Genomic DNA, 87,070 nt, shown 5'->3' on the forward strand with positions numbered 1-87,070 from the left:
AGCTCCTTGGTCAGGAAGGTCTCCCACTTCTGCGGGCCCTTGAGGTACTTGCCGTTGGGATCCTCCAGCCAGTCGGTGTAGTAGGAGAAGGCACCTGCCTGCGGGACCACCACGTTGACGTCTTTGTCAGCGTAGAAGTCCACGGCATCGGACATGTACAGCCAGTCAGAATCTTGCTCGGCGGAACCAGCGCCGTTGAGCAGGTAGACCGTCGGGCGGTCCGGGTTCTTGGCCGGGATGACAGCAAGCGGAATGGCGCGGCCGTTCATCGCCGGCGAGGTAGCCTGCAGCTTCAGAACGCGGGCGTCATCCTTGTAGTGGTCATACCACTTCTGGCTCTCCACCTCCGGGGTGACCTGCAGGTCCGAGATGGTGGATAGGGCAGTGTCACCCGCAACCTGCTGCGCGGTGAGGGTGGCAGCACCCGCAACGGGGCTGACCAGCGCGGCGGCACACAGCGCGCCGGCGGTGAGGAGAGAGCTAAGACGCTTCATAACGTTCCTTATTCAATAATTGGTACGGCGAATAGAGCTTAGTGCTCGGTCGCCTCAGTATCTACTGGCAGGGAATCAGCGGGGGCCTCGGTGTCTGCCTCTGCCTCATCCAGTTTCGCATCCTGACTATCGGCCTCGGCATCCATTTCGTTAGCGCCCGGCTCCTCATCTGCTGCATAAGTTGCCGCTACCGGCGCGGAAGGATTCTCGGGAAAGAAGGCTTGCGCGAAGGTAGGCCACGAGGAGTTGACGTCGTCGTACCAGCCCGGCCAAGAGTGGGTACCGGTGTTGCGCAGGTTGAATACGGCGTCGACGCCCTCGCGCTCCATCTTTGCCTTCAGATCATGCGTGCAGGCGTTCATAGCAGCCTCGATGACGCCACCTTCAACCACGAGGGTGGAAGAAGACTTGAAAGCCTGGGATGAGCCCGAGTTTGCAATCTTGGAAGAACCCAAGTCAGTTGCCCCAGCCAAACCGGAGTTGGCGGAAACGTAGACCTTGGAGTTGCCCATGTTGTGCTTCGTGGCGTTAATGAGGCCATCGTTGTAGCGGTTGTAATCGCCGCCCTTTGCGCCCCACATCTGCTCGGTGCTTCCGCCGCCGCGGTTTACCGTGAGCTGCGCGTAGAAGTTCGGCAGCGGCGTCGAGGTAGCAGCGCATCCGGAGTAGGAGCCGATGGCATCGTAGAAGTTCGGGTTGTGCTGGGCCAGCACGAGCGAGGAGGTTGCGGACATGGACATGCCGGCGATGCCGCGCTTGCCGTTGCCGTTAATGCGCTTCTCCAGCGGTCCCGGCAGCTCCTTGGTCAGGAAGGTCTCCCACTTCTGTGGGCCCTTGAGGTAGCCGCGGTCCGGGGTGCTCAGCCAGTCGGTGTAGTAGGAGAAAGCACCCGCCTGCGGGATGACGACGTTTACGTTGCGGTTAGCGTAGAAGTAAGGAAGGTGCTGCACACCCTTTGCCTTCGGATCAAGATCCTTGCCAAAGGTGGAACTAATCCAGTCCATTCCCTGCTCGGCGCCGCCGGCACCGTTGAGCAAGTAAATGGTGGGGCGGGAGGCATCAAAGGTGCCGTCCGGGGTGAGCACTGCGAGGGGGACGTCGCGGTCCATTGCGGGTGCGGTGGCCTTAAGGGGCTTCACCAATTGACGGTATTCCCCGTACCTGAAGACGTAGCCCATCCACTTCTTTTTTTCCGGAAGCTTGTTGATCTTGGGCTCGCTGAAATTGGTGTTTCTGTCGTTAAGAGCAGCTTCATATTCCTCTCGAGATGGCAACGGGTTGCCGGCATCATCCTTGGGCAGGTATTCCTCGAGCTCGTCGTAAAGGTCGATATCGGAAATCTGGGATTTTTCAGCGTTACCGCGGATTTCATCCGGGTCAATGTCGGATGCGCTGGCGATAGGGGATACAACGGCGCCGAGGGCTAAGGCTGATGCCGCTGCCAGCGTCGTGAGAGAGCGCGCAATCTTCATGGAATCTCGCTTTCTTGATGATGAGCGGAAGTGTAGGGGCAAGTTTAAAAGATGCTCCGGACAAACCACCCTTGAAATGGGCAAAAGTACTGATAGACGGGTGATTCAGTACCCCCGAAGATAAGGGTAGCGAGATTAAACATACCAAGTTATTAGAGTGAATGGTGGTATTGAAGTTGAAACCGTGTCATAATCTTTCCGCGCCTATTCCTGGGTTATGTAACGCAACGACAGTCTCGTTCGTTAGTGGAGCTAGGTACCGAGACCGCCTCCGGCGGCGGCCGCCTGCATCGCTGTGACCTCGCGGGAGGGGTGCCGCGTAAAGTCGCGCACGCCGCTCAAATACCAACAGAAAGAAGAAGAATGAACTTTTTTGACACCATCCTCGTTTCCATCAACCAGGTGCTGGGCCAGATCGCTCACTTCGGCTCCTCCACGTCCTCGAAGGCTGCCCTGGACTGGGGTCTGTTCTAAGAAATCTGCAGGGGGTAGTGCCCCGCTTTCCTTCCCCTAATCCCCTTCATTGGGGGTTGGGGGTTTATTTGTGCCAGTTTGCATCCCGCGCGTTAGGCCTGCATCGGGACGGCTATGAACGTCCAGTGGGTACATGCTCGGGGGTGGTGGGACAGCGAGCCTAAAGTTACGTATCCTATAGAGCGTGACTAATGAACATTTTGACGTTGTAGTACTCGGCGCGGGCCCCGGCGGCTACGTGTCCGCCATCCGCGCTGCCCAGCTGGGCAAGAAGGTTGCCGTTATTGAGAAGCAGTACTGGGGCGGTGTCTGCCTCAACGTGGGCTGCATCCCGTCCAAGGCTCTTCTTAAGAACGCTGAGGTTGCACACACCTTCAACCATGAGGCAAAGGCCTTTGGTATTTCCGGCGATGTTTCTTTTGACTTCGGTGTTGCGCACAAGCGCTCCCGCAAGGTTTCGGAGGGCATCGTCAAGGGCGTGCACTACCTGATGAAGAAGAACAAGATTACGGAGATCAATGGTCTCGGCTCCTTCAAGGACGTCAAGACCATCGAGATTACTGAAGGTGATGACAAGGGTAAGACCGTTACCTTTGATAACTGCATTATCGCCACCGGCTCCGTTGTCCGTTCCCTTCCGGGCGTGGAAATCGGCGGCAACATCGTGTCCTTCGAGGAGCAGATTCTCAACGATGATGCCCCGGATTCCATGGTTATCGTCGGCGCAGGCGCCATCGGTATGGAGTTTGCTTACGTTCTAGCCAACTACGGCGTGGACGTGACCATCGTGGAGTTTATGGACCGCGTCCTGCCAAACGAGGATAAGGATGTTTCCAAGGCTATTGCCAAGGAATACAAGAAGCTTGGAGTGAAGCTCCTGACCGGTTACAAGACCACCGCCATCAAGGACAACGGCGACAATGTCACCGTTGAGGTCGAGTCCAAGGACGGCTCCAAGACCGATACGCTGACCGTGGACCGCTGCATGGTCTCCATCGGCTTCGCCCCGCGCACCGAGGGTTACGGCCTGGAGAACACCGGTGTCGAGCTCACCGAGCGCGGTGCTATCGCTATCGATGACTACATGCGCACCAACGTTGAAGGCATCTACGCCATCGGTGACGTCACCGCGAAGCTGCAGCTCGCCCACGTGGCTGAGGCGCAGGGCGTCGTGGCCGCCGAGGTCATCGCCGGCGCTGAGACCCAGCTGCTGGGTGACTACATGAACATGCCGCGCGCTACCTTCTGCAACCCGCAGGTTGCCTCCTTCGGTTACACCGAGGAGCAGGCTCGTGAGAAGTTCGCCGACCGCGACATCAAGGTTGCCACCTTCCCGTTCTCCGCTAACGGTAAGGCAGCTGGTCTCAATGAGACCGCGGGCTTCGTCAAGCTCATCGCTGACGGTGAGTTCGGTGAGCTCATTGGTGGACACATGGTGGGCTCCAACGTTTCCGAGCTGCTGCCGGAACTGACCCTGGCACAGCGCTTTGACCTCACCGCTGAGGAGATCGGACGCAATGTTCACACGCACCCGACCCTGTCTGAGGCCATGAAGGAAGCAGCCGAGGGTATCGGCGGCCATATGATCAACCTCTAAGGCCACGGCAAGAAGCCAAAACAAGAACTCTCCCCCTCAAACCCAGAAAGGGTTTGAGGGGGAGAGTTGGTTTTAGCGCCGTAGCGCGCCTGCCTTTAGCCGAAGAGCTTGGAGGACAGAACGAACGGTGCATTAACGATGGTTACGAGAAGGCCCTGAATCTGGCCAAGGAAACCGTTAGCAAAGCTGCTCATGATAGTGATCCTTTCGATAGGGGATATCGGTCATGTTCCATTATAAGAAATTCGACCATGGAAAATCTATGTATTTTGATAGGAAAAATCATGAGAAAGCTTTTTAAGGTCAATGTATATGGGCTGGCGGAAGCTTAAATGTCCAGTTCAAGATGTATAACAGGATTCCTGGGGGCGGATCTGTCCCCGGAAAAATTCATCCCGACTCTGGAGAGCGCTCCCCATAAAAGACAATAAAACGTTATTTGTGGTGTAAAAGCGTTCCTTTTGGCTAGTCCCTACTGCGCGTGTCGCGAGATCTGGTTAGTACGGCGCAACCGCGGAGCGGTGGGCATCAATGACTAACTGCTCGTTGATAGCGGGGAAAGCTCGCTGCGAACAGTTCTGTCGCGGGCAGGTGCGGCAGCCAGCGCCAATCGGGGTCGCGGAAGAAAGGGCATCGAGGTTCAGGCCCTGGGCGTAGACAGTGCGGTTGGCGTGGCGGGCCTCGCAGCCCAAGCCGATGGAGAAGAGCTTGTTGGTATCCCCGAAACGGCCTTGCGGGTAGCTCACCGTGCGCGAAACCCAGAGGTAATTGCGCCCATCCGGCATCTGCGCCAGCTGGCGGGAAATGGTGTTGGGGCGTGAGAAGGACTCGTAGACATTCCACAGCGGGCAGGTGCCGCCGGAGTTGGAAAAGTGCACGCCCGTGGCTGATTGGCGCTTGGACATGTTGCCGGCGCGGTCCACCCGTACAAAGGTAAAGGGGATGCCGCGCTTGTTGGGTCGCTGCAGCGTGGAAAGGCGGGAGGCAATGGTTTCATAGCCCACGCCGAAAACATTGCAGAGGTACTCCACGTCATACCCGGATTGCTCGGCCTCACTATGGATGAGGTTGTAGGGCAAAAGGATGGCTGCAGCGTAGTAGTTGGCGATTCCCCGCTTGGCCAAGTTGATCGAGGCATCCGAGGTGAAGGGTTCTTCGTCCACGAGGTGGCTAATAAGCTCACCCGCTTCCAGGAACCCCAGCTCCGCCGCCATGCGGAAGGCGCGCTGGCCCACGCTCAGGCGGCTGGCTAGGCGAAGGGTGCCGGTGTTCTTGTCAAAGCGGTGCAGTGTGCCATCCATGCGATCGGTGGTAAGAATCTCCACGCCGTGCTGGGATGTGAGCCTGTCATTCAGCGCCTGCTCGATATCGCGGATGTGGAAGGGGGTGACGCTGAGCTCCGCGGCAATTCCCTCCGCATGAATATCCAATTCATCGAGGTAATTCTGCCGGGCATAGAAGAAGTCCCGCACCTCGTCGTGAGGCATGGATAGCGCCTGGCTGCCATCCGAGCGGCGGGTGTCGGTGGCAAGCGAAAGCTTGTCGCGAATGTTGCGGTAGCGACGGTGGATATCCACGAGCGTGCGGGCAACGGTGGGGTGGTTATAAACCAACTCGGACAATTCCTGAAGCTCCACGGGGGAGGGGCAGATTTCCTGGTCTTGTACGACATCCTGGATTTCTGCCAGCAGGCGTGAGTCATCATCGCGGGAGAAGAACGTGGCATCAACGCCAAATGCTTCAGTGATTTTCAGCAAGACCGGGACGGTAAGCGGGCGCACGTCATGCTCAATCTGGTTGACGTAGCTCGCTGAAAGCCCCAGCGTAGCGGCGAGGGAGGCTTGGCTGAGATCACGTTCGCGGCGCAGCTGGCGCAGGCGCGAACCCACGTATGTCTTGCTCATGTGAGCTAGGTTACCTAGTGCCTTTCACTCATAACAATATTTTTGCAAGGAATGTGTGAAGTATTTTAACTCCGCTGCGAAGTGGGGGTGTTGGCAAGGTGCTGGGCGGGAAATGAAAGGCGGATACCAAGCGAAAGTTTGACACCTAAAGGGGTAGGGTCGTCACTCACGCCACACCCTGTGACAAAAGTCTCATCGGCGAAATGTTTTCGCAAGGTCAATATTGCGTAAAGGGAAGTGATCAAGGTAGAGCGGCAAAAGGGGTGGGGCACTTAAGGCAACCCTTGCCTTATCTCAAATCTTTCGGCGGGCTGTAGGAGGGGCAAGGGGCCTGCAAAGCAAAGAGATAACTAGTGGTCAGCGTGAAGTTCTGCGTAAGGTAAGGACGACTATGGAGGTGTCATGTCTGTAAAAAATCCTGACCGTGAAGCTCTCGCTCACGGCCGCATTACTAATGAAACGATTCGTCCTAAGCCGGGAATTCCGTCCTGGGCTTTGAAACTGACGATGGCAATTACCGGTCTGTTCTTCGCACTCTTCGTTGTGGGACACATGGCCGGCAACTTGAAGCTTTACCTGCCGGCTCATGACGGCCAGGAAGCCCTCGATGCCTACGGTGCATTCCTGCGCAGCATGGGTGATCCGCTGATTCCGAGCGGCCACCTTCTGTGGATCATCCGCATCGTTTTGCTGGCGTGCGTGATCGCCCACATTTACGGTGCCTTCGCGCTGACCGCTCGCTCCAAGGCATCCCGCGGTAAGTTCAAGCGCACCAACCTGATGGGCGGCATGGATTCCTTCGCGACGAAGACCATGCTGGTGACCGGCGTCGTGCTGCTCCTGTTCATCGTCTTCCACATCCTGGATCTGACGATGGGTGTTCAGCCGATCGCTCCGGAGGCTTTCGCTCATGGTGCCGTGAAGGCCAACATGATCGCTACCTTCTCCCGCTGGCCGGTGACCATCATTTACATCGTCGCCATGCTCTGCCTCTTCCTGCACCTGACCCACGGCATCCGCCTTGCGGCTTCCGACCTGGGTATTACCGGTGCAAAGTGGCGCGAGGTATTTGTCATCCTGGCGTACGTTGTCCCGGCCGTCGTGTGCCTGGCAAACATCGTCATGCCGTTGTCCGTCGCCCTGGGCTGGGTCAGCTAAAGGAGTTTTGAACCCATGACTAACGCGAATCCTGTGTCGAACGCGAACACTGAACTCAAGCGCGAGCACCCGAACTTCTCGCACCCGCAGTCCGTCGTCCCGGGCGTTAAGCCGGGCCGCATTCTGGAGTCCCACGAGCCGCACGGCGTCCCGATGAAAGACATGTGGAGCTACCAGAAGGACCACATGGAGTTGGTCTCCCCGCTGAACCGCCGCAAGTTTGAAATCATCGTTGTCGGCACCGGTCTGGCTGCTGGTTCCGCTGCGGCTGCCCTTGGCGAGCTGGGCTACAAGGTAAAGGTCTTCACCTACCACGACTCCCCGCGCCGTGCGCACTCCATTGCTGCGCAGGGTGGTGTGAACTCCTCCCGCCACAAGAAGGTGGATAACGACTCCGCTTACCGCCACACCAAGGACACCGTCAAGGGTGGCGACTACCGCTGCCGCGAGTCCGACTGCTGGCGCTTGGCTTATGAGTCCATCCGCGTCATCGACCACATGAACGCCATCGGTGCTCCGTTCGCTCGCGAGTACGGCGGCACCCTGGCTACCCGTTCCTTCGGTGGCGTGCAGGTCTCCCGCACCTACTACACCCGTGGCCAAACAGGCCAGCAGCTGCAGCTGTCCACCACGTCTGCGCTCTACCGCCAGATTGGCCTGGGCAACGTGGAGCTCTTCGCTCACCACGACCTGCAGGACATCATCACCTACACCGACGGTGGCAAGAAGCGCGCCGGCGGCATCGTGACCCGTAACCTCATCACCGGCGAGCTGAAGGCCTTCACCGGCCACGCGGTCATCCTCGGTACCGGCGGTTACGGCAACGTCTACCACATGTCCACGCTGGCTAAGAACTCGAACGCTGGCGCCATGATGCGTGCGTACGAGAACGGTGCTTACCTGGCTTCCCCGGCATTCATCCAGTTCCACCCGACTGGCCTGCCGGTGAACTCCGAGTGGCAGTCCAAGACCATCCTCATGTCCGAGTCACTGCGTAATGACGGCCGCATCTGGTCTCCGATCAAGGAGAAGGATGACCGCCCTGCCAACGAGATTCCGGAAGAGGAGCGCGACTACTTCCTGGAGCGCCGCTACCCGGCCTTCGGTAACCTCGTCCCGCGTGACGTGGCGTCCCGTGCCATCTCCCAGCAGATCAACAAGGGCCTGGGTGTTGGTCCGCTGCACAACTCCGTGTACCTGGATTTCCGCGACGCCATCGAGCGTCTGGGCAAGGACAAGATCCGCGAGCGTTACTCCAACCTCATCGAAATGTACGAAGAGGCCATTGGCGAGTCCGCTTATGAGACCCCAATGCGTATCGCTCCGACCTGCCACTTCACCATGGGTGGTCTGTGGACGGACTTCAACGAGATGACCACCATCGACGGTCTCTTCGCCGCCGGTGAGTGCTCCTGGACCTACCACGGTGCGAACCGCCTGGGTGCTAACTCCCTGCTGTCCGCTTCCGTCGATGGCTGGTTTACCCTTCCGTTCACCATCCCGAACTACCTGGCTCACCACCTGGGTGAGGCCAAACTGGCTGAGGATTCTGCTGAGGCCAACGAGACTGTCGCTCGCGCTCAGGCTCGCATCGACCGCCTCATGTCCATCCAGGGCCAGGACCCGCACGGTCCGGCGTACTACCACCGCCAGCTGGGTGACATCCTCTACTGGGGTTGCGGCGTGTCCCGTAACGTTGAGGACCTCAAGGTTGCCATCGAGAAGGTTCGCGAGCTGCGCAAGGACTTCTGGGCTAACGTCCGCATCACTGGTGAGGCCAACGACATGAACCAGGTCCTCGAGTACGGTCTGCGCGTTGCTGACTACATCGACCTGGGTGAGCTCATGTGTATTGACGCCCTTGACCGCGACGAGTCCTGTGGTGCTCACTTCCGCGAGGACCACCTCTCCGAGGACGGCGAGGCCGAGCGTGATGACGAGAACTGGTGCTTTGTTTCCGCTTGGGAGCCGGGCGCTGCTGAGGGCGAGTTCATCCGCCACGCTGAGCCGCTGTACTTTGATTCGATCCCGCTGATGACAAGGAACTACAAGTAATGAAACTGACACTTGAGATCTGGCGTCAAGCCGGACCGACGCAAGAAGGCAAGTTCGAGACCGTGCAGGTTGACGACGCCGCCGAGCAGATGTCCATCCTGGAGTTGCTCGACCACGTCAACGACCGCCTCATTGAGGAAGGCACCGAGCCTTTCGCATTCGCTTCTGACTGCCGCGAGGGCATCTGTGGTACCTGTGGCCTCCTGGTCAACGGTCGCCCGCATGGCCCGGGTCAGAACACCCCGGCCTGCCAGCAGCGCCTCTTCCAGTTCAAGGATGGCGACACCATCAAGCTGGAGCCTTTCCGCTCCGCTGCCTACCCGGTTATCAAGGACATGATCGTGGACCGCGCCAAGCTGGACCACGTCATGGAGCAGGGCGGCTACGTGTCCATGGATGCGGGTACCGCTCCGGACGCTGACACCCTGCACGTCAACCACGAGACCTCCGAGTACGCTCTGGATCACGCTGCCTGCATCGGCTGCGGTGCCTGCGTGGCATCCTGCCCCAACGGTGCTGCCCACCTGTTCACCGGCGCCAAGCTGGTTCACCTCTCCCTCATGCCGCTGGGCAAGGAAGAGCGTGGCCGCCGCGCACGCAACATGGTGGACGATCTGGAGCAGAACTTCGGCCACTGCTCGCTCTATGGCGAGTGTGCCGACGTCTGCCCGGCTGGTGTGCCGCTGACCGCGGTTTCCGCGGTTACCCGCGAACGCGCACGTGCTGCTTTCCGCGGCAAGGACGACTAAGCTATAGTCATTCACAGGATTAACAGGAACGAGAGAAAGTTTCAGCCATGAGCGACCTCAACCCGGCAGTTGCTGATCACCACAGCGAGACCTACCCGGAGTTCTCCGGTAAGATTCAGGACTCCTACATCGAGGGATATGACCCCGTTTCTTACGGCGCACCGCACTCTTCTTTGCTGCGCACCTCCACCTGGGTGGGCATGGGTCTGACTCTCTCGATTCTGCCGCCGCTGGGCATCCTGATCTGGGGCCTCGGCACCTGGCTCTACCCGGACGGCACCGCGGGTGCTGACTACCAGATCAACCTGATCGTGGGCGCCATCGCCAGCGTCGTCGTAGCCATCCTGGCTATCGCCGCCGTCAAGTATGGCCGCCGCTACTACCGCCAGTACCGCAAGGAAACCGGCCGCATCAACTAGGCACCTCCTAGGCCGTTGAACGCCTGAGTTTCTGTACTGACACCACAACAACCCCCACTTCCACACAAACACATGGGAGACCATGTGAGGAGGTGGGGGTTGTTGGTGTTTGAGGGGTGGGGTAGAGGGAGCACAGCGAAGCACAACGGGGAGTGGATGACTGAGGCGCCGGCGCTTGGCGACGCCTCCCGCCTCCCGCCACAATGAGAGGGAGGGAAGTGCTCAGAATGACGTCTTTAGGTCACTTGGTGTTTGCCTAATAGTTCTCCACTGCGTACATCACCACGCTTTGATAGAGTTCCCCGTCCACAGGCAGCGACCTTTCCATGAACTCTGTACGCACGACCTCGAAAACATTTGAGCTCCCGCGCGAGATAAGTGCATCATCTAACACTTGTGCAAACTGATCCTCAACTTGTGAGTTGCCCGCGTGAATCAACATCACGTCAAGCAGCTCCTGGAGACGACGATCCACGGGCGATTCATCGGGGACAATCTCGGCGCCACTAGCAAGTCCATTTTCCGGAAGCGCAATACCGTCCGCCTTATCCTCCATAGCAGCCACCGCCAAGCGCGCCATAGCAGCAGTGAGCACACTCAGTGCGTCCTCACCACCAAGAACAAGGTTGGTGAACTTGTCGCTGTCAGCACCCACGCCCAGAACAGCAGCAAGCACTTTATCGCGCATTTTCGGAGATTTCGCGAGCGCTTCCATCGGATTCTTTGTGGCGAGTACTTCCACTTCATCGTCCTTGGCGAGGGCCTCCCACACACCATGGACCATGCGGGTATTCGCCGAATTCGACATGTCAATCCCAGCAGCAGCGAATAACTCATTAACCTGCTCCACCGCTTGGTGAAATGCCCCTTGCAACGGGTCAGCCGCGCCACCGGTAGACACACGCCCGTCGAACCCAGGCACTGGCAGTGGTGTTCGAGAATCCTCAGTTTTGAGTTCCAAATCTGCTGTTTTATCTAGATCCCCAGTCACCGCTGTGGCGACAACATCCACGCCGGTGACGTAATCGCCCACGTGTTCCTTCTTACCGAGCTTGAGGTTGCGAACGAGGAGATCAGCGAAGATCGCGCGTTTATGTAAACGCACATCCTGGAAGTCAATGAACTGGCTTAAAAAGTCCCAAGCGTGAACGTACTTGACCAAGTTAGCGCGAAAATCTGTGGCTACGGCTTCGTTCTCCTTGTCTCCTGAGGAGAGAGCACCTAGATAGAAATCCGTCCAGCGCGTCACTATTGGGTCAATGCCGATCCGAATGAGGCTGTCCTTCTTCTTCACATCCACCTCTGGATCCATGACCACGTTGGCGAGGGCTTCCATTTCTCTCACGTCATAGAACTGAGAGGTATCCAATATACGAGCCAAATCGCTAAGCACGTTGGGATCAACGTCAGTATCGATAGACGCTTGTGAGTAGTACGGCTGGAATGCGTGCAGGATCGTCTCGGGGTCATTGATGAAATCGACCACGTAGGTTTTGGACTTCTTCTTCGCCGGAAGTGTGCGGTTAAGTCGAGACAGCGTCTGTACCGCCATAACCCCGGATAGTGGCTTATCCACGTACATAGCGGAAAGACGAGGCTCATCAAATCCGGTTTGGTACTTATTCGCCACGATCAAGAATTTGTAGGACTCACCATCAAACATCTTGGTGGTCTCCATACGGCGATTACCCTCAGGTGCGTTCTCATTATTGAGCGAGGATTCGGTGACAAGTTCTTCAACGTCTGGGTCTTTCGAAACATCCAATGATCCGGAAAACGCCACGAGTGCTTCCATTCCCCGGTATGCAGGGTCAGCCTGGATTACATCTTGAACCGCTCTAAACCAGGTGTATGCACTCATGCGGTCATCACAGACCACCATCGCTTTGGCGGTGGAGCCAAGCAGGTTACGCACGTTGTTGTGGAAGTGTTCGACGGCAACTTGTGCTTTGGAATGGATGGACTTCTCGTGGGAGCGAACGAACTGCTTGAGAGCGGACTTGGCTTCTCCAAGATTGACCTCATCTTCGCGCCCGAGCTTGTCTTCAATCTTGGCGTACAGGTTCAGCGAGATGTAGTTCTGGAGCACATCCAGAATGAAGTGTTCATCGATTGCTTGCGCCATGGAGTAGAGATCAAATGCCACGCGCTTGTCCGGATTATCCGTATCGGGTTCACCAAACACCGCAAGAGTTTTTGCTTTCGGGGTGGCGGTGAGCGCCACAATGGTGACATTGGAAGAGCGCGCCACAGCAGAGTCGCGCTGTTGCTGGAGTTTGTCCTTTTCGGCGCGGCTAAGCATGGCTGGCGGGGGTGGGATTAGCGCGTCCTTGTGGGACTCATCATCCGCTGACGAGACCTCCCCAGGTTCGGAAGCTGCAGCGGCCCGCGACGCTGCGTTCACGATCTCATCAGGTGTATCCGAAAGAGTCTCCAAAAGCGTGCGCGAAGCTTTACCGTGCTGGGATGAATGCGCTTCATCGATAATCACCAGCCAACGGCGGTTACGCAATTTCGGAGAACGATCAATCGTCTGCGCCAGCGCGGGGAAGGTTTGCAGCGTACAAGACAAAATCCGCTTGCCTTGGGTGAGGTAATGATTCAGCTTCTCCGACTTGGACGTGGCATCGTTGGTGATGTTGATGACCATTCCCTCGGAAGCCTGGAGCAGCGAAAGCCCATCAGCGACGTTCTTGTCCAGTACAGTGCGGTCAGTCACGACGATCACACAATCAAACAGTTTCGTGCCGTCAGTGTGGATCATCTTGTTCGCGCGGTGCGCCATCCACGCAATCGTCTTCGTCTTTCCCGAACCGGCAGAGTGCTGAATGAGGTAGCGCTTGCCCGTGCCGTTTGCGACAACATCGGCGGTGACTCGCTCTACAGAGCGCAACTGGTGGAAACGCGGGAAGATTAAGCGCCCTTCATTTCCTTTAGAGGACGGCTCCCACAGGGCGTAATCTTTTAGGATGCGCAACAGTAAATCCGGCGAGCAGACCCACTCCCAGAGGTAGGAAACGTTATAGCCATTCGGGTTATCGGGATTGCCCGCGCGCCCTTCTTCAGTTCCCTGGTTGAACGGGAGGAAAACCGTCTCCGCACCCTTCAACTCGGTGGTCATCATGACCTCGCGAGAAGACACCGCGAAGTGGACTAGGCAGCGTCCGGGATTGAGCAGCGGGCGCTTCGCCTTATTCGGCTTACGATCTTGCCTGTACTGACGAACAGCATCATCGATGGTTTGAGTGTTGTCTGTCTTGAGCTCCATCGTGATGACGGGAATTCCATTGACCAACAAAACAAGGTCAATTTCACTACCGTCACCTTTTTCGAAGTGTACTTGTTGGAGCACACGTAGGCGGTTGTTTTTCGCCTTCTCAATCACGTCCGTTTTCGCCGGGTCGTAAGGGAAGAATCCCGCCATGTCCGGGAAATTGACGGTGCCAAGATCTGTTTGGGTGAACGAGAAGCCATCTCGCAAAGTGCCGAGTAGTCCACCATTGACCTTTTTGGTGATTCCGTCCAACAGCGGAGTGGAATCGAGTTCTTTTGTCAGGCGATTGAGCAGTCGGTGTTCGCGGGATCGACGTTCCACATCGTTCGCAGTCGGCGGGATTGCGCGCTCATATTGCTCGGGGTACTGGGTTTTCAGCCAATGGAGTACGTCCTCAGGAAACAACCCAAGTTCGGGGGAGAAGCCCTTGTCGTTGGCTCCCTTATTCCAGATCCAGCCCTGGTCGTTGAGGGCTCGGCAAATAGTCTCTTCCATTGCTTCTTCGTGGACTGGGTTCACCATGATTAGACCTCTTTCCGCCCGGTAACGACTTCAGTGATCAGAGCTGTCTTACGTGCTTTCAGGTTCTCGATGAGTTGAGTGGATTCCTCGATGAGGGAGTCCATCTCGGAAGTTTCCTGTTCAAGCCTTTTCGCTTTTCTTCGTTGCTCTTCAATAGGTGGAACTGGCATCTCGAAACGTCTAATTACGTCCTGACTGATGTTGGGCTGTCCCCCACCACTACCAAGCAGTATGAGCTCACCCCTCTTCGCCCATAAACTTGAATAGAAGAAGTCCGGATCAATCTTATAGGGATTTGAGAGAACGCAGCATGCCTGATTGCAACTAGCGGGTACACTCAACCTTCCAAATCGACCGATGGTCGCGCCATACATCGCAATCAAAATCGATCCCGCAGGGTGTGTGCGTAATCCCGGAACTTTTTCAATCGCTTCTTGGGTGACGTATTTCTTTGTTTCAGTAATACTAATCTCTCGAAGCTCAGAGGTGGTTACCCATGGAATTCCGTTCTTTGATGGCTCCGTGTACCACTCATCTCCCCTAGGAGTAGTTCCGCTTCCTATATTTCCAAAGAGAAGACCAATTGGATACGTTGGGTACTTTTTCCCGCTCTCGTCTTGAGACGTGATTCTTGCAGTTAGAAGCACTTTTCGAGACTGAAGGTTAGTCACCAGCGCTTCCAGCTCGGCAATCAGCGCGTCCATCTCGCTGATTTCCTTATCGAGGTAATCCGCGATACGGTGCTGGGTCTCGAGATCGGGAAGTGGAATTGTCAATGACGAAACTACTTGCTGAGGAATCGAGACACGAGTAACTCCGTTTGCTCGTTTTTCCCAGTATTCGCCGGTTTCCCTAGCGAGCATCGAATAGTAGAGAAACTTTGGGAAAGCTTTTTGGGGATGAGCACGAAGAATTGTCAAGTGATAACCGCAGATGAGCGAATCATGAGTTGATTCTACGTATGCCGGGATGCCGATATCATCCGCTGTTTCGGAGTCCTTTGTGATAATGACATCACCCTCCGACAACCGGAGCCTCTCAATCTGATCCGGAGAAGCGGTTGCTTTCATGAAATCTAAATCCGCTGTGATCGTGTCGTTGTAGTAAACGTCCGTGTAGTTGCACAGTTCGACAGCGGGTTCATCCGGCTTTGATTTCTTATCGACATTCGATTGCAAGATTGCGGAGATTAACCCCAACTTGCTTGGCTGGAACTCAGTCATCTGAACGTACCTCCCCAAACATTGCGTAAATACGTTCCAGGGAGGCAGCAATATCTGCGTCCAACTCTTCCAAGGAGCGGGACTCTTCCGGCTTGTAGAACAGACGCGTCAACGGCAGTTCTGTGCCCACCTTTGCCAAGGATTCATCCCACTGCATATCCGGGACGAACGGCAACACTTCACGCTCCATGTGCTCGGATACGTCCTCCAGGTACGGCACACGCTCAATCACCTTCGAGGATGCATCCACAACGGGAAGTCCCTTCTCATCGAGGGAAGCGGGCGCGTTCTCGTCTTCAACTGCAAGTGATTTCATGATGTGTCTGAGAAGCGGTGCGCCCATCTTCACGCCGTGTACCTTGGCAGATGCTTTTAGCGCCTTCGGTAGATCGTTGTAATCGCGTCCTTTCATCTCGCGGACAACGTCCTCGTGCGCGGGGAAAGCAGACTTGTGCTTCATGGCTTCTGTAACCGTCTCATCAGTCATGTTTACGGCGTAGTGCGCCACCTTAAACATCGGCACGTCGCGGTACGTGAGTTCATCAGCGGTGACGATGATGGAGCGCTCAGATTCCTCGAAATCCCTGTAAATCTTGGTGATTTCGCGAATATTGGCCTCGGAAAATTCGACGCGCTTTTGTCCCATGTTCTTGCGCATAGGAGCGTAAATCTCAGTTGCATCGATGAACTGGATCTTGCCACGGCGACGCGGTTCCTTGTTCTGATCAAGAATCCAAATGTAGGTGGCAATGCCGGTGTTGTAGAACATGTCATTTGGTAGCGCAATGATTGCGTCAAGAACTTCAGTCCCGCCTTGTGCACCGATGAGGTATTTGCGGATACTATCCGGACCACTTTCGGCATCTCCGGTGAACAGCGGAGAGCCATTCGTAACCACCGCAGCACGCCCGCCCTTCGTGGCTCCATCAGCTGGCGCAAGTTTGTGCGCGATGTGCATCAAAAACAGCATCTGTCCGTCACTGACAGCGGGTAGCCCTTCAGCAAAACGGGGATCGCCCTGGTCTTGCAGTTCCTTAACGTCCTTTTGGAATGCCTTCCAGGACGAGCCGTAGGGAGGGTTCGCCATGATGTAGTCGAACGTATCTCCTGAGAACTGATCGTTGGTCAGTGAGTTACCAAATTTGAGCACCTCCGGGTCTTTGAAACCCTGCATGAGTAGGTCGGACTTACCCATTGCGAAGGAAGATTCCTTCAACTCTTGTCCAGCAATAACAACCTCAATGCCGGGGTTGATTGCACGCAGCGCATCACGAGCAGCGATCAACATGCCGCATGTACCGGCAGTTGGGTCATAGACGGAACGGATGATGCCGTCTTCCTCTAACTCGGTGTCATCAGAGGTAAACAAGATGGAAGTCATGAGACGGATCGCGTCGCGTGGGGTGTAGAACTCACCGGCATCCTTCGCTTTGCGGGCGAAGGAGCGATACATCAGGTTCTCAAAGATGTCACCCATCGTCTGGTCCTGGAGCGCTTCATCAGACATGTCGATGGACGCGAAGTGGTTAACCACATTCCAGAGTTGATTGTTGCGGTCGAGGAAATCGATGAGTTTGTCAAACTCGAACGCATCCCAAACCTCAAGAATGTTCGGGGAGAAGGTGTTGAGATATTGCTTCAATCCTGGCTTGAGAGCGTCATCTGATGTTGCCAAGCGCTCCAGTGACAGTTCAGATGTGTTCCAGAAGCGGAGCTTGAACAGATTCTCGATCTTGAGAGCAACGATTGCGGGGTCTGTCCCCTTCGTGTTTTCACGGTGAACGAGGTCAAGTACGCCCTGTTTGGTGGATTCCAAGCGCCCTTCGAGTCGGCGAAGCACTGTGAACGGGATGATGTAGTCACCGTAATTTTCCGCGGGGACGATAAGGCGTAGGTAGTCGTCGGCGGTCTGCCAGATTGCAGCATTAAGGCTGTTGACCTTGGAGTTTTGTTTCGGCGTAATAGAGTCGAGAATTTCTGAAGTGCTAGACATAAAGCATTACCAATTTGTGTGAATTGTTCTATCTACTAATTCTCTGATTGTTTCACAGTTCGTCATCCTCAGAACGCTATATCTGGTGTTTCCAGCATGCTGGTGAGGACTTCAGAAAGAATTCAGCGGTAGTTCTGATGCGGCGGCCGAGTGCGTCTCCTACGCACACTAGTGTTATAAGGCGAAGCTTCACTTCGTCTTTGCTACCCCAAGGAGAACCAACCCATGACGCACCGTGCGGACGCAGGGCTTGAGCCGGCTCAGGAAACGTCGGCGTCGCAGACGTCGTTTGTACCGCAGCCAGGAAACCAGGAGGCGCGCCGGGCGGACCTGCGCCGCTGGAAGGCGATTGCGTTGTCCTTCCTGATTGGTGCGGCGGTGATCTTTTTGGGGTGCTCGTGGTGGCAGGCGTCGGCAAGCGGGGCTCCGGTCTGGGTGGGCTACGTGCGTGCGGCAGCGGAGGCAGGCATGGTCGGTGGACTGGCGGACTGGTTTGCCGTGACCGCGCTGTTCCGCCGCCCCATGGGGCTGCCCATCCCGCACACAGCACTCATCCCCAACAACAAGGACCGCGTGGGTGATGCACTCAAGGACTTCGTGGAGGAGAACTTCCTCACCGCGGATGCACTCAGCGCCAAGGTGCGGGAGGCGGAGATACCGCTGTGGCTGGCGCGCCAGGGCGTGGAGCCTGGGCGGGCGGAGGAGGTCTCCGCGTGGATTGGTGAGCGCGCAGCCAGTGTGGTCGCAGACCTAGACCCGGCGGAGGCGGAGCAGTTCATTCGCACCCAAGTCATGGACCGTCTGGCAGAGCCGGAGTGGGGCCCGCCGCTGGGGCGCCTGCTGGAGGGCTATATTGCAGACGGCAAGGCTCGCCCGCTGGAGGATGACCTCATCGAGTGGGCGCACGGCAAGATCCTTGGCATGGAATCCACTGTGGTCACCGCCATCGATGAACGCATGCCAGGCTGGGCGCCGCGCTTTGCCCGCGAGATGGTGGGGGAGAAGGTCTATGCCGAGCTCGTGGAGTTCGCTGATGAGGTCCGCCGCAACGGCAACCACGAAGCCCGCCTAGCCATTCGCCGCAACCTGTCCAAGCTGGCTTCGGACCTGCAGTGGGATGAGGATATGCGTGGGCGCATCGAAGGAATCAAGCAGGAGATGTTGGCCTCCGATCAGGCGCAGAAAGCCCCGGCGGCGATGTGGGCGACGGTCTCCTCCACGCTCATTGAGCAGCTCACCGACTCAGAGTCCTTCCTGCGTCAGAAGATCACCGCCAAGGTGAAGGAATTGGCGCACCGTCTGTTGGAGGATTCGGAGTTCCTGGCTCAAGCCAACGAGCTGGTGGATAAGGCCGCGCGCTACGCGGTGGAGAAGTTCGCGCCGGAGATCATCGCGATTATTCCAGAGACCATTAAGCGCTGGGATGCCCAGGAGGCTTCCGAGAATATCGAGCTGATGGTGGGCAAGGACCTGCAGTTCATTCGCCTCAACGGCACGGTCGTGGGTGCGCTGGCTGGGTTGGTTATCTACACTGTTAATCATCTGCTTTTTGGCGTCTAACAAGGAGTGACGACCATGTCCGTATTTGACTCAATCAAGAATGCCGGTTCCTCTGCTTTTGATGTGGCCAAGGATTTTGGTGGCCGTTTCAAGGAAGAGCGCCAGAACCAAGCTCAGAGTGCGCAGGCGGATCGCATCGCCCGCGCCGCCGATGAGGCGGGCATGGGAGATGGCACCGCGAAGGAGGAGTCTTTCTTTGATCGCGTGACCTCCACGGCGAAGAACCTCGGGGAATCCGTTTCTTCCGCAGCGCGTGAGACCCGCAACTCGGAGTCCTTCGAGAAGGCTCGCGAGGATTTCAACACCGCTTTCACCGAAACCCGTGAGGGTGTGCAGGGCGCTATCAACAATGCCAAGGAGCAGCGCGCGGAGGGCAAGCATGCCCAGCAGCCGCAGGAGCCGCAGAGCCCGCGCAACCCTTATGCCCCGAAGCCGAATGACGATGTCATTGACGGCGAAGTAGTTGACGAGAACTAGTTAGTCTTTCTTGATGCACACTTTTCTGAACATTATTGCGTCGATACCGCAGTACATTTTCATGGCGGTATCCCTCTTCGCCCTCGTTGGTGCCGTTCTGGCAGCGATGACGCGGGAGGACGCCTTCCGCGCCGGTGACCGCCAGAACAAGTGGGTATGGGTGGGGCTGCTCGTCGGCTCTGCCCTGTTGATGAACCTGCCGCTGCCCTTTGTCAGCTGGATTGGCGCCATCATCACCGGTGTGTACTGGTTCGATGTGCGCCCGCAGCTCAAGGCCATCATCAACGGCGATTATTCCTACTAATGCTGAATCTGCTTGAGGCCTCCGTGGAGGAGGTGCGGGACCAATCGGCGGGGCAGCAGCGAGTGCTTGTCTCCCCGCACCACGTGCTTGCCGCCGAGGGCGCCGAGCACGTCATTGCAGTTGCCGGCTATCCCACCGGGCGCCACCACTCTTTGGTGAAGGCGGCAGAAGCGCGGCTGGCCGTGCAATCAGGTGCCGCAGAGGTATGGGTTGCGGTGGATGCGCTGCTAGGGGATGCCACCTCGCTGCTCTCCGAGCTCGTCACCCTCCGCGAAGCCTGCCCGTTGCCCGTGCGCTTGGGGCTCATTCTTCCTGAGCATCCAGCTCTGCCGTTGCCGGAGTATGTGCGTGCTGCCGAACAGGCGGGCTATCAGTGCCTCATTGAAACGGGCTCCGTCGTGTCAGACGACGAAGCCCTGGATACGCAGCTCTCCGTGGAGAGTCTTAATTCTTAATTAGCCGGTGCCTGCTGTGCTGGTGCGGTGGCAGAATCGAGCTCGCTCATCGGAACGTCGTGGCCAATGAGGGTGAGCGTGAGTTCGCCAGCCCCAACATCCACGGATTCGAAGGTCAGCTGCTGGCCCGCGAGCTGTTCCTCCATGCCTTCGGCCAAGGCATTCGAAATCGCGGAGGTGGCCTGCTCGGGCAGGTCGAAGCCGAAGAGCGATGCTTCCTTCGCATCGATGGCGAGCTTGCCGTCGCGAGCTTCCGGCTTGAGTGAGAGCGTGGCCAGGCCACCGGCAAATTCCACTTCGAGGTCATCCTCGGCATCGTTGGCGGTAATCGCGGTCACCACGAGGTTGCCCAGCGCGTCATAGCCAGACTGCTCAGCAATAGCCTTTTGGAAGCTGGCCAGTAGGAATTGATCCGGGACCGTCGTCGAAGCCCGCAGCGTGCCCGCGACCGGCTCCTGGGACAGCGTCATGTCTTCGACGTGAATATCAGCGGCCGGTTGGCCGATGATGTTAGTGCCCTCAATCTGTAGCGTGGACGGGGTCTTCATATCCATCTGCGGAATCTTGCCGTTGAGCATGCCAAAGACCATGGGGCTGGCACCAAAGCTCACCTCCGGTTCCTCGGAGGTCTCCACGCCTTGCTCCTTGGCGGACTGGGTGAATTCGCTCTTCATCTGTGAGCCCAAGAACCAGCGTATACCGAGCTCAGCTACCAAGATGATGAGCAGGAGTGCAACGAGCACGCCGATGAAAATTTTCCAGGCCGTTGAGGCGGGAGATTTAGAAGAAGCCATGACTACTAGTGTGGCGCACGGGCTTAAAGTTGGCCAACTACGAGTTCCCAATCCACTGTGAGCACGTTATCCCGCAGGCGGCGGTTCACCGGATGGATGGGCACTGTCTGTCGGAGTTCTTTACGCGCCATGCGCCAGCGCACCCGCGGTCCATAAGGAGACCAGCCGGCGGCGCGGTCCCAGGCGGCATCGGCCGCTTGCAGGAGTTCATGGATTGGCTCACCCGGCACGTTGCGGTGGATGAGGATCTTGGGCAGGCGCTCCGCGATATCGCTGGGGCGCTGAACGTCGAAGGGATCCCAGGCGAGGGTCAGCGTGCGTGGACCGGCGGCGCTGAGAAGCACCCAGGCCGCCCTGCGCCCTAGCTCATCGCAGGTTCCCTCCACGAAGAAGCCGCCCGGAGCAAGACGCGAGGTCACCGTGTTCCAGGCTTTCTCTACTTGGTCAACGTCATACTGGCGCAGCACGTTGAAGGCGCGCACTAGCTGCGGGCGGTAGCCGGCAAGCTCGAAGCCACCGAGCTCAAAGGTGACGCCATCGCGCGGCGGCAAGACACGCTCGGGGGAAATCTCTAGGCCCGTTACCCGGGTATTCGGGTTAACGCTGCGCAGCCAGCCGGCCCACTCCACGGTGGTGGTGTGGGAGGCGCCGTAGCCGACGTCGAGAGCCAGCGGCTTACTCGTGGAGCGCAGCAGCGAAGAGATTTCAGGGTGCGCCACCATCCAGCGATCGCAGCGGCGCAGCCGGTTGGGGTTGGTGGTGCCGCGGGTAACAACGCCGAAAGGCCGACCAGCGCTTTCCTGAGCCTTCAGGTTATGCGCGTGATCGGCCATAGCAACAACTGTGGTGTAGGGAGTTGTTTAGAGGTTGTTGGAGATCCACTCTTCGGTGAGCTTGCCCTCGTTGGTGTAGAGCTCCTGCAGAGCCTCAGCGACCTTCGGCTCGATGGCAGCGCCCATCATCGGGATGTTGACGGAAACCTCGGTGACGTAATCCAGAACGGTGGTCTCATCCTGGGCCTTGTAGGTGATGTCACCCTTGAAGTCGACCGGGGTGCCCTTGACGTCAGCGAGGAAGGAGACGGACATCTGATCATCGACAACCTCGCCGATGGTCACGGTGCGCTTTTCCTTCAGGTCCTGGGAGACCATGGCGCGAACAGCCTCCGGGAGGAGGGAGGTCGGAAGAATTTCGTAGAGCACGGCGGTGTTGCCGGTGAACTCGTGCACGGTACCCGGTTCCGGGGACAGCTTGGCCACGATGAAGTCCCAGTACTCCCGTGTGGTCAGTGCCTTGTGCACCTTATCGATGGGCTGGTTGATGATAACGGTGTTTTCGCTACGGGTTGACATGAGTTACAGACTACCTTGGTAGACGTGCTAGATAAATTCCTGACCCTCGCTGACATTGACGGAGTCACTCTGGATTCCGAGACCACCTTCGCCGATCTCACGACGCTGCGCATCGGTGGTGCACCGCTGGTGACGGTGCGCTGCGCCAGCGCTGAGGCCGCTATCGCTGCGTTGGCAGCGCTTGACGAGTCCTCCCAGGACTACCTCGTTGTCGGCGGCGGCTCCAACCTCGTGGTGGCGGAAGGCCAGTTGGATGTCGTGGTGGTCACCCTCGACTTCGAGGACATCGACGTCACCGTGGCCAACGGACTCGTGCGCGCTGATGCGGGCGCGGTGTGGGATGACGTCGTGGCCCTGACCGTGGAGTGCGGTCTGGGCGGCATCGAGTGCCTTTCCGGCATCCCGGGCAATGCGGGTGCCGTACCGGTACAGAACGTCGGCGCCTATGGTGCGGAGACCTCCGACGTCCTCACGCAGGTCTACCTCTACGAGCGCGCTACCCGCACCGCGACGTGGGTACCGGCCGAGGAACTGGAGCTGGCCTACCGTTACTCCAACCTGAAGTTCACTGGCCGCGGCGTGGTGTTGGCTATTGAGCTGCAGCTGACCACCGATGGGCTGTCCACACCCCTGCGCTTTGGCCAGCTCACTCAGAACCCCGGTGAGCGCCGCCCGGTCGCGGACGTCCGCGAGGAAGTACTGAAGCTGCGCCGCAGCAAGGGCATGGTGCTCGACCCAGACGACCACGACACCTGGTCAGCCGGCTCTTTCTTTACCAACCCCATCGTGGAGCCGCAGCTTGCTGACTCCATCCAGGAAGCCGTCCGCGCCGCCCGCGGCGACGAGGATGCTGACCGCATGCCCCGCCATGCGGTGCCGGCAAGCGGCACCGCATCTGGAGAAGGAAAGGAAAAGCTCTCCGCTGCCTGGCTCATCGAGCGCGCTGGCTTTGCCAAGGGCTACCCAGGTGAAGAGTCGGGCGCGAAGGCAACACTTTCCACTAAGCACACCCTGGCGCTGACCAACCGTGGTGAGGCCACCGCAGACGACATCGTTGCGCTGGCCCGCGACATCCGCGCCGGGGTTCAGAAGGCCTTCGGCGTGACGCTGGAGCCGGAGCCCATCTGGCTGGGTGTGAGCATTTAAGGAGGACTTGGGTGGCTAGGCCATGACGTTGAGCCACTCATCCTTGGCCGCGAGGAAATCGCGTGCGGCCTCCTGTGCGCCCTCGAGTGAGTGGTGGGCGCCCCAGCCGCACTGCACTTCGTTGGCGGCAGGAACCTCGGTGGCATTGAGAATGTCATTTAGTGCGCCCTCGACAGCGCGGAGCAGCTCGTCCTGTTCCATGCCGTTGGTGATGGCGTAGAAGCCGGTACGGCAGCCCATTGGTGCAAAGCCGATGAGCTTGTCGGTGTAGTTGCGCATGAAGTTGGCCATCATGTGCTCGACCGAATGCAGTGCTTCGGTGCCGAGGTGCTCTTTGTTGGGCTGGCAGAAGCGCAGGTCATACTTGATAATCTCGACCCCGCCGCCCAGGTCAGTGCGGTCGGCGACGCGAATATAGGGGGCGTCGACAAGCCGGTGGTCAAGCTCGAAGGACTTTACGTTGATCTTGTTGTCGGTGTTCTTCTCAGTCATGCCTCCCCAGTGTAACCACGGCTTAGCCTGTGGTCTGAGTGTCCTTCCCCTGTATGCGGGCTGTGCCGCATACGCTGGTCAGATATGAGCGAAGAGGAGACCCGAGGCAACGCAATTCCGGCCGAAGAGCCAGAGACTATCGTGCCGTTTAAGAGCTCGACCATCCTTGAAGTCGAAGGCCACGATGATGAGCGCAACCCCCTCGCTAAAGGTAACCGCCTGCGCAAGGAGAGCTGGGGGCTGGTCATCCGCCGCACGTGGAATGACTTCTTCCACGATGCCTTCATGGACCGCGCCGCCGGGATGACCTACTTCACGCTCATGGCTTTTGCACCTACGGTGCTGGCCGCCTATTCCATCGCTACGCTTATCTTCTCCTCCCGCCAAGCGGAAGTGGAGCAGCTGACTTCTGAGTTCATTGAGCAATACGTTCCCGGGTCGCTATCAGAACAAGCCCATACGGTCGTCGGCACGATTATCGGCTCCAGCGCGCAGGGTACGTTGGCTCTGATCATCTCCCTGGCCATCTCGCTGTTTTCGGCGTCGGCGTATGTGCGGGCCTTCTCGCGGACAGCCAATACCGTGTACGGCCGGGTGGAAGGCCGCGGCATCATCCGCACGTGGGCGCTGATGTGGGGGCTGACAGCAGTCATTGTGGTCGGCGCGGTCATCGTGCTCTTTGCCAACTTGCTGCGTGATGCAGTTCTTAATGAAGGATTGATTCCGCTTGCACGCAACGTAGGACTAGAGGATGCCGCCACATACTTGGTACGAATCTTCCTCCCGGTGTGGAACTGGCTGCGCTTCCCAGTCACTGTGGTTGTGGTTCTCACGCTGATCGCGGTGCTCTATCACTTCGGTCCCAACGTGCGTCCCGGGCGCTTTAGGTGGATAACCTCCGGTTCCGTGGTGGCGCTTGTAGGCACGGTCGTGTCCTGGGGTTTGGTAGGCCTCTACCTGAAGTACCTCGCTGCGGCCAGCGCTTATGGTGCGTTGAGCACGGTCATGGCGGTCTTCGTGGCCACGTGGTTGATGAACACTGTGCTGATCGTCGGCATCAAGATTGATGCGGAGGTGTTGCGCGCCAAGGAGCTGCAACTGGGAATGCACTCCGAGCGCTTCATCCAAGCCCCGCCGCGTGCCGATAGCTCCTCCCAAGCCCAGGCCCGCGCCCAGGAGAGCTTGGAGCAGAGAGCGCGTGAGATTTCAGATAATGCGCGGCGGGCGCAGGACGAGCCGGCAGAAGAATCAGAGGAAGAACGCGCCTAGTTGCCAAAACCTTGGCCCCGCGTTGCATGGATCGGCGCTAAGTTTGGCAGATAGGGCAGTTGTGCAGCCGAGGGAAGGTGTATCTTCCGCGCTGCGTGCCCAGCCGGTGAGTTGTCACTGCGCAGATTCTTCAGCTACCCGGCGGTGGCCCGCGGCCTTGTCTCGCCTGCGTTTATTGAGGAGGGCCGAGATGAGGAATCCAAACCCTATAACCGTTGCGGTCTTGGTTGCCCACTCATAATCAGCCATGAGCCAACCGATAAGGGAAATGACGCTGAGCGAGCCGACTGCTGTGATGAGGAACTTCTCAATATCCATGTTTCACCCCTGAGTCGTGGAAGTCTCGTAATTAAGTAAACGGTGCATTATGGGAAAACTATCACGTAGTGATATGTGCGCAGGCAGAAAAGAAGCCGAGGAGGCCCGCTTCTTTGCGGACGTCCTCGGCTTGTTCTTAGGGCTTGCTGTTAGGGGCCAGCGCCTTAGGCGGAGGGGTAGGTGCCGTTATCGGTGAGGCGCGCGGAGTCGTCGAGAAGCATGGCAATCTCGGCGGCCTTGGCGTCACGTGCCGGGAGGCGGCGGCCTTCGATGACCTCGAAGAGCGGGGCGCGGCCCAACATGCCGGCCTCAAAGTGGGCGCGGCCAGTACGCAGGCGCTGCTCGGCGCGCTCACGCCATTGGGAAGCGGCATCCACCCCACGCTGCTGGGACACAGCCTGCTCAAACACGCCGGGGTGGGCGTAGACAATGAGAGCGCTGACGTGGCCGAAGCCAAGCGAGGTCAGTGCGGCGGCCTTCACGCTGTGGCCCGCCGCTGCGAGGTCCAGCGGGGAGCGCAGCCACACCAGGTTCGGCGCCTTCGGGGCGATGAGCGGGTCGACGCAGTCCAGGGACACGTTCGCCGGGATGCGGTGCGTGCGGAAGACGTCGATGATGCCGCCTGTCTGGAAGAGCGCGGCACCCGCCTTGGAGTGGCCGGTGAGCGTCTTCTGGGAGATGACGAACATCGGCTGATCCTCATCGCGGCCAATCGCTGGCCACAGCAGGGAGTGCAGCTCCGACTCGTTGGGGTCGTTGGCGTTGGTGGAGGTGTCGTGCTTAGACAGGACGCTGACGTCGTTGGGGGTGAGGCCCAGACCGCGCAGCGAACGTGCCAGGCGGGAGTTCTCCCGGCCGCGGCCAGCGCCCAGCGCACCCAGGCCAGGGGCCGGGATGGAGGTGTGGGCGCCGTCGCCATAGGAGGCGGCGTGCGCGACCACCGCGAGCACCGGCAGTCCTAAGTCGGCTGCTAATGAGGCACGAACGAGCAGGACCGTGCCGCCGCCCTCGCCTTCGAGGAAGCCGCCGCGGCGGCGGTCGTTGGCGCGGGAGATGAAGCGATCATTGATTCCCTTGGCGGTCATCTTGGCGGTCTCCGCGGTGGCGTTCATATCGCCGAAGCCCTGGAGGGACTCCACCTGGACATCGTCGATACCGCCGGCCACGACCACATCGGCCTTGCCCAAGGCAATCTTGTCCACGGCCTCCTCAATCGACACCGCTGCGGTAGCGCAGGCGCCGATGGGGTGAATCATGGAACCGTAGCCGCCCACCAGGGACTGCATGGTGTGCGCCGCGATGACATTCGGCAGGGCTTCCTGCAGGATGTCCGACGGGCGCTCCTCACCGAGGAAGCGGGTGACGAAGACCTTGTGCAGGGACTCCATGCCGCCGATACCGGTGCCCTGCGTGGTGGCCACCTGACCCGGGTGGATGGAGCGCAGCAGCTCCGCCGGGGAGAAGCCGGCCTGGGTGAAGGCATCCACCGCGCTGACCAGGTTCCACACCGCCATGCGGTCCAGGGAGTCGAGCATGTGCTCTGGGATGCCCCACTTGGCAGCGTCGAAGTCATCCGGTATCTGGGCGGCGACGGTGCGGGTCAGCGTGGCCTTGCGCGGGACCTTGACGGTGGCACCCTGGCGGCGGGTGACCTGCCATTCGCCGTCCTCCTCGACGATGCTGACGAACTCCGGGTCCGCGTCCTGGATATCGCGGGCGGTGGCCTCCGAATCCACGGTGAAGGTGACGTCGCGGTCGAGGAAGACGGTGGTCAGGTCGATGGAGCCGCGGTCGGTGAGGTGGTACTTATCCGTCAGGGTGCGCACGCCGGAGCGTGCGACGACCTCATCGCGGAAGCGCTCGAAGATGTCCTCCTCGGCGATCTCCTCATCGCTCTCCACGACGAACCAGCCCGGGTGTGGGTCCTCGCGCCATTCCACCAGCCCGGTCATCCAAGCCAGCTCCAGCACACCGGCTGCGGTCAGTTCCGCAGAACCATCGCGCTGCAGGCCATACTCGGCCTCGAAGCGCGTGCGGCCGGAGCCCCACGAGGAGACCTCGCCGATACCGGCGATGACCACCATGTCCTCCAGGTCCGTGGTGACTTGGCCAACTTCTTCCTCCAGGCCAGGCTGTACTGCTTGTACCTGGTTGGGCAGTGCGGTGATGGTGGCGGGGGCGTCCTTTTCCTCATGTGCAGCTGCGCCAGTGGTTCCTGCCGGCTCCACATCTGCGGCGAGCTCCTTGAGGGAGAAGCCCTCCAAGCCGCCGGTGAGGTCCTTCTCCAGCGGGGCGTGAGCTGCCTGCTCGCGCGAATCGGCGCTGGCCAGGTCCATGAGCTCGGCGGAAATCTCCTCCGGGCTCCACACCTTGATGCCGGCCTTCTCGGCGGCGGGCACCAGCCCATCGTTGCCGCCCATGAGGTGCGTGCCGGCGACCCAGCCGATCTTGGCCTGCGCCAGCGTGACACCCTGCGGCCAGCCGGCTTCGACTTTCCACTTGTTGAGGATGGCATCGAGTGCTGCCTTGACCTCGCCGTAGGCGCCGTCGCCACCGAAGGTGCCGCGGTTGGGCGAGCCCGGCAGGACAACGTGGCAGCGCTTGTCCACATCCTCCTGGCTCAGCCTTGCCAGCCCCGCGATGGTGCGCTCGACGGACCACAGCAGCAAGCGGGCCTGCGCCTCGGTGGTGCCGGAGGCATCCGCCAGCGAGCCGGATACGCTCGGCGCGGCGAAGGGGAAGGCCAGCGTCGGAGTGAGGGCCGGTTTGAGGATCTTGACCTCGTTGCCCACGGACTCGCGTTGCTCGGAGCCGATCCAGTCGATGAGCGCATCGATATCGCGGAAGCTCGACAGGTTTGCCGGGACCAGCCACAAGGCGGAACCAGCAGCCCCGTGCTCGGCGTAGAGCGTGCGCGCGAATTCCTTGCGGGCCTGGCTGACACGAGAGGCAGTCATGATGACGGTTGCGCCGCCCTCCAGCAGGCGCTCCACCAGCGCGGTGGCGATGGAACCAGGGGCAGCACCCGTGACCAGGGCAACCTCACCGGCATACGCGCCGGGGGTGGTGTCCATTGCGGCCTTGGCGATATCCTCGCGCTTCCACCAGCGCGCCTGACGCGCCAGATCCTCGCCGGCACCGCGGAAGCTGTTCACCGGGTACTCGGCCTGGCCCAGTGCCAGGCGGGCGAGGCGCTCGCGGGCGATGGCCCAGGAGTCGTCGAAAAGCACGGCCTTGTTCGCATCGAAGGAGGGCGTGACGGACTTGAGCCAGCCGGAGCCGAGCTCTGCCTCGACGGCATCGATGACGGTGGTATCCGGCGCCTCGATGAGCTCCGGCTCAGAGTCCAGACCCAGCTGGGTAAGAACCTGGCGGGCGACAGTAGCCAGCACACCGTTCTCACCGGTGACGGTCTCGGCGAAAGCATCCAAAGCAGCAGAGTCGACCACGGCACCGCCACCGGCACCACCGGCGGCCGCGCCCTTGGACACGGAGGCACCGTGGGTAGCGGCGACGGCTTGGACGGCGGCGTCGATCAGCTCGTGTGCTGCGGACTTCGAGGTAGCGCTCGCCGGCACGGTGCTCAGCGAGCCGCCGCGCACGGAGTCCTCTTCACGGGAGCCGAGCAGGATCTCTGCCTCGACGTGGGCAACCCAGGATTCGGGCAGGCCCCAGGTTCCGGTGACGTAGTCCGCCACGGCGGTGGGCTTGAGACCGGCAGCGCCGAAGAGCTGGCGCAGGCGCGCGCCGACGGCCTCACCCAGAACCGGGCCGAAAGCGGAGTAGCCCGGGGCGGCGGTGGCGACCTTCTCGCGCAGCGTGGCCACGTCGGCATCGGCGGCGCCATCGATGGCCGGCACGCCGATTTCCGCCGACATGTCCATGAGCAGCTGGTTGCGGCGCGAAGACACGCCGTTGGTCAGCTCTTCCACGGTGTCGGAGTCCGTGATCTGGTCCACGCGGATCTTGTTCTGGAAGGCGAAGAGCACCATGATGGCCTCCGCCGCACCAAAACGCAGCTCGGGGGCGTCGCCGGAGGCAGCTGACGCGGTAGGTGCAGGAGCCGGTGTAGCTGGCTCGGCCGCAGCCGGAGCCTCGCCAGTCTCGACTGGTGCCTCGCTGGCCTGCGGAGCTTCCTCCGCAGCGGATTCCGGTGCCGGTTCGGCGGCGGAGGCTTCGGAGACGTCGGCAAGCATGACCTGCTCCTGGTCGCGCTCCACATTGAGCACGCGGATGGTGCCCTCCGGGATGCCAGCAACAGCCAGCGAGCGGGAAGCCAGGTTGGTCAGCGTCGGGGAAGAAGCCAAGCCGACCTCGATGATCTGCTCGACCTTGCCGAAGAGGAGCTCCTGGGTCTCAATCCAGCGCACAGGCGAAGCGAACTGCCAGGACAGCAGCTCGATGAGCAGCAGGCGGGCGAGCTCGTGCTCGTTCAGGTCCTCCACCTTCAGCCCGTCCAGCTTGCCGGAGGGAGCCAGCGGTGCCACGGCGTCGACGAAGTCCTGGGTGAGTTCGAAGGGGCGGGCCACCAGGTTCGGGATGTAGCGGCCTACCAGGGCATCCAGATCCAGCTCCTGCGGCAGCAGCTCATCGAGCTTCTCCGCGAAGGCCGGAACGCCCTCGCGCAGTACGCGGGAGTGGAAAGGAACATCGATACCCGGGACCATGACCGCCGCGCGCGGGGCGATGGCATTGGCCTTGTCCACCAGGGCTTTGAGTCCTTTCTTGGTGCCGGCGACGGAGTACTGCTGGCCGCGGATGTTGTAGTTAACAATCTCCAGGAACTCACCGCTGGCCTCGGAGACCTCAGCCACCCAGGCGTCGACGCTGTCTGCATCAATGCCGGCCATGTTCGGGCGCAGTGCCGCCATGGCGTACTCGGAGTTGCCCTCCGCATCGCGCGGGACCAGGCTGCCCATGGCGGAGCCGCGGGAGTAGACGATGTCGATGACACCCTCAAGGTCAAAGATATTCGCCAGCGAGGCCAGCGCGGTGTACTCGCCCAGGGAGTGGCCGGCGAAATAGGAGGTCGGGGCCAGGGCGTCCTCGGCGCGCAGGCGCTCGGTCTGGGCATAGGCCACCACAGCCAGGGCCACCTGCGTGAACTGGGTCAGGTGCAGCACGCCCTGCGGGTGGCGGAAGGTGGTGCCGCGAACGGTGAGCTCCGTCGGGTTCTCATCGATGACTTTCTGGATGCTAAAGCCGAGGTTCTCGCGGGTATGCACATCGGCGCGGCGCCAGGCCTCGCGCGCTGCCGGGGAGGCCTGGCGGTCACCCTTGCCCATGCCTTCGGCCTGGATGCCCTGGCCGGGGTAGACGTACGCCGTGGTCGGCGCGGCAAGCAGGGCCTGTCCGCGGGAGACGACTTCGCCCTCGATGCGGCAGGTGACTTCGAGGGCCTGGTGGATGCCCTTGCGGCCGACGCGCTCGACGGTGACCTCGATGTCATCACCCAGCTGCACCATGCCGTACATGGAGTAGGTCCAACCCACCACGCGGCCGTGGCGCCCTGCCACTTGCTGTGCAGCGGCCGAGAGCCACATACCGTGCACCAGCGGTGCCTGCAGGTTAACCAGCTGGGCCGCATTATAGGACGTGTGAATCGGGTTGTAGTCACCGGAAACCAGCGCAAACGGCGTCATGTCCTGCGGGGCGGTGACGGTGGCGCGGTCGACGAAGGAGCGCGGCGTTGGTACCACCTTGGTGGCGGACTTGCCGCCGCCCCACTCCGGTGCCAGGCTCGGTGCGGCGGTGCCGGTGGCGCGGCCGCGGATGGCAAAGCGGTGCATCTGCGTGGCTACGATGTCACCGGAAGCGTGATCCTTGAGCTCGAGCTCCACCGTGACGATGCGTCCGGAGACGGATTCCTCGATGGCGGTGCAGGAGGAGGTGACGTCGATCTGGCGGCCGTCGGCAAGCTGCTCCAGCGGCACGCGCAGGTCGATGACGTGGTCCAAGTGCACCGCGTTAAGCAGGCCTTCGATGACCGGGTAGCCATCCTCTAGGCGGCCGGAGCCGAGCGCGGCATAGATGGCCGGCCAGCACGGGCCGACCAGGACATCCGGGGTGCCGGCTTTCTCTGTGGAGGACTCACCGCAGGTCACCGCGCTGTGTGCGGAGAGCAGCGAAGCAGGGAAGTGGAAGGAGTAGCCGGACTCGACGGTGGGCATCTTAGTGATCTCATCGCCCTGCTCTGCCGTGGAGCCGACACCAGCCAAGCCCTCCAGGAGGGTGAAGACGGAGTTAGGCAGGCGCTCCTCGGAGACCACCGGGGAGCCACCCGTGGCTACATCCTCCGGCAGGTCCACAGGGACGGTGACCTCGCGAACGTAGAAGGGGCGCTGCTCCTCCGGCAGGTCATCCCAATAGGAGTCCGCCGTGATAACAATCTCCCAGTTGCCTTCAGCATCCTGGCGCAGGTCGAAGGCGTTCTCATCCATCTCATAAGCCGGGTTGGCCATGAGGTGGCCGTGCCACAGCAGGGTAGGAGAAGTGCGCAGGAATGCGGCCTCATCGGCGGCGGAGTTCAGGCGGGAGAAAGCCTTCTGCGGCTTGACTCCCTGCTCCAGCAGCGCATCCGTGGTGGCCTGCTCGAAGCGGGCAAGCAGGTCCGCCACGGGCTCGTTCTTCTTGGTAATGCCCGCCACGGCCACGGGGCCGGGGATGATGCGCACCTGGTCAGCGGTGTAGCGCTCATCCTGTGCCTGCCAGAGGGTGTCCTTGCCAAACCAGGACTTCAGGTCACCGTCCAGGGCCGGTACCCACGGCATGGGCTTGACGTGCTTGTAGTGCAGGGAAATCCACCAGGCGGCATCGCGCGCGGAGACCTCGGTGGTGCGTGCGGCAGGGTAAGCATCCAGCAGCTTGGCCACGGCCTGCGGGGCATCGTGCACAGCTTCCACAGCGGGGAAGAGGGTTTCAATCTGGCCGTGGTCGGCCGGGTTCAGGCGGGCCTCAACGCGGTGCAGGAGATCGAAGAAGCGATCATCCCAGCTGGGATCCACGAACGGATGGGCCAGCTCCACGAAGCGCTCGAGCCACTCCGCGTAGGTCATGGACTCCACATCGCCGAAGTAAGGCTTGCAGGTCTTGGCCAGGGCGTCGATGATCTCCTGGCGGTGGGCCGGGTATTCCTCGATGCTCAAGGAAGTAATCAGGCGCGAGGCCGCAGCGAAAGAATTATCCAGGTCGTGGATGTCCGCTAACAGGTGGGACTGCGAGGATGCCACGCCGTGCGCGCCGGTGCCGCGGCCGACCCATCCGCCGTTCTTGGAAGGCGAAATTCCTTCCGTGTTGACCAGCAGGTCCTTCACCGAATCGGTGGCCTTGGCTTCCTTGGTGGCCATGGCGACGGTGCCGAGGAAGACGGCGTCGACAGGCATGGCCGGCATAGCGTGCTTCTTCGCCCACTCACCGGTGAGGTAGGAGGTGGCGCGATCCGGGGAGGCGATGCCGCCGCCGACTGCCAAGTAGACGTTGGGGTGCTGGCGGATTTCGGCGTAGGTATCCAGCAGCATGTCATCCAGGTTGACCCAGGAGTGGTGGCCGCCGGCGTGGCCGTCCTCGACCTGCATGATGATGCGGTCCTCCGGGTAGGTCGTGGCGATGGCCAGCACATCCCGGATCTGCTTCGCGGTGCCGGGCTTGAAGGAGATGAAGGGGAAACCATCGGCGTGAAGGCGGTCCAGCAGCTCGCCAGCTTCCTCTACTTCCGGGATACCGGCGGAGATGCACACGCCGTTGAAAGCCGCACCGGCCGCGCGTGCCTTGGGCACGATGCGCGCCTGGCCGAAGTGCAGGTTCCACAGGAAGCGGTCAAAGAACATGGTGTTGAACTGCGCCGTGCGGCCAGGGCGCAGGTGCTGCTCCATTGTGGCCAGGTGGGCGCGGAAGACCTCATCGGAGTACATGCCGCCGCCGGCCATCTCCGTCCAGTGGCCAGCGTTGGCTGCCGCGGCCACGATCTCACCATCAGCGGAGGTCGGCGTCATGCCGCCCAGCATGATCGGGGACAGGCCCGTGAGATCGGAGAAGCGGGTCTGGGTATAGGTGCGACCGTTGGGAAGCTCGATGGTGCGCGGGGCGAAGTCAGCGTAGTTCAGGGCCTTGGGCAGTTCAGCGCCCGGCGTCGCCAGCGCATCAAGCTCCTGCGGGGTGGCGGCCGAGACCACCGTGACTCCCGTGCCTTCCACCACGCGGCGGGTGATGTTCGCCAAGGCGCGGTCGAGAACAATGAGGTGCTCGGAGTCGAGCGCGGCGAGCGTGGCCGGCCAGTCGTGTTCGGTGACCAGGATGGCTTCGGCCTGCGCGCGGGCCTCATCCGCGTCGAGGCCGCACTGCTTAGCCAGCGTCACGGTGCGCTCGGCCGCTGGGGCGAGCACCGGGTTGTGGAAAGGAAGGGCCACGGGCAGCTCATCAAAGCGGGGGCTGAGCTCATCGCCGCCGACGGTACGCTTCTCCAGCTCGGCGTTGAAGCTCTTCACGGCCTCGTCGATGGCGGTGCGGGTGGCAGCCAGGTCCTCCGGGCTGCCGGACAGCGCAAAGTGGCGGCGGCCGTTGACCACGGCGATGGCGGCGGTGCCGTGCAGGTACTCGGTGATGAAGCTGCGCTCCAGGCCGCGAATGGACAGCATCTGGGAGCGCGGATCGGAGCCGTTGACCGCGCTGGCGGCGGTGCCCATCAGGATGGCCAGGGCCAGGGCTTGCGCTGGCTTGTCGACGGCCAACGCGCCCAAGCTGCCCTGCGAATGCCCAGCGCGCTCGTCGATGTCGACGCCCAGGTCACGCAGCTGCTCGATAGCGGCAATCTGGCCGAGGACGATGCCGGGGATGGAGACCGCCGGCAGGGCATCGAGGGACGTGGACTCGGTGGAACCCGCAATGAGCTGCTCGAGGCGCTCGAGCGCGCCGGGGCACGTGGAGGCGATGGTGCGTGCGGCGGGGCCGGTGAGGCTGCGTGCCTGGGCGAGGGTCTCGCGCAGGGTGTCAGCAGTGGCGGCAGACTGCGCGGCGGTGGTGATGAAACCCTGCCAATCGGAGCCTTGTCCGGCGAAAAGCACGGCCGGGCGGGGCATGGAATGCAGCATAGTAACAGGCATCTTTCCTCTTTTGAGCTGATGGGGAACGGTTTTATGAAGAGCTGTGGGCAAGATTAGTTAGCCCTACAGAACAATCATGATGTGCCACCGTAGTCGAAGCTTTCACGCAAAGCTGTCTCCCGCGCGGAAAATGTGAGGTTTTTCTCACGTTTGGGTTGTGGGGGTACTCGCCGCGTCTCCGCCGCGCGAAGTTGCGCAACCTTTTGTATTCTTGGCCTCACTGCAGCGGCTCGGGGAGGAGCAGGGGTGGCTCAGCATCGGTTCGCGCAGCATGAAAGAAAAGAAAAACAAGCGGGGACTATGTCTCAATCAGCAACCGAGAAAACAAACAAGACACCAGCTCGGCTCAGCAAAAGCCGAGTAATCAAAACTATGACCAAGCTGGCCGGAAAGCTGGAGGAAGATTCCTCCACCGGCTTGCCCACCATCAGAATTGCCGGCGGGCTCTTAAGCATCGACGTCAACGAGGACAAGGGCGGCCTCTGTGTCTTCGGGTATTGGGGCGGTGCAGTGCGCTTCAACCCGGACCGGCAGCCTTTGCGCATGGAGGTCAATGATCTCAACGGCGGTGGAATCTCTGGCAACCTCGTTGCCGAGCCCTGCGGAAGCTCCACTATGCATACCCACCTGCTGGTCCTCGCGCCGCCTTATCTGCCGTCGACGGCCACGAATGCCCAGCTCAAGAGCATTATCGCGGGCTATGCGGCCGAAATGTCGGCGGTCTTCGCGCGCCTGGATGAGCAGTTTCCGGAAGAGCCCTCCAAGCCACGGAAGGGGTCTGGGCTTAAGCCGGTATCGCCCCACTATTTCAGCGAGGCCTATGGGGTTTCAGCGGTGGGGATGTGGCGAGTGTACGAGCGCGCCACGCGCCTGGCAATGATCGGCACGCCCGTTCACGTGGTGGACCACCGGAATAGGGCCGTGAGCATCCTCATCAATGAACACGCGATCACTATTGAATCCGCTCGTGATGGCTCCGGGGATATTGAACTCAGCCTCGTAACGCCCTCCGGCCGCTGTGCGTGCGACCTTGATGCGCTCGTGCGCCGGGCTGAGTTTATGAACGATGATCAGTACGTCTACTCCGCGCGCATCGAGGCGGTGAACCTCGACGGTGCCGAAGAACAGGACCTGGTGTTAGTGACCACGGCCCGCATTCCCACGAAGTGGGGCTACACCGATGAGCAGCTGGATTGGCAGCTCAGCACGTTAGTGAGCCAGCTTGTCGGTGCGGGTGAAGCGTTCTACCGAACCTTCAACCCCACGCGCGTGATGCGCTATATCGACCGCGCGGCTTAGGCGGAAGCTTCTTTGCCGAGCAGTTTCAGGAGGTCCTGCTGCACTTCGCGGCGGCGGACCTTGCCCAGCTGGTCGGAGGCCAGGTGCTCGAAGTGGTAGAAGGTGCGCGGCACCTTGTAGCGGGTCAGGCGCTCGCGGCAGTAGTCCTTGAGGCCCTCCGGATCGAGCACCGCGCCATCCTCCAGCACGATGCAGGCCACGACGTCTTCGGAACCATCTGCGCGCGGGCGGCCGACGATGGCCACGTTGGTAACGTCCGGGTGCTGGCGGATAACGTCTTCCACTTCGGCCGGGTACACATTGAAGCCGCCGGTAATGATCATCTCCTTGATACGGGAGACGATCTTGATGAAGCCATCGGACTCCATGAGTGCCATGTCGCCCGTGCGGTACCAGCCATTATGGAAGGCGTTCTCCGTGGCTTCTGGCATGTTGAAATAGCCCTTGAATACCTGCGGTCCGCGCACGAGGAGCTCGCCCGCGGTGCCGTCCGGCTGAGTTTCATCGAGGTTGTCTGGGTTGCCGATGCGCACCGCGGTATCCGGGAAGGGGATGCCGATATAACCGGGACGGCGGTTCTTGTTGAGCGGGTTCGCGGCCACGATCGGAGAGGTTTCCGTGAGCCCATAGCCCTCCACGAGCAGGCCGCCGGTCAGCACCTCCCATTCCTCAACGATCTCCGCTGGTAGCGCTGCTGCACCCGAGAGGCTGTTCCCGATGCCGTGGAGATCGATGTTCTGTTCCTTGGCTGCCTCCATAACCTTGGAGTAGATCGTGGGCACGCCCGGCATCCAGGTGGGGAGGCGCTTCTTCATGATGTCAAGGAGCAGCGGAACCTTCGGTGCGGGGGTGAGGACGAGCTCGCCACCAATGTGCACGCCGAGGGCGGCGATGAGGGTGAGTCCATAGACATGGAAGAGGGGGAGGGCGGCGAGCATGCGCTCGGGCTTCTTGCCCAATTCAGGGACCCACGCTTCCGCCATCTTCATGTTGCAGTACAGGTTGGAGTGGGTCAGCTCCGCTCCCTTGGGTCTGCCGGTGGTTCCGGAGGTGTAAAGGATTAGTGCGGTATCGTCGCGGTTGACCTTGGCGTCTTCGAGCTTCTGGCCCTGCCCGCCGATGGCGCGGCCTGTGAGCGTGCTCCACGGAACGGTGTTGGGGGCGGGAACTGAAAGCTCGGCCCGCTTGTCCTTAATGAAAGGAAGGGGCAAGCGCAGGAGCAGCTGCTTGGGGCGCGGCATGGCCTCAATCATGTTGACCGTAACGATCGTTTCCAGCGGCGTGGAATCACGCAGCTCCTCAAAGACCGGGCTCGCCTTATCCCAGACCACGGCCACGCGGGCGGCGTGGTCCTGGAAGAGGGGCTCGAGCTCAGCCGCGGTGTAGAGTGGGTTGTGCTCCACGACGGTCGCCCCGAGCTTCAAGATGGCGTAGAAGACCGCCACGTGCTGGGGGCAGTTGGGGAGTGCCACGGCGACGCGGTCGCCGGGGCGAATGCCGAAGGCCTTGAGGCCCGCTGCGGCGGCGCGCACGTGGGTGTCGAGTTCGCGGTAGGTCATCTGGTGACCAAAGAACCACGTGGCGGGCCTTTCGCCGAATTCCTCCACGGTTTCTCGGTAGGAGTCCAAGAGCGTTTCGGTACCGTAATCCAGATTGGGCTTAGTCCACTCAGGGTAATACTGGAGCCAGGCTTTCGTCTCAAAGGCGGAGGAGGCCTGGGCAGGGGATTCGGTCATGTTCGCGAACTCCTTAGGTGGTCAAACTTGTTATGTTTGGAACAGTATAACCAATCTGTGACAGAAGTCTCGCAAAACTTAGCAAAGTTGCTTCGAGGAGTGAAAATACTATAACCTCGGTGATATGCGTCTATCACGCAGGGATCGCTCCGGGGCTATGGAGTGCTACTTCTCCGCCTTGAGGCGCTCGAGTAGATCCGCCTGAACCTCGCGGCGGCGAATCTTGCCCAGCTGGTCCGTGGCCAGCTTCTCAAAATGGTAGAAGGTGCGCGGCACCTTGTAGCGGGTCAGGCGCTCGCGGCAGTAGTCCTTGAGGCCTTCGGGGTCGAGCGCGGCGCCGTCGTTCAGCACGATGCAGGCCACGACGTCCTCCGAGCCGTCCGAACGCGGGCGGCCCACCACGGCGGCCTCCGCCACGTCTGGGTGGTCCAGCAGCGTTTCCTCAACCTCGCCGGGGTAGACGTTGAAGCCGCCGGTGATGATGATTTCCTTAATGCGGCTGACCAAGCGGATGAAGCCATCTTCCTCCATCACGCCCATATCACCGGTGCGGAACCAGCCATTGTGGAAGGCCTTCTCGGTGGCTTCCTCATCGCCGAAGTAGCCCTTGAAAATCTGCGGGCCGCGGGCCAGGACCTCACCTTCTTGGCCGTCCGGCATGGTCTCATCCAGGTTCTCCGGGTTGGCGATGCGAATTTCGGTATCCGGGAAGGGGATGCCCACGTAGCCGGGGCGGCGGTCGTTGCTCATGGGGTTGCCCACGATGATGGGCGAACACTCCGTCAGGCCATAGCCCTCCACGAGCAGGCCACCGGTGTACTTTTCCCACTTCTCCACGGTATTGACCGGCAGGGTCGAGGCACCGGAGAAGGCCGCGCGCACGCCATCGAGGGAGACGTCGTTTTCTTCCGCCTTCGCCACAATGCGCTCGTACAAGGTCGGCACACCCGGCACCCAGGTTGGGGTGTGCTTCTTCATGAGATCCATGATGAGCGGCATCTGCGGGCTCGGAAGCAGCACCAGCTCGCTGGCGATGAGCGGCGCCAAGGTGGCGTTCATGGTCAGGCCATAGGCATGGAAGAAGGGGAGGGCGGCGAGCATGCGCTCAGGGGAATCGCCCAGGCCCGGTACCCAGTGCTTGCCCATCAAGATATTGGAGAAGAGGTTGCCGTGGGTCAGCTCCGCGCCCTTGGGGCTACCAGTGGTGCCGGAGGTGTAGAGGATCAGCGCGGTGGTGTCCTTGGTGACTTCCTCCGGGGTGATGACGTCAGAACCATCGCCGCCGATCGCGTTGCCCACGAGGGATTCCCACGGCACCGTATTCGGGGCCGGGGCGGTGAGCTGATCGCGCTTGGACTTCAGCGGCGGAATAGGCAGGCGCAGGGCTAGGCGCTGCGGAGTCGGCATCGCGTTGATCATGTTGATGGAGACGACGGTCTCCAGGGAGGTCGTCGGGCGCAGCTTCTCCAAGGTGGAGGCCGTTTTATCCCACGCAATGGCGATGCGTGCGCCGTGGTTCTTAAACAGGCCCTCCAGCTCGTGGGCGGTGTAGAGCGGGTTGTGGAGCACCGCGATGGCGCCCAGCTTGAGTACGGCCCAAAAGGCGGAGATGAACTGCGGGCAGTTGGGGGCGACGATGGCAACGCGGTCTCCCGGGCGCACGCCGAAGGCGCGAAGGCCGGCGGCTGCGCGGCGAACCTGCTTGTCCAACTCGGCATAGGTCTGCGTGCGGCCGAAGAAGTAGGTTGCCGGCTTGTCGGGGTGGAGCGCGAGGTTGTTGTCGTAAACGTCGAGAAGCGTGGTGTCCCCGTACTCCAAGCTGTGCGGGGTCCACTCCGGGTAGTACTGGAGCCACGCCTTGGACTCGTATGCCGACATCGATTCACCTTTCGGTCGCGTAGGTTGAGGTACGGGCCAGTATAACGCGGCTCGTTTCGGGATACACTGGAAAATTATGCGCATCGCGATGATTTCCATGCACACCTCGCCCCTTGAACAGCCCGGTTCCGGGGACGCGGGCGGCATGAATGTCTATGTTCTTAACACTGCCCGCCAGCTCGCGCGCCTCGGCGTAGAGGTCGATATTTTCACTCGCGCCACGCGCCCCAGTCAGGGGGAAGTGGTGGACGTCGAGGAGCGCCTGCGCGTCATCAATATTGTGGCGGGACCCTATGAAGGCCTCAGCAAGGAGGAACTGTCCACGCAGCTGGCCGCGTTCACGGGCGGCATCTTCAACTTCGCGCGCTGTTTTGAGGTGGAGTATGACGTTATCCACTCCCACTACTGGCTCTCCGGCCAGGTGGGCTGGCTGCTGCGTGACCTTTGGGACGTCCCTCTTGTCCACACCGCACACACGCTGGCCGCGGTGAAGAACGTGCACCGCACGCTCGATGACACCCCGGAAACCGAAGCCCGCCGCATTTGCGAGCAGCAACTGGTGGATAACGCCGACATCCTGGTGGTCAACACCGCCCAGGAAACCCGCGATCTGATCGAGCATTACGACGCCTCGCCGGAGAATATCGTCGTGGTCTCCCCGGGTGCAGATACCGAGCTGTATACCCCGGGTACAGACCGTATGACGGAGCGCGCCCGCCGCCAGCTGGGCATCCCGCTGCACACCAAAGTCGTGGCCTTTGTGGGTCGCCTGCAAAAGTTCAAGGGCCCCGACGTGCTCATCCGCGCCGCCGCGGAGCTGATGGAGCGCGATCCGGATCGTCGCCTGCGCGTGATCATCTGTGGCGGTGCCTCTGGGGCGAATTCCTCGCCGGATGCCTACCACAACCTCGCTCGTGAGCTGGGGGTGGAGCGCGTCGTGCGCTTCCTGAGCCCGCGCCCGCCGCAGGAGCTCGTGGCCATCTATCAAGCCGCGGATATCGTCGCGGTGCCCAGCTATAACGAGTCTTTCGGGCTGGTAGCCATGGAAGCGCAGGCCTCCGGAACGCCCGTGGTGGCAGCGGCCGTCGGCGGCTTGCCTATTGCCGTCGCGGATGGTGACACGGGCTTGCTCGTTCACTCCCATTCGGCGCAGGATTGGGCTGACGCGCTAGAGCAGTTGCTTGACGACGACCCCCGCCGCATCGCCATGGGCGAAGCCGCCGTCGATCACGCCCAGCAGTTCAGTTGGGCAGCGGCCGCCACCCAGCTGGAGAATATTTATGCCGATGCGATGAGTATCGAGATTCCGGACTGTCATGCGCGCCGGGCAATCGGATACTAATCCCACATAAATGGGCATAAACCCACACTTAGGGGTGATGTGCTCGGGTTCACAGGCGAGCCGCCGAAAAACGTGGCATGCTGGTGTTTATGAGTAACGGAAAGCTGATTCTACTTCGACACGGACAGTCCGAATGGAACGAGTCCAACCAGTTCACCGGTTGGGTTGATGTCAACCTCACCGCCAAGGGTGAGGGCGAGGCCAAGCGTGGCGGCGAGCTGCTCAAGGAACAGGGCATCTTGCCGAATATCGTCTACACCTCCCTGCTGCGCCGTGCCATCCGCACCGCCAATATTGCGCTCAACGCTGCGGACCGCCACTGGATCCCGGTCGTGCGCGACTGGCGCCTCAACGAGCGCCACTACGGCGCCCTGCAGGGCCTCAACAAGGCAGAGACCAAGGATAAGTACGGTGAGGAGCAGTTCATGGCATGGCGCCGTTCTTACGGCACCCCGCCGCCGGAGCTGGAGGATGGCGCCGAGTACTCCCAGGCCGGTGACCCGCGCTACGCCAACCTGGATCAGGTTCCGCGTACCGAGTGCCTGAAGGATGTCGTCGAGCGCTTCGTTCCTTATTTCGAGGAGGAGATCCTCCCGCGCGCCAAGAAGGGTGAGACCGTTCTCATCGCCGCACACGGCAACTCCCTGCGCGCGCTGGTCAAGCACCTGGATCAGATCTCCGATGAGGAGATTGCCGGCCTTAATATTCCAACTGGTATCCCGCTGGTCTACGAGATCACCGAGGACGGCTCCGTGGTGAACCCGGGCGGCACCTACCTCGATCCGGAAGCTGCTGCTGCCGGTGCTGCCGCCGTGGCCGCTCAGGGTGGAAAGAACTAAACACCGAGCAAGCTGCGTGCTGCGCACAATCCCCAGGGAGCATATACTCCTTGGGGATTCTTTGTAGGGGCGTGAATGATTGTGGAACTGGTTTTAGCTTTTCTTGCCGGCGTGGTGGCCTGTGGTCTGGCCATTCCGGTGCTGGCTCGGTTCCGTGAACGCATGGAGCGCCGCCGCGTCCGCGATGCGGACGCCAACCAGGTCACCAGTGTGAGCCAGGTCCTGCATCTCGCCGTGGCGGGCTCGCCGGCCGGTATGACGGTGCTCTCGCGCGACAAAGAGGTCATCTTTTCCAACCCTGCGTCCCATCAAATGTCGATGGTGCACGACCGTGCCGTGAACCCCGATATTTGGAAGGTCGCGGAGGAGGTCTTCGACGATAAGGAGACTCGAACGCTGGACCTTGCCATTCCCAAGCGGCGCACGGGTAACCGCGTGATTCAGGTACGCGCGGTGGTTCAGCCGCTGACGCTGAACGACGATCGCTTCGTCATCGTCTACGGCACCGACGAGTCCGAATCGGTGCGCATGGAATCTGCCCGCCGTGACTTCGTGGCTAACGTGTCGCACGAACTGAAGACCCCAGTCGGCGGCATCGCCCTGTTAGCCGAGGCCCTCCTCGAAGACACGGGGGATCCCGAGCATGTCGAGTACTTCGGCAGCAGGGTGCAAAAGGAAGCCGCTCGCATGGCCGAGATGGTCAGCGAGCTCATTTCCCTGTCCAAGCTGCAAGGTGCGGAGGCGCTGCCAGAAATGGAGCCGCTTGACCTCGATGACGTCATCGATGAGGCCATCACCCGCAACCAGCTCGCCGCCGATTCCCACCACAACCAGCTCACCCGCGGCGAATCCGCAGGTGTTCACGTCATGGGAGATAAATCCCTCCTGGTTACGGCGATCTCAAACTTGATCTCCAACGCCATCCACTATTCGCCGGATGAGCTTCCGGTATCGGTGACGCAGAAGGTCGTCGGCGGGAAGGTCGTGCACATCCGAGTCACGGACCGCGGCATCGGCATTGCTCCGGAAGACCAGAAGCGGGTATTTGAGCGCTTCTTCCGCGTGGATAAGGCACGCTCCAGGCAGACCGGCGGGACTGGCCTTGGCTTGGCCATTGTGAAGCACGTCGTGGCTAATCACGGCGGCAATATCAAGCTGTGGTCACGCCCCGGAACTGGCTCGACGTTTACTATCGAGCTCCCTATATACGCCGAAGAGAAGCCAGCGGATAATCTTATTAACCGGGATAATATAGAAGACGGAGCCGTCAGCTCTGCCGCCCCTGGTTTGCAGCGCGCTGTGGCGCGTGTAGCAGCTCGTCGAAAGGATAAAGCGCAATGACCACCATCCTCATCGTTGAAGATGAAGAGTCGCTGGCCGATCCCCTCGCCTTCCTCCTCCGAAAGGAGGGATTCGACGTTCTCCTTGCCCCCGACGGGCCCAGCGCGCTCGAACAGTTTGCGGCACATAACGTAGACATCGTCCTGCTGGACCTCATGCTGCCGGGAATGTCTGGAACGGACGTCTGCAAGCAATTGCGCACGACGTCTTCTGTGCCGGTGATTATGGTGACCGCGCGCGACTCGGAGATTGACAAGGTTGTGGGCCTGGAGCTCGGCGCGGATGACTATGTGACTAAGCCTTATTCCTCCCGCGAGCTCATCGCCCGCATCCGCGCTGTGCTGCGCCGTGGCCAAGATGTCTCCTCCGAGCACGCTGAGGAGGAGCCCGACGAGCAAATCCTGGAAGGCGGCCGCGTGCGCATGGATGTGGAGCGCCACACCGTTCTCGTGGCCGGCGAGCCGGTATCCATGCCGCTCAAGGAGTTTGACCTCCTCGAATACCTACTGCGCAACGCCGGACGTGTACTGACTCGCGGCCAACTCATTGACCGCATCTGGGGAGCGGATTATGTGGGCGATACCAAGACCCTCGATGTTCACGTCAAGCGCCTCCGCTCCAAGATTGAGGCCGAACCTTCCCGCCCACAGCAGCTCGTGACGGTGCGCGGCCTGGGCTATAAGTTCGAGGCTTAAACGCGGGGGTCAGCCGGGTGCCGCGGGAACTCGACTCCGGACCGTGCCCGGGCCTCGCAGTGTGTGGCCAGGATGTCGTAGCACTCCTCTCCGAGTAGCGCGATCAGCTCGGTTTTCTGCGACTTCCACAGCGGTTCTTCCGCGATGTGGCAGGAGGGATCTGCCGAGCAATACCAATCAAAGTCCTCTCCGCCGTTACCCCACCCGCGGCGGTCATATTCGCCGATAGTGGTGCGCAGGATTTCCTCCCCGTCGGGGCGCTCCTCATAGTCCTCGTGCCGGCGAATCGGCAGCTGCCAGCACACCTCGGGCTTGACCACGGTGAGTTCCTCACCCGCCTCGAGCGCCCATTGGTGGATAGCGCAGCCCGCGCCCGTGGGCCAGCCGGCGCGGTTGGCAAAGATGCAGGCGCCGTCGACAAGCGGCGTCTTCAGGGCCGGTTCCGGCTCGCCATCATCGCCGTCGAGCTCATCCCACTCCAGCCAGGGCTCCAACTCCTCAGGTTCTCCGTGCTCCAGGAACTCATCTACCCCCGCAGGGCGGTGCTGCCAGAAGCGGGCGGGCATGCGCGCGACGGCGTCGCGAAGCTGCTCCCGATCCGTCTCATCAGCCATGTAGGCGCCGTGCACGCAGCAGCCGACATCGGGCTGCTGCTTATCGATGCCGTGGCACCTCTCCGTCCCAAACTGGCAGGCATAGTGCGATTCGAGCCAGGTCAGGTCGATGGAAAAGATGTGGAGTGGATCGTTTGGATCCGTAAATTCAAACCACTCTCTGGGGAAGTCGGGGGCCTTTTCGCGGCCGGCCAAGATGGACGCCGCCGCCGGGGAGGAGGCGGGAAAACCCAGGTAAACTTCATTCGATTTCGGGCGATTCACACCTACCCACGGTAGACCTACTACTCTAGAGGCGTGCGATTAGGTGTATTAGACGTCGGAAGTAATACCGTCCACCTCGTTGCGGTCGACGCCGCAACCGGTGGGCGGCCTTCGCCGATGAGCGATTGGAAGACCCCGCTGCGTCTGGTGGAACAGCTAGACAAGGACGGCAACATCCACGAGAAGGGCATGAAGAAGCTCATCTCCGCCGTGGGTGAGGCCGCTGAGCTGGGCCAGAAGCTGGGTTGTGATGAATTCATCGCTTTTGCTACCTCCGCCGTGCGCTCGGCCACGAACTCGGCCAAGGTTCTCGATGAAGTTGAGAAGCAAACCGGCGTCCGCCTAGAAATCTTGTCGGGCGAGGAGGAAGCGCGTTTGACCTTCCTCGCCGCCCGCCGGTGGTATGGCTGGTCCGCTGGCCGCATCACCAACCTCGATATCGGTGGCGGTTCGCTGGAGCTGTCCACCGGTACCGATGAGCATCCGGAAATGGCTTTCTCCCTCGACTTGGGAGCTGGCCGCCTGACTCATAATTGGTTTGATACCGATCCTCCGCAGAAGTCCAAGGTAAATTTGCTGCGGGATTACATTGACGCGGAACTGGTCGGCGTGGCCGATAAGATGCGCGCCCTGGGCCCTGCGGGATTGGCCGTGGGAACCTCGAAAACATTCCGCACGCTGGCCCGTTTGACCGGTGCTGCGCCCTCGTCTGCGGGTCCCTACGTCAAACGCACCCTTACGGCGCCGGGTTTGCGTCAGCTGATTTCCTTCATCTCCCGTATGACTGCAGCTGACAGGGCGGACCTTGAGGGTGTAAGTTCTACCCGATCGCATCAGATCGTCGCCGGTGCTTTAGTGGCGGAGGCGAGCATGCGTGCCCTGGGAATCGAAAAGCTGGAGATCTGCCCCTGGGCTCTCCGAGAAGGTGTTATTTTGCGCCGTACCGATAAGGGACTGGAATAGGAAAGAAACGTGGCTGACAAGAAACAGTTGACAGTTGCGGAGCTGCTGGCCCGTAACGCGAAGGACCGACCCGGCGAGGAGAAGACCCCGCGCCGCCGTCGCCGGAGCCTCGATGAAGGCGGCATCTCAGTTGCGGAGCTGACCGGCAATCTCGAAAAGGTGAAGGCAACCCCGGCTGAGGCAAAGCACTCGAACGTCTCCATCGATGAGACGGCCCCGGTGATTCCTGCTCCGAAGAAGGAGACCAAGAAGGAGTCCAAGGAAGAGACTCCGAAGAAGGAAGCCCCCAAGCAGGAAGCAGCCCAGAAGGTGGACAAGCCCCAGGCCGCTGCCGTTCCTGTGGAGAAGCCCGCGGAGTCCGAGTCCAAGCCTTCCCAGCCTTCTGATGATGACACCCGCGTCATCCAAAAGGTCAAGGACGAGCCAGAGAAGCCTGAGGTAAAGACCGCCGCACCGGTCGATGAGAAGCCGCAGGACGCCGCCGAGGACACCTTCACCACGGGTGAGCTCGAGGCAGTCGATGAGGACGTTGACGAGTATGACGAGGACTACGACGAGGAAGACGAAGGCAAGCTCAACCCCTTCGCCGTCGTCCTGCTCGCCCTCGTGGGCATCGTGCTCGGCGCCATCGTGTTCAAGGGCTTCGAGATCCTCTGGGATCGCTTCGACCGCCTCGTTGTCCTGGTGCTTGGTGTGGTTGTCACCGGTGTCATCGTTGGCATCGTCCACGCACTGCGTACCAGCCGCGATGGTCTTTCCATGTTCCTCGCAGCCGTGGCCGGCTTGGTGCTGACCTTCGGCCCGCTCCTCGTGGTGATGTAAGAACCAGCTCCATAGGACACCTTCTCATAAGGCATCTGTCACAAGGCATCTGTTAAAAGGTATCTTTGCCCTGAAAACGCCTTCTGGCAGATGCCTTTTGCATGCGCGGGGTCAGCCTGCGTGCACAGCCTTGACCTGGTGGCCGCATCCTAGCCTTTCTGGCACCCTGGATAGCATGACAAAAATTGCAGTACTTGGTGGAGGACAAATCGGCGAAGCCCTAGTTTCCGGGCTGGTGAATGCGGGCTATGACGCCGCGGACATCGTGGTGACCAACCGTCGTTCCGAGCGCAGCGAGGAGCTAAAGAGCGCCTATGGCGTGTCGGTCACGAGCGATAATGCTGCGGCTATCGACGGCGCGGAATACATCTTCGCGTGCGTGAAGCCCTATGCCATCGAGGAGCTCCTTGAAGGCCTCGACATCCCCAAGACGGCCGTGGTTGTGTCCATGGCTGCCGGCCTGACCCTCGAGACGTTGGAGAAGGCCGCCGGCGAGGGCGTGCCAGTCGTCCGCGTCATGCCGAACACCCCCATGTTGGTGGGCAAGGGCATGTGCACCTGCGCGGGTGGTTCCCACGTCACCGAAGAGCAACAGGCTGGCGTGGTCAAGCTTCTGGAAGCCGTCGGCGAGGTTGCTGTCATTGAGGAGAAGCACATCGACGCCGCCACCGCACTGGCAGGCTCTGCTCCCGCGTATTACTTCCTTGTCACCGAAGCGCTGATCGACGCCGGTGTGCAGCTCGGCCTCACCCGTGACGTCGCCGAAAAGCTAGCCACCCGCACCGCCCAAGGCGCGGGCACCATGCTGGCTGAATCCGGCAAGGATCCGGTGGCTTTGCGCGCAGGGGTAACCTCCCCGGGGGGAACCACTGCTGCCGCCCTTCGTGAACTCGAGGAGTCTGGCCTGCGGGGCGCGTTCTTCCGTGCCGCCGAAGCATGCACCCAGCGTGCGCAGGAACTTGCTTAAAATTTCCCGCCGTTCTGGTAGCCCTGTGGCATATGTTGTCACACGGGCTTGATGGGGAACAGCGGTGCGAAAGAGGAAAAAATTAGCTCTTGGGTCGCATTAGTCACACGTTTCACGCTAAGCTGGCAGGAGCGCGTGCGTGATAGTCCTGTGGGAGGGGAAGCCTACAGCGCGTCACGTGCTGAAGGGTTAAATAAACTATGACGAATGAAGATAAGGGAACTTTCCTGACCATCGCCGAAGTTGCGGAGATCATGCGTGTCTCCAAGATGACGGTGTACAGGTTGGTTCATGCAGGTGACATGCCGGCCGTGCGCGTGGGACGCTCCTTCCGCGTCCACGAATCTGCCGTCAAGGAATACCTTGAGGCCTCCGTATACGGAGCCTAGCGTTCACCTCTTTCTGGCAGCGCCCACCACTGCGGACCACTCGCGGTCCGCGGCGGTGGGCGCTGCCCTTAGTTTTGGTGCTGGGCAGGCCGCTAGGTAAGATAGTGAACATTCGTTTCGGCACTGGTATGCCTGTGTCTCCCTGTTTCGCAGGGGCCGCCACGAGTGCACCGTGTGTGGTTTCATTCCAGGCGTTGCCGGCCGGTTTACGTACGTACTGATACCGAAAGTGAGGAAACCTACTATGGGTTCTGTCATCAAGAAGCGCCGCAAGCGCATGTCCAAGAAGAAGCACCGCAAGATGCTGCGTCGCACCCGCGTTCAGCGTCGCAAGCTGGGCAAGTAAAGCTTCGCCTGTAACTCCCCGCATGGTCCTTTCAGGATCGTGGCGGGGAGTTTCTGTTATCTTTTCTCCTTCCCGCCGTTTCGGATGACTGCGCCGTCGTTTCAGACGACGGGAGCCGCTTAGAACGGAATGTCCTCCTGCGGGGAGGTCGGGGTACGGAGTTCCTCGGCAGCGGCCTGTGCTTCCTTAGCTTCTTGCTGGGCGCGCTCGCGGGTGGCCGAAATCTTTTGAGCCACCGTTTGTGCCCAACGCTTCGTTTTCTGTGCCAGCGGGCCAGTCGGCTCCGTCATAGCCCAGGTCCCGTCTTCGTAGAGCCACACGATGTCCCCGGTGTGCGGGTCCATGATGTAGTGCGCGCGCCCATCAGTCTTCATATTGTGGTGGTGCTGGCACAAACTGGCCAGGTTGCGTGGGTGCGTGGCGCCGCCGTCGGCGTAGTTGACGCGGTGGTCCATCTGGCACAGGTAGGCCGGCCGGTTGCACCCCGGAGCGCGGCAGGTGCCATCCCGGCCTTCCACGTATGTGCGGATGAGCTCCGAGGCGATGTAGCTGCGCGATTCCGGTGGCTGCGAGGAGAGGTCGCGCGTGCGCGTGACAGGCATGTCCTGTGACGTCCACCCATGGCCTTGGACGAAGGTGGGGGCGTTGTCGATATCGCTGGCTTGGTAGGTGTGCAGAATGACAGTCGCCGGCGGCGAGATACTACCGGCGATGAGCTTTTTCAGGGCATCAGCCTGTGAGAGTCCGTTCTCCTTTGCCGCTTGTTTGATGTAGCTATCCAGAATCATGCCCGTGGCGCTATCGGTATTGAGCTCAAGGATGCCGCGCTGGCCAGTATCGGTGAAGGTATACGTATCTTTCTGCGGGGAATTGCGAAAGCTAAAAGTCTTGTCAATACTCTTGCAAATATCGCGCAGTTTGCGCCCAATCTGCGCCGGGGTGGGAAAGACCTGATTCGGGGAGGTGGGGGTGAAGAAGGTGATCAGGGCATCGTCGATAAGCGCGAGCGTTTCTGGCGGCAACGCGCCCAGCTTTGTCAGGGTGCGGTCAATAGTGATGAGGGCCTTCATATCCAGCAGGAACTGGCTGTCCTGTAACGCCTTGACCTGCGGGAGCTCCGTGAGTCGGTGCACGGCCAGGCAGCATTCGCTCACGGTATAGTCGCCGACGCCAAGCTTGGCGACGAGCCTCTGGCACGCGACATCAAAATCCTCATCGAGGTCTGGCATGGCAGCTACCCACGAGCGGTAGTCTGCGCGGCGGGCGGCGCTGCGCTCCACAGCGAGGGCGCAGTCAGGATTCATATGGGAAAAGTAGGCGGTTTGGGTAGCGGTATTCACGGTGTCCCCCGGGGTTAGAATCTCGGTTATATGTTCTAAAAGAACTATAAAACATGCCCCGGACATCTATCCTGACCAGCAAATATACTCAAATCTGAGTGTATATTATGGAGCGTATATTTGACGTCATAATCTGGATGAAGAGTCTTATTTTCTGACCCCACAAGGGACCATCACGTACGTAGAATGGCGAACTATGTTGCCTAGACTCCTCACACTTGACAGCCTGGTTATCTCACAGACCAAGTCCTTCATGCAGGATGAATTCCTGATCGCCGATGAACAAGGCGTGCCCGTCGGGACGATTCTGCAGTCGACGAGCCTGAAGGACATGTTCTTCAACTCCTCCCGCAGCCTCGAGGTTGCTTTTACCGATGAGCAAGGTAATCCGCAGCAGCCGCTCATGGTGATTAAGGATCCGCCGAACTTCGTGCGGGATACCTATGAGGTGTACCTGCCGGGCGTCGAGAAGCCCATGGCGGTCGTAACTAAAAAATTCTCCCTCCTGAAGACGCGCCTGAGCTTGGAAATGGAGGGCTTCCCGGAGATCGAGATTGAAGGCGATGTCTGGGATTGGAATATCACGATTACTAGCCAAGGCCAGCCTCTAGCGGAAGTTCGCAATGAGTGGGCGGGCGTGGGCCGGTTCCTCGCTGGGAAGAATACGTACCGCCTCAGCATTGCGCCGGGGCTCGACCCACAACAGCATGCCGGGCTGATTGGTGCGGTCATGTGCATGGACATGCTGCGCACCAAGGCACAGGGCAGCAGTTAGCGGCGCACGAAGCGCCAGCTGCCATAGGAGAAGAGCGCGGTGGCTAGCGCGGGGAGGCCATAAGCGCGCACGGCCTTGCGCACGGAGCGGTAGTCGCGGATGAGCCAGCCTTTTTCCTCTGCAATATCGCGCAGCTTGGAATCCGGATTAATGGCCACGGGGGTTCCCACCATGGAAAGCATCGGGACATCGTTGGCGCTGTCGGAGTAGGCGGTACAGCGCTCAAGATCGAGGTTCTCCAGTGTGGCGAGCGCCGCCACGGCGTGCTTCTTACCCGGCCCGTGGAGGATATCGCCCACGAGGCGGCCGGTGAAGCGGCCATCTTTGACCTCCGCCACGGTGCCGAGCGCGCCCGTGAAACCGAAACGCTGCGCCAGAATCTGCGCCAGCTGCACGGGGGTGGCCGTGACCAGCCATACCTGCTGGCCAGCGTCGAGGTGCATTTGCGCCAGCTGCTTCGTGCCCGGGTAGGCCTTGCGGGCCATGGATTGGTCCACGATGCTCTCGCACAAAGCCACCATTTCCTCCACTGAGCGGCCCTTGACAAACTCGAGCGCTTGCACGCGCCCTGCGGCCACGTCGGCGGCGTTCTCCGAACCGGAAATCCGGAATTTTAGCTGCTTCCAGGCGATGGGCAGGATCTCTGAGAGCTTGAAGTAGCGACGCCGCGCGAGGCCCAAGGCAAAAGACACGAGCGAGGACCCTTGGACCAAGGTGTTATCCACGTCGAAGAAGGCGGCAGCGCCGGTGTCCTGGGGGATGTCTGGGTCGGGCTCAGTGATGGAGCGCGCGCCGGCGGATTCGAAGGAGCCCCGAACGGAGTCCACACCAGAAGAAAAAGCATCCAGGTCGATGCCGAAGAGGTGCTCTACCGCCGCGGCTGCCGACGCCTCACCGGCCGCCCTCTGGTGCTCTTCACCCAGCGGGGCGAAGGCCTGCTGCTCCAGGAAATTACGCAAGTTTCCCCTGCTTGCGGTCCAATTGGCAAGGAACTCACGGGGAGAATCGGGCATACCAGGAGGGGGCGGGAGAGGCACGCGTTCAGCTTTCATAAGGCGGGAAGACTAACGTGTCCATAGTAAACCGCGAACCGTTCTACGTCCTATCGAGGAGTTCTTAATGTCTCACGTCGTCGAGCTGATGGTGCGTACCACGTGCGGCTCCTGCGCGCGCGTTCTGGAGCAGATTACCCCGGTGGTCCGGCAGGCTGGGGCAGAGCTTAAAGTGCGCAACGTCGATGAGGATGCGGAGCTGGCCATGGAATATGGTGATCGCGTCCCCGTTGTGGTGATTGATGGCGAGGAGTTCTCCTGCTGGGAAGTGGACAATGAGGAGCTAGCGCAGGCGTTGGTGGAGTAGCTTTCCTCGGGGACTCCCGCGAGTTTCGGAAACGAGCTGAAAACTAGTAGTCTTTTGGATGATCTATGTCATCCAAAGGGATGATGCAAAACTGGAGGGTAGTGCATGAGTGTGCTCGTCGTGGGCATGTCGCATCAGTCGGCGCCGGTGGCGCTGCTGGAAAAGCTGAGCATGGACGAGACCGTGCAGAATGACACCTGCCGGGCCATGGTATCGGCAGGCTCGTTGACCGAGGCGATGATTATCTCCACCTGTAACCGCCTCGAGGTTTATACCGTCACGAGCTCTTTCCACACGGGCGTCCAGGATGTCGTGCGCAACCTCGCTGAAGTCTCCGGGGTGGAAGAGGAGAAGCTGCGCTCCTATCTTTATGTGCGCTATGCCGACGCCGCCGCCGAGCACCTCATGATGGTGGCCTCCGGCTTGGACTCGATGGTGGTGGGTGAGCAGCAAATCATCGGCCAGGTGCGCACCGCCTACCAGTTTGCTTCGGAGCAAGGAACCGTCGGCCCGCGCATCCACGCGCTGGCACAGTCCGCGCTGCGTACCGGCAAGCGGGTGCATTCCGAAACTGAGATCGATGAGGCGGGCTCCTCCATGGTCTCCTTTGCTTTTGATCAGGCGCTGAGCCGCATGGGCAGGGAAGATCTCGCGGGCAAGCGCGTTCTCATCTTGGGTGCAGGTGCAATGGCCTCGCTGGCGGCAACGCACGCGGGGCGCCTGGGTGCGCACCTGATTATTGCGAACCGCACCATTGCCCGCGCTGAGCGCGTGGCGCAGCACGCCCATGAGGCGGGCGTGTACGCAGACGTTATTGAATACTCGGAACGCGCCCAAGCCCTGCGCGATGTGGACGTGGCGATCTCTGCCACCGGAGCCCAGGACTTCACTATTACGGCGGCCGACGTCGAGCGCTATCACGTGGCCGACCGCGAACTCATGCTCGTGGACCTGTCTCTGCCACGCGATATTGATGACGCCGTGGCAGAAGCTGAGGGAGTCGACCTGGTCAATATCGAACGTCTCAATAACTCGCTGCAGGCGGCCGATACTGATCTGGCAGCGGGTAGCAGCCCACACGCGCAGGCGCGGCGCATCGTCAGTGAAGAACTGGAAGCCTATGCTTCCGAGCAGCGCGTCCGCGACGTCGTCCCAGCCGTATCGGCACTGCGCAAGCAGGCGGCAAACCTGGTCCAGTGCGAGGTGGCGCGGATGGAGCAGAAGCACCCCGAGTTGGACGAGCGCCAGATGGGAGATATCAATCGCGCGCTCAAGCGCGTTGCGGATAAGCTGCTCCACGAGCCCACGGTTCGTGCGAAGCAGCTCGCAGCTAACTCTGGCACCGTAAGCCATGAGACCGCGTTGCAGGAACTCTTTGGACTCCACCTGGAGGGCAGCGGCGTAGCAGTAGACATGGCAGATCTGCCGGATGCCGCGCAGATGGAAGCCGCGGAACGTACTAAGGAAGAAAAGGACGCATAGATGTTGAAGATCGGTACCCGAGGATCCCTCCTGGCCACTACTCAGTCGGGCCACGTGCAGGAGTGGTTGCAGCAGGAAGGCTATGAGGCCGAGTTGCACATCGTTACCACGCAGGGTGACGTCAACATGGCTCCTGTGGAGCGCATCGGCGTGGGTGTGTTTACGCAGGCCCTGCGTGAGGCCGTCGACCGCGGCGAGTGTGAGATCGCAGTGCACTCCTTCAAGGACCTGCCCACGGCTGCCGACGAGCGTTTCGACCTCGTGGTGCCGCAGCGCCAAGACGTCCGTGAGGCGCTCATCGCCCGTGATGGTCTGACCCTCAAGGAACTGCCGGAGGGCGCACGTGTGGGTACCTCCGCGCCGCGGCGCATCAGTCAGCTGCGCGCTATGCGCCCGGACCTGGATATTCGTCCGCTGCGCGGCAATATCGATACCCGCATGGGCAAGGTCACCAGCGGCGAGCTCGACGCCGTCCTCCTGGCCTACGCTGGCCTCGTGCGCGCGGGCTATGCTGATCGCGCCACCGAGGTTTTCGATCCGGAGGTCTTCATGCCCGCACCCGCGCAGGGCGCGTTGGCCATCGAGGCTGTCAAGGGAACTGAGGCAGCGAAGGCCATTGCTCTGCTTGCCGACGCCCCCGCCACCGCCGCCACCCGCGCCGAGCGCACCGTGCTCTCCCAGCTGGAGGCCGGTTGCACCGCGCCGGTCGCTGCCACTTCCCACTGGGAAGGCGAGCAGCTGGTCGTTCGCGGCGGTGTCTTCGCCCTCGACGGCTCCCGTCAGCTCATCGCTCAGGCCCAGGGCTCGGCAAGCGAGGCAGAAGAATTGGGACGTGCAATCTCCAAGGAGCTCTTCGCTCAGGGCGCTGCGGACGTGCTGGCAGCGGAATAACCGCACGTAATTTTTGCTTTGGGGCCTTTTCCTTTAGTGTGTATCTAGCACACGATCATTGAGAGCAATGATTTAGGCCCCCTTAACTCGCGAGTGAGGGGCTTTCTTGTCTCCACTCCCGCGCCTGCCACAGCGGTGGCACCGGGGCACTCGGAATCCACAAACTAGAAAAGAACCTTATGAGCAATGCCGTTCCGGATACCCAGCCTGAGCTGGGTAAGTCTGATCTGGGCAAAGTCGTCTTCGTCGGTGCCGGACCAGGTAATCCCGACCTGCTGACCGTTCGCGCCCGCGAGGTTCTGGAGACGACCGCCAACGTCGTTACCGACCCGGGGGTCTCGCAGGGCGTGCGTGACATGGTGGCGCAGCAGGTGCCGGTTCCGCAGGAGCTTCTCGACGCCGCCGAGGAAGAGTACGAGCGCATCTGCGCCGCCGCCAAGGAAGCGGGCGCGCGCCGTAAGCCGCCGCGCCCGGCACCGCCGACGGCGGCGGTCTTTGAGGAGGTCGAGGGGGACGTCGTCAAGCAACTGCGTAACGCGCTCGAGCGCGCCGAGGGACACGACGTGATCCGTCTGGTTACCGGTAACCCGCTCAACCGTGAGTCCATCAAGGCGGAGATCACCGCCGTGGCCAATGCGGGCATGGAATTCCAGGTAGTCCCGGGTATGTCTCTGCCTTCGACGGTTCCCTCCTTCGCAGGCATTGCTCTCGGTGCGACCTATACCGAGGCCGACATCACGGAAGGCGCGGACTGGGATGCGCTGGCCACCGCGACGCAGCCGCTGGTTTTGCAAGCTACGGCAGATGACCTGCCGGTTATTTCCGCCGAGCTGGTGGAGCGCGGGATGCCCGCGGAGACGGAAGCATACGTCACCGTCCACGGCACCACGCGCCTGCAGCGCACGCACGAGACCACGCTGGGAACACTCGGCAAGCTTGACGCTGAGCTGCCGGGCGAGCTCGTGGTCACGCTGGGGCGCAGCTTTGATGATCGCTCGAAGTATTCCTGGTGGGAGAACCGTTCGCTCTATGGTTGGCGCGTGCTGGTGCCGCGCACGAAGGAGCAGGCCGCAGCGATGAGCGCCCGACTGGCTGGCCACGGCGCCATCCCGCAGTCGGTGCCCACCATCTCCGTGGAGCCGCCGCGCAACCCGGCGCAGATGGATCGCGCCATCAAGGGCATTGTCGAAGGTCGCTATAAGTGGGTCGTGTTCACCTCCGTCAATGCGGTGAGCGCGGTGTGGAAGAAGATCGCGGAACTCGGCCTCGATGCCCGCGACTTCGCCGGCGTGCACCTCGCTGCGGTGGGGCAGAAGACCGCCGATGCTATTCGCGCCAAAGGCATGGTCCCGGAGCTTTTGCCGCCGGCGACGAAGCAGAACGCCGAGGGCCTCGTGGAGGTCTTCCCCAACTACGTTGAGGATATCGACGCCGTGGGGCGTGTACTGCTGCCGCGCGCCGATATCGCCGGCGAGGCGCTGGTGACTGGCCTGCTGGACTTGGGCTGGGAAGTCGATGATGTCGTGGCCTACCGCACGGTGCGTGCAGCCCCGCCGGCGGCGGAGATCCGTGACATGATCAAGACCGGCGGCTTCGACGCCGTTGCCTTTACCTCGCCGTCGACGGTGCGCAACCTCGTCGGCATTGCCGGCAAGCCGCATGCCCGCACCATCATCGCCTGCATTGGCCCCTCCACCAAGGCGGCGGCTGAGGAGGTGGGCCTGCGCGTGGACGTGGTCCCGGAGGTCGCGGATGTGCCGATGCTTGTCGACGCCCTCGCTGACCACGTCGCAGCCCTGCGTGCTGCCGGCAACCTGCCAGCTCCGCGCAAGAAGCGCCGCTCGCGCAAGAAGACGGCGTAGACCGCTTCTGGGCGGGCATGTAAGGGGCGACTAGAGTCGGGAAGGTAGTTCAATTTTCTCGTAGCTCAAAGGAGAGTTTTTACTCATGAGCATTGCTCGCCGCCCCCGCCGCCTACGTCAGAACCCGGCTTTTCGGGATTTGGTTGCGGAAACGTCGCTGCGCCCCTCCGACCTTATCCTCCCGATGTTCGTGGTCGACGGTCTGAATGAACCCCGTGACATCCCCTCCATGCCGGGCGTGCAGCAGCACAGCCTGGATTCCCTCAAGCGTGCCGCGCACGAGGCTCTCGATGCGGGCGTGACCTGCGTTGACCTCTTCGGCGTGCCGCGTGAGGAAGACAAGGACGCGACCGGCTCCGTGGCCTGGGACCCACAGGGCATCCTCAACGTGGCGATTGCGGAGCTGCGCCAGGAATTCGGCGATGACCTCATTGTCATGGCGGATACCTGCCTCGATGAGTTCACCTCCCACGGCCACTGCGGCGTGGTCGATGACCAAGGCCGCGTGCTCAACGATGAAACCGTGGAGCTTTACCAGGATATGGCCCGCTCCCAGGCCCGCGCTGGTGCACACATGGTCAGCCCGTCCGGCATGATGGATGGACAGATTGCCGCCATCCGTGAGGCCCTCGATGAAGCCGGCCACGAGGATGTTGCGATCATGGCCTACTCGGCCAAGTACGCCTCGGCCTTCTTCGGCCCCTTCCGCGATGCCGTGGGTTCCTCCCTGGAGGGCGACCGCCGTACTTACCAGCAGGACCCGCGCAATTTCCGTGAGTCCATGCTGGAGGTAGACCTGGACATCGAGGAAGGCGCGGACATCGTCATGGTTAAGCCTGGCCTGCCGTACATCGATGTGCTGGCCGGTGCTGTCGAGCGCTCCTCCGTGCCGGTAGCTGTCTACCAGGTCTCCGGCGAGTACGCGATGATTCAGGCCGCTTCCCAGAACGGGTGGATCGATGGCGAGGCCGTTATGCTGGAGTCCTTGACCGCGTTCAAGCGTGCGGGCGCGGATCAGATCCTGACCTACTTCGCCACGGACGCCGCCCGCTTGCTCAAATAAAAGGAGAATCGTGACGTTCAGCCCGAACACAGCCTCGCCGGCTAAGCAACCGGCGGGGCAGGACAAGGAGCCGGATAAGGAGCAGACCAAGCGCACCGAAGCCGTCTCGCTCATGCTCAAGGTGTGGACCGTTGCCCTGGTATTCGAGGTGGTGCACCTAGTCCTGAGTATCGTGCTGACCCTGTTGAATAGGGAGGAGCTCTTCGCCCAGGCCCGCACCACCGCGGAGTCCGCAGCGGAGAAGTCCGGGCAGGACGTCAGCGATGCCCTCGTACAGCTCGTGGGCTATGGCTCGGTGGCCTTCAGCTCGCTGATTTCACTCGCCATCGTGGTGCTGTTGGGCATCATGCTGGGCTTTATACACAAGAACTCCAAGGCAGCCGGTACTGGCCGGCGCCTGTGGTTTGCCTTCTCCCTCTACTTTGGCCTCCGCGTGCTCATCGTCTTCATCAGCAGCCCCGCCGGGGCGAGCGCGCCGGATTGGCTCTTCCTGCTTGATGGTGCCGTGCAGATCCTCGTCGGCGTGGCGGCCGTGATGGGCTTGATGTTCTCCACCAAGGAAGAGGTACTTGAATACACCGGCGAAATGGAGCAGCTGCGCCAGATGCGCAAGGAGATGGAGGAGCAGCGCCGCCAGGAAAACCTGGAGGAGCGCGAGAAGAAAAGCAAGGACAGGGAGAAAGAGGACAGCAAGGACGGCAAGCGATGAGCGAGCGCCCCGGCCCCGCGGACTATAACCGTCGCCCACGCCGCCCTAAGAAGCAGGGCGAGCAGGACTTTTCCACTTGGCCTTCCCAGCTGCGCATTGCCTACTGGGTCTGTGTCATCGCCGCAATCGTCATGCTCACCGCCGGGATGGTGGGCCTCTTCGGCTCCTATACATCGGTGACGAACACCCAGCTCAGCCCAGAGCAGGTGGACTATATCCGCTTCAACACACGTTTCACGGCCATCTCCAACGTGGTGGGTGCCGTCGTCATTGCGGCGTGCTCCGCGCAGCTGGCGAGTGGCTCGATATGGGCGCGTCGCATCATTACCGCGGTGTCTGCTTACATCATGTTCGTCAGCATTGCGGCGCTGATCGCGGGCGTGGGCGGGCTGCTCTTGTTGCTTATCCCGATGGCGCTCATGGTGGCCATCTACTTCCTCTTTCACCCGGATTCGACGGCTTTCATTAAGGCCCGCCGAGCCCAAAACTCCTGATTGGCGCCTACTCCAACTTTTGATTCATAATGGACGGTATGTCTCGACTGTCTGATGCGCCGCTGATTGCTGCCGCTACTGGCCACACGCCTTCCCGCCCGCCCGTCTGGTTCATGCGCCAGGCGGGGCGCTCTTTGCCGGAGTACCGCAAGGTACGCGAGGGAATCAACATGCTGGATTCCTGTTTCATGCCGGAGCTCCTGGCGGAGATCACCCTGCAGCCGGTGCGTCGCCACGATGTTGATGGCGCCATCCTGTTCAGCGATATCGTTGTCCCGCTCAAGGCAGCGGGCGTCGGCGTGGAGATCGTCCCCGGCCGCGGCCCCGTCATGGATGCACCCGTGCGCACCAAGGAGGACGTGGCCAACCTGCCTATCCTCGACGTTGATGTGCCAGAGGTACGCCAGGGCATTGAGATCATCCTGAGCGAGCTCACCGACAAGCAGGCCCTCATCGGCTTCGTCGGCGCGCCCTTCACCTTGGCCAGCTACCTCATTGAGGGCGGCCCCTCGAAGAATCACGAGCGCACTAAGGCTCTGATGCATTCCGATCCGGATACCTGGCACCGCCTCATGCAACGCCTCACCCCGACGATCATCTCCTTCCTTCAGCTCCAGCTGGATGCCGGCATTGACGCCATGCAGCTCTTCGATTCCTGGGCGGGCTACCTCAACGAGCGCGATTACCGCGAGTTCGTGCTGCCTTATTCGGAACAGATCCTCAAGGTTGCAGAAGGCCGCGTGCCGCGCATCCACTTTGGTGTGGGGACCGGCGAGCTGCTCGGCGCGATGTCGGAGGCTGGTTCTGAGGTCATGGGCGTGGACTACCGCGTGAGCATGGATGCCGCCGCGGCCCGCGTCAACGCGGACATTCTCCAGGGCAACCTCGACCCGGCTCTGCTGTTCGCCGGCGAGGATGCGGTGCGCAAGGAAGTACACGCCATCAAGGCAGAAGTAGATGCCGCCCGCGCGGCAGGGAACCTGCGTGGACACATCTGGAACCTTGGCCACGGCGTGCTGCCGACCACGGAGGCGGAGGCCATTACCCGCGCCGTCGCCATCATTCACGAGGAGGGCTAAATGAAGATCGCGATCATCGGTGCGGGCCTAGCGGGCCTCACCGCGGCATGGGAACTCAAGCAGAACACGAAGGGCCCCCACGACATCTTTGTCTTCGAAGCAGCCGACCGCATCGGCGGCAAGCTGCACACCGTGGCCTTCAACGGCGGCCCCACGGACATGGGCGCGGAGGCCTTTATCCGCCGCCGCCAAGACGCCGTGGACTTCTTCACGGAGCTGGGCCTGCAGGATTCCTTCGTGGAGCCCAATCCGGAGCTGCGCCCGCGCGTGTATACCGGTGGCGCGCTGCACTTCCTGCCGCAGGGCGGGGTCATGGGTATTCCTTCTGAGCCGCAGGACTTCTTCTCCGAGGCGACCAACGAGCGCATCACCAACGAGCAGCCCTTCGAGTGGGAAATTGGCGGGGATGTCTCCGTGGGTCAGCTCGTGCGCCAGCAATATGGCGATGACGTGGTAGACCACGTGGTTTCCGCGCTGCTCGGTGGCGTTTACTCCTGCTCGGCCGATGACCTGGGCCTGCGCGCCACGGTTCCGCACCTGGCGGCCACGCTGGACTCACTGGCCAAGGAAGGACCCGTCACGCTGTCGGCAGCTATCAAGCAGATCGAGTCTGGCCGCAGCCCGGCCGAAGGTTCCGTCTTCGGCACCTTCAAGGGCGGCTACGCAGAGCTTTACGAGGCCCTGGCTGAGAAGTCCGGCGCGCAGATTCACCTGGACGCCTTTGTTTCTGGTGTGACGCGCAAGGGCGATGCCTTTGAGGTCAAGGGCGCGCCGGGGGATATCGGTCCATTCGACCGCGTGCTCTTTGCCACCCCGGCTCCCACGACGGCGCGCCTGCTCAAGGCCGTGGCCCCCGAGGCCGCCCAGAAGCTGTCCACCGTCCAGCTGGCCTCCTCTGTGGTCGTCGGTTTCAACTTTGCCTCCGCCACGGATCCGGAGGGCAATGCGCTTCCCGACGCCACCGGCATCCTCGTCGCCTCCGACGAGCCCGACGTGCGCGCCAAGGCCTTCACGCTCTCTTCTAACAAGTGGCCGCACCTGAACGAGCGCGAGGGCTTCCTCGTGCGCGCCTCCTTCGGCCGCTTCGGGGATGATGCCCTCGTGCGCGCGGAGGAGGATGATCTCGTGGACTATGCCCTCGATGACCTGCAGAAGATCACCGGTTTCGACGGCCGTGCTAGTGGCGTGGAAGAGATCTACACGCAGCGCTGGTTCGGCGGCATCCCCCGCTATGACGAAAAGCACCTGGCCACCGTTGCCGCCGTGCGTGCCGCGCTTGCCGACGTCCCCGGTATCGCCACCGCCGGCGCCTGGGCCGATGGAGTCGGCGTGCCCGCTGTCATCGCCGGCGCCCGCGCTGCCGCGCAAGTACTCGTTAGCTAGTAGTGGTATCTGCACCCAGCAATCTCAATTGTCGCGCCCTTAATGCGATAGATCAGTCGGTGCTCTTCGGTAATTCGCCGAGACCAGAACCCGGACAACTCGAATTTGAGAGGTTCGGGTTTTCCTATTCCTTCGTTGCCGTTTCGCGCAATGTCCTTAATGAGGTTATTGATTCTCTTGAGGAACTTCTTGTCGTGAGACTGCCACCAGAGGTAGTCCTCCCATGCTTCCTCTGTCCACGAAAGAATCATGGAGCTTAATCTTCCTCAATGAGCTCGTGTTCCGTTGCTTTCCCCGTATTGAGGCTCTCAATGGAGTCAAGTAGGCGCTGGGCATTGCGAGGGGAACGCAGAAGGTAAGCAGTTTCGCGAAGAGAGTTGTAGTCATCGAAGGAAACGATGACTGCAGACTCATGACCATTGCGAGTGATGATGACTTCCTCGCGGTCATCAACAACCGACTGCAATACTTCGGCGTACCGTGCTCTCGATTCCGAGTAAGACATGGTCTTCATAAGCGATCTCCCTTCTTGTACAAGAAACTGTACAACGAAAAGAGGATGGGCGCTAGAGAAGTTTCAGTTTATGGGGCCACGTGAACAGCGCGCGTCAGGTTGAGCCGCTCGCACACGTGCTCATCGTGGCTGACCAAGATGAATGCTCCGCGGTAGCTGGTGAGCACCTCAATTAGCCAGTCGGTGGTGGGGATGTCGATGTTGTTCGTTGGTTCGTCGAGAAGCAGGAAGCGCGGGGCTGGATCGCTGAGCAGGACGCGGGCGATTTCGACGCGGAAGCGCTCGCCACCAGAGAGTTGTCCCACCGGCTGGTGGATCTTGTCGTTGATAAAGAGCATCTGGGCCAGCTGGTCGCGCAGGAACTGCGGGTCTGCGCTGGGGTTGGCTGCCCGCACGATGTCGAACACCGATTTCTCTTCAGGCAAGACGATGCGCTGGCGGATGTATCCACAGGGCAGCGCGTATTCGACGTCGCCGCGGACAATGCGGTTGAGGAAGGTGGTCTTGCCGCTGCCGTTGGGCCCGGTGAGGCGAACGCGCTCGGGGCCAGTGATGCTGAGCAGATCGCTGACGAGCACTCGGGTGCCCGCGGGCAGCTCTGTGCCGGGGAGGTCGATGTGGACATGGGTGTCGTCGCGAAGCGCGCGCTGTGCCTTGTCGTGCGCCGACTGGGCGGCAGACACTGCATCGTTGGCCTGTTGAGAACGCCCAGCGGCGGAGCGCTCGGAACGGTTCTTGTCATTGCCCATGGCCATGCCGGGTTTGCGCTTCGAGTTGGAGAAGTTCTTGCCGCGGCGGGCATCGCGGGCAATGCGGGTCTGCATAGCGGCGCGCTCGCGGATCTGTTTGCGGTGGTTGGCCTTGGTTTCCCTGACCTTGGCCTGCGCGGAATCCTGCTCGGCATCAATCGCTGCGCGGTAAGAGGAGTAGTTTCCCTCGAACTCGCGCAGCGTTCCGTGGTAGAGCTCAGCGATGCTGTCCGCGTGCTCGAGGAGTTCGCGGTCATGTGAGACAACGAGAACCGGCATCGGCGCGGTGCGAATGAGCTCGAGCAGGCGCTGGCGTGATGAGGAGTCCAGGTTATTGGTGGGCTCGTCGAGGATCAGGAAATCCGGCTTGCGAAAGAAAGCGGCGGTCAGTGCCACCGTGACGGCTTCACCACCGGACAAAGTCCCTATAGTGCGATCTAGCGGGAAGGGGATACCTGCGGCGTCGAGAGTCGCTTCGATGCGCTCTGCCAAATCCCACTGCTCACCAACAGCGGCGGCGAGGTCGTCTGAGTATTCGCCAGCCTCAATGCGGTCAATGGCGCTGAGGATCTCTGTTGCGTCAAAGACATCGGCGATGGTGTCAGACGTGTGGAGGCCTAGGTCTTGGTCGACATAGATGACTGAGCCCGCGGATACGGTTCCCGAAGTCGGAGCAATGAGGCCTGCAAGTACCTTGGCTAGCGTTGATTTTCCGGATCCATTCGCCCCGACCAAGCCCGTGAAGTGGGAGGAAAAGGAGCCGGTGAGGTCCGTGAAACAGGGGGTGCCGTCGGGCCAAACGACGGTGAGATGAGAAAAAGAAATAGGCATGAAGAAATCCACCTTCGAGTAAGTCGCGCAAAAAGAGTGACGTCGAATTAGGAAAAAATCTTCATGCCTGAAAGGCTAGCCCCGGCTAATACCCGAGCGCAAGGGCCGCCACGCCAAAACCGAGGGCGCCGCGGGCAATGTAGTGCAGCACCTCGGGGGAGAAGGAGACACCGAAACCGCCGCTATCCAGCATGGACATGCTGTCTACCCGTGCCGGGCGGGAACGCTTAAACGACGCCCAGCTAAGACCGGCGATGATGAGCGCCACTGCGATGGCGGAAAGATTCCACACCAAGAGGAGGATACCGGCACCAAGGAGTGCCGTGCCCACAGAAGCTATAAGGGGAAGGCCCCAGTCGGGCCATGCATCGTCGCTGACGCGGCCGAAGGAGGCGGCGCGCCCAACCGCCGCACCGACGATGCTCCACGCGGACATGAAGCCGACGATGGCCAGCGCCCCGAACTGTGGGGCGAACCCCAACGACAAGCCGAGGGCCGCGAGCGCACCGACGCCGATGTACCACCGTCGTCCCAAACGACGGAAGAAGAGACTCATTAACGTCGATGGCGCATGGGCGCGACGAGGAATCCACGCGGATTGGCTCGCAATGGCATCAGAGGTGACTTCCGAATCGAGAAGGCTTAGGCCAGAACCGCCGACCAGGCGCGTGCGCCCAGCGCTGAGTAGCGAAGCCAGCGTGAACGAGCGCCACCCCACGACGAAACGTAGGGCCGGGACTACCAGCGCGAACCACGGGGATAGCCCGGTGGACACGCAGATGCCGAGGCCCAAGACCCCAAAGCCGACCAGCTGCGCCCACGTGATCCAGTCCGTGCCGCGGAGCCGGCCGCGCGGGCGATCAACGTACACCCAACGCTCCCTGGATAACGCACGTAGGGGATAAAGCGTCTCGGCGAACACGATGAGAGCGAGCAGTCCCACGATGCCGACAATCGGAGCGATACTAGTCAGCGTGATGCGCGCCGGGATGGCAGGCGCGACGGCGCCGACTTCTTGCCATCCTGTGTAACCGAAGCCGATGACGATGCCGGCGAGAATGAGGTACCAGATACCGTCGCCCAGTCGAGATAGAGCGCGCATCACAGCTGCACCACCTCGTCGCATGCCTGGGTGATGGTGTCGGAATGTGAGGCCACGACGATGCAGCGATTCTCTTCGTCGGCTAGGTAGCGCAACTCACCTGTCAGGAACTTAGTCCAGGCGGTGTCAAGGTGGCGCTCGGGCTCGTCGATAAGTAAAGCACGCGCCGGCTGGTACAGCTGCGCAGCTAGAAAGACGCGCTGGCGCTGGCCCGAGGACAGGCGCGAGGCTGGGTGCGGAAGGAGACGCTCAAGCGCCCAGAGCTCGCAGAGCTTGGCGACGTCCACCCCTGCCGCTTTCCCCATCAAGTCCAGGTGCTCGCCAACGGTGAGGTCGGGGAGGAAAACCGGCTCGGCCACCGTAATCACAGCGCCCGGCTGCTCCTTCGTGCCGACGGGATGGCCGTCACACTCCACAGAGCCATCGAGAGGGGCAAGCTCCCCGCCAAGCGTGGCCAGCAACGTGGATTTACCTGAACCATTAGGTCCGGCAAGGCCATAAACGTGGCCGGGGGCGAAGTCCTTCTCAAGGTGTCCAAGGGGCGTGGAATGCCCATAATCGGCGTCGATGGAAAGCATTGCTGGGCGGCGATCTCCTTACATTGGGCGGCTAGACAATAGTTAAAACTTATTGATGAAGTTTAGCAAAATGCACGCCCTGAACGTTGTCCTAGTGATGGGAAACGCCCTTGGGATTAGTGTTATGAGCTGCTAAAATGAGAGAAAATGTAGTTGAAAACTCGGGAGGGCAGCAATGTCGGAGCCTATTCAAATTGAAAGCAGCAGTAGTAGCGGCCGTGATCCGTTAGCGTTGAGTGATGCTGCGTTACGTTTAGCAGGCCACGATGTGACTGATGAGTACGTGCGCCAGCTAGGCCGCGAGATAGCCGCAGGGACACTATCTGCCGACGAAGCAATCGCTCGTGTACGGCGTGCTTCGCTGAAGTAGAGCGCGGGGGAGAAACATGAGCGGGGGCTGGGAGAACTATTTCATTCCAGGGACCAAGGTTCTGAAGAATCGCTTGGGGTTAGATGACGCAGAAGAACTACGGATCTTGGAAGAAAAGCTTGTATTTCTTCGGATGACCGAGTTGGACTCGGCACCTGTGGAAGGTGCTTTTGATTATGCGCATTTCAAGGCCATACATCGACATCTTTTTCAGGATGTGTATGAATGGGCGGGTGAAGAGCGAACTGCCCCTACAGACCAGTTCATGATTAAGGCTGGGCATGCCTACTACCCGGCGGGACCGGAAATGACGAAGGCAGCAGAGAAGCTGTTTGCGGGGCTTGCGAAGGACAATTTTCTGCGTGGTCTAGGGTTTGATGATTTCGTAGCCAAGCTGGCGGAGCTGTGGGGTGAGCTCAATGTGGTGCACAGCTTTAGGGAAGGGAATACCCGCACACAGACGGTGTTCTTTGACGCGCTGGTTACGGCGGCAGGATATCAACTCCGCGCGCTTTCACAGTCAGGACACTGGAGATAACGCGCAGCTGGAGGAGGTGCTGCGCGGGATCGTCGCACCGCAGGGCGGCTAGAAGCCGGGTTTATCCCTTGTTGCGGAAGACGAAGATGGAGGAGAAGTCCTGGTCGCCGTGGCCCATGGCCTGCTGCTCCTCAAAGCGCTCGATGGCGGCGGCCACTGCCGGCAGCGGCTTGTTGGCGGTCATCTCCATGAGCTTGGCGTCCTTGCACAGGGCGTCCACGGTGAAGTCACCCGGAGTGGTGTTGCGCTCGCCGGTGATGAACGGGCCCTTCATGTTCTTCATGAAGGCCAAGCCGGTGATGTCGAGCATCTCGAGGACGACTTCGGAATCGAGACCCTCAGACTCACCGAGGTGGAGTGCTTCGAGCACGCCCTCCGCGGTTACGGCGAGGGCCAGGTTGGCCAGGAGCTTGCCAATCGCCGCGGTGGCGGCGGATTCTACGCCGATGAGCTTGTTCTCGTCGGCCCAGGACTCGGCGATGGTCATGGCGAGCTCGCGGCGGTCGTCGTCAGGCGTGCCCACATAGACGCCGAGCTTGCCTTCGCGCGCCGGGCCCAGCGAACCAACGACGGGCGCGTGGACATAAGAGTCGACCGCTGCGGCGAACTCGCGGGCGGCATCGGGGGAGACGGTCGTGGTATCGATCCAGGTCACGCCCTCGGGGATGAGGTTGGTATCAATGACTCGCTCACGGATGTCATCGGGGCCAAAGAGCGAGGTGATGATGACCTCTGCGCCCTCCACGGCGGCGGTGGGGGAATCGGCGAGGGCAGCGCCGGCGTCGACCAGCGGCTGCGCGCGCTCGGCGGTGCGGTTCCACACGGTGAGCTCATGGTTCTTGAGGAGGTGTCGGGCGAGCTCGGTGCCCATACGGCCAGTACCAAGGAATGCAATCTGCATGCCGCCCAGTGTGCCATCATTGTGGGCAGGCTCGCCGCGATTCATGCGAGCCCCGGACGAGGGAGGCTGGGAAATGGCGTGGTTCGTGTTGATCTTCTCCGGTGCCTTCGAGGCCGTGTGGGCAGCGGCGCTGGATAAGTCGGAGGGCTTTAGCCGCCTGTGGCCCTCAGTGATCTTTTTCGTTGCCTGCGCCATTTCCATGGGTGGGTTGGGCTGGGCCATGAAGTCCATCTCCGTGGGCACGGCCTACGCGGTGTGGGCCGGCGTGGGCGCGGTGGTCACCGTCATTTACTCCTTCGCCGCCGGGCACGAGGCGGCAACCGTCTGGAAGGTGCTGTTCCTCGCCATGATCATTGGTGGGATCGTGGGCCTGAAGGTGGTGCATTAGGAGGCGTCGTCGTTTGAAACGACGACGCGGGATTTATTCGTAGCGCAGTGCCTCAATCGGGTCCAGCTTTGCGGCCTTGCCCGCAGGGTAGTAGCCAAAGAAGAGGCCAATAGCCAGCGAGAAGAGCAGCGAGAGGATAACCGCCCAGAGCGGCGGTGCCACGAGTGAGCCGATGGCGGCCGCACCCGCCATGCCGGCGGCGGTGCCGATGGCGATGCCGATGAGTCCACCGATGAGGCAGACCACGATGGCCTCCGTGATGAACTGGATGCGGATATCGCGGCGGCGTGCGCCAAGCGCCTTGCGGATGCCAATCTCGCGGGTGCGCTCGGTGACGGTGATGAGCATAATGTTCATCACGCCGATGCCGCCGACGAGCAGTGAGATACCGCCGATGGCCGCGAGCACCAGGCTCATCGTGGTGAAGATCTGGTTCAAGGACGCGAGGTCATCGCTGAAGTCGGTCACTTTGACCATGTAGTCCGGGTTGTCCTTGTAGTAGCTATCGAAGACGCGCTGCAGGTTGCTGGCTACCGCGGCCTTGTCCAAGTCTGGGTTGCCGCGAACGGTGACCTCGCTGAAGGCGGTGCCGGCACCGGGGGAATCGGAAAGCTCGGCTTCCAGCGGGTAAGGAACGAAGGCGGATTGGCTGGGGCCACCGCCTACAAGAGGGCCGGTTTGCGGTTCTTCAAAAACACCGATGACGGCGAGTTCAATAGGAGAGGCCTCTTGGCTTTCAAAGCTCACGTATTGGCCAATAGCGTCTTCAGGAGCGCCGAAGAGCTTGGTGGCGGTCTCCTTATCCAGCATGGCAACTGCCCGGCTGGAATCAATATCGTCTTCATTGAGGAAGCGACCGGCCACGATGGAATAGGAGGAGCCTGAGACATAGTCCGGGTTGGTCGGGCGGACCAGGAGGTTGGCAGTTTTCTCTTGTTCGTCGCCTTCGGCGACGAACGCGCCGGAATAAGCGCTGTACTCGCCGATATTGATGCCGACGATCTGATTTCCCATGACCTCTTTGGTGCGGTCCAGCATATCCGGGGTGAGCATGGAGGATTCGTCTTCCACAAAGCCGCCGCCCATGAAAGGATCGTCGGCTTCTTCCTCTTCGCCTTCTTCAGGGCGCTCCTTGACTTGGACAGTGAAGTTATTGGCGCCGACCTTGTCCAAGTCTTTTTGAACCGAGGCCTGCAAGGAATGGCCGAGCGTGACGATGGCGATGACCGCGGCGATGCCGATGATGACACCCAAGAGTGTTAGCGCCGAGCGCATCTTGTTGGTGCGCAGGCTCGTCAGCGCCATCTTGGTGGATTCAGCAAAATTCATGACAGCACACCGTCCTTCATCGTGACGGTACGGCTGCATTCATCAGCCAATTCCGGGTTGTGGGTAATGAACAAAATGGTCTTTCCATGCGTGCGGTGCAGTTCGTGGAATAAGTCCATGACCATGCGGCCGGTCTGCGAATCCAGCGCACCGGTGGGCTCGTCCGCCAACAGAATCTCCGGCTGGTTGGCCAAGGCGCGGGCCACCGCCACGCGCTGCTTCTGACCACCGGAGAGCTCATTAGGCAGATGGTTCATGCGGTCACCCATGCCGACCATCTCCAAAAGCTCTTCCGCGCGCTGGGTGCGCTCGTGGGATGAAACGCCCGCATAGACCATGGGCATCTCCACGTTCTTCAGCGCGGACATGCGGCCGATCAGATTGAAATTCTGGAAGATGAAACCGATTTTTTGGCCGCGGAAGGAGGCTAGTTTATCGTCGCCAAGCGCCAGCGCATCCACGCCAGCCAGCTGGTACTCGCCGGCGGTGGGGCGGTCGAGGAGGCCGATGATGTTCATGAGCGTGGATTTGCCGGAGCCGGACTGGCCCACGACGGCTACAAATTCGCCTTCGTCCACGCTGAAGTCGAGGCCCGGGATGACGGTCAGCTCGCTGTCGAGGCCCTCGTTGAAACGTTTGACGATTCCCCGCATCTCAATGAGGCGGCTCATGCGTTCTCTTCCGCATCATCGGAGCCATCGACGGAGGCGGACATGCCGACCATGTCCTTGTGCGTATCCGCCTGGCTGATGACGGTCTCGCCCTCCTTGAGGCCGGAGGAGATGGCGGCGGAGAAATCAGATTCGCTGGCGATCTTCACCTCGCGGGCCTGGATCGTGCCATTGTCGATGACGAGGACCTTCTTCTTGCCGCCTTCTTCATAGATGGCGGAGAGCGGCACGGTGATGGCGTCCTTATCCTTCTTCGTAATGATCTTCACCTTCGTGGTGGAACCGAGGCGCAGGCCTTCGCGGTTGCCATCGACGCGGATATGCACGGGGAATTCGGGCTTGGAGGAACCAGATGGTTTGCCGGAGCCGCCCCCTGCGCCGGCCTCGACGTCGGGTTGCTCAGCGGTAGGAGAGATGAAGGTGACCTTGCCTTTGTACTCCTTGCCAGGGCTGGATGGCGAGGTGAATGAGACTTCATCGCCGACCTTGATGCGGGCGATATCGCCCTCCTTGACCGTGGATTTCACCAGCAGGGAGGAATCATCCGCCACGGTGAGGATGGGGCCTTCGGCGGGCATGCCGGCTTGGCCATTAACGGCGGTGACAACGCCCGCCAGAGGGGAGCGCAGGTCGGCTTGGGAGAGTCGGTACTCTAACGGCCCATTTTCCTTGGCATTATTCGCGCTTGCCGACGCCGCCGATTCCACCGCGTGGTTCACCGCCTGGGACTGGGAAGAAATCTGCTGCTCGATGGCCAGGTTGCTGGCTTGCAGCGCGCGTTCGGCATCGGCAACCGCTTGGTAGGAGGAAGCGGTGGCGCGCTGTTGCTCGCCCAGCTCGCGGTCGATACCGCGGAGGACGCGGCCATAGGATTCCTCGGACTGCTTGAGCTGGCGCTCAGAGTCCTGCACTGCCTCATCGGAGTCCAGATAGCTCAAGAAAGCGCTGGCGGTGTTGAGGCCGGAGGGATCCTCGGTGGCGGTGCCGAGGGAGGCCAGTGCGGACTGGAAAGACTTGGACTCCGCATCGCGCACGCCGGAGCGCGCCTGCTCGACGGCCGCGCGGGCTTCGGCAACCTCGGGGCGGTCGCCCTTGGCGGCGAGGGCATCATCGAGCTTGCGCTGCGCCTCGGCGTACTCGGTCTGCGCCGAGTTCACGGCGGATTGTGCGCTGTTGACCTCCGGGTTGAGGCCTTGGTCGAGGGAATCCTGAAGCTGGCGCAGCTGGAGTTGGGCGTCCTCGATTTGGTGGACGGCCTCGAGCTTTCCTGCCTCTTGGGAGGTGCGCTGGGCTTCGAGCTCGCGCTCGGTTTCGGTGGTGTCCATGCGGCCGAGGAGCTGCTGGGCCTCGACGCGGTCACCCACCTTCGCGTCCAAGGACTGGATGGGGCCGGTCAGCGAGGTGGTCAGCGAGAGTTCGCGCTCGGCAGAAACGGTGCCGGTGGCGGAGACGGAACTGATGAGGTCTTCTTTTGCGGTTTTCGTGACATCGGTTGCGGTGAGCTGAATATCGGAAGACCCACTGGTCAGTGCGTACATTCCACCGCCGCCTGCGAGGAGAACCGCGGCAATAGCGCCAGCAGTGATGCCGAGAGCTTTCTTGTTCATGAATCCCTTACTGTCAGGTTAACGCCGTCATTGAAAATCGGCTTCAGATTAACTCTTGGGATTGCTTCCTGTCATGTACAGCGGGGGAATATAGGAGGTAGATCAGGGTCTACCCTTAGAGGTTTTTAGAAGGGAACATCGATGCGGATATCCTCTGCGCGCGGCAGCGGGGGAAGCGTCGGCATCTGGTCGATGCCGTCCTGGACTTCTGGAGGGATCGGTATAGAGGTGGGGATCTGCGGCGGCGGGGGAAGCTCGGGCTGAGGTTTGGGTCGCTGCGGTGGGGCCGGGCGCGGTGCTGGTGCGGGCGCGGGCGCTGGGGCACGGACGGTGACGGTTTCTACCTGTGGTGATGGTGCCTCAACCGTCGTGGGTGCGGGAGCTGGTGCCTGGGCTTCAGGTTCCGGTTCGGCTGGGGCGGGAGCAATAGATGTGGTGTCGCCCAAGCGGTTGACCGGCTGGGGGACCGCATCCGGCTCCCAGGACGTCGGTTGGGCCGAGGTGATGGGACTGGGTTCGATTCGCGGAGCGGTTTCTGCCTGCGTAGCAGCACAGGCAGAAAGCGGAAGGCAGGCAAGAATGACAAGAAATCGGCGTGAAGCCATGGGAATCCCCCTTAAGTAGTGCCTCTCCGCAGCGCACCCCAGCGCCGAAATAAAGAAAGGCAGGATCAACAGTGTGCTGCCAGCATAGCGCCACAGTGACGGGTGCGCAGCGCGAGTGTGTCGAGGGCGCGCGCGAGGCTTTGGAGGAGCGACCGTGGGACACGAGGGGAGTCCAACTTTTGTATAGGGCTAAAACCGATACAATGTGGGCTATGCCTAACTCCAGCCAGCGAAATCAGCAGAATACGTCCCAGTCCGCCGAGTGGTTCGAGCGCGCCACCAAGGTCACCCCGGGTGGTGTGAATTCCCCGGTCCGCGCCTTCGGATCCGTGGGCGGCCAAGCCCGCGTCATCGCGCGCGGTGAAGGCTCGCGCCTCTGGGATATCGACGGCAACGAGTACGTCGACCTGGTCAGCTCCTATGGCCCGATGATCCACGGCAATGCCCACCCGGCCATCGTGGAGGCAGTGCAGAAGGCGGCTACCGACGGCCTCTCCTTCGGCGCCCCGACCGAGGGCGAGACGCTGTTGGCGGAGCACATCGTCAAGCGCACCGCCGTGGAGCAGGTGCGTCTGGTCAACTCCGGTACCGAGGCCACCATGTCTGCTGTGCGCCTGGCCCGTGGTTTTACCGGTCGCGCCAAGGTACTCAAGTTTGAGGGCTGCTACCACGGCCACGTGGATGCGCTGTTGGCGTCGGCTGGCTCTGGCGTGGCCACTTTCGCGCTCCCGGATTCCCCGGGCGTGACCGGCGCTTCGGCTGCGGACACGATCGTCGTCCCCTACAACGATCTTGACGCGGTCCGCGAGGCCTTTGCCGCGCACCCGGGAGAGATCGCGTGCATTATCGCCGAGGCAGCCGCCGGCAACATGGGCACCGTGGCGCCGGAGGAAGGCTTCAACGCGGCGCTCAAGGAGATCGCGCATGCCGACGGCGCCCTGCTCATCCTCGATGAAGTCATGACCGGCTTCCGTACCTCCTACAAGGGCTGGTTCGGCGTCGATGGGGTAGCGGGTGACCTGGTGACCTTCGGCAAGGTGGTCTCCGGCGGCCTGCCGGCCGCTGCCTTCGGTGGTCGCGCCGACGTGATGGCTTCGCTGGCACCTTCGGGCCCCGTCTACCAGGCGGGCACGCTGTCCGGAAACCCGGTAGCGATGGCCTCCGGTCTAGCATCCCTGGAGCTGGCCAACGAAGAGTTGTACCCGCGCCTGCAGGCCAACGCGGACTGCCTGACCAGCCTGATAACGGCGGCACTTGATGCCGCCGGCGTGGCACACCACATCCAGCGCGCGGAGACGATGTTCTCCATCCGCTTCGCCGAGGGTCAGGGTCGCAACTTCGCCGACATGCAGGCCGCCGATACCTGGCGTTTCGCCCCCTTCTTCCACGCACTGCTGGAGGGCGGCGTCTATGTTCCGCCGTCAGCCTTCGAGACTTGGTTTGTCTCTGACGCGCTCACGGACAAAGATTTTGAGGTAATCGAGGCAGCTCTCAAGCCTGCCGCCAAGGCCGCTGCCAGCGCGCAGCGCCCGCAGTAAACAGACCATTTGAGGGGATAGACACAGGCATATGTCCACCACCATCGTCCACTTCGTCCGCCACGGCGAGGTTTATAACCCGGATAAGATCCTCTACGGGCGCATCCCGGGCTATCACTTGTCCTCCCGTGGGCATTCCATGGCCGCACGCACGGCGAAAGCCTTTGAGGGCCATGACGTGACCTACCTGGCGGCCTCGCCGCTGCAGCGCGCGCAGGAAACCGCGCTGCCGATTGCGCAGGTGACGGGCTTGGAGGTGGACGTCGACAAGGGCGTCATCGAGTCCGGCAACCGCTTCGAGGGCCTGCGCACCAAGGGCTGGAACTCGCAGCTGTGGAACCCGCAGCGCTGGCCGCTCATGGTTAACCCGCTCAAGCCTTCGTGGGGAGAGCCTTTCGAGGAAATCGCCGCACGCATGATGGATGCCGCCGAGCGCGCCCGCTCCAAGGCAGAAGGCCATGAGGCCATCGTGGTCTCCCACCAGCTGCCCATCGTCATGGTGCAGCGCACCGTGCTGGGCAAGCGCTTAGCCCACGCACCGTGGAACCGCGAGTGCGACTTGGCCTCGGTGACCTCGTTGGTCTACCGCAACCGCGAGATCATCGATATCTTCTACTCCGAACCGGCACAGGACATCTAATGGCGCACAGAACTATCCGCGCCGCCGTGGCCGGTGTCGTTGCTGTGTTTGCCTTAGCTGGCTGTACACAGAGCGAGGAGAATGCACAGAACGCCGTTGCTTCCGGCGGCACCTTCGAGTTTATTTCACCCGGCGGGCAGACCACCATTCGTTACGAGGAAGCAGACCGCAAACCACTCAAGGATTTCTCCGGTGAGGACCTGCGGGATGAGTCCACGACAATCAAGCTCTCGGATTTTCAGGACCAGATCGTCGTCCTGAATTCCTGGGGCCAGTGGTGCGCGCCGTGCCGCTCCGAATCGGATGACCTCCAGGCCATCCACTCGGAGCTGCAAAAGCGCAAGGTCGGCACCGTGCTAGGCATCAATGTCAAGGACTTCAACCCGGAGATCTCCCGGGATTTTATGGCCGATAACGGCCTGGAGTACCCCTCCATCTATGACCCGCCCTTCAAGACGGCCGCGGCGCTCGGCGGCGTGCCCACCTCCGTGGTGCCCACCACCATCGTGTTGGATAAGCAGCACCGCCCCGCCGCAGTCTTCCTGACGGAGATCACGGAGAAGGATGTCCTTGAGGTCGTCGACGAGCTGGAGAAAGAACAGTGATCCTTGCCGCTGACGGCGTGGGACAAAGCTTTGCTGATGCCGCCGTGTCCGGCCCGCTCCTTATCGGAGTGCTCGCCGCCGCTGTGGCCGGGTTGGTCTCCTTCGCCTCGCCATGTGTGGTTCCACTGGTTCCGGGTTATATCTCCTACCTCGCCTCCGTGGTGGGCGGAGAGGTTAGTTATGACGAGGAGCTGGGGGTGGGCGTCGGCAAGCGCCGGCGTTGGGCCGTGGTCGGTGCCGCAGCACTCTTCGTGCTGGGCTTTACCATCGTGTTTGTCCTCGCTACGGTGTCGGTTTTCGGTGCCATTTCGGCGCTGAGGCTCAACGCGGACACCCTCATGCGCGCCGGCGGCATCATCACCATTCTTATGGGCGTGGTGTTCATGGGCGTGGTGCCGGTGCTGCAGAAGGACACCCGCATGGCCCCGCGGCGCTGGACCACGTGGCTGGGCGCGCCCCTGCTCGGCGGGGTTTTCGCCCTGGGCTGGACCCCGTGCCTGGGCCCCACGCTGGCCGCCATCCTGTCCGTTTCTGCCGGCACCGAAGGAACCACAGCGCTGCGCGGCACGATCCTGATCATCGGCTACTGCCTGGGGCTGGGCCTGCCCTTCCTACTCGTGGCACTGGGCTCCGCCAAAGCGATGCGCACCGTGTCCTGGATGCGCACGCACTCCCGGACCATCCAGATCGTTGGCGGCATCGCCATGATCCTCGTCGGTCTGGCGCTGCTGACCGGGCTCTGGGGAGATTTCATCAACGCCATCCGCCAGTGGACCGTGTCCTATGGCGCGACGCTGATTTAAAGGAGAATTTTTCGTGAGATACATCCGCAAGGCCTGGCACTGGCTGACCAGTATGCGCACCGCGCTGGCGCTGCTCTTCCTGCTGGCCATTGCTGCCATTCCGGGCTCGCTCCTGCCGCAGCGCTCGCTCAATGAGTCCAATGTCAATGACTTCATTGAGACCAACGGCAAGGTGGCGGAGATCTACGATAAGCTGCAGCTTTTCGACGTCTTCTCCTCCGTCTGGTTCCAGGCCATCTACGTCCTGCTCATGATTTCTCTGGTGGGCTGTATCATCCCGCGCTCCTGGGATCACTACAAGGCCTACCGCACCCCACCGACGCGCGCGCCGAAGTTCTTGAATAAGATGCCGCTGAACGCCACCGGGCATTCGGAGAAATCCCCGGAGGAGATCGCGGCTGCCACCAAAACCATGTTGAAGAAGTGGCGCGTCAATGAGGTCTCCCCAGACAAGGACCGTGCGGGTGCGCAGTCCTTCTCCGCGGAGCGCGGTTATGCCCGCGAGCTGTGCAACCTCATCTTCCACATCGCGCTGGTGGCTATCCTGCTGACCATGGCAGCCGGGCGCCTGGTGCACTATGAAGGCCAGGTCATCGTGGTGACGGAGAAGAACTCCCAGGGCCAGACCCAGGAACAGCCACAGTCCACGGAATTCTGTAATACATCAACCTCTGTCTATGACTCCTTCCGCGCCGGCCCGCTGTTCGACGGCACCGGCCTGCACCCCTTCTGCTTTAAGGCCCACGACTTCACCGCGGACTACCTGCCCAATGGCCAGGCGGAGATGTTCACCTCGAACGTGTCCTATGCCGCAGGCGACGATATCTTCACGGATCCGGAGACCTGGGAAGACTACCAGCTGCAGGTCAATCACCCGCTGCGCATTGAGAATAACCGCGTTTATCTGCAGGGCCACGGTTTTGCGCCGACGATGACGGTGGAGTGGCCCAACGGCGAGAAGCGCACGCAGACCATCCAATTTCAGCCCAATGACACCACGTTCTTCCTGTCCTCGGGTGTCATGCGTTTCGACCCGCCGGCGGGCATGTACCCGGACCTGTTTGAGCGCCGCCAGAACCAGATCGCCATCCAGGGCCTGTTTGCCCCGACCGCCGAGTGGTCCGGCGAGAGCGGCAAGCTGTTGCAGTCTTCCTACCCGGCGATGCTGGACCCAGCCGTGGCTATCGATATCTACCGCGGCGATGCCGGCCTGGACACGGGTACCCCGCAGTCCCTCTTTTCCCTTGACACCAGCCTGGTCCATTCGGGGCGGCTGCAAAAGATCGACCGCGTCAACCTGAACCAAGGTGAATCGGTCACGCTGGACGACGGCACGAAGATCACCTTCGATGGCGCCTCCGAGTTCGCGAACTACCAGGTTTCCTATGACCCCTTCCAAAGCTGGGTTCTGGTGTCCGCTCTGGTCATGCTGGTATCGCTGGTTGGCTCGCTGGTGATCAAGCGCCGCCGCGTGTGGGTGCGCATCCGTCCGGGTGCCAATGGCGGCACCGACATTGAGATGGGCGGTCTTGCCCGCACCGACCGCGCGGGTTGGTCTGAGGAATTCCATAAGCTTCACCGTGAGCTCTTGGAGTTGCCGGATCCCGATGAGGTGGAGGAAGACGAGCTCTACTCCGCCGACTAAAGGAGCGGAGTGTATCCGTCAAAAGTTGGATACTGCTGGGAAAGGGGGGTACTCTTATGAGCACCATAAATCTCTCCGCTCATGCAGCCTCGTGCGTGAAGCACGGTGTAGGCACGATTGTGAAGGCAAGGTTTCCCACTCATGCAGGTTGATCAAAATCTGTCCAACTTTTCCGACATCGCGGTGCAAACCGCGTTCGTCGTTTATGCTCTCGCCTTGGTGTTGTCCCTGGTCTACTACGGCCGGATGCACAGCATCATCGAGGCTATGCGCTCCCGCACGACTGCTGTGGCGCAGCAGCGCGAACTCGCCAGCGTGGGGGCCTCGGCAGACAGTGCCGTGCTTGGCGACGTCCCCCCGACAGCCAGCGCTGGTCCCGATGCTGACCTAGATGCGGATCTGGCGAAGAAGCGGGAGAACGCCGACAAGCTCGGCGGCATGACGCAGATGCTCCTGTGGTTGGGTATCGCCTTACACTTGGCGGCCATTGTGCTGCGCGGTCTGGCAACGGGGCGCTTCCCGTTTGGCAACCTTTACGAGTACGTGCTCATGGTGACCGCCGGCGCCATGGTGGTGGCGACCATTGCCATGCAGCGCAAGGAGTGGCGCACCCTGTGGCCGTGGCTGCTCACGCCGATTCTGGCGTTGATGTTCTATGGCTCCACCAAGCTTTATGCGGAATCCGCTCCGGTGGTCCCGGCACTGCAGTCTCACTGGCTGCCGATTCACGTCACCGTGGTTTCACTCGGCGCGTCCATCGGCGTGGTCTCCGGTATTGCATCTCTGCTTAGCGTGCTGCGTGAATTCCAGCCGAAGGGCGTTGAGTCTGGTTTCTTCGGTGCGCTTGCCCGCCCGCTTCCTTCGGCTAAGAAGCTGGACCGCTTGGCTTATCGCTTGGGCGTGGTGGCGCTGCCGACCCTGGGCCTGGGTATTGTGCTGGGCGCTATTTGGGCCGAGTCCGCATGGGGACGCTACTGGGGCTGGGACCCGAAGGAGACCGTCTCCTTTGCCACCTGGATCCTCTACGCCGCCTACCTGCACGCCCGCGCGACGCCGGCCTTCCGCAAGGCCGCACCGTATATCAACATCGCGGCGATGCTGCTCATGATCTTCAACCTGTTCTTCATCAACATGGTTGTCTCTGGCCTGCACTCCTATGCGGGGCTGAACTAAATGGCGGAGACCCCTAAGCCGCGGCACAAGCAGGGCAAGCCGGCGGGCGATAACCCGCAGCTCATCGCTCTCGGTGAGGGCTTTGCGCAGCGCCGCCGAGAACTCGGCATCTTGCAGCAGGAGTTGGCTGAGAAGGCCGGGATTTCGCGCTCCACGCTGCACACCATCGAGCACGGCGGCTCTGGCGTGCGCTGGGAAAAGGTGATTGCGGTGGCTGAGGCCCTCGGCCTTGAGATGACCTTCGAGCCGAAGGCTTAGGCTTCGTCGGCTCCTTTGCCTTTATCGTCTTTGTCCTCGGTGGCCTTGGGTTTCTGGGAACCCTGTGAGCGCCGGCGGCGCTCTTCTTCTTGGCGCTCTGCCTCCCGCTCCCTGGCGCGGCGCTCTTTGAAGCGCTGCTTCTCTAGGTTCCACAGGAACTCTTCGTCATCGTCTGGGCCCTTGATTGCAGGGCGCTGCGGCTGCTGTGTCTGCTGCACCTTCTTATTCCAACTCGACGGACCAAAGGCCTTCCATACGAGGACCGCCGCGAGGACAAACAAGAGTAGTAGTATCAATCGACCCATGCGTTGTATTCTACGGAATGCCCGCAAAGCAAAAGTGAGAATTATGAGTCAGACAGAAAACACCACCAACACTTCCCAGAACCCCGAACCGCCCCAGCCGGACCCGGCGCTCAAGCGCCGCTCCCGCGTCGCTTTGTGGAAGTACGGGGCTGCCCGCGTGGTGCTGTTCATTGTGCTCACCGCGGTAATTCAGCTGCTGGCCATGGCGGTACTCGGGGCCTTTCCGCTGTTGGTCTCCGCCCTGTTGGCGTTGTTTGTGGCGCTGCCGCTGTCCATGCTGATCTTCTCCACGTGGCGCATGGAAGCCACTCAGACGCTGGCGGAGTACTCCGCGCAGCGCAAGGCCCACAAGAAGTGGGTCCAAGAGGAGCTGGCCGGCCGCTAAATCGGTGGTTAAACCAGAGCCAGCGCTACAGCGTTGATAACCGCCCACACCAGCATTGCGCGGCCGGCCATGCCAAGTACTGGGATGAGTTTCGGGCCGCGTGCGCCGCGGTTGACGGTGCGGATAGCACCCAGCGCGAGGGGGAAGTAGAGCAGCGAAGCGAGCGCGGCCCAGGAATCGAAGGCTAGGCCGATGGTGAGTAGTACCGGCAGCAGCAAGAGTGTCATGAATAGCGTGCGGGACTTTTTATCACCTAGGCGCACCGCCAAAGTGATCTTGCCGGTGGCCTTATCGGAGGGGATGTCCCGGATGTTATTGGCCAGGTTTACCGCCGCACTCATACCGCCGATACCCACGGCTAAGGCAAGGCCCGTCCACGTGATGCGGCCGGCCTGCGTGTACTCGGTACCTAGGACCGCGACGAGTCCGAAGAAAACGAAAACGGCGATTTCCCCAAACCCGCGGTAGCCGTAGGGGTTCTTGCCACCGGTATAGAACCAGGCGCCGGCGATGCACACGGCGCCGACGAGGATGAACCAAGCTGCGTTGGCAGCCAGGGAGAGCGAAATTCCCGCGATGGCGGCCACGCCGAAGCAAGCGAAGGCGGCGAACTTGACGTGCTGTGGTTTGGCCAGCCCGCCGCCGGTGAGGCGCTGGGGGCCGGTGCGGTCATCATCGGTGCCGCGGATGCCATCGGAGTAGTCGTTGGCGTAGTTCACGCCGATGATAAGAGCCCAGGCCACGATGAGTGCCAGCAACGCCCGGCCCCAGTGCAAACCATGCGCCGCGGCGGCAGCGCCGGTACCAGCGATAACGGGAGCAAAGGCATTGGCCCAGGTATGCGGGCGAGCACCCTGGAGCCAATCGGCAGGAGTGGCGGAAAAGGCAGACATGCTCACTATTGTGCCACTGGTGTGGTTCGCTGCGGCAATGAGCTGGTGCGTTGGCGAAGGCGGTAGATAATGAGCACCGCGACGAAAACGACGGCATTGGTGACTGTCATTGCGGCAGAGGTAGCTGCGTCGAGGACATAGGCAACCCAAAATCCAACGACTGCGCTGATCGCGGCAACGCCACAGGCAGTCAACACCAGCGTGGGCACGCGCTGAGTAAGCAGTCGCGCGGTCATCGTCGGGAATACCATGAGCGCGATGACCAGCATGGCACCGGCAGCGTGAAAAGCGGCGGTGGCAGTGCAGGCAACCACGGTCATAAAAATGACGTGAAGAACGCGCGTGGGCACCCCGCGTGCGGCACAAAAATCGGCGTCAAAAGTCGTGGCGGATAAACGCGGCAGTGTAAGGGCGAGGAAGAGAGCATTGATACCCAGCACTGCGGCCATGATGTAGCAATAGTTAGGGTTGGAGAAGGCCGCGAGGTTGAGATCACCGACGAGAACCGCGTGGACATCAAGGTGCACGTGGCTCATGTGCGTGGAAATCAAGATGACTCCGGCGGCAAACAGGGCGGGAAAGACCAACCCGAGGGCGGAATCAGCAGTCACCAGTGGGCTGCGCTGTAGCGCATCGGTGCCTAACGCCACTACCAGGGCACCGGCGGCCGCGGTAGCGAGCAGCACGGGCGAATCCAGATCGGAGGTAAAGAGGTAGCCGATGGCAATCCCGGGGAGGACGGCATGGCCGATGCCGTCGATAAGCATGGCCTGGCCTTTGAGGACAACAAAGGTGCCGGGGATAGCACAGGCCAAGGCGGTCAGGACGGCAAGGAGACAAGCGGTGGCGGCGAGGGTCATGAGGCGAGCTTTCTGCTGAGGAGGCTGATGGTGACGAGCGCTGCCTGAGCCAGGACGATGACCGGACCGGTGGGCAGCGGGCCGTGCGCAATGGAGACATAGCAGCCGAGAGCAGCGGTGGCCGCGCCGAGGAACCCGGAGAGCGCGATGAAAGGTAGCAAGCGCGTGGTCCAGGGGCGGGCAGCGGCGGCAGGGCTGATGACTACGGCGACCATGAGTACCACGCCGACGACTTTGACACCGAGCACCGTGATGGCGGTGAGGGCGAAGAAACTAGCCGCGTTGAGGAACGAGGCGCGAATGCCGGCTACCTGGGCAAAACTTGAGTCAAAGGTGACCGCGGCCTGCCGGGTGTGAATGAGGAAAAGAAAAAGCAGCACGCAGCCACCGATGATGAGTGTGGAGCGCACATCCGCGCGAGTGAGCGTGGAGGCATTTCCCAGCAAATAATCCTGGATTCCGGCCTTGCCAGGCAATGGTCGGCGGGAAATATACTGCATGAGCAGCATGCCTACCGAGAAAAACGTGGTCAGCGTGGCCGCCATCGCAGTGGTTTGCCCCAGGGGAGTCAACCGCGGGATGAGGTGAATACAGACCACCGCAAGCGTTCCGGTGAGCAGGGCTCCACAAGCAAGGAGCCAGACGTTTCGCCCGTCCCAGCCAATGGCGGTGGCCACGAGGAAGGCGGTGAGCAGGCCGGGCAGGGAAGAATGCGAGATGGCATCGGCCAGCAGGCTGGTGCGGCGAACATATACCAATGGGCCGAGCGCGCCGGCGCAGCCACCGATCAGCACGGTACCCAGGAGTGCCTGGGTATAGGTGTAGTTCTGAAGAAGCTCGAGTGGGTTCATGATGGCAGGGAAACATATCGGCAATGGCGGACTCTGTGAGAACCTGTTCGGTGGGGCCAGCAGCAATGAGCCGGCCGTGGCCGACCATGAGGACCTCATCGCAAAAGTCGGCGACTTCCGCCAGGTTGTGGTGCACCAGCAGGATGGTCACGCCGTTGTCGCGCAGTTCCTTGAGTACATCCATGATGGCGCGCTGACTTGCGGCATCAACACCAGCGAAGGGCTCGTCCAGGATGATGAATTCCGGATCGCTAACGAGCGTGCGCGCCAACAACACGCGCTGGCGCTGGCCACCAGATAGCGCGGAAATTGGCAGTTGCGCGTGTGCCTGCATTCCGGTGCGAGCAAGTGCTGCGTGGGCGGCGTCTTTGTCAGCGCGGCTGGGCCACTGCCACCAGCGCAGCCCGGCGGTGCGGCCCATCAGGGCAACGTCGAAGGCGGTGGCAGGGTAACTCCAGTCGATATTCGCATGTTGTGGCATGTACCCGAGCCGCTGCCGAAAATGCGCAAGATCGACGCCATCGAAGGTCATCGACCCGCAGGCTAGTGGCGGAAGGAGCCCGACCAGCGTGCGGACCAGAGTGGACTTTCCCGACCCATTCGCGCCTACCAGTCCGGTGATGGTCGCGGGGGTGAGGGTGAAGGTGGCGTCGTGAAGCACCGGCGTGCGTGGATAGCCGGCGGTGAGTTTTTCAACGTGGAGCATTAGCTCAGTGCTTTCGCCACGGCGCTAGCATTGTGCTCAAAGGCTCCGAGGTAGGTATCGGTGGGGGCTTCCGGGCCGAGGGTATCGGCAAAAAGCTCCTCATCCGAGATGGTGACTGTCCAGTTGCGGGATTCTACGGCTTCCTTGAGAGAAGTGATGGCCTGTGGGTTCGCCTGGTTATCTTGGAAGATAACGGGGACCTTTTTCTCCGCGATGGTATCCGCGAGCTCGGAGATCTCAGTGGCGGACTTGGTGGCTTCGGTGGTGACGAAGTCGGTGGCTTGGACTTCAAAGTCGAAGGTCTTGCCGAAGTAGTTGAAAGCGTCATGGCCGGTGATGAGAACGCGCGGGGAGGCGTTTTCGAGTTCCTTAGCGGCCTTGTCGTGCGCGGCTGCAATCTTGTCTTCATATGCATCGGCGGCCGCGGCATAGTCTTCGGCATTGTCAGAGTCGATTTCACCGAGTTTGGTGCCGATGTGATCGACGACCTGGCTCCACAGCTCGGGGCTATTCCAGATGTGCGGGTCGTAGAGTTTTTCGCCCTTGTCGCCTTGCTCGGGCCACGGCAGGAGGTCAGCAGTATCGAGCTGTTCGCCGACAGCTAGCTGCTTCTCACCGAGGGAGGAGAGCTGGTCCACCATTTGCGCCTCGAGGTGAAGGCCATTCCAGAGGACGAGGTCGGCGTCCTGCATCTTTTCAATATCGCGCGTGGTGGGCTGGTAGGTGTGTGGATCGCCGCCGGGGCCGACCATGGTGGTGATGTCGGCGTCCGGGGCGATGTTGGCGGCCGCATCAGCCAAGTAACCGGTCGTGGCGAAGATCGTCAGATTGTCGTCCTGGGCTTCGGCGGAGTCGCTGCTGGTGCAGGCAGTCAGCGCGGTGGCAGCCACGAGGGAAGCGAGGGGAAGCGCAATAAGTTTCTTCACGGGAAACCTCTCTTATTAAAAGTAAATGTCGATGTTCAATAGAGTGAACTTGAAAGGGCATAAGTCCTGAAACTTTTGGAAGCAATAGGCTGAACTACGATGGGGGTATGCACATCAGTGAGCTGCCCGAACGCACCCAGGACTACCTCAAGATCCTCTGGACCTATGAGGAGAAAGAGGGCGCTAATACCGCGATGCCGCTCGGGGATCTAGCCAAAGCGGCGGGGCAGAAACTGCCCACTACTTCGGAGGCGGTCAAGCGCCTGGCCGCGAAGGGGCTGGTGGAACACGAACGCTACTTCGGTGTTCGGCTTGTTGAGGAAGGCCGGCGGCTGGCTGTGGCAATGGTGCGCCGGCATCGACTCCTGGAAACCTTCCTCGTGCGCACTCTGGGCTATACCTGGGATGAGGTGCACGATGAGGCAGAAATGCTAGAGCACGCGACGTCCGACAGGCTCGTTGAACGTCTCGATTCTTTCCTGGGCAACCCCGCCCGCGATCCGCATGGTGATCCCATACCTGCCCCGGATGGCACTGCCGAGCCGGTCTCGCGCATTACGCTTATCGACGTCCCCGCACAGACCCCCGTCACCGTGGAGCAGGTCACTGACGCTGACGGCGAATTTTTGCGCTACCTGGATAAATATGGAGTGCGGCCGGGAGTAGAATTGACCGTCGTTGCCCCTTCGGTTGCGGGTGTGCTCGAGGTTGCCGTCGATGAAGGTTCACACTTCCCCCTCGGGGAATCCGCTGCGCGCGGCATTGCCGTACGCAGCTTTGGCGAAGCGGAGGCTTAGCTGTCCCACATGCGGGCGACGGCGAGGCGGTCAACCTTGCCGGGACCGGTGGTGGGGAGCTGGGCCAGGCGCTTGAAGTCCTTGGGGATTTGCCACCGGGGAAGGCCACTATCGTCGAGAGCCACAAGGATATCGCCGACATCCGCCCATCCGGTATAGGCAGCGACGATCATCTGTCCTAAGCGTGGGTGGGGGATGCCGACCACGCACACGCCGTCCACTCCCGGCACGTGCAGGATGTGCTGCTCGAGCTGCTCTGGGTGGAGCTTGAGCCCGCCGGTGTTCAGGATGTTGTCGAGGCGCCCGGTGACGGTGAGGTGGCCGTCGTGAAGCGCGCCGGCGTCGGAGGTAGCAAACCACGAGGTGCCGGACTCATCGACCACGAAGGCATCTGAGTCCACGTTTCGATAGCCCTGGGCAATCATGGGCCCGCCAAGGTAAATGCGCCCCTCGTCGCCGAGGCGAACACGAGCGCTATCCAGTGGCTGTCCGTTGTAGACGCAGCCACCGGAAGTCTCCGAGGAACCGTAGGTGGTGACGATGGTGATGCGCAGCTTCTTTGCTGACTCCAACAGTTGCGGGTGGGTCGCAGCACCCCCGACGAGGATGGCGTCAAAGGTGCGCAGGGCCTCGATTCCCTCTAGCGAATCCATGGCCTTGGCCAGCTGCATGGGGGTCAGTCCCGTGTATGAGCGATCCCCAGTGGCAGCCAGCTCGTGCGCGGCGCGGGCGAAATTGGGGATGGAAAAACCTTCCGACAGGTCAAGGCAGAGCGGCTCCACACCCGCGACGAGCGAGCGGATTAATACCTGGATTCCCGCGATATGGGCGGCGGGCATGGCTAGCAGCCACTGACCGGTGCCGCCGAGAGCGCGGTGCGTGGCATCGGCGCTGGAGACCAAGTTGGCGGCCGTGAGTTGCGCGCCTTTCGGCGTGCCCGTGGACCCGGAGGTGGCCACGACCAGCGCGATGGAGGAATCAATAGGTTCTCCTGCGCGCATGTGGTTGCGCAGGAGCTGCGCGCGGGTGCAGTCCTCCGCCGGAATGGGCAGGAAGGTAGCTTGTCCTGCGATGGCCGCCTCCAGATCAGGGAGGATGGCGGCGGGGTCATGTGGATTGACAGGCAGAGGAGAGAGGATGGTCACGGTTAGCTAGGTTACCGCCCGCGGTGCTCGTAAGGGTTGATGAGCTCATCCTCCTGATCGAAGGGGCGCTCGCCGTCCCTCTGAGCCTGCTGGATGCGGCGCAACATCCACACTCGCGACGCAATGACGGCAATGAGCGCGATGGCCGCGAGGGCAATGGCGAAATACAGCACTGTGGATTCTCCTCGAGGAATGACGATTAGTAGTAGTACGGGAAGTCATCCCAGTTGGGCTCGCGTTTTTCCAAGAAGGATTCCTTGCCTTCGACGGCCTCGTCTGTCATGTAGGCCAGGCGCGTGGCTTCTCCAGCGAAGACTTGCTGGCCCATGAGGCCGTCATCGGTGAGGTTGAAGGCGAACTTGAGCATGCGCTGGGCGGTGGGGGACTTCATGTTGATTTCGCGCCCCATCTGGATGGCGGCGTCCTCCAGATTGGCGTGGTCAACTACCTCGTTGACCGCACCCATCTCATACATGCGCTGTGCGTCATAGGTGCGGCCTAAGAAGAAGATCTCGCGGGCGTACTTTTGGCCCACCATCTTGGCCAGGTAGGCCGAACCATAGCCGGCGTCGAAGGAGCCGACGTCGGCGTCGGTTTGCTTGAAGCGGGCTTCCTGGCGGGAGGCGATGGTCATATCGCACACCACGTGCAGGGAGTGCCCGCCGCCAGCAGCCCAGCCGTTGACCACGGCGATGACCACCTTGGGCATGGTGCGGATGAGGCGCTGGACCTCCAAGATGTGCAGGCGGCCGCCCTCAACCTTCTCGCGGGCGGTGTCCACGGTGGACTCATCGGCAGTCGCGTCATCATGCGCGTGCTCCGTGGCATAGCGGTAGCCGGAGCGGCCGCGGATGCGTTGGTCACCGCCGGAGCAAAACGCCCAGCCGCCGTCCTTCTGGGAAGGCCCGTTGCCGGTCAGCAATACCGTGCCGACATCCGGGGTGCGACGCGCGTGGTCCAGCGCGCGATAAAGCTCATCCACCGTGTGCGGACGAAACGCATTGCGCACCTCGGGGCGGTCGAAGGCGATGCGGACGATGCCATCCTTACGCTGTGGCTTTGGACCGTCACTGTTAAGTCGGTGATAGGTGATATCCGTGAGATCCTCAAAGCCCTTGACGGGCTGCCAGAGCTCCGGCTTGAAAGGGTTATCGGTGCTGTAGTTCTTCTGCTCGCTCATGGCACACCAGCTTAATTGCAAAGCAGTGCGCCGGAAGTATAGTCCCCATTCCCAAACCCTCACCCACACTCTCCGCCCAGCGCGGCGGTGATAAACAATAAACAATACTGCGGGATTATCCCCGTCAATGTGCACGTGTACTCCGTACCAGCGCGGTACACCATACAGTGGGACGGAATCGAACCTCCCTGCCTTCTTGCGCTACGAAGGCGCCTGAGAAGCACTGGGCTCTTCCCTGCCCAGTAAGGGTTGCGCTCGCTGCGAAGGGTGTGGGCTACCGTCGCGCGCTTGGCGCGCAACATGACTACATGTCGAACGACATGGCGTGCCGCAAGCATGCGGCACAACTAGCGGCAGACCTTATTTAGTTATCAGTTCCGTATTCCAGTTCAGCTGCTGGATGCGGGTATCTAGCTCGCGGTACTGGCGGGCCAGATCGTCGGCGCGCTCGCGCAACTTCGGCACGGGCACCGTGGCCACGAACTTGATCTCTGAGCGGGAGTAGCGGTCGTGGCGCGCACCCGCGCGCTCGGCCAATCCCTGGTAAATGCGGCGCTTGCGCAGCAGTCCATCACGAAGTGCGAGTGCCTCCATCAGCGTGATCTCATCGTCGAACGCGGTAGCCGTGTTCGTGGCGTTGATCGCGATGACGAGCTCATCGATGCGCTTGGTTACGCCCTCCAGCTCACGGAGGAGATCCGTCGGGTTCTCATCCGGTTCATCGCCTTCCTGGATGCGGACGGTTGCCGCGAGTCGGTCACTCAGCGAGTTGAGGCGCTCCTGCGCCTGAGCGCGCTCGGCCAAGGCTTCAGCAAGTAGCATGATTCCTCCTTAAGAAGTTAGAAGAATTAAGCTAGGGCTACGGCGCTTCGCTGTCAATAGATGATGAGATCAATTTCAGAGTCTTTGCGACAATTCGACTTTCCGCGTCCCTGGAAATCCTTCACTAAGCTATTGATAGCAGGGTAGTGAGGCTGGGGTTCAGTTCTCAATACCCCTGATAGACTTCAACCCTTCTGTCTGCCGTACAATTGCCCGCTGGGGTTCAGTTCTCATTACCCCTGATAGACTTCCACGCGCCGCCGCAAGCACCCAATACGCGCTGGGGTTCAGTTCTCATTACCCCTGATAGACTTCTCACCCGCAGCCTCATCACCCTCGACCTGCTGGGGTTCAGTTCTCATTACCCCTGATAGACTTCCGAAGCAGCCCTAGAAGGCGCGACCAACGCTGGGGTTCAGTTCTCATTACCCCTGATAGACTTCGGCACCTTCGACGCCGCAATGCAGATGGGCTGGGGTTCAGTTCTCATTACCCCTGATAGACTTCTATTAAATTCGTGGCTGCAGCAGTGATGGCTGGGGTTCAGTTCTCATTACCCCTGATAGACTTCGGCAGGCACATGCAAACCATCCCCGAAGGGCTGGGGTTCAGTTCTCATTACCCCTGATAGACTTCGCCGCCGCGCTCTGGTGTACGCCGACGGGCTGGGGTTCAGTTCTCATTACCCCTGATAGACTTCTTCAGTGCAGAAGAGATTGCTCAGATTCAGCTGGGGTTCAGTTCTCATTACCCCTGATAGACTTCACCGACATTGACGAGGGCTGGGAGGGTAGCTGGGGTTCAGTTCTCATTACCCCTGATAG

The 87,070-nt window shown here is 61.2% G+C and carries 78 protein-coding genes, 2 pseudogenes and 1 CRISPR repeat array; of the genes and pseudogenes, 43 read left to right on the plus strand and 37 right to left on the minus strand.

Going from position 1 to position 87,070, the window contains the following annotated elements:
• Positions 1–494: pseudogene (locus tag HMPREF2996_RS10595) on the minus strand (esterase family protein); the annotation flags it as partial.
• A gap of 38 nt (positions 495–532) precedes the next feature.
• Positions 533–1,966 (minus strand): alpha/beta hydrolase, encoded by a 1,434-nt coding sequence (locus HMPREF2996_RS10600; protein ID WP_070731321.1) that lies wholly within the window; start codon positions 1,964–1,966, stop codon positions 533–535.
• A 658-nt stretch (positions 1,967–2,624) separates the two neighbouring features.
• On the opposite strand from HMPREF2996_RS10600, the gene lpdA reads away from it, so the two are divergent.
• Entirely contained in the window at positions 2,625–4,037 is a 1,413-nt protein-coding gene (lpdA, locus tag HMPREF2996_RS10605) for a dihydrolipoyl dehydrogenase (RefSeq protein WP_070731323.1), read from the plus strand.
• Positions 4,038–4,534: 497 nt separating this feature from the next.
• Here the strand turns inward: lpdA and ramB are convergent, their stop codons facing one another.
• Positions 4,535–5,941 carry an acetate metabolism transcriptional regulator RamB gene (gene ramB / locus HMPREF2996_RS10610; protein WP_070731325.1) on the minus strand — a complete coding sequence of 469 codons (1,407 nt, stop codon included), beginning with the start codon at positions 5,939–5,941 and terminating at the stop codon, positions 4,535–4,537.
• A 402-nt stretch (positions 5,942–6,343) separates the two neighbouring features.
• Between ramB and HMPREF2996_RS10615 the strand changes: the two genes are divergently transcribed.
• The 4 genes from HMPREF2996_RS10615 to HMPREF2996_RS10630 are packed head-to-tail and all read left to right on the plus strand — an operon-like array spanning position 6,344 to position 10,322.
• Positions 6,344–7,099 (plus strand): succinate dehydrogenase cytochrome b subunit, encoded by a 756-nt coding sequence (locus HMPREF2996_RS10615; RefSeq protein ID WP_070444033.1) that lies wholly within the window; start codon positions 6,344–6,346, stop codon positions 7,097–7,099.
• A gap of 15 nt (positions 7,100–7,114) precedes the next feature.
• On the plus strand, positions 7,115–9,154 hold the full coding sequence (locus tag HMPREF2996_RS10620) for a fumarate reductase/succinate dehydrogenase flavoprotein subunit (RefSeq protein ID WP_070731326.1): 2,040 nt from the start codon (positions 7,115–7,117) through the stop codon (positions 9,152–9,154).
• Positions 9,154–9,903: a succinate dehydrogenase/fumarate reductase iron-sulfur subunit gene (locus HMPREF2996_RS10625; protein WP_070444027.1), complete on the plus strand. Its 750-nt coding sequence runs from the start codon at positions 9,154–9,156 to the stop codon at positions 9,901–9,903. The genes HMPREF2996_RS10620 and HMPREF2996_RS10625 overlap by 1 nt, the downstream gene beginning before the upstream one ends.
• A gap of 47 nt (positions 9,904–9,950) precedes the next feature.
• A complete protein-coding gene (locus HMPREF2996_RS10630) occupies positions 9,951–10,322 on the plus strand; it encodes a hypothetical protein (protein WP_070444024.1) in 372 nt (123 codons plus the stop codon).
• Positions 10,323–10,578: 256 nt separating this feature from the next.
• Here the strand turns inward: HMPREF2996_RS10630 and HMPREF2996_RS10635 are convergent, their stop codons facing one another.
• From HMPREF2996_RS10635 to HMPREF2996_RS10645, 3 genes are read right to left on the minus strand one after another with little or no spacing between them, the layout of a single operon-like run.
• Positions 10,579–14,118, minus strand: coding sequence for a type I restriction endonuclease subunit R (locus HMPREF2996_RS10635; protein ID WP_070731328.1), 3,540 nt, complete (start codon positions 14,116–14,118; stop codon positions 10,579–10,581).
• A gap of 2 nt (positions 14,119–14,120) precedes the next feature.
• Complete coding sequence (locus HMPREF2996_RS10640; protein WP_070645746.1) at positions 14,121–15,341, minus strand: restriction endonuclease subunit S; 1,221 nt, start codon at positions 15,339–15,341, stop codon at positions 14,121–14,123.
• Positions 15,334–17,334 (minus strand): type I restriction-modification system subunit M, encoded by a 2,001-nt coding sequence (locus HMPREF2996_RS10645; RefSeq protein WP_070645748.1) that lies wholly within the window; start codon positions 17,332–17,334, stop codon positions 15,334–15,336. Before HMPREF2996_RS10645 ends, HMPREF2996_RS10640 begins: the two co-directional genes overlap by 8 nt.
• A gap of 225 nt (positions 17,335–17,559) precedes the next feature.
• On the opposite strand from HMPREF2996_RS10645, the gene HMPREF2996_RS10650 reads away from it, so the two are divergent.
• From HMPREF2996_RS10650 to HMPREF2996_RS10665, 4 genes are read left to right on the plus strand one after another with little or no spacing between them, the layout of a single operon-like run.
• Positions 17,560–18,894: a DUF445 domain-containing protein gene (locus HMPREF2996_RS10650; RefSeq protein ID WP_070645750.1), complete on the plus strand. Its 1,335-nt coding sequence runs from the start codon at positions 17,560–17,562 to the stop codon at positions 18,892–18,894.
• A 15-nt stretch (positions 18,895–18,909) separates the two neighbouring features.
• Positions 18,910–19,371, plus strand: coding sequence for a CGLAU_01105 family protein (locus HMPREF2996_RS10655; RefSeq protein ID WP_070711008.1), 462 nt, complete (start codon positions 18,910–18,912; stop codon positions 19,369–19,371).
• Between the two features lie 13 nt (positions 19,372–19,384).
• Positions 19,385–19,675 (plus strand): DUF2516 family protein, encoded by a 291-nt coding sequence (locus HMPREF2996_RS10660; RefSeq protein ID WP_070731329.1) that lies wholly within the window; start codon positions 19,385–19,387, stop codon positions 19,673–19,675.
• Positions 19,675–20,130 (plus strand): deoxyribose-phosphate aldolase, encoded by a 456-nt coding sequence (locus HMPREF2996_RS10665; RefSeq protein ID WP_070731331.1) that lies wholly within the window; start codon positions 19,675–19,677, stop codon positions 20,128–20,130. Before HMPREF2996_RS10660 ends, HMPREF2996_RS10665 begins: the two co-directional genes overlap by 1 nt.
• Here the strand turns inward: HMPREF2996_RS10665 and HMPREF2996_RS10670 are convergent.
• The 3 genes from HMPREF2996_RS10670 to HMPREF2996_RS10680 are packed head-to-tail and all read right to left on the minus strand — an operon-like array spanning position 20,127 to position 22,276.
• Positions 20,127–20,924 carry an LmeA family phospholipid-binding protein gene (locus HMPREF2996_RS10670; protein WP_070443995.1) on the minus strand — a complete coding sequence of 266 codons (798 nt, stop codon included), beginning with the start codon at positions 20,922–20,924 and terminating at the stop codon, positions 20,127–20,129. The two genes, HMPREF2996_RS10665 and HMPREF2996_RS10670, sit on opposite strands and share 4 nt — an antisense overlap.
• 23 nt (positions 20,925–20,947) lie before the next feature.
• Positions 20,948–21,757, minus strand: a complete 810-nt coding sequence (locus HMPREF2996_RS10675) for a class I SAM-dependent methyltransferase (RefSeq protein WP_070443992.1) — start codon at positions 21,755–21,757, stop codon at positions 20,948–20,950.
• A gap of 27 nt (positions 21,758–21,784) precedes the next feature.
• On the minus strand, positions 21,785–22,276 hold the full coding sequence (locus HMPREF2996_RS10680) for a DUF2505 domain-containing protein (RefSeq protein ID WP_070731333.1): 492 nt from the start codon (positions 22,274–22,276) through the stop codon (positions 21,785–21,787).
• A gap of 24 nt (positions 22,277–22,300) precedes the next feature.
• Between HMPREF2996_RS10680 and HMPREF2996_RS10685 the strand changes: the two genes are divergently transcribed.
• Positions 22,301–23,422 carry a UDP-N-acetylmuramate dehydrogenase gene (locus HMPREF2996_RS10685; RefSeq protein WP_070731335.1) on the plus strand — a complete coding sequence of 374 codons (1,122 nt, stop codon included), beginning with the start codon at positions 22,301–22,303 and terminating at the stop codon, positions 23,420–23,422.
• A 15-nt stretch (positions 23,423–23,437) separates the two neighbouring features.
• Here the strand turns inward: HMPREF2996_RS10685 and HMPREF2996_RS10690 are convergent, their stop codons facing one another.
• Positions 23,438–23,914 carry an S-ribosylhomocysteine lyase gene (locus HMPREF2996_RS10690; protein ID WP_070731337.1) on the minus strand — a complete coding sequence of 159 codons (477 nt, stop codon included), beginning with the start codon at positions 23,912–23,914 and terminating at the stop codon, positions 23,438–23,440.
• 84 nt (positions 23,915–23,998) lie between these two features.
• On the opposite strand from HMPREF2996_RS10690, the gene HMPREF2996_RS10695 reads away from it, so the two are divergent.
• The gene (locus HMPREF2996_RS10695) at positions 23,999–25,183 is read left to right on the plus strand and encodes a YihY/virulence factor BrkB family protein (protein WP_246823032.1); all 1,185 of its coding nucleotides are present in this window, start codon (positions 23,999–24,001) and stop codon (positions 25,181–25,183) included.
• 114 nt (positions 25,184–25,297) lie between these two features.
• On the opposite strand, the gene HMPREF2996_RS10700 is transcribed toward HMPREF2996_RS10695, so the two are convergent.
• Together HMPREF2996_RS10700 and HMPREF2996_RS10705 are read right to left on the minus strand one after the other, a co-directional pair.
• Positions 25,298–25,501 carry a hypothetical protein gene (locus tag HMPREF2996_RS10700; protein WP_070719015.1) on the minus strand — a complete coding sequence of 68 codons (204 nt, stop codon included), beginning with the start codon at positions 25,499–25,501 and terminating at the stop codon, positions 25,298–25,300.
• Positions 25,502–25,665: 164 nt separating this feature from the next.
• Complete coding sequence (locus tag HMPREF2996_RS10705; RefSeq protein ID WP_070731339.1) at positions 25,666–34,599, minus strand: type I polyketide synthase; 8,934 nt, start codon at positions 34,597–34,599, stop codon at positions 25,666–25,668.
• A 372-nt stretch (positions 34,600–34,971) separates the two neighbouring features.
• Here HMPREF2996_RS10705 and HMPREF2996_RS10710 point away from each other — a divergent pair, with 372 nt between their 5' ends.
• Entirely contained in the window at positions 34,972–35,898 is a 927-nt protein-coding gene (locus tag HMPREF2996_RS10710) for a hypothetical protein (RefSeq protein WP_070731341.1), read from the plus strand.
• Here HMPREF2996_RS10710 and HMPREF2996_RS10715 read toward each other — a convergent pair.
• The gene (locus HMPREF2996_RS10715; RefSeq protein WP_070645771.1) at positions 35,895–37,634 is read right to left on the minus strand and encodes a long-chain-fatty-acid--CoA ligase; all 1,740 of its coding nucleotides are present in this window, start codon (positions 37,632–37,634) and stop codon (positions 35,895–35,897) included. The two genes, HMPREF2996_RS10710 and HMPREF2996_RS10715, sit on opposite strands and share 4 nt — an antisense overlap.
• Before the next feature lie 165 nt (positions 37,635–37,799).
• The gene (locus HMPREF2996_RS10720; RefSeq protein ID WP_070443956.1) at positions 37,800–39,512 is read right to left on the minus strand and encodes a long-chain-fatty-acid--CoA ligase; all 1,713 of its coding nucleotides are present in this window, start codon (positions 39,510–39,512) and stop codon (positions 37,800–37,802) included.
• A gap of 76 nt (positions 39,513–39,588) precedes the next feature.
• Here HMPREF2996_RS10720 and mshA point away from each other — a divergent pair, with 76 nt between their 5' ends.
• The 4 genes from mshA (at position 39,589) to HMPREF2996_RS10740 (ending at position 43,729) form a co-directional block, all read left to right on the plus strand.
• Positions 39,589–40,854, plus strand: a complete 1,266-nt coding sequence (gene mshA, locus HMPREF2996_RS10725; RefSeq protein WP_070443953.1) for a D-inositol-3-phosphate glycosyltransferase — start codon at positions 39,589–39,591, stop codon at positions 40,852–40,854.
• A gap of 89 nt (positions 40,855–40,943) precedes the next feature.
• A complete protein-coding gene (locus tag HMPREF2996_RS10730; RefSeq protein WP_070645831.1) occupies positions 40,944–41,693 on the plus strand; it encodes a phosphoglyceromutase in 750 nt (249 codons plus the stop codon).
• Between the two features lie 75 nt (positions 41,694–41,768).
• A complete protein-coding gene (locus HMPREF2996_RS10735) occupies positions 41,769–43,034 on the plus strand; it encodes a sensor histidine kinase (protein WP_070443950.1) in 1,266 nt (421 codons plus the stop codon).
• Complete coding sequence (locus HMPREF2996_RS10740) at positions 43,031–43,729, plus strand: response regulator transcription factor (protein ID WP_070443947.1); 699 nt, start codon at positions 43,031–43,033, stop codon at positions 43,727–43,729. The genes HMPREF2996_RS10735 and HMPREF2996_RS10740 overlap by 4 nt, the downstream gene beginning before the upstream one ends.
• Here the strand turns inward: HMPREF2996_RS10740 and HMPREF2996_RS10745 are convergent.
• Positions 43,726–44,607 (minus strand): DUF3109 family protein, encoded by an 882-nt coding sequence (locus tag HMPREF2996_RS10745; protein WP_070645773.1) that lies wholly within the window; start codon positions 44,605–44,607, stop codon positions 43,726–43,728. The genes HMPREF2996_RS10740 and HMPREF2996_RS10745 overlap by 4 nt on opposite strands.
• Before the next feature lie 33 nt (positions 44,608–44,640).
• Between HMPREF2996_RS10745 and HMPREF2996_RS10750 the strand changes: the two genes are divergently transcribed.
• From HMPREF2996_RS10750 to HMPREF2996_RS12530, 5 genes are all read left to right on the plus strand, one after another.
• On the plus strand, positions 44,641–45,570 hold the full coding sequence (locus HMPREF2996_RS10750) for a Ppx/GppA family phosphatase (RefSeq protein WP_012714802.1): 930 nt from the start codon (positions 44,641–44,643) through the stop codon (positions 45,568–45,570).
• Between the two features lie 9 nt (positions 45,571–45,579).
• On the plus strand, positions 45,580–46,392 hold the full coding sequence (locus tag HMPREF2996_RS10755; RefSeq protein ID WP_070443938.1) for a hypothetical protein: 813 nt from the start codon (positions 45,580–45,582) through the stop codon (positions 46,390–46,392).
• Between the two features lie 175 nt (positions 46,393–46,567).
• Entirely contained in the window at positions 46,568–47,359 is a 792-nt protein-coding gene (proC, locus tag HMPREF2996_RS10760) for a pyrroline-5-carboxylate reductase (protein ID WP_070443935.1), read from the plus strand.
• A 200-nt stretch (positions 47,360–47,559) separates the two neighbouring features.
• A complete protein-coding gene (locus HMPREF2996_RS10765) occupies positions 47,560–47,748 on the plus strand; it encodes a helix-turn-helix domain-containing protein (protein ID WP_010189818.1) in 189 nt (62 codons plus the stop codon).
• 244 nt (positions 47,749–47,992) lie between these two features.
• Complete coding sequence (locus HMPREF2996_RS12530) at positions 47,993–48,094, plus strand: 30S ribosomal protein bS22 (protein WP_003855542.1); 102 nt, start codon at positions 47,993–47,995, stop codon at positions 48,092–48,094.
• A gap of 119 nt (positions 48,095–48,213) precedes the next feature.
• On the opposite strand, the gene HMPREF2996_RS10770 is transcribed toward HMPREF2996_RS12530, so the two are convergent.
• Positions 48,214–49,398, minus strand: coding sequence for an HNH endonuclease signature motif containing protein (locus HMPREF2996_RS10770; protein ID WP_070711061.1), 1,185 nt, complete (start codon positions 49,396–49,398; stop codon positions 48,214–48,216).
• A 232-nt stretch (positions 49,399–49,630) separates the two neighbouring features.
• Here HMPREF2996_RS10770 and HMPREF2996_RS10775 point away from each other — a divergent pair, with 232 nt between their 5' ends.
• A complete protein-coding gene (locus tag HMPREF2996_RS10775) occupies positions 49,631–50,209 on the plus strand; it encodes an LURP-one-related/scramblase family protein (protein ID WP_070711020.1) in 579 nt (192 codons plus the stop codon).
• Here the strand turns inward: HMPREF2996_RS10775 and HMPREF2996_RS10780 are convergent.
• Positions 50,206–51,222, minus strand: coding sequence for an HAD-IB family hydrolase (locus HMPREF2996_RS10780; RefSeq protein WP_070711021.1), 1,017 nt, complete (start codon positions 51,220–51,222; stop codon positions 50,206–50,208). The genes HMPREF2996_RS10775 and HMPREF2996_RS10780 overlap by 4 nt on opposite strands.
• A 106-nt stretch (positions 51,223–51,328) precedes the next feature.
• Between HMPREF2996_RS10780 and HMPREF2996_RS10785 the strand changes: the two genes are divergently transcribed.
• From HMPREF2996_RS10785 to HMPREF2996_RS10825, 9 genes are all read left to right on the plus strand, one after another.
• On the plus strand, positions 51,329–51,568 hold the full coding sequence (locus HMPREF2996_RS10785) for a glutaredoxin family protein (protein ID WP_070447908.1): 240 nt from the start codon (positions 51,329–51,331) through the stop codon (positions 51,566–51,568).
• Positions 51,569–51,673: 105 nt separating this feature from the next.
• Entirely contained in the window at positions 51,674–53,050 is a 1,377-nt protein-coding gene (locus HMPREF2996_RS10790; protein ID WP_070711022.1) for a glutamyl-tRNA reductase, read from the plus strand.
• Positions 53,051–53,941 (plus strand): hydroxymethylbilane synthase, encoded by an 891-nt coding sequence (gene hemC / locus HMPREF2996_RS10795; protein ID WP_070447912.1) that lies wholly within the window; start codon positions 53,051–53,053, stop codon positions 53,939–53,941.
• A 179-nt stretch (positions 53,942–54,120) separates the two neighbouring features.
• Complete coding sequence (locus HMPREF2996_RS10800; RefSeq protein ID WP_070447915.1) at positions 54,121–55,803, plus strand: bifunctional uroporphyrinogen-III C-methyltransferase/uroporphyrinogen-III synthase; 1,683 nt, start codon at positions 54,121–54,123, stop codon at positions 55,801–55,803.
• Between the two features lie 85 nt (positions 55,804–55,888).
• Positions 55,889–56,866, plus strand: a complete 978-nt coding sequence (gene hemB, locus HMPREF2996_RS10805) for a porphobilinogen synthase (RefSeq protein WP_070645783.1) — start codon at positions 55,889–55,891, stop codon at positions 56,864–56,866.
• 10 nt (positions 56,867–56,876) lie between these two features.
• Positions 56,877–57,575 carry a choline transporter-like family protein gene (locus tag HMPREF2996_RS10810; protein ID WP_070731343.1) on the plus strand — a complete coding sequence of 233 codons (699 nt, stop codon included), beginning with the start codon at positions 56,877–56,879 and terminating at the stop codon, positions 57,573–57,575.
• A complete protein-coding gene (locus tag HMPREF2996_RS10815) occupies positions 57,572–58,069 on the plus strand; it encodes a tellurium resistance protein TerC (RefSeq protein ID WP_070711023.1) in 498 nt (165 codons plus the stop codon). The genes HMPREF2996_RS10810 and HMPREF2996_RS10815 overlap by 4 nt, the downstream gene beginning before the upstream one ends.
• Positions 58,070–58,107: 38 nt before the next feature.
• On the plus strand, positions 58,108–59,148 hold the full coding sequence (gene hemE, locus HMPREF2996_RS10820; protein ID WP_070731345.1) for a uroporphyrinogen decarboxylase: 1,041 nt from the start codon (positions 58,108–58,110) through the stop codon (positions 59,146–59,148).
• Positions 59,149–60,531 carry a protoporphyrinogen oxidase gene (locus HMPREF2996_RS10825; protein ID WP_070711024.1) on the plus strand — a complete coding sequence of 461 codons (1,383 nt, stop codon included), beginning with the start codon at positions 59,149–59,151 and terminating at the stop codon, positions 60,529–60,531.
• Here HMPREF2996_RS10825 and HMPREF2996_RS10830 read toward each other — a convergent pair.
• The 5 genes from HMPREF2996_RS10830 to HMPREF2996_RS10850 form a co-directional block, all read right to left on the minus strand.
• Positions 60,528–60,782: a Txe/YoeB family addiction module toxin gene (locus HMPREF2996_RS10830; protein ID WP_070645789.1), complete on the minus strand. Its 255-nt coding sequence runs from the start codon at positions 60,780–60,782 to the stop codon at positions 60,528–60,530. The genes HMPREF2996_RS10825 and HMPREF2996_RS10830 overlap by 4 nt on opposite strands.
• A gap of 5 nt (positions 60,783–60,787) precedes the next feature.
• Positions 60,788–61,045: a type II toxin-antitoxin system Phd/YefM family antitoxin gene (locus HMPREF2996_RS10835; RefSeq protein ID WP_070645790.1), complete on the minus strand. Its 258-nt coding sequence runs from the start codon at positions 61,043–61,045 to the stop codon at positions 60,788–60,790.
• Between the two features lie 68 nt (positions 61,046–61,113).
• Positions 61,114–62,625 carry an ABC-F family ATP-binding cassette domain-containing protein gene (locus HMPREF2996_RS10840; protein WP_070711025.1) on the minus strand — a complete coding sequence of 504 codons (1,512 nt, stop codon included), beginning with the start codon at positions 62,623–62,625 and terminating at the stop codon, positions 61,114–61,116.
• Between the two features lie 85 nt (positions 62,626–62,710).
• Positions 62,711–63,727: an ABC transporter permease gene (locus tag HMPREF2996_RS10845; RefSeq protein WP_070731347.1), complete on the minus strand. Its 1,017-nt coding sequence runs from the start codon at positions 63,725–63,727 to the stop codon at positions 62,711–62,713.
• Positions 63,727–64,305: an ABC transporter ATP-binding protein gene (locus HMPREF2996_RS10850; protein ID WP_070731348.1), complete on the minus strand. Its 579-nt coding sequence runs from the start codon at positions 64,303–64,305 to the stop codon at positions 63,727–63,729. The genes HMPREF2996_RS10845 and HMPREF2996_RS10850 overlap by 1 nt, the downstream gene beginning before the upstream one ends.
• Before the next feature lie 386 nt (positions 64,306–64,691).
• On the opposite strand from HMPREF2996_RS10850, the gene HMPREF2996_RS10855 reads away from it, so the two are divergent.
• Positions 64,692–65,213 carry a Fic/DOC family protein gene (locus HMPREF2996_RS10855; protein ID WP_210388760.1) on the plus strand — a complete coding sequence of 174 codons (522 nt, stop codon included), beginning with the start codon at positions 64,692–64,694 and terminating at the stop codon, positions 65,211–65,213.
• Between the two features lie 61 nt (positions 65,214–65,274).
• On the opposite strand, the gene HMPREF2996_RS10860 is transcribed toward HMPREF2996_RS10855, so the two are convergent.
• On the minus strand, positions 65,275–66,114 hold the full coding sequence (locus HMPREF2996_RS10860) for an NAD(P)-dependent oxidoreductase (protein WP_070731390.1): 840 nt from the start codon (positions 66,112–66,114) through the stop codon (positions 65,275–65,277).
• A 73-nt stretch (positions 66,115–66,187) separates the two neighbouring features.
• Between HMPREF2996_RS10860 and HMPREF2996_RS10865 the strand changes: the two genes are divergently transcribed.
• Positions 66,188–66,502 carry a DMT family transporter gene (locus tag HMPREF2996_RS10865; RefSeq protein WP_070731350.1) on the plus strand — a complete coding sequence of 105 codons (315 nt, stop codon included), beginning with the start codon at positions 66,188–66,190 and terminating at the stop codon, positions 66,500–66,502.
• A gap of 33 nt (positions 66,503–66,535) precedes the next feature.
• Here the strand turns inward: HMPREF2996_RS10865 and HMPREF2996_RS10870 are convergent, their stop codons facing one another.
• The 4 genes from HMPREF2996_RS10870 to HMPREF2996_RS10885 all read right to left on the minus strand — a co-directional run bounded on the left by HMPREF2996_RS10870 (position 66,536) and on the right by HMPREF2996_RS10885 (position 70,714).
• On the minus strand, positions 66,536–67,831 hold the full coding sequence (locus tag HMPREF2996_RS10870; protein WP_070711029.1) for an ABC transporter permease: 1,296 nt from the start codon (positions 67,829–67,831) through the stop codon (positions 66,536–66,538).
• Positions 67,828–68,502 (minus strand): ABC transporter ATP-binding protein, encoded by a 675-nt coding sequence (locus tag HMPREF2996_RS10875; protein WP_070645801.1) that lies wholly within the window; start codon positions 68,500–68,502, stop codon positions 67,828–67,830. Before HMPREF2996_RS10875 ends, HMPREF2996_RS10870 begins: the two co-directional genes overlap by 4 nt.
• Complete coding sequence (locus HMPREF2996_RS10880; protein WP_070645803.1) at positions 68,499–70,109, minus strand: permuted SH3 domain-containing protein; 1,611 nt, start codon at positions 70,107–70,109, stop codon at positions 68,499–68,501. The genes HMPREF2996_RS10875 and HMPREF2996_RS10880 overlap by 4 nt, the downstream gene beginning before the upstream one ends.
• A gap of 125 nt (positions 70,110–70,234) precedes the next feature.
• Complete coding sequence (locus tag HMPREF2996_RS10885) at positions 70,235–70,714, minus strand: hypothetical protein (RefSeq protein WP_070645805.1); 480 nt, start codon at positions 70,712–70,714, stop codon at positions 70,235–70,237.
• Positions 70,715–70,917: 203 nt separating this feature from the next.
• On the opposite strand from HMPREF2996_RS10885, the gene hemL reads away from it, so the two are divergent.
• The 7 genes from hemL to HMPREF2996_RS10920 all read left to right on the plus strand — a co-directional run bounded on the left by hemL (position 70,918) and on the right by HMPREF2996_RS10920 (position 77,376).
• Positions 70,918–72,252, plus strand: coding sequence for a glutamate-1-semialdehyde 2,1-aminomutase (gene hemL / locus HMPREF2996_RS10890; protein ID WP_070645807.1), 1,335 nt, complete (start codon positions 70,918–70,920; stop codon positions 72,250–72,252).
• A 31-nt stretch (positions 72,253–72,283) separates the two neighbouring features.
• A complete protein-coding gene (locus tag HMPREF2996_RS10895) occupies positions 72,284–72,892 on the plus strand; it encodes a histidine phosphatase family protein (protein WP_070645809.1) in 609 nt (202 codons plus the stop codon).
• On the plus strand, positions 72,892–73,497 hold the full coding sequence (locus tag HMPREF2996_RS10900; RefSeq protein WP_070718968.1) for a TlpA disulfide reductase family protein: 606 nt from the start codon (positions 72,892–72,894) through the stop codon (positions 73,495–73,497). The genes HMPREF2996_RS10895 and HMPREF2996_RS10900 overlap by 1 nt, the downstream gene beginning before the upstream one ends.
• On the plus strand, positions 73,494–74,300 hold the full coding sequence (locus HMPREF2996_RS10905; RefSeq protein ID WP_070731351.1) for a cytochrome c biogenesis CcdA family protein: 807 nt from the start codon (positions 73,494–73,496) through the stop codon (positions 74,298–74,300). Before HMPREF2996_RS10900 ends, HMPREF2996_RS10905 begins: the two co-directional genes overlap by 4 nt.
• 13 nt (positions 74,301–74,313) lie before the next feature.
• Positions 74,314–75,945: a cytochrome c biogenesis protein ResB gene (locus tag HMPREF2996_RS10910; protein ID WP_070731353.1), complete on the plus strand. Its 1,632-nt coding sequence runs from the start codon at positions 74,314–74,316 to the stop codon at positions 75,943–75,945.
• Between the two features lie 141 nt (positions 75,946–76,086).
• Positions 76,087–77,118 (plus strand): c-type cytochrome biogenesis protein CcsB, encoded by a 1,032-nt coding sequence (gene ccsB, locus HMPREF2996_RS10915; RefSeq protein WP_070731355.1) that lies wholly within the window; start codon positions 76,087–76,089, stop codon positions 77,116–77,118.
• Positions 77,119–77,376, plus strand: a complete 258-nt coding sequence (locus HMPREF2996_RS10920; RefSeq protein WP_070731357.1) for a helix-turn-helix domain-containing protein — start codon at positions 77,119–77,121, stop codon at positions 77,374–77,376.
• On the opposite strand, the gene HMPREF2996_RS10925 is transcribed toward HMPREF2996_RS10920, so the two are convergent.
• Complete coding sequence (locus tag HMPREF2996_RS10925) at positions 77,373–77,681, minus strand: hypothetical protein (RefSeq protein ID WP_070731359.1); 309 nt, start codon at positions 77,679–77,681, stop codon at positions 77,373–77,375. The two genes, HMPREF2996_RS10920 and HMPREF2996_RS10925, sit on opposite strands and share 4 nt — an antisense overlap.
• Before the next feature lie 43 nt (positions 77,682–77,724).
• On the opposite strand from HMPREF2996_RS10925, the gene HMPREF2996_RS10930 reads away from it, so the two are divergent.
• Positions 77,725–78,066, plus strand: coding sequence for a DUF4229 domain-containing protein (locus tag HMPREF2996_RS10930; protein WP_070711039.1), 342 nt, complete (start codon positions 77,725–77,727; stop codon positions 78,064–78,066).
• An 8-nt stretch (positions 78,067–78,074) separates the two neighbouring features.
• Here HMPREF2996_RS10930 and HMPREF2996_RS10935 read toward each other — a convergent pair whose 3' ends face one another.
• The 3 genes from HMPREF2996_RS10935 to HMPREF2996_RS10945 are packed head-to-tail and all read right to left on the minus strand — an operon-like array spanning position 78,075 to position 80,670.
• Positions 78,075–78,959 (minus strand): 1,4-dihydroxy-2-naphthoate polyprenyltransferase, encoded by an 885-nt coding sequence (locus HMPREF2996_RS10935; RefSeq protein WP_070447966.1) that lies wholly within the window; start codon positions 78,957–78,959, stop codon positions 78,075–78,077.
• Between the two features lie 5 nt (positions 78,960–78,964).
• On the minus strand, positions 78,965–79,819 hold the full coding sequence (locus HMPREF2996_RS10940) for a metal ABC transporter permease (protein WP_070447968.1): 855 nt from the start codon (positions 79,817–79,819) through the stop codon (positions 78,965–78,967).
• On the minus strand, positions 79,816–80,670 hold the full coding sequence (locus tag HMPREF2996_RS10945) for a metal ABC transporter permease (RefSeq protein ID WP_070447970.1): 855 nt from the start codon (positions 80,668–80,670) through the stop codon (positions 79,816–79,818). Before HMPREF2996_RS10945 ends, HMPREF2996_RS10940 begins: the two co-directional genes overlap by 4 nt.
• A 1-nt stretch (position 80,671) precedes the next feature.
• Here HMPREF2996_RS10945 and HMPREF2996_RS13025 point away from each other — a divergent pair, with 1 nt between their 5' ends.
• Positions 80,672–80,971 carry a hypothetical protein gene (locus tag HMPREF2996_RS13025; RefSeq protein ID WP_246823033.1) on the plus strand — a complete coding sequence of 100 codons (300 nt, stop codon included), beginning with the start codon at positions 80,672–80,674 and terminating at the stop codon, positions 80,969–80,971.
• On the opposite strand, the pseudogene HMPREF2996_RS13030 reads toward HMPREF2996_RS13025, so the two are convergent.
• Positions 80,945–81,376: pseudogene (locus tag HMPREF2996_RS13030) on the minus strand (metal ABC transporter ATP-binding protein); the annotation flags it as partial. The gene HMPREF2996_RS13025 and the pseudogene HMPREF2996_RS13030 sit on opposite strands and share 27 nt — an antisense overlap.
• Positions 81,376–82,302: a metal ABC transporter substrate-binding protein gene (locus HMPREF2996_RS10955; protein WP_070447974.1), complete on the minus strand. Its 927-nt coding sequence runs from the start codon at positions 82,300–82,302 to the stop codon at positions 81,376–81,378. The pseudogene HMPREF2996_RS13030 and the gene HMPREF2996_RS10955, both read right to left, overlap by 1 nt.
• 107 nt (positions 82,303–82,409) lie before the next feature.
• On the opposite strand from HMPREF2996_RS10955, the gene HMPREF2996_RS10960 reads away from it, so the two are divergent.
• The gene (locus HMPREF2996_RS10960; protein ID WP_046647781.1) at positions 82,410–83,099 is read left to right on the plus strand and encodes a metal-dependent transcriptional regulator; all 690 of its coding nucleotides are present in this window, start codon (positions 82,410–82,412) and stop codon (positions 83,097–83,099) included.
• Here HMPREF2996_RS10960 and menE read toward each other — a convergent pair.
• The 4 genes from menE to HMPREF2996_RS10975 all read right to left on the minus strand — a co-directional run bounded on the left by menE (position 83,096) and on the right by HMPREF2996_RS10975 (position 86,246).
• Entirely contained in the window at positions 83,096–84,244 is a 1,149-nt protein-coding gene (gene menE, locus HMPREF2996_RS10965) for an o-succinylbenzoate--CoA ligase (protein WP_070731363.1), read from the minus strand. The two genes, HMPREF2996_RS10960 and menE, sit on opposite strands and share 4 nt — an antisense overlap.
• Before the next feature lie 11 nt (positions 84,245–84,255).
• Positions 84,256–84,417 (minus strand): hypothetical protein, encoded by a 162-nt coding sequence (locus HMPREF2996_RS12850; protein WP_010189743.1) that lies wholly within the window; start codon positions 84,415–84,417, stop codon positions 84,256–84,258.
• 26 nt (positions 84,418–84,443) lie between these two features.
• A complete protein-coding gene (locus HMPREF2996_RS10970; RefSeq protein WP_070711042.1) occupies positions 84,444–85,424 on the minus strand; it encodes a 1,4-dihydroxy-2-naphthoyl-CoA synthase in 981 nt (326 codons plus the stop codon).
• A 360-nt stretch (positions 85,425–85,784) separates the two neighbouring features.
• Positions 85,785–86,246, minus strand: a complete 462-nt coding sequence (locus HMPREF2996_RS10975; protein WP_010189741.1) for a DIP1984 family protein — start codon at positions 86,244–86,246, stop codon at positions 85,785–85,787.
• 151 nt (positions 86,247–86,397) lie between these two features.
• Positions 86,398–87,011: direct repeats of the CRISPR family, unit length 36 nt; unit sequence GCTGGGGTTCAGTTCTCATTACCCCTGATAGACTTC.
• Positions 87,012–87,070 lie beyond the last annotated feature (59 nt).

Origin of the sequence: Corynebacterium sp. HMSC066C02 (assembly GCF_001814945.1) — a bacterium.
GTDB classification, from domain to species: domain Bacteria; phylum Actinomycetota; class Actinomycetes; order Mycobacteriales; family Mycobacteriaceae; genus Corynebacterium; species Corynebacterium aurimucosum.

Bases quoted from the DNA above. Each gene is read 5' to 3' on its own strand.
- HMPREF2996_RS10600 (WP_070731321.1), bottom strand. From the start codon at position 1,966: ATGAAGATTGCGCGCTCTCTCACGACGCTGGCAGCGGCATCAGCCTTA.
- ramB (WP_070731325.1), bottom strand. From the start codon at position 5,941: ATGAGCAAGACATACGTGGGTTCGCGCCTGCGCCAGCTGCGCCGCGAA.
- HMPREF2996_RS10615 (WP_070444033.1), top strand. From the start codon at position 6,344: ATGTCTGTAAAAAATCCTGACCGTGAAGCTCTCGCTCACGGCCGCATT.
- HMPREF2996_RS10620 (WP_070731326.1), top strand. From the start codon at position 7,115: ATGACTAACGCGAATCCTGTGTCGAACGCGAACACTGAACTCAAGCGC.
- HMPREF2996_RS10625 (WP_070444027.1), top strand. From the start codon at position 9,154: ATGAAACTGACACTTGAGATCTGGCGTCAAGCCGGACCGACGCAAGAA.
- HMPREF2996_RS10630 (WP_070444024.1), top strand. From the start codon at position 9,951: ATGAGCGACCTCAACCCGGCAGTTGCTGATCACCACAGCGAGACCTAC.
- HMPREF2996_RS10635 (WP_070731328.1), bottom strand. From the start codon at position 14,118: ATGGTGAACCCAGTCCACGAAGAAGCAATGGAAGAGACTATTTGCCGA.
- HMPREF2996_RS10640 (WP_070645746.1), bottom strand. From the start codon at position 15,341: ATGACTGAGTTCCAGCCAAGCAAGTTGGGGTTAATCTCCGCAATCTTG.
- HMPREF2996_RS10645 (WP_070645748.1), bottom strand. From the start codon at position 17,334: ATGTCTAGCACTTCAGAAATTCTCGACTCTATTACGCCGAAACAAAAC.
- HMPREF2996_RS10650 (WP_070645750.1), top strand. From the start codon at position 17,560: ATGACGCACCGTGCGGACGCAGGGCTTGAGCCGGCTCAGGAAACGTCG.
- HMPREF2996_RS10655 (WP_070711008.1), top strand. From the start codon at position 18,910: ATGTCCGTATTTGACTCAATCAAGAATGCCGGTTCCTCTGCTTTTGAT.
- HMPREF2996_RS10660 (WP_070731329.1), top strand. From the start codon at position 19,385: ATGCACACTTTTCTGAACATTATTGCGTCGATACCGCAGTACATTTTC.
- HMPREF2996_RS10665 (WP_070731331.1), top strand. From the start codon at position 19,675: ATGCTGAATCTGCTTGAGGCCTCCGTGGAGGAGGTGCGGGACCAATCG.
- HMPREF2996_RS10670 (WP_070443995.1), bottom strand. From the start codon at position 20,924: ATGGCTTCTTCTAAATCTCCCGCCTCAACGGCCTGGAAAATTTTCATC.
- HMPREF2996_RS10675 (WP_070443992.1), bottom strand. From the start codon at position 21,757: ATGGCCGATCACGCGCATAACCTGAAGGCTCAGGAAAGCGCTGGTCGG.
- HMPREF2996_RS10680 (WP_070731333.1), bottom strand. From the start codon at position 22,276: ATGTCAACCCGTAGCGAAAACACCGTTATCATCAACCAGCCCATCGAT.
- HMPREF2996_RS10690 (WP_070731337.1), bottom strand. From the start codon at position 23,914: ATGACTGAGAAGAACACCGACAACAAGATCAACGTAAAGTCCTTCGAG.
- HMPREF2996_RS10695 (WP_246823032.1), top strand. From the start codon at position 23,999: ATGAGCGAAGAGGAGACCCGAGGCAACGCAATTCCGGCCGAAGAGCCA.
- HMPREF2996_RS10700 (WP_070719015.1), bottom strand. From the start codon at position 25,501: ATGGATATTGAGAAGTTCCTCATCACAGCAGTCGGCTCGCTCAGCGTC.
- HMPREF2996_RS10705 (WP_070731339.1), bottom strand. From the start codon at position 34,599: ATGCCTGTTACTATGCTGCATTCCATGCCCCGCCCGGCCGTGCTTTTC.
- HMPREF2996_RS10710 (WP_070731341.1), top strand. From the start codon at position 34,972: ATGACCAAGCTGGCCGGAAAGCTGGAGGAAGATTCCTCCACCGGCTTG.
- HMPREF2996_RS10715 (WP_070645771.1), bottom strand. From the start codon at position 37,634: ATGACCGAATCCCCTGCCCAGGCCTCCTCCGCCTTTGAGACGAAAGCC.
- HMPREF2996_RS10720 (WP_070443956.1), bottom strand. From the start codon at position 39,512: ATGTCGGCATACGAGTCCAAGGCGTGGCTCCAGTACTACCCGGAGTGG.
- mshA (WP_070443953.1), top strand. From the start codon at position 39,589: ATGCGCATCGCGATGATTTCCATGCACACCTCGCCCCTTGAACAGCCC.
- HMPREF2996_RS10730 (WP_070645831.1), top strand. From the start codon at position 40,944: ATGAGTAACGGAAAGCTGATTCTACTTCGACACGGACAGTCCGAATGG.
- HMPREF2996_RS10735 (WP_070443950.1), top strand. From the start codon at position 41,769: ATGATTGTGGAACTGGTTTTAGCTTTTCTTGCCGGCGTGGTGGCCTGT.
- HMPREF2996_RS10740 (WP_070443947.1), top strand. From the start codon at position 43,031: ATGACCACCATCCTCATCGTTGAAGATGAAGAGTCGCTGGCCGATCCC.
- proC (WP_070443935.1), top strand. From the start codon at position 46,568: ATGACAAAAATTGCAGTACTTGGTGGAGGACAAATCGGCGAAGCCCTA.
- HMPREF2996_RS10765 (WP_010189818.1), top strand. From the start codon at position 47,560: ATGACGAATGAAGATAAGGGAACTTTCCTGACCATCGCCGAAGTTGCG.
- HMPREF2996_RS12530 (WP_003855542.1), top strand. From the start codon at position 47,993: ATGGGTTCTGTCATCAAGAAGCGCCGCAAGCGCATGTCCAAGAAGAAG.
- HMPREF2996_RS10770 (WP_070711061.1), bottom strand. From the start codon at position 49,398: ATGAATCCTGACTGCGCCCTCGCTGTGGAGCGCAGCGCCGCCCGCCGC.
- HMPREF2996_RS10775 (WP_070711020.1), top strand. From the start codon at position 49,631: ATGTTGCCTAGACTCCTCACACTTGACAGCCTGGTTATCTCACAGACC.
- HMPREF2996_RS10780 (WP_070711021.1), bottom strand. From the start codon at position 51,222: ATGCCCGATTCTCCCCGTGAGTTCCTTGCCAATTGGACCGCAAGCAGG.
- HMPREF2996_RS10785 (WP_070447908.1), top strand. From the start codon at position 51,329: ATGTCTCACGTCGTCGAGCTGATGGTGCGTACCACGTGCGGCTCCTGC.
- HMPREF2996_RS10790 (WP_070711022.1), top strand. From the start codon at position 51,674: ATGAGTGTGCTCGTCGTGGGCATGTCGCATCAGTCGGCGCCGGTGGCG.
- hemC (WP_070447912.1), top strand. From the start codon at position 53,051: ATGTTGAAGATCGGTACCCGAGGATCCCTCCTGGCCACTACTCAGTCG.
- HMPREF2996_RS10800 (WP_070447915.1), top strand. From the start codon at position 54,121: ATGAGCAATGCCGTTCCGGATACCCAGCCTGAGCTGGGTAAGTCTGAT.
- hemB (WP_070645783.1), top strand. From the start codon at position 55,889: ATGAGCATTGCTCGCCGCCCCCGCCGCCTACGTCAGAACCCGGCTTTT.
- HMPREF2996_RS10815 (WP_070711023.1), top strand. From the start codon at position 57,572: ATGAGCGAGCGCCCCGGCCCCGCGGACTATAACCGTCGCCCACGCCGC.
- hemE (WP_070731345.1), top strand. From the start codon at position 58,108: ATGTCTCGACTGTCTGATGCGCCGCTGATTGCTGCCGCTACTGGCCAC.
- HMPREF2996_RS10825 (WP_070711024.1), top strand. From the start codon at position 59,149: ATGAAGATCGCGATCATCGGTGCGGGCCTAGCGGGCCTCACCGCGGCA.
- HMPREF2996_RS10830 (WP_070645789.1), bottom strand. From the start codon at position 60,782: ATGATTCTTTCGTGGACAGAGGAAGCATGGGAGGACTACCTCTGGTGG.
- HMPREF2996_RS10835 (WP_070645790.1), bottom strand. From the start codon at position 61,045: ATGAAGACCATGTCTTACTCGGAATCGAGAGCACGGTACGCCGAAGTA.
- HMPREF2996_RS10840 (WP_070711025.1), bottom strand. From the start codon at position 62,625: ATGCCTATTTCTTTTTCTCATCTCACCGTCGTTTGGCCCGACGGCACC.
- HMPREF2996_RS10845 (WP_070731347.1), bottom strand. From the start codon at position 63,727: ATGCGCGCTCTATCTCGACTGGGCGACGGTATCTGGTACCTCATTCTC.
- HMPREF2996_RS10850 (WP_070731348.1), bottom strand. From the start codon at position 64,305: ATGCTTTCCATCGACGCCGATTATGGGCATTCCACGCCCCTTGGACAC.
- HMPREF2996_RS10855 (WP_210388760.1), top strand. From the start codon at position 64,692: ATGAGCGGGGGCTGGGAGAACTATTTCATTCCAGGGACCAAGGTTCTG.
- HMPREF2996_RS10860 (WP_070731390.1), bottom strand. From the start codon at position 66,114: ATGCAGATTGCATTCCTTGGTACTGGCCGTATGGGCACCGAGCTCGCC.
- HMPREF2996_RS10865 (WP_070731350.1), top strand. From the start codon at position 66,188: ATGGCGTGGTTCGTGTTGATCTTCTCCGGTGCCTTCGAGGCCGTGTGG.
- HMPREF2996_RS10870 (WP_070711029.1), bottom strand. From the start codon at position 67,831: ATGAATTTTGCTGAATCCACCAAGATGGCGCTGACGAGCCTGCGCACC.
- HMPREF2996_RS10875 (WP_070645801.1), bottom strand. From the start codon at position 68,502: ATGAGCCGCCTCATTGAGATGCGGGGAATCGTCAAACGTTTCAACGAG.
- HMPREF2996_RS10880 (WP_070645803.1), bottom strand. From the start codon at position 70,109: ATGAACAAGAAAGCTCTCGGCATCACTGCTGGCGCTATTGCCGCGGTT.
- HMPREF2996_RS10885 (WP_070645805.1), bottom strand. From the start codon at position 70,714: ATGGCTTCACGCCGATTTCTTGTCATTCTTGCCTGCCTTCCGCTTTCT.
- hemL (WP_070645807.1), top strand. From the start codon at position 70,918: ATGTGGGCTATGCCTAACTCCAGCCAGCGAAATCAGCAGAATACGTCC.
- HMPREF2996_RS10895 (WP_070645809.1), top strand. From the start codon at position 72,284: ATGTCCACCACCATCGTCCACTTCGTCCGCCACGGCGAGGTTTATAAC.
- HMPREF2996_RS10900 (WP_070718968.1), top strand. From the start codon at position 72,892: ATGGCGCACAGAACTATCCGCGCCGCCGTGGCCGGTGTCGTTGCTGTG.
- ccsB (WP_070731355.1), top strand. From the start codon at position 76,087: ATGCAGGTTGATCAAAATCTGTCCAACTTTTCCGACATCGCGGTGCAA.
- HMPREF2996_RS10920 (WP_070731357.1), top strand. From the start codon at position 77,119: ATGGCGGAGACCCCTAAGCCGCGGCACAAGCAGGGCAAGCCGGCGGGC.
- HMPREF2996_RS10925 (WP_070731359.1), bottom strand. From the start codon at position 77,681: ATGGGTCGATTGATACTACTACTCTTGTTTGTCCTCGCGGCGGTCCTC.
- HMPREF2996_RS10930 (WP_070711039.1), top strand. From the start codon at position 77,725: ATGAGTCAGACAGAAAACACCACCAACACTTCCCAGAACCCCGAACCG.
- HMPREF2996_RS10935 (WP_070447966.1), bottom strand. From the start codon at position 78,959: ATGTCTGCCTTTTCCGCCACTCCTGCCGATTGGCTCCAGGGTGCTCGC.
- HMPREF2996_RS10940 (WP_070447968.1), bottom strand. From the start codon at position 79,819: ATGACCCTCGCCGCCACCGCTTGTCTCCTTGCCGTCCTGACCGCCTTG.
- HMPREF2996_RS10945 (WP_070447970.1), bottom strand. From the start codon at position 80,670: ATGAACCCACTCGAGCTTCTTCAGAACTACACCTATACCCAGGCACTC.
- HMPREF2996_RS13025 (WP_246823033.1), top strand. From the start codon at position 80,672: ATGGCAGGGAAACATATCGGCAATGGCGGACTCTGTGAGAACCTGTTC.
- HMPREF2996_RS10960 (WP_046647781.1), top strand. From the start codon at position 82,410: ATGCACATCAGTGAGCTGCCCGAACGCACCCAGGACTACCTCAAGATC.
- HMPREF2996_RS10970 (WP_070711042.1), bottom strand. From the start codon at position 85,424: ATGAGCGAGCAGAAGAACTACAGCACCGATAACCCTTTCAAGCCGGAG.
- HMPREF2996_RS10975 (WP_010189741.1), bottom strand. From the start codon at position 86,246: ATGCTACTTGCTGAAGCCTTGGCCGAGCGCGCTCAGGCGCAGGAGCGC.